At 66.3% G+C, this 111,275-nt stretch carries 108 protein-coding genes (2 of these 108 only partly in view); 59 read left to right on the top strand and 49 right to left on the bottom strand.

All coding sequences use genetic code 11. From position 1 onward, the window contains the following. The 7 genes from PCA10_RS19755 to PCA10_RS19725 all read left to right on the top strand — a co-directional run. A protein-coding gene (locus PCA10_RS19755) for a flagellar motor protein (protein WP_016493843.1) crosses the window boundary here: on the top strand, positions 1-674 show its 3' portion. Its footprint begins 67 nt before the window's first position; the window shows 674 of its 741 coding nt (coding positions 68-741); its start codon lies beyond the left edge, outside the window; it ends in the stop codon at positions 672-674. Positions 675-684: 10 nt separating this feature from the next. Continuing rightward, a complete protein-coding gene (gene motD, locus PCA10_RS19750; protein ID WP_016493842.1) occupies positions 685-1,572 on the top strand; it encodes a flagellar motor protein MotD in 888 nt (295 codons plus the stop codon). Positions 1,573-1,620: 48 nt separating this feature from the next. Next, on the top strand, positions 1,621-2,409 hold the full coding sequence (locus tag PCA10_RS19745; RefSeq protein WP_016493841.1) for a ParA family protein: 789 nt from the start codon (positions 1,621-1,623) through the stop codon (positions 2,407-2,409). A gap of 86 nt (positions 2,410-2,495) precedes the next feature. Beyond that, on the top strand, positions 2,496-3,347 hold the full coding sequence (locus PCA10_RS19740; RefSeq protein WP_016493840.1) for a CheW domain-containing protein: 852 nt from the start codon (positions 2,496-2,498) through the stop codon (positions 3,345-3,347). Positions 3,348-3,441: 94 nt separating this feature from the next. Beyond that, entirely contained in the window at positions 3,442-3,921 is a 480-nt protein-coding gene (locus PCA10_RS19735) for a chemotaxis protein CheW (RefSeq protein ID WP_016493839.1), read from the top strand. Position 3,922: 1 nt separating this feature from the next. Next, the gene (locus tag PCA10_RS19730; RefSeq protein WP_016493838.1) at positions 3,923-4,333 is read left to right on the top strand and encodes a DUF2802 domain-containing protein; all 411 of its coding nucleotides are present in this window, start codon (positions 3,923-3,925) and stop codon (positions 4,331-4,333) included. Positions 4,334-4,492: 159 nt separating this feature from the next. Continuing rightward, positions 4,493-4,930, top strand: coding sequence for a rhodanese-like domain-containing protein (locus PCA10_RS19725; RefSeq protein WP_016493837.1), 438 nt, complete (start codon positions 4,493-4,495; stop codon positions 4,928-4,930). Here the strand turns inward: PCA10_RS19725 and PCA10_RS19720 are convergent. Both PCA10_RS19720 and fliK read right to left on the bottom strand, forming a co-directional pair. Next, the gene (locus PCA10_RS19720) at positions 4,911-5,240 is read right to left on the bottom strand and encodes an EscU/YscU/HrcU family type III secretion system export apparatus switch protein (protein ID WP_016493836.1); all 330 of its coding nucleotides are present in this window, start codon (positions 5,238-5,240) and stop codon (positions 4,911-4,913) included. The genes PCA10_RS19725 and PCA10_RS19720 overlap by 20 nt on opposite strands. Before the next feature lie 121 nt (positions 5,241-5,361). Continuing rightward, positions 5,362-6,900: a flagellar hook-length control protein FliK gene (gene fliK / locus PCA10_RS19715; RefSeq protein ID WP_016493835.1), complete on the bottom strand. Its 1,539-nt coding sequence runs from the start codon at positions 6,898-6,900 to the stop codon at positions 5,362-5,364. Positions 6,901-7,051: 151 nt separating this feature from the next. Here fliK and ccmA point away from each other — a divergent pair, with 151 nt between their 5' ends. From ccmA to PCA10_RS19660, 11 genes are all read left to right on the top strand, one after another. Then, a complete protein-coding gene (gene ccmA / locus PCA10_RS19710; RefSeq protein WP_016493834.1) occupies positions 7,052-7,687 on the top strand; it encodes a cytochrome c biogenesis heme-transporting ATPase CcmA in 636 nt (211 codons plus the stop codon). Then, positions 7,684-8,355 carry a heme exporter protein CcmB gene (gene ccmB, locus PCA10_RS19705; RefSeq protein ID WP_016493833.1) on the top strand — a complete coding sequence of 224 codons (672 nt, stop codon included), beginning with the start codon at positions 7,684-7,686 and terminating at the stop codon, positions 8,353-8,355. The genes ccmA and ccmB overlap by 4 nt, the downstream gene beginning before the upstream one ends. 70 nt (positions 8,356-8,425) lie before the next feature. After that, positions 8,426-9,178 (top strand): heme ABC transporter permease, encoded by a 753-nt coding sequence (locus PCA10_RS19700; RefSeq protein ID WP_016493832.1) that lies wholly within the window; start codon positions 8,426-8,428, stop codon positions 9,176-9,178. Continuing rightward, on the top strand, positions 9,178-9,354 hold the full coding sequence (ccmD, locus tag PCA10_RS19695) for a heme exporter protein CcmD (protein WP_016493831.1): 177 nt from the start codon (positions 9,178-9,180) through the stop codon (positions 9,352-9,354). Before PCA10_RS19700 ends, ccmD begins: the two co-directional genes overlap by 1 nt. After that, positions 9,351-9,800 (top strand): cytochrome c maturation protein CcmE, encoded by a 450-nt coding sequence (ccmE, locus tag PCA10_RS19690; protein ID WP_016493830.1) that lies wholly within the window; start codon positions 9,351-9,353, stop codon positions 9,798-9,800. The genes ccmD and ccmE overlap by 4 nt, the downstream gene beginning before the upstream one ends. Positions 9,801-9,804: 4 nt before the next feature. Next, entirely contained in the window at positions 9,805-11,778 is a 1,974-nt protein-coding gene (locus PCA10_RS19685; protein WP_016493829.1) for a heme lyase CcmF/NrfE family subunit, read from the top strand. After that, on the top strand, positions 11,775-12,311 hold the full coding sequence (locus tag PCA10_RS19680) for a DsbE family thiol:disulfide interchange protein (RefSeq protein WP_016493828.1): 537 nt from the start codon (positions 11,775-11,777) through the stop codon (positions 12,309-12,311). The genes PCA10_RS19685 and PCA10_RS19680 overlap by 4 nt, the downstream gene beginning before the upstream one ends. Next, positions 12,308-12,796 carry a cytochrome c-type biogenesis protein gene (locus tag PCA10_RS19675; RefSeq protein ID WP_016493827.1) on the top strand — a complete coding sequence of 163 codons (489 nt, stop codon included), beginning with the start codon at positions 12,308-12,310 and terminating at the stop codon, positions 12,794-12,796. The genes PCA10_RS19680 and PCA10_RS19675 overlap by 4 nt, the downstream gene beginning before the upstream one ends. After that, the gene (gene ccmI / locus PCA10_RS19670) at positions 12,793-14,004 is read left to right on the top strand and encodes a c-type cytochrome biogenesis protein CcmI (protein WP_016493826.1); all 1,212 of its coding nucleotides are present in this window, start codon (positions 12,793-12,795) and stop codon (positions 14,002-14,004) included. The genes PCA10_RS19675 and ccmI overlap by 4 nt, the downstream gene beginning before the upstream one ends. After that, a complete protein-coding gene (locus PCA10_RS19665) occupies positions 14,001-14,441 on the top strand; it encodes a hypothetical protein (protein WP_016493825.1) in 441 nt (146 codons plus the stop codon). Before ccmI ends, PCA10_RS19665 begins: the two co-directional genes overlap by 4 nt. A gap of 323 nt (positions 14,442-14,764) precedes the next feature. Then, positions 14,765-15,295 (top strand): DUF4124 domain-containing protein, encoded by a 531-nt coding sequence (locus PCA10_RS19660; RefSeq protein ID WP_016493824.1) that lies wholly within the window; start codon positions 14,765-14,767, stop codon positions 15,293-15,295. 23 nt (positions 15,296-15,318) lie between these two features. On the opposite strand, the gene PCA10_RS19655 is transcribed toward PCA10_RS19660, so the two are convergent. Beyond that, positions 15,319-16,122, bottom strand: a complete 804-nt coding sequence (locus PCA10_RS19655; RefSeq protein ID WP_016493823.1) for a helix-turn-helix transcriptional regulator — start codon at positions 16,120-16,122, stop codon at positions 15,319-15,321. Between the two features lie 212 nt (positions 16,123-16,334). Here PCA10_RS19655 and PCA10_RS19650 point away from each other — a divergent pair, with 212 nt between their 5' ends. Together PCA10_RS19650 and PCA10_RS19645 are read left to right on the top strand one after the other, a co-directional pair. Next, complete coding sequence (locus tag PCA10_RS19650; protein ID WP_016493822.1) at positions 16,335-17,699, top strand: APC family permease; 1,365 nt, start codon at positions 16,335-16,337, stop codon at positions 17,697-17,699. Between the two features lie 15 nt (positions 17,700-17,714). Further along, positions 17,715-18,815, top strand: a complete 1,101-nt coding sequence (locus PCA10_RS19645) for a DmpA family aminopeptidase (RefSeq protein WP_016493821.1) — start codon at positions 17,715-17,717, stop codon at positions 18,813-18,815. A 21-nt stretch (positions 18,816-18,836) separates the two neighbouring features. Here PCA10_RS19645 and PCA10_RS19640 read toward each other — a convergent pair whose 3' ends face one another. Then, positions 18,837-19,835, bottom strand: a complete 999-nt coding sequence (locus PCA10_RS19640; RefSeq protein ID WP_016493820.1) for a sulfate ABC transporter substrate-binding protein — start codon at positions 19,833-19,835, stop codon at positions 18,837-18,839. 219 nt (positions 19,836-20,054) lie between these two features. Then, on the bottom strand, positions 20,055-22,235 hold the full coding sequence (locus tag PCA10_RS19635) for a patatin-like phospholipase family protein (protein WP_016493819.1): 2,181 nt from the start codon (positions 22,233-22,235) through the stop codon (positions 20,055-20,057). 73 nt (positions 22,236-22,308) lie between these two features. Between PCA10_RS19635 and PCA10_RS19630 the strand changes: the two genes are divergently transcribed. Beyond that, complete coding sequence (locus tag PCA10_RS19630; RefSeq protein ID WP_016493818.1) at positions 22,309-22,593, top strand: Rdx family protein; 285 nt, start codon at positions 22,309-22,311, stop codon at positions 22,591-22,593. Positions 22,594-22,676: 83 nt separating this feature from the next. Beyond that, a complete protein-coding gene (gene rfaD / locus PCA10_RS19625) occupies positions 22,677-23,705 on the top strand; it encodes an ADP-glyceromanno-heptose 6-epimerase (RefSeq protein ID WP_016493817.1) in 1,029 nt (342 codons plus the stop codon). A gap of 160 nt (positions 23,706-23,865) precedes the next feature. Here rfaD and PCA10_RS19620 read toward each other — a convergent pair whose 3' ends face one another. The 3 genes from PCA10_RS19620 to PCA10_RS19610 form a co-directional block, all read right to left on the bottom strand. Next, positions 23,866-24,750, bottom strand: coding sequence for a DMT family transporter (locus PCA10_RS19620; RefSeq protein WP_016493816.1), 885 nt, complete (start codon positions 24,748-24,750; stop codon positions 23,866-23,868). Further along, the gene (locus PCA10_RS19615) at positions 24,747-25,082 is read right to left on the bottom strand and encodes a tRNA-binding protein (protein WP_016493815.1); all 336 of its coding nucleotides are present in this window, start codon (positions 25,080-25,082) and stop codon (positions 24,747-24,749) included. The genes PCA10_RS19620 and PCA10_RS19615 overlap by 4 nt, the downstream gene beginning before the upstream one ends. A gap of 82 nt (positions 25,083-25,164) precedes the next feature. Next, positions 25,165-25,917, bottom strand: coding sequence for an AraC family transcriptional regulator (locus tag PCA10_RS19610; protein WP_041770865.1), 753 nt, complete (start codon positions 25,915-25,917; stop codon positions 25,165-25,167). 133 nt (positions 25,918-26,050) lie between these two features. On the opposite strand from PCA10_RS19610, the gene PCA10_RS19605 reads away from it, so the two are divergent. Both PCA10_RS19605 and PCA10_RS19600 read left to right on the top strand, forming a co-directional pair. Continuing rightward, entirely contained in the window at positions 26,051-26,884 is an 834-nt protein-coding gene (locus PCA10_RS19605) for a UDP-2,3-diacylglucosamine diphosphatase (protein ID WP_016493813.1), read from the top strand. Continuing rightward, entirely contained in the window at positions 26,881-27,918 is a 1,038-nt protein-coding gene (locus PCA10_RS19600) for a glycosyltransferase family 4 protein (RefSeq protein ID WP_016493812.1), read from the top strand. The genes PCA10_RS19605 and PCA10_RS19600 overlap by 4 nt, the downstream gene beginning before the upstream one ends. Positions 27,919-28,062: 144 nt before the next feature. Here PCA10_RS19600 and PCA10_RS19595 read toward each other — a convergent pair whose 3' ends face one another. Together PCA10_RS19595 and PCA10_RS19590 are read right to left on the bottom strand one after the other, a co-directional pair. Further along, the gene (locus PCA10_RS19595; protein ID WP_016493811.1) at positions 28,063-29,436 is read right to left on the bottom strand and encodes an adenylate/guanylate cyclase domain-containing protein; all 1,374 of its coding nucleotides are present in this window, start codon (positions 29,434-29,436) and stop codon (positions 28,063-28,065) included. 151 nt (positions 29,437-29,587) lie between these two features. Further along, entirely contained in the window at positions 29,588-29,905 is a 318-nt protein-coding gene (locus PCA10_RS19590) for an Mpo1-like protein (RefSeq protein WP_016493810.1), read from the bottom strand. Between the two features lie 142 nt (positions 29,906-30,047). Here PCA10_RS19590 and PCA10_RS19585 point away from each other — a divergent pair, with 142 nt between their 5' ends. Next, positions 30,048-31,052, top strand: a complete 1,005-nt coding sequence (locus PCA10_RS19585; protein ID WP_016493809.1) for an AraC family transcriptional regulator — start codon at positions 30,048-30,050, stop codon at positions 31,050-31,052. Between the two features lie 126 nt (positions 31,053-31,178). Here PCA10_RS19585 and PCA10_RS19580 read toward each other — a convergent pair whose 3' ends face one another. Further along, complete coding sequence (locus PCA10_RS19580; RefSeq protein WP_016493808.1) at positions 31,179-32,633, bottom strand: TrkH family potassium uptake protein; 1,455 nt, start codon at positions 32,631-32,633, stop codon at positions 31,179-31,181. A 79-nt stretch (positions 32,634-32,712) separates the two neighbouring features. Next, the gene (locus PCA10_RS19575; RefSeq protein WP_016493807.1) at positions 32,713-34,167 is read right to left on the bottom strand and encodes a TrkH family potassium uptake protein; all 1,455 of its coding nucleotides are present in this window, start codon (positions 34,165-34,167) and stop codon (positions 32,713-32,715) included. A gap of 191 nt (positions 34,168-34,358) precedes the next feature. Between PCA10_RS19575 and PCA10_RS19570 the strand changes: the two genes are divergently transcribed. After that, the gene (locus PCA10_RS19570; RefSeq protein ID WP_016493806.1) at positions 34,359-34,916 is read left to right on the top strand and encodes a nitroreductase family protein; all 558 of its coding nucleotides are present in this window, start codon (positions 34,359-34,361) and stop codon (positions 34,914-34,916) included. Here the strand turns inward: PCA10_RS19570 and PCA10_RS19565 are convergent, their stop codons facing one another. The 6 genes from PCA10_RS19565 to PCA10_RS19540 all read right to left on the bottom strand — a co-directional run bounded on the left by PCA10_RS19565 (position 34,917) and on the right by PCA10_RS19540 (position 38,913). After that, positions 34,917-36,242: a sensor histidine kinase gene (locus PCA10_RS19565; RefSeq protein WP_016493805.1), complete on the bottom strand. Its 1,326-nt coding sequence runs from the start codon at positions 36,240-36,242 to the stop codon at positions 34,917-34,919. A gap of 82 nt (positions 36,243-36,324) precedes the next feature. Further along, positions 36,325-36,735, bottom strand: a complete 411-nt coding sequence (locus PCA10_RS19560; RefSeq protein ID WP_016493804.1) for a Spy/CpxP family protein refolding chaperone — start codon at positions 36,733-36,735, stop codon at positions 36,325-36,327. 117 nt (positions 36,736-36,852) lie between these two features. Further along, positions 36,853-37,530 (bottom strand): response regulator transcription factor, encoded by a 678-nt coding sequence (locus PCA10_RS19555; RefSeq protein WP_041770370.1) that lies wholly within the window; start codon positions 37,528-37,530, stop codon positions 36,853-36,855. Positions 37,531-37,538: 8 nt separating this feature from the next. Further along, a complete protein-coding gene (locus PCA10_RS19550; protein ID WP_016493802.1) occupies positions 37,539-37,970 on the bottom strand; it encodes a hypothetical protein in 432 nt (143 codons plus the stop codon). Positions 37,971-38,014: 44 nt separating this feature from the next. After that, entirely contained in the window at positions 38,015-38,314 is a 300-nt protein-coding gene (locus tag PCA10_RS19545; RefSeq protein ID WP_041770369.1) for a YciI family protein, read from the bottom strand. Positions 38,315-38,322: 8 nt separating this feature from the next. Beyond that, the gene (locus PCA10_RS19540) at positions 38,323-38,913 is read right to left on the bottom strand and encodes a septation protein A (protein WP_041770368.1); all 591 of its coding nucleotides are present in this window, start codon (positions 38,911-38,913) and stop codon (positions 38,323-38,325) included. 66 nt (positions 38,914-38,979) lie between these two features. Between PCA10_RS19540 and PCA10_RS19535 the strand changes: the two genes are divergently transcribed. Both PCA10_RS19535 and PCA10_RS19530 read left to right on the top strand, forming a co-directional pair. Next, positions 38,980-39,846 carry a PHP domain-containing protein gene (locus PCA10_RS19535; RefSeq protein ID WP_016493799.1) on the top strand — a complete coding sequence of 289 codons (867 nt, stop codon included), beginning with the start codon at positions 38,980-38,982 and terminating at the stop codon, positions 39,844-39,846. 13 nt (positions 39,847-39,859) lie between these two features. After that, on the top strand, positions 39,860-40,489 hold the full coding sequence (locus PCA10_RS19530; RefSeq protein ID WP_016493798.1) for an L-threonylcarbamoyladenylate synthase: 630 nt from the start codon (positions 39,860-39,862) through the stop codon (positions 40,487-40,489). 7 nt (positions 40,490-40,496) lie between these two features. Here PCA10_RS19530 and PCA10_RS19525 read toward each other — a convergent pair whose 3' ends face one another. Further along, positions 40,497-40,850 (bottom strand): PA2779 family protein, encoded by a 354-nt coding sequence (locus PCA10_RS19525; RefSeq protein ID WP_016493797.1) that lies wholly within the window; start codon positions 40,848-40,850, stop codon positions 40,497-40,499. A 158-nt stretch (positions 40,851-41,008) separates the two neighbouring features. Here PCA10_RS19525 and PCA10_RS19520 point away from each other — a divergent pair, with 158 nt between their 5' ends. From PCA10_RS19520 to rluB, 4 genes are all read left to right on the top strand, one after another. Then, entirely contained in the window at positions 41,009-41,836 is an 828-nt protein-coding gene (locus PCA10_RS19520; protein WP_016493796.1) for a segregation and condensation protein A, read from the top strand. Further along, positions 41,837-42,640: an SMC-Scp complex subunit ScpB gene (gene scpB, locus PCA10_RS19515; RefSeq protein WP_016493795.1), complete on the top strand. Its 804-nt coding sequence runs from the start codon at positions 41,837-41,839 to the stop codon at positions 42,638-42,640. 21 nt (positions 42,641-42,661) lie between these two features. Then, entirely contained in the window at positions 42,662-42,841 is a 180-nt protein-coding gene (locus tag PCA10_RS19510) for a DUF1289 domain-containing protein (RefSeq protein ID WP_016493794.1), read from the top strand. A gap of 85 nt (positions 42,842-42,926) precedes the next feature. Then, on the top strand, positions 42,927-44,324 hold the full coding sequence (gene rluB, locus PCA10_RS19505; protein ID WP_016493793.1) for a 23S rRNA pseudouridine(2605) synthase RluB: 1,398 nt from the start codon (positions 42,927-42,929) through the stop codon (positions 44,322-44,324). A 163-nt stretch (positions 44,325-44,487) separates the two neighbouring features. Here rluB and PCA10_RS19500 read toward each other — a convergent pair whose 3' ends face one another. The 5 genes from PCA10_RS19500 to PCA10_RS19480 all read right to left on the bottom strand — a co-directional run bounded on the left by PCA10_RS19500 (position 44,488) and on the right by PCA10_RS19480 (position 49,143). Further along, positions 44,488-45,414, bottom strand: coding sequence for a GGDEF domain-containing protein (locus tag PCA10_RS19500; protein WP_016493792.1), 927 nt, complete (start codon positions 45,412-45,414; stop codon positions 44,488-44,490). A 238-nt stretch (positions 45,415-45,652) separates the two neighbouring features. Then, a complete protein-coding gene (locus PCA10_RS19495) occupies positions 45,653-46,393 on the bottom strand; it encodes a YciK family oxidoreductase (protein ID WP_016493791.1) in 741 nt (246 codons plus the stop codon). Between the two features lie 27 nt (positions 46,394-46,420). Beyond that, positions 46,421-47,092 carry an N-acetylmuramic acid 6-phosphate phosphatase MupP gene (gene mupP / locus PCA10_RS19490; RefSeq protein ID WP_016493790.1) on the bottom strand — a complete coding sequence of 224 codons (672 nt, stop codon included), beginning with the start codon at positions 47,090-47,092 and terminating at the stop codon, positions 46,421-46,423. A gap of 5 nt (positions 47,093-47,097) precedes the next feature. After that, positions 47,098-47,796 carry a bifunctional 2-polyprenyl-6-hydroxyphenol methylase/3-demethylubiquinol 3-O-methyltransferase UbiG gene (ubiG, locus tag PCA10_RS19485; RefSeq protein ID WP_016493789.1) on the bottom strand — a complete coding sequence of 233 codons (699 nt, stop codon included), beginning with the start codon at positions 47,794-47,796 and terminating at the stop codon, positions 47,098-47,100. Between the two features lie 21 nt (positions 47,797-47,817). Continuing rightward, positions 47,818-49,143, bottom strand: coding sequence for a TRZ/ATZ family hydrolase (locus PCA10_RS19480; RefSeq protein WP_016493788.1), 1,326 nt, complete (start codon positions 49,141-49,143; stop codon positions 47,818-47,820). 112 nt (positions 49,144-49,255) lie between these two features. Here PCA10_RS19480 and mtnA point away from each other — a divergent pair, with 112 nt between their 5' ends. The 7 genes from mtnA to cmk all read left to right on the top strand — a co-directional run bounded on the left by mtnA (position 49,256) and on the right by cmk (position 59,748). Continuing rightward, a complete protein-coding gene (mtnA, locus tag PCA10_RS19475; protein ID WP_016493787.1) occupies positions 49,256-50,332 on the top strand; it encodes an S-methyl-5-thioribose-1-phosphate isomerase in 1,077 nt (358 codons plus the stop codon). Between the two features lie 243 nt (positions 50,333-50,575). Further along, positions 50,576-53,362, top strand: coding sequence for a DNA gyrase subunit A (gene gyrA / locus PCA10_RS19470; RefSeq protein ID WP_016493786.1), 2,787 nt, complete (start codon positions 50,576-50,578; stop codon positions 53,360-53,362). Between the two features lie 94 nt (positions 53,363-53,456). Next, entirely contained in the window at positions 53,457-54,542 is a 1,086-nt protein-coding gene (gene serC / locus PCA10_RS19465) for a 3-phosphoserine/phosphohydroxythreonine transaminase (RefSeq protein ID WP_041770367.1), read from the top strand. A 1-nt stretch (position 54,543) separates the two neighbouring features. After that, positions 54,544-55,638, top strand: coding sequence for a prephenate dehydratase (gene pheA, locus PCA10_RS19460; protein WP_016493784.1), 1,095 nt, complete (start codon positions 54,544-54,546; stop codon positions 55,636-55,638). 78 nt (positions 55,639-55,716) lie between these two features. Further along, a complete protein-coding gene (gene hisC / locus PCA10_RS19455; protein ID WP_016493783.1) occupies positions 55,717-56,829 on the top strand; it encodes a histidinol-phosphate transaminase in 1,113 nt (370 codons plus the stop codon). Between the two features lie 4 nt (positions 56,830-56,833). After that, positions 56,834-59,065, top strand: coding sequence for a bifunctional prephenate dehydrogenase/3-phosphoshikimate 1-carboxyvinyltransferase (locus PCA10_RS19450; RefSeq protein ID WP_016493782.1), 2,232 nt, complete (start codon positions 56,834-56,836; stop codon positions 59,063-59,065). Then, positions 59,062-59,748 (top strand): (d)CMP kinase, encoded by a 687-nt coding sequence (cmk, locus tag PCA10_RS19445; protein ID WP_016493781.1) that lies wholly within the window; start codon positions 59,062-59,064, stop codon positions 59,746-59,748. Before PCA10_RS19450 ends, cmk begins: the two co-directional genes overlap by 4 nt. Positions 59,749-59,810: 62 nt before the next feature. Here the strand turns inward: cmk and PCA10_RS19440 are convergent, their stop codons facing one another. Continuing rightward, on the bottom strand, positions 59,811-61,487 hold the full coding sequence (locus PCA10_RS19440; protein WP_041770365.1) for an MFS transporter: 1,677 nt from the start codon (positions 61,485-61,487) through the stop codon (positions 59,811-59,813). Positions 61,488-61,743: 256 nt separating this feature from the next. Further along, on the bottom strand, positions 61,744-62,172 hold the full coding sequence (locus PCA10_RS19435) for a MerR family transcriptional regulator (protein ID WP_016493779.1): 429 nt from the start codon (positions 62,170-62,172) through the stop codon (positions 61,744-61,746). A gap of 110 nt (positions 62,173-62,282) precedes the next feature. Between PCA10_RS19435 and PCA10_RS19430 the strand changes: the two genes are divergently transcribed. After that, on the top strand, positions 62,283-63,518 hold the full coding sequence (locus PCA10_RS19430) for an NADH:flavin oxidoreductase/NADH oxidase family protein (RefSeq protein WP_016493778.1): 1,236 nt from the start codon (positions 62,283-62,285) through the stop codon (positions 63,516-63,518). 27 nt (positions 63,519-63,545) lie between these two features. Here the strand turns inward: PCA10_RS19430 and PCA10_RS19425 are convergent, their stop codons facing one another. Next, positions 63,546-64,214, bottom strand: coding sequence for a TIGR04211 family SH3 domain-containing protein (locus tag PCA10_RS19425; RefSeq protein ID WP_016493777.1), 669 nt, complete (start codon positions 64,212-64,214; stop codon positions 63,546-63,548). 321 nt (positions 64,215-64,535) lie between these two features. Further along, positions 64,536-65,807 carry a D-arabinono-1,4-lactone oxidase gene (locus PCA10_RS19420; protein ID WP_016493776.1) on the bottom strand — a complete coding sequence of 424 codons (1,272 nt, stop codon included), beginning with the start codon at positions 65,805-65,807 and terminating at the stop codon, positions 64,536-64,538. 309 nt (positions 65,808-66,116) lie between these two features. Between PCA10_RS19420 and PCA10_RS19415 the strand changes: the two genes are divergently transcribed. From PCA10_RS19415 to PCA10_RS19400, 4 genes are all read left to right on the top strand, one after another. Next, the gene (locus PCA10_RS19415; protein WP_016493775.1) at positions 66,117-66,881 is read left to right on the top strand and encodes an SDR family NAD(P)-dependent oxidoreductase; all 765 of its coding nucleotides are present in this window, start codon (positions 66,117-66,119) and stop codon (positions 66,879-66,881) included. A gap of 74 nt (positions 66,882-66,955) precedes the next feature. Beyond that, positions 66,956-68,188 carry an ethanolamine utilization protein EutH gene (gene eutH, locus PCA10_RS19410; RefSeq protein ID WP_016493774.1) on the top strand — a complete coding sequence of 411 codons (1,233 nt, stop codon included), beginning with the start codon at positions 66,956-66,958 and terminating at the stop codon, positions 68,186-68,188. Positions 68,189-68,259: 71 nt separating this feature from the next. Then, positions 68,260-69,066 carry a LuxR C-terminal-related transcriptional regulator gene (locus PCA10_RS19405; protein ID WP_041770364.1) on the top strand — a complete coding sequence of 269 codons (807 nt, stop codon included), beginning with the start codon at positions 68,260-68,262 and terminating at the stop codon, positions 69,064-69,066. A 223-nt stretch (positions 69,067-69,289) separates the two neighbouring features. Then, positions 69,290-70,090: a helix-turn-helix domain-containing protein gene (locus PCA10_RS19400; RefSeq protein ID WP_231866598.1), complete on the top strand. Its 801-nt coding sequence runs from the start codon at positions 69,290-69,292 to the stop codon at positions 70,088-70,090. 107 nt (positions 70,091-70,197) lie between these two features. On the opposite strand, the gene PCA10_RS19395 is transcribed toward PCA10_RS19400, so the two are convergent. The 3 genes from PCA10_RS19395 to PCA10_RS19385 are packed head-to-tail and all read right to left on the bottom strand — an operon-like array spanning position 70,198 to position 73,995. Then, positions 70,198-71,493 carry an NAD(P)/FAD-dependent oxidoreductase gene (locus PCA10_RS19395; RefSeq protein WP_016493771.1) on the bottom strand — a complete coding sequence of 432 codons (1,296 nt, stop codon included), beginning with the start codon at positions 71,491-71,493 and terminating at the stop codon, positions 70,198-70,200. Between the two features lie 14 nt (positions 71,494-71,507). After that, complete coding sequence (locus PCA10_RS19390) at positions 71,508-72,593, bottom strand: polyamine ABC transporter substrate-binding protein (protein WP_016493770.1); 1,086 nt, start codon at positions 72,591-72,593, stop codon at positions 71,508-71,510. Between the two features lie 43 nt (positions 72,594-72,636). Then, the gene (locus PCA10_RS19385; RefSeq protein ID WP_016493769.1) at positions 72,637-73,995 is read right to left on the bottom strand and encodes a glutamine synthetase family protein; all 1,359 of its coding nucleotides are present in this window, start codon (positions 73,993-73,995) and stop codon (positions 72,637-72,639) included. Positions 73,996-74,335: 340 nt separating this feature from the next. On the opposite strand from PCA10_RS19385, the gene PCA10_RS19380 reads away from it, so the two are divergent. Beyond that, a complete protein-coding gene (locus tag PCA10_RS19380) occupies positions 74,336-75,220 on the top strand; it encodes a LysR substrate-binding domain-containing protein (protein WP_016493768.1) in 885 nt (294 codons plus the stop codon). A gap of 11 nt (positions 75,221-75,231) precedes the next feature. Here the strand turns inward: PCA10_RS19380 and PCA10_RS19375 are convergent, their stop codons facing one another. Together PCA10_RS19375 and PCA10_RS19370 are read right to left on the bottom strand one after the other, a co-directional pair. Beyond that, on the bottom strand, positions 75,232-76,140 hold the full coding sequence (locus tag PCA10_RS19375) for an MBL fold metallo-hydrolase (RefSeq protein ID WP_016493767.1): 909 nt from the start codon (positions 76,138-76,140) through the stop codon (positions 75,232-75,234). 238 nt (positions 76,141-76,378) lie between these two features. Further along, on the bottom strand, positions 76,379-77,287 hold the full coding sequence (locus tag PCA10_RS19370; RefSeq protein ID WP_016493766.1) for a LysR family transcriptional regulator: 909 nt from the start codon (positions 77,285-77,287) through the stop codon (positions 76,379-76,381). 250 nt (positions 77,288-77,537) lie between these two features. On the opposite strand from PCA10_RS19370, the gene PCA10_RS19365 reads away from it, so the two are divergent. Together PCA10_RS19365 and PCA10_RS19360 are read left to right on the top strand one after the other, a co-directional pair. After that, positions 77,538-79,043, top strand: coding sequence for a purine-cytosine permease family protein (locus PCA10_RS19365; RefSeq protein WP_016493765.1), 1,506 nt, complete (start codon positions 77,538-77,540; stop codon positions 79,041-79,043). Positions 79,044-79,060: 17 nt separating this feature from the next. After that, positions 79,061-79,906: a nitrilase family protein gene (locus tag PCA10_RS19360; RefSeq protein WP_016493764.1), complete on the top strand. Its 846-nt coding sequence runs from the start codon at positions 79,061-79,063 to the stop codon at positions 79,904-79,906. Between the two features lie 428 nt (positions 79,907-80,334). Here the strand turns inward: PCA10_RS19360 and PCA10_RS19355 are convergent, their stop codons facing one another. From PCA10_RS19355 to PCA10_RS19345, 3 genes are all read right to left on the bottom strand, one after another. Then, positions 80,335-80,580 (bottom strand): hypothetical protein, encoded by a 246-nt coding sequence (locus tag PCA10_RS19355; protein ID WP_016493763.1) that lies wholly within the window; start codon positions 80,578-80,580, stop codon positions 80,335-80,337. Then, a complete protein-coding gene (locus PCA10_RS19350) occupies positions 80,577-81,044 on the bottom strand; it encodes a BRO-N domain-containing protein (RefSeq protein ID WP_016493762.1) in 468 nt (155 codons plus the stop codon). The genes PCA10_RS19355 and PCA10_RS19350 overlap by 4 nt, the downstream gene beginning before the upstream one ends. A 1,019-nt stretch (positions 81,045-82,063) precedes the next feature. Further along, positions 82,064-83,214, bottom strand: a protein-coding gene (locus PCA10_RS19345; protein ID WP_144276949.1) for an IS3 family transposase whose coding sequence is annotated in 2 segments (ribosomal slippage) — positions 82,064-82,977 and positions 82,977-83,214 — 1,152 coding nt in all. Because the reading frame shifts where the segments join, the coding sequence is not laid out codon by codon here. Positions 83,215-83,250: 36 nt separating this feature from the next. On the opposite strand from PCA10_RS19345, the gene PCA10_RS19335 reads away from it, so the two are divergent. Further along, positions 83,251-83,607 (top strand): hypothetical protein, encoded by a 357-nt coding sequence (locus PCA10_RS19335; protein WP_016493760.1) that lies wholly within the window; start codon positions 83,251-83,253, stop codon positions 83,605-83,607. A gap of 262 nt (positions 83,608-83,869) precedes the next feature. Here PCA10_RS19335 and PCA10_RS19330 read toward each other — a convergent pair whose 3' ends face one another. Then, positions 83,870-84,676 carry a lytic transglycosylase domain-containing protein gene (locus PCA10_RS19330; RefSeq protein WP_016493759.1) on the bottom strand — a complete coding sequence of 269 codons (807 nt, stop codon included), beginning with the start codon at positions 84,674-84,676 and terminating at the stop codon, positions 83,870-83,872. Between the two features lie 316 nt (positions 84,677-84,992). Here PCA10_RS19330 and PCA10_RS19325 point away from each other — a divergent pair, with 316 nt between their 5' ends. Both PCA10_RS19325 and PCA10_RS19320 read left to right on the top strand, forming a co-directional pair. Next, positions 84,993-85,496: a hypothetical protein gene (locus tag PCA10_RS19325; protein WP_016493757.1), complete on the top strand. Its 504-nt coding sequence runs from the start codon at positions 84,993-84,995 to the stop codon at positions 85,494-85,496. 340 nt (positions 85,497-85,836) lie between these two features. Then, positions 85,837-87,003, top strand: a complete 1,167-nt coding sequence (locus PCA10_RS19320) for a Fic family protein (RefSeq protein ID WP_016493756.1) — start codon at positions 85,837-85,839, stop codon at positions 87,001-87,003. A gap of 103 nt (positions 87,004-87,106) precedes the next feature. Here the strand turns inward: PCA10_RS19320 and PCA10_RS19315 are convergent, their stop codons facing one another. The 3 genes from PCA10_RS19315 to PCA10_RS19305 form a co-directional block, all read right to left on the bottom strand. After that, entirely contained in the window at positions 87,107-88,426 is a 1,320-nt protein-coding gene (locus tag PCA10_RS19315) for an MFS transporter (protein WP_016493755.1), read from the bottom strand. A gap of 65 nt (positions 88,427-88,491) precedes the next feature. Then, entirely contained in the window at positions 88,492-89,568 is a 1,077-nt protein-coding gene (locus PCA10_RS19310) for a C45 family autoproteolytic acyltransferase/hydolase (RefSeq protein WP_016493754.1), read from the bottom strand. Between the two features lie 74 nt (positions 89,569-89,642). Further along, positions 89,643-91,370 carry an amidohydrolase gene (locus PCA10_RS19305; RefSeq protein ID WP_016493753.1) on the bottom strand — a complete coding sequence of 576 codons (1,728 nt, stop codon included), beginning with the start codon at positions 91,368-91,370 and terminating at the stop codon, positions 89,643-89,645. A gap of 105 nt (positions 91,371-91,475) precedes the next feature. Between PCA10_RS19305 and PCA10_RS19300 the strand changes: the two genes are divergently transcribed. Beyond that, a complete protein-coding gene (locus PCA10_RS19300) occupies positions 91,476-92,423 on the top strand; it encodes a LysR family transcriptional regulator (protein ID WP_016493752.1) in 948 nt (315 codons plus the stop codon). A gap of 50 nt (positions 92,424-92,473) precedes the next feature. Further along, positions 92,474-93,052, top strand: coding sequence for a flavin reductase family protein (locus PCA10_RS19295; RefSeq protein ID WP_016493751.1), 579 nt, complete (start codon positions 92,474-92,476; stop codon positions 93,050-93,052). 212 nt (positions 93,053-93,264) lie between these two features. On the opposite strand, the gene PCA10_RS19290 is transcribed toward PCA10_RS19295, so the two are convergent. Next, positions 93,265-94,194: a LysR family transcriptional regulator gene (locus PCA10_RS19290; RefSeq protein WP_016493750.1), complete on the bottom strand. Its 930-nt coding sequence runs from the start codon at positions 94,192-94,194 to the stop codon at positions 93,265-93,267. Between the two features lie 235 nt (positions 94,195-94,429). Between PCA10_RS19290 and PCA10_RS19285 the strand changes: the two genes are divergently transcribed. The 5 genes from PCA10_RS19285 (at position 94,430) to PCA10_RS19265 (ending at position 101,784) form a co-directional block, all read left to right on the top strand. Further along, positions 94,430-95,920, top strand: a complete 1,491-nt coding sequence (locus PCA10_RS19285) for an aldehyde dehydrogenase (protein WP_041770861.1) — start codon at positions 94,430-94,432, stop codon at positions 95,918-95,920. Positions 95,921-96,050: 130 nt separating this feature from the next. Then, positions 96,051-97,103, top strand: coding sequence for an ABC transporter substrate-binding protein (locus PCA10_RS19280; protein ID WP_016493748.1), 1,053 nt, complete (start codon positions 96,051-96,053; stop codon positions 97,101-97,103). A 156-nt stretch (positions 97,104-97,259) separates the two neighbouring features. Beyond that, positions 97,260-98,651, top strand: coding sequence for an APC family permease (locus tag PCA10_RS19275; RefSeq protein WP_016493747.1), 1,392 nt, complete (start codon positions 97,260-97,262; stop codon positions 98,649-98,651). Positions 98,652-98,855: 204 nt separating this feature from the next. After that, the gene (locus PCA10_RS19270) at positions 98,856-100,238 is read left to right on the top strand and encodes an aspartate aminotransferase family protein (protein WP_016493746.1); all 1,383 of its coding nucleotides are present in this window, start codon (positions 98,856-98,858) and stop codon (positions 100,236-100,238) included. 748 nt (positions 100,239-100,986) lie between these two features. Next, positions 100,987-101,784, top strand: a complete 798-nt coding sequence (locus tag PCA10_RS19265; RefSeq protein ID WP_016493745.1) for an SDR family NAD(P)-dependent oxidoreductase — start codon at positions 100,987-100,989, stop codon at positions 101,782-101,784. A gap of 174 nt (positions 101,785-101,958) precedes the next feature. Here the strand turns inward: PCA10_RS19265 and PCA10_RS19260 are convergent, their stop codons facing one another. Next, on the bottom strand, positions 101,959-102,303 hold the full coding sequence (locus PCA10_RS19260; RefSeq protein ID WP_016493744.1) for a cupin domain-containing protein: 345 nt from the start codon (positions 102,301-102,303) through the stop codon (positions 101,959-101,961). A 226-nt stretch (positions 102,304-102,529) separates the two neighbouring features. Here PCA10_RS19260 and PCA10_RS19255 point away from each other — a divergent pair, with 226 nt between their 5' ends. Then, a complete protein-coding gene (locus tag PCA10_RS19255; protein WP_016493743.1) occupies positions 102,530-103,225 on the top strand; it encodes a lipopolysaccharide kinase InaA family protein in 696 nt (231 codons plus the stop codon). Between the two features lie 5 nt (positions 103,226-103,230). Here the strand turns inward: PCA10_RS19255 and PCA10_RS19250 are convergent, their stop codons facing one another. The 3 genes from PCA10_RS19250 to PCA10_RS19240 all read right to left on the bottom strand — a co-directional run bounded on the left by PCA10_RS19250 (position 103,231) and on the right by PCA10_RS19240 (position 106,940). Beyond that, positions 103,231-104,709 (bottom strand): TAXI family TRAP transporter solute-binding subunit, encoded by a 1,479-nt coding sequence (locus tag PCA10_RS19250; protein WP_016493742.1) that lies wholly within the window; start codon positions 104,707-104,709, stop codon positions 103,231-103,233. A gap of 2 nt (positions 104,710-104,711) precedes the next feature. Continuing rightward, positions 104,712-105,905 (bottom strand): sodium/glutamate symporter, encoded by a 1,194-nt coding sequence (gene gltS / locus PCA10_RS19245; protein WP_016493741.1) that lies wholly within the window; start codon positions 105,903-105,905, stop codon positions 104,712-104,714. Between the two features lie 90 nt (positions 105,906-105,995). After that, positions 105,996-106,940 (bottom strand): LysR family transcriptional regulator, encoded by a 945-nt coding sequence (locus tag PCA10_RS19240; RefSeq protein WP_016493740.1) that lies wholly within the window; start codon positions 106,938-106,940, stop codon positions 105,996-105,998. A gap of 96 nt (positions 106,941-107,036) precedes the next feature. Here PCA10_RS19240 and PCA10_RS19235 point away from each other — a divergent pair, with 96 nt between their 5' ends. Next, entirely contained in the window at positions 107,037-108,089 is a 1,053-nt protein-coding gene (locus tag PCA10_RS19235; protein WP_016493739.1) for a Gfo/Idh/MocA family protein, read from the top strand. Between the two features lie 80 nt (positions 108,090-108,169). Here PCA10_RS19235 and PCA10_RS19230 read toward each other — a convergent pair whose 3' ends face one another. The 4 genes from PCA10_RS19230 to potE form a co-directional block, all read right to left on the bottom strand. Next, positions 108,170-108,412, bottom strand: a complete 243-nt coding sequence (locus PCA10_RS19230; protein ID WP_016493738.1) for an Ada metal-binding domain-containing protein — start codon at positions 108,410-108,412, stop codon at positions 108,170-108,172. After that, positions 108,409-109,464 carry a bifunctional DNA-binding transcriptional regulator/O6-methylguanine-DNA methyltransferase Ada gene (gene ada / locus PCA10_RS19225; RefSeq protein WP_041770860.1) on the bottom strand — a complete coding sequence of 352 codons (1,056 nt, stop codon included), beginning with the start codon at positions 109,462-109,464 and terminating at the stop codon, positions 108,409-108,411. The genes PCA10_RS19230 and ada overlap by 4 nt, the downstream gene beginning before the upstream one ends. 81 nt (positions 109,465-109,545) lie before the next feature. Beyond that, entirely contained in the window at positions 109,546-110,439 is an 894-nt protein-coding gene (locus PCA10_RS19220) for an amino acid ABC transporter substrate-binding protein (RefSeq protein WP_016493736.1), read from the bottom strand. After that, on the bottom strand, positions 110,436-111,275 hold the 3' portion of the coding sequence (gene potE / locus PCA10_RS19215) for a putrescine-ornithine antiporter (RefSeq protein WP_016493735.1). 498 nt of this gene lie beyond the right edge of the window; the window shows 840 of its 1,338 coding nt (coding positions 499-1,338); the start codon falls outside the window, past its right edge — the gene reads right to left on this strand; the stop codon is at positions 110,436-110,438. The genes PCA10_RS19220 and potE overlap by 4 nt, the downstream gene beginning before the upstream one ends.

Raw genomic sequence — 111,275 nt, 5'->3', positions numbered from 1 at the left:
AAGGCGGCCACGCCGCGGCCCTGCTCAACGGGCCGGCGGCGCTCATCGTCCTGGGCGGTACCCTGGGCGCGGCATTCCTGCAGACGCCCATGAGCATCTTCAAGCGCAGCCTGGGGATCTTCCGCTGGATCCTGTTCCCGCCGCAGATCGACCTCGCCGGCGGTATCAATCGCGTGGTGAACTGGAGCATGGCGGCGCGCAAGGAAGGCCTGCTCGGCCTGGAGCCGGTGGCCGACAGCGAGCCCGATCCGTTCGCCCGCAAGGGCCTGCAACTGCTGGTGGACGGCGCCGAGCCGGAATCCATCCGCAGCATCCTCGAAGTCGACCTGTTCACCCAGGAAGGCCGCGACCTCGCGGCCGCCAAGGTGTTCGAGAGCATGGGCGGCTATGCGCCCACCATCGGCATCATCGGCGCCGTCATGGGCCTGATCCACGTCATGGGCAACCTGGCCGATCCCAGCCAGCTGGGCGGCGGCATAGCCGTGGCCTTCGTCGCCACCATCTACGGCGTGGGCCTGGCCAACCTGTTGCTGCTGCCCATCGGTGCCAAGCTCAAGTCCATCGCCCTGCGCCAGTCGCGCTACCGCGAGATGCTGCTGGAAGGCATCCTCTCCATCGCCGAAGGCGAGAACCCGCGTTCCATCGAACTCAAGCTGCAAGGCTTCATGGATTGAGGAAGGGGCCATGGCGCGCAGACGGCATCAGGAAGAGCACGAGAATCACGAACGCTGGCTGGTGTCCTACGCGGACTTCATCACGCTGCTGTTCGCCTTCTTCGTGGTGATGTATTCCATCTCCTCGATCAACGAGGGCAAGTACAAGATCCTCTCGGAAACCCTGGTGGGCGTGTTCAACCAGCCGGACCGCTCAATCAAGCCGATCCCCGTGGGCGAAGAGAAGCCGCGCACCGCCGAACCGGACCGTGCCATGGTGGAGGAGAGCGAGCGCACCCAGACGTCCATCGACGATCCGGGCGCCGACCCGCTGCAGGAAATCGCCCAGAGCGTGCGCGATGCCTTCGGCGACCTGATCAGCTCCGAGCAACTGAACGTGCGCGGCAACGAGCTCTGGGTGGAGATCGAGATGAACTCCAGCCTGCTGTTCCCCAGTGGCGACGCCATTCCCAACGACGCCGCCTTCAACCTGATCGAGAAGATCGCCAGGATTCTGGCGCCCTATGGCAACCCGGTGCATGTCGAAGGTTTCACCGACAACCTGCCCATCGCCACCAGCCAGTTCCCGTCCAACTGGGAGCTGTCCACGGCGCGAGCGGCCAGCATCGTCAGGATGCTGGCCATGGACGGCGTTGCGCCGAACCGCTTGGCTGCCGTGGGCTACGGTGAGTTCCAGCCGGTGGCCGATAACGCCACCGCCGAAGGGCGTTCGCGCAATCGCCGAGTGGTGCTGGTGATCTCCCGCAACCTCGACGTACGCCGCAGCGTGAGCGGCGTCGGCAGTGCCAACGCCAAGCCGGACGCCGCGATGCAGAGGGCTGGCACGCAACCTGCACCAGCAGCACCAGCACAGGCCCCTGCCACGGGTGCCGTCAATTCCCCGTCGCCTGGCCAGTAGGGCAGGCGAAGAGTCTCGGTGCGTCAGGCAGCCGGGAGGATGAAGAAGATGAGAGTCTGGGCAGTAGCCAATCAAAAGGGTGGAGTCGGCAAGACCACCACCTCCATCGCCCTCGCCGGGCTGCTGGCCGATGCCGGCAAGCGCGTGGTGGTGGTCGACCTCGACCCCCATGGGTCGATGACCAGTTACTTCGGGCATGACCCGGACACCCTGGAGCACAGCTGCTTCGATCTGTTCCTCAAGCAGGGCAGCGTGCCCGAGGGACTGCCGCGTGAGCTGTTGCTGCAGACCAGCCACGAACGGATTTCCCTGCTGCCCTCGAGCACCGCGCTGGCCACCCTGGAGCGCCAGTCGCCCGGGCAGAACGGCCTTGGCCTGGTGATCGCCAAGAGCCTGGCGCAACTCTGGCAGCAGTTCGACCACGCCATCATCGACAGCCCGCCGCTGCTCGGCGTGCTGATGGTCAACGCCCTGGCCGCCAGCCACCAGCTGGTGATCCCGGTGCAGACCGAGTTCCTCGCGGTGAAGGGCCTGGAACGCATGGTCAGCACCCTGAGCATGGTCAACCGTTCGCGCAAGCAGGCGTTGCCCTACACCATCGTGCCGACCCTGTTCGACCGTCGGACCCAGGCGTCGCTCAACACCCTCAAGGTGCTGCGCAACAATTACCCCGAGCATCTTTGGCAGGCCTACATCCCGGTGGATACCCGCCTGCGCGATGCCAGCCGGGCCGGTGTCACGCCGTCCCAGTACGACGGCAACAGCCGGGGCGTGATCGCCTACCGGGCGCTGCTCAAGCATCTGCTCAGCCAGCAACTGGCCACCCAGGTGGCCTGAGTGCACAGCAACGCCGACCGTTGGGGCTCAAGTGAAGGGCGCCGCCTGCCGATAGGCTATACAGATCAATCCCGTGGGTTCCCAACATGAGTCGTCCCCTCGCCACAGCCACCGCTACCCGCCCGCAACTGGCCCTGCAGTCCTACCTGGACTCGCTGTTGCACGAGGCATCGGTCGAGCTGGCCGAAAGCATCAGCCGGGAAGAGTTCGAAGCCGCGGTGCTGGAAGAGCAGGTCCGCGATGCGCGTCTGACCCATGTGCTCGCCGAAGCCCCGCTGCTGGTGCTGCCCGAGATCGAGCCGCTGCTGGTGATCGAGCCGGAACCTGAACCGGAGGTGCTGCTCCAGCCGCAACTGCTGGCCCCGCTGCCACCGGTAGCCGAACCCGTGCAGGCCCGTGTCGAGGCCCTGGTGGAGCTCAGCGCGCCGAGCGCCCAGCCGGTGGAATTGCCGGGTCTCAACGCCGAAGGCCGTCCGGCCTGGGGCGAGGAACCCTTCGAGTGCCTGCTGTTCGACGTCGCCGGCCTCACCCTGGCGGTGCCCCTGGTGTCCCTCGGCTCCATCTACCCGCTGGCCGGGCAGGAGCTGACGCCGCTGTTCGGGCAGCCCGACTGGTTCCTCGGCATACTGCCGTGCCAGGCCGGCAACCTGAAGGTGCTGGATACCGCGCGCTGGGTGATGCCCGAGCGCTACCGCGACGACTTCCGCGAGGGCCTGCAATACGTGATTTCCGTGCAGGGCTACGAGTGGGGGCTGGCGGTGCACCAGGTCAGCCGCTCCATCCGCCTGGACCCGAACGAAATCAAATGGCGCAGCCAGCGTAGCCAAAGGCCCTGGTTGGCCGGTACCGTGATCGAGCACATGTGCGCGCTGCTGGATGTCTCGGCGCTGGCCGAGCTGATCGCCAGCGGCGCCATCAAGCACATGTCACTGAATTGAGGGGGAGGTTCCGTGCCGTACGGAACCCCATGAACAAAACAGCGGGACGAACCCGCGAATGCCGCCCCGGGTGGCTCAAGAGAGGCTAGGGAACATGAAGAAATCGTCTGCTCAAGGTGCCGAAGATCCCATCCTGCAGTGGGTGACTTTCCGCCTGGACAACGAAACCTACGGCATCAACGTGATGCAGGTGCAGGAAGTCCTGCGCTACACCGAGATCGCGCCGGTGCCGGGGGCGCCGAGCTACGTGCTGGGCATCATCAACCTGCGCGGCAACGTGGTGACCGTGATCGATACCCGCCAGCGCTTCGGCCTCGGCCCGGCGCCGGTGACCGACAACACCCGCATCGTCATCATCGAGGCGGACAAGCAGGTGGTGGGTATCCTGGTCGATAGCGTCGCCGAGGTGGTGTACCTGCGCCAGTCGGAGATCGAAACCGCGCCCAACGTCGGCAACGACGAGTCCGCCAAGTTCATCCAGGGCGTCTGCAACAAGAACGGCGAACTGCTGATCCTCGTCGAGCTGGACAAGATGATGAGCGAGGAAGAGTGGTCGGAGCTGGAGAGCATCTGAGTTGATCTGGATCGCACTGCTCGCCGGGGCCCTGGCCCTGGCGTGCACAGTCCTTGGTGTCGTCTGCTACCGGCTGGCCGAGCGCCTGCGCCAGGAAGTGGCGGCCCAGGCCGCGCGCGACGCGGTGCGGGACCAGAAGATCAAGGAGCTCGGCCGGCGCCTCGAAGCCTACCTGGAAGGCAGCGTGCGCATGGGCGAGGAGCTCCACGAGCTGCGCCGCGTGGTGGCGCCGCTGCCGGACAAGCTGAGCCAGCTCGAACAGCGCGACCCGGCCAGCCTGTCCTTCACCCAGGCCGCGCGCCTGGCGAACCTGGGCGCCAGCGTCGATGACCTGACCCACTCCTGCGGCCTGACCAAGGCCGAGGCCGAGCTGGTGAGCAGGTTGCAGCAGGCCCGCAAGGGCCAGGAATGAGTCACCCCGGCGAATTACCCCTGCTCGTATGCCTGAAAACCGGCGGCTTAGCTCCGTCGGTTCTTAAGCCGGGGCCAACCTGGTGTTTTCGTTCCAATTCCCAGCCACCTGCCTGACCTAAGCTGAAATTCCGGGGCTTCTCTCCGGGGAGGTTCAGCGATGCGTCTACTTCCACTCCTGTTTTTCTGCCTGGTGCCGCTGTTGCACGCCCAGGAAGCCCCACTGGAAGTAAAGGGCGCGATGACGGTCAACGTGCTGCAGGCCCGCTACCTGTACGAGCGCGGGGCGATCTTCATCGATGTACGGCCAACGCGCGAATGGACCTGGGGGCATATCCACGGCGCCCTGCACCTGGAGCTGCTGGATCGCTTCCAGGACCTGGAACAACCCCATTGGCCCCGGCAGATACCCCTGGTGATCTATTGCGACAGCGACGTCTGCCCCCATGGCGCCCAGGCGGTGCGGATGGCGGTGGGCTGGGGCTATCGGCAGGTGTTCTACTTCCGCGAAGGCTACTTCGCCTGGCAACTGCAGGACTTCCCCCAGGGCAAGGGGCTGCAGGGCGAGCGTCTGGTGCTCAATCTGCCGGACCGCTGAGCAGCGGCAGGGGAGGGCTGACGTCGCGCTCGGCATCCGGGTCGAAGCCAGCCGGGCATTTCCCCTTGAGGTGCCAGGCGAAGGCGATGATCTCGGCGATGGTTCGGTAGAGCGCTTCGGGAATCGCGTCGCCCAGTTCCAGGCGCGCCAGCAGGCGCACCAGTTCGGCGTTCTCGTAGATCGGCACCTCGTACTCGCGGGCGATGGCGAGGATGGTCTCGGCCAGCTCGTCGTCGCCCTTGGCGGTCAGGCTGGGGGCGCTGGCGCCATCGTAGGAGAGGGCGATGGCCTGACGTGGCTTTTTACTCATTCCGGGGTCCTGGCGAAGGTGCAGCGCGAAGGCAAGCGAGCCGCGACGAGACAGTACGAGTAGTACGGGGAGGAGCGGAGAGCGCAGCCGACAAAGCTGCGCCGATGCAAGGGCCCTGGAATCATGCGGTCTCGTCCACCCAGCGCTGTTCCAGTGTGGTGCGTGCCCCTTGGGGCGGGCGGCCCTGGCGGCAGGCCAGTTCGCCCACGGTAAGCCCGGCCGCCAACAGGCGGTCGCGCAGGTTCGGCAGCTCACGGTCGATCAGGTCGGCGGTGCCGGCGCGTTCCGCCCACAGCTGGCTGGACAGGCTGCCCAAGGCCAGCTGGGCCTGGACCTGCAACGGGCCGAGTGGCTCCAGGTCGAAGGCCAGTTCCACGCGCCAGATGCTCTCCTTGCGTTCGTTCTTCTCCTGGCGCCCGTCCTGCTCCTGCTGCAGCTTGATCTGCAGGGGGACGATGTCCTGCTGGTTGCGCATGGGCACTTCCAGTTGCCAGGTGGTCAGCAGGTTGCCGTCCGGGGTCACCTGGGTCTGGGCCAGGCTCGACAACTGGTGGGTCTGCAGCCGCGAGACGGCTGCGGCGGCAAGTTTGAGCAGGGTTTCCAGGTCGCCTTCTTCCTCGGCCGTCTGCGCCAGGCGTGACGGCAGGGGGAAGCTCAGCGCCTGCTGGCGGGCGTTGGCCTGGCCAAGGGCGCCCAGGGCGCTGCGAATGAAGGCTGGCAGGGCCTGGGCCATGGCGTTACTGGTGCCGGTGGAGGGCAGCGCGCCGGGCGTCGGCAGGGCCGGCAGCAACTGGGCCACCAGGCGCAGCAGGTTGGCCTTGAGGTCCTGGGGCAGGGCAGCGGTCTGCCCCGCGAGCAGCCGCGATTCCAGCAGGGCGCCGCTGTTCTCCAGGGCCGCGGCCAGCACCTTGGGGTCGCCCAACTGGCGGATGTCGGGAAGTGCGCCGAGGAGCTTGTCCATGGCGGTCTTCAGGCCTTCCGGCACGCCGTCGCGGTTGACGTTCTGCACGGCGCCCACCAGCGCGTCGAGCGAGCCCTGGCGGCTCTGCTGGCCGGCCAGCTGCTGGGTTAGCGCGAGTTGGTCGAGCTGCGTCGCGAGCGGCAGGAACTGCAGCATCTGGCTGCCCTGGACCTGGGCGCTGAGCAGGCTGCCGATGGCCAGCGGACGCGGGCTTTCGATGCTCAGCTGGCTGCCCGCCAGGGGGGTGTTGAGCAGATTGACCAGCACCTTGTACACCGCCGCCTGGGCCTTGCCCTGGGCGGCCAGTTCACTGGCGACCACCTTGCCCTGGACCAGGCTGCCCACGGGCAGCAGGTTGAGGTCGAGGCTGCCGAGGGCCCGCTCGCCGCCCTTGAGGGCCATGAGCAGGCGGGTATCGGAGAGCGCGGTGATGTTGAGCAGGCTGCCCTGGACCAGGGGGCGCGGGCTGCTGGCTTCCAGAGTGGTCTGAGTGCCGTTGCCGAGGGTCAGCTTGAGCAGGACCTGGAAGCTCTGGGCGGTTTCCTTGAGCGCGATGACTTCAGCGTCGGCGCTTTCGCCGGCGGCCAGCAGCCCGTCCAGCGGTTGCAGCAGTTTGAGGGCCGTATCCACCGAGTTCTGCATCGGACGGACGGTGGGCTGGCTCGGGGGCAAGGGGCGCGCGCCGCTGATTTCGGTCATGAAGGGGTAACAACCTGTTGAAAAAGCCCGCTTCGGGGGTGGGGTCTGGCATGTATAATGCCGCCCCGTCCGGGCCGGCCGCGAGCTTTGGAGTTCTCCAGTATAGCGGCCGGCACCCCCCTGACTTGAATACACCCCGGGTACCCATGCCGTGACCAGTCCCTATCTCGAGACCGTGGCCCTCGCCTGCGAGCGGGATTGGCGCCTGCTGTTCGAGCGGCTGGACCTGCAGCTGTCCCATGGCGAGATGCTCCAGGTCAGCGGCCCCAACGGTAGCGGCAAGACCAGCCTGCTGCGCCTGCTCTGCGGCCTGATGCAGCCCACGGCCGGCGAAGTGCGCCTGAACGGCAAGACCCTGGCCAGCCAACGCAGCGAACTGGCGCGCAACCTCCTGTGGATCGGCCATGCGGCCGGCATCAAGGGCCTGCTCACCCCCGAGGAGAACCTGCGCTGGCTCTGCGCCCTGCACCAGCCCGCCGAGCGCGACGCCATCTGGAACGCGCTGGAGGCCGTCGGCCTGCGTGGTTTCGAAGATGTGCCCTGCCACACCCTGTCCGCCGGCCAGCAGCGCCGTGTCGCCCTGGCACGCCTGTACCTGGCCGCACCGCCGCTGTGGATACTCGACGAACCCTTCACCGCCCTCGACAAGCAGGGCGTGGCCCAGCTCGAAGCGCACCTGGCGCGGCATTGCGAGCAGGGCGGCCTGGTGGCGTTCACCACCCACCACAGCATGGGCCAGGTGCCCAGCGGTTATCGCGAACTCGACCTGGGGCAGCGTCACCCATGAGTAACGTCTTCACCCTGCTGGTCGCCCGCGAAGCCCGCCTGCTGGTACGCCGTCCGGCGGAATTGGCCAATCCCCTGGTGTTCTTCGCCATAGTGATCGCATTGTTCCCCCTGGCCGTCGGCCCCGAGACGCAATTGTTGCAAAGCCTTTCCCCTGGCCTGGTCTGGGTGGCGGCGCTGTTGGCCGTGCTGCTCTCGCTGGACGGGCTTTTCCGCAGTGATTTCGAGGACGGCTCCCTGGAACAGTGGGTCGTTTCGCCGCACCCCCTGCCGCTTCTGGTCCTGGCCAAGGTGCTGGCACACTGGCTCTTTTCCGGATTGGCCCTGGTGTTGCTGGCGCCGCTGCTGGCGCTGATGCTCGGCCTGCCGGCACGCTGCCTGCCGGTGCTGCTGCTCTCGCTGCTGCTCGGCACCCCGGTGCTGAGCCTGCTGGGCGCCGTAGGCGCGGCCCTGACCGTGGGGCTCAAGCGTGGCGGCCTGCTCCTGGCGCTGCTGATCCTGCCGCTGTACATCCCGGTGCTGATCCTCGGCAGCGGAGCGTTGCAAGCGGCCCTGCAAGGATTGCCGACCGTCGGCCACCTGTTGTGGCTGGCGAGCCTCACCGCCCTGGCGGTGACCCTGACACCCTTTGCCATAGCCGCCGGCCTGACCATCAGCGTCGGCGAATAAGAAACAGAGTTGCCCTGATGAGAAAACTGCCGATGTCCCAACAGACCGCAGCGCCCTGCAGGTGGTCCCGATGAACTGGACGTGGTTCCACAAGCTCGGGTCGCCCAAGTGGTTCTACGAAATCAGCGGTCGCTGGTTGCCCTGGCTGGCCTGGGGCGCGGTGATCCTGATCAGCCTCGGCCTGGTCTGGGGCCTGGCGTTCGCGCCGCCGGACTACCAGCAGGGCAACAGCTTCCGGATCATCTATATCCATGTGCCGGCGGCCTTCCTGGCCCAGTCCTGCTACATCATGCTGGCGGTGTGCGGCGTGGTCGGCCTGGTGTGGAAGATGAAGCTGGCCGACGTCGCCCTGCAGGCCGCCGCGCCCCTGGGCGCCTGGATGACCTTCGTGGCGCTGGTCACCGGCGCCATCTGGGGCAAGCCCACCTGGGGCGCCTGGTGGGTCTGGGATGCACGACTTACGTCGATGCTCATCCTGCTTTTCCTGTACTTCGGTGTCATTGCCCTGGGCCAGGCGATCAGCAATCGTGACAGCGCCGCCAAGGCCTGCGCGGTGCTGGCCATAGTCGGGGTGATCAACATCCCGATCATCAAGTACTCGGTGGAGTGGTGGAACACCCTGCACCAGCCGGCCACCTTCAAGATCACCGAGAAGCCGGCCATGCCGCCGGAGATGTGGGTGCCGCTGCTGATCATGGTGCTGGGCTTCTATTGCTTCTTCGGTGCCGTGGTACTGCTGCGCATGCGCCTGGAAGTGCTCAAGCGCGAGGCCCGCTCCAGCTGGGCCAAGGCGGAAATTCAGGCACAAGTGGGTAAGGTCTGATGAATTTTTCTTCCTTCAGCGAATTTCTCGCCATGGGTGACCATGGCCTGTATGTCTGGACCGCCTACGGCATCAGCCTCGCGGTACTGGCCATCAACGTCGCCATGCCGCTGATCGCGCGGCGGCGTTACCTGCAAGACGAGGCGCGTCGTTTGCGCCGGGAGGAGTCGAAGTGAATCCGGTACGCAAGAAGCGGCTGTTCATCATCCTCGCCATCCTGGCGGGGGTGGGGATCGCCGTGGCGCTGGCGCTGTCCGCGCTGCAACAGAACATCAACCTGTTCTACACCCCGACCCAGATCGCCAATGGCGAGGCGCCCCAGGACACCCGCATCCGCGCGGGCGGCATGGTGGAGAAGGGCTCGGTGCAACGCTCCGGCGATGCCCTCGAGGTGCAGTTCGTGGTGACCGACTTCGCCAAGAGCGTGACCATCCGCTACCACGGCATCCTTCCCGACCTGTTCCGCGAAGGGCAGGGCATCGTCGCCCTCGGCAAGCTGAATGCCGACGGCGTGCTGGTGGCCGACGAAGTGCTGGCCAAGCACGACGAGAAATACATGCCGCCAGAGGTGACCAAGGCCCTCAAGGAAAGCGGCAAGCTGCCTGAGAAGAAAGAGGGCTGACCTGATGATTCCCGAACTTGGCCACCTGGCTCTGATTCTTGCCCTGTGCATGGCCCTGGTACAGGCGACCCTGCCGCTGATCGGCGCCTGGCGCGGCGATCGCCAGTGGATGAGCCTGGCCCAACCGGCGGCCTGGGGGCAGTTCGCCTTCCTGGCGTTCGCCTTCGGCTGCCTGACCTACGCCTTCATGGTGGACGACTTCTCCGTCGCCTACGTGGCCAGCAACTCCAACAGCGCGCTGCCCTGGTACTACAAGTTCAGCGCCGTCTGGGGCGCCCACGAGGGCTCGCTGCTGCTCTGGGCGCTGATCCTCGGCGGCTGGACCTTCGCCGTGTCGGTCTTCTCCCGGCAATTGCCGGAAGTGATGCTGGCGCGCGTGCTGGCGGTGATGGGGATGATCAGCATCGGCTTCCTGCTGTTCCTGATCGTCACCTCCAACCCCTTCAATCGCCTGCTGCCGAACATGCCGTCCGACGGCAACGACCTCAACCCGCTGCTGCAGGACTTCGGCCTCATCGTCCACCCGCCGATGCTCTACATGGGCTACGTGGGCTTCTCGGTCGCCTTCGCCTTCGCCATCGCGGCGCTGCTCGGCGGCCGCCTGGATGCCGCCTGGGCGCGCTGGTCGCGGCCCTGGACCATCATCGCCTGGGCCTTCCTCACCGTCGGCATCGCGCTGGGCTCCTGGTGGGCCTACTACGAGCTGGGCTGGGGCGGCTGGTGGTTCTGGGACCCGGTGGAAAACGCCTCCTTCATGCCCTGGCTGGTGGGCACCGCGCTGATCCACTCCCTGGCGGTGACCGAGAAACGCGGCGTGTTCAAGAGCTGGACCGTGCTGCTGGCCATCGCGGCCTTCTCCCTGAGCCTGCTGGGCACCTTCCTGGTCCGCTCCGGGGTGCTCACCTCGGTGCACGCCTTCGCCTCCGATCCGGAACGCGGGGTGTTCATCCTGGCCTTCCTGCTGATGGTGGTGGGCGGCTCCCTGGCGCTGTTCGCGGTGCGCGCGCCGGTGGTCAAGAGCCAGGTGGGCTTCGCCCTCTGGTCCCGCGAGACCCTGCTGCTGGTGAACAACCTGATCCTGGTGGTGGCGGCCTCGATGATCCTGCTCGGCACCCTCTATCCGCTGGTGCTCGACGCCCTGTCCGGCGCCAAGCTGTCGGTGGGGCCGCCGTACTTCAACGCCCTGTTCGTGCCGCTGATGGGCATTCTCATGCTGGCCCTGGCGGTCGGCGTGCTGGTGCGCTGGAAGGACACTCCGGTCAAGTGGCTGCTGGGCATGCTCGCCCCGGTACTGATCGGCAGCCTGCTGCTGGGCGTACTGGCCGCCGTCCTCTACGGCGATTTCCACTGGGCCGTGCTGGCCGTGGGCTTCCTCGCCGCCTGGGTAGTGCTGGCGGGTCTGCGCGACCTGCTCGACAAGACCCGTCACAAAGGCCTGTACAAAGGCGCGCGAGGCCTCTCCAGCAGCTACTGGGGCATGCAGCTGGCCCACGCCGGTATCGCCCTCTGCGCCCTGGGCGTGGTGCTCTCCAGCCAGTACAGCGCCGAGCGCGACCTGCGCCTGGCCCCCGGCGAGTCGGTGGAACTGGGTGGCTATCGCTTCCTCTTCGAGGGGGCGGCCCACCACGAAGGTCCCAACTTCACCTCCGACAAGGGCACGGTGGTGGTCTTCGACGGTGACAAGCAGATCTCCGTGCTGCACCCGGAAAAACGCCTGTACACCGTGCAGCAGTCGGTGATGACCGAGGCCGGCATCGACGCCGGTTTCACCCGCGACCTCTATGTCGCCCTCGGCGAACCCCTGGACCAGGGCGCCTGGGCCGTGCGGGTGCACGTCAAACCCTTCGTCCGCTGGATCTGGCTGGGCGGCCTGCTGATGGGCCTCGGCGGCGTGCTGGCGGCCTTCGACCCGCGTTATCGGGTGAAAGTGAAGACCCGTGTCCGTGAGGCACTGGGCATGGCGGGAGCCCGAGCATGAAGCGACTGATCCTGGTTCTACCCCTGCTGGGCTTCCTGGCCATCGCCGTGTTCCTCTATCGCGGCCTGTTCATCGATCCGTCCGAGCTGCCCTCGGCGCTGATCGACAAGCCGTTCCCGGCCTTCTCCCTGCCGAACGTCACCGGCGACCGGACCCTCACCGAGGCCGACCTCAAGGGCAAGCCGGCGCTGGTCAACGTCTGGGGCACCTGGTGCATCTCCTGCCGCGTGGAGCACCCGGTGCTGAACAAGCTGGCGCAGATGGGCGTGACCATCTACGGCGTCAACTACAAGGATGACAATGCCGCCGCGCTGAAATGGTTGAAGGAGTTCCACAACCCCTACCAGCTGGATATCCGCGACGAGGCCGGCAGCCTTGGCCTCGACCTCGGCGTGTATGGCGCGCCCGAGACCTTCCTGATCGACAAGGACGGCATCATCCGCCACAAGTTCGTCGGCGTGATCGACGAAGTCGTCTGGCGCGAGCAACTGGCGCCGCTGTACCAGGCCCTGGAAGACGAGGTCGGCAAATGAAGCGCCTGATCGCCGCCGTCGCCCTGGGCCTGGCCCTCACCGGCCTGGCCCGCGCCGCCATCGACACCTACCAGTTCAAGGACGAGGCCGAGCGCGAGCGCTTCCGCACCCTGACCGAAGAACTGCGCTGCCCGAAGTGCCAGAACCAGAACATCGCCGACTCCAATGCGCCGATCGCCACCGACCTGCGCCGGGAAATCTTCCGCATGCTGGAAGAGGGCAAGAGCAACGACGAGATAGTCGATTACCTGGTGGCCCGCTATGGCGACTTCGTGCGCTACAAGCCGCCGGTCAATACCCGCACCCTGCTGCTCTGGTACGGCCCCGCCGGCCTGCTGGTGGGCGGCCTGGTGGTGCTGGGCTTCATCGTCGTGCGCCGCCGTCGGGTGGAGAACACGCCGGCTGGCGTATTGCTTTCCGCTGATGAGCAGGCCCGTCTCGACGCCCTGCTGAACTCCGAGAACCAGGACAAGAAAGACTCATGATCGATTTCTGGCTCGCCGCCGGCCTGCTTCTGCTGGTCGCCCTGGCCTTCCTGCTGATTCCCGTGCTGCGCGGCCGCAAGGCCCAGACCGAGGAAGACCGTACCTCCCTCAACGTCGCCCTCTACCAGGAACGCCTGGCCGAGCTGGAGGCCCAGCGCGGCGCGGGCACCCTCACCGCCGAGCAGTTCGAAGCCGGCCGTGCCGAGGCCGCCCGTGAGTTGCTCGAGGACACCGAGGGCGCCGACAGCGGCCGCTCGTACCGCCTGGGCAAGGCCCTGCCACTGGTGGTCGCCGTCCTGTTGCCGGCGCTGGGCTTCGGCCTCTACCTGCACTGGGGCGCCAGCGACAAGGTGGAGCTGACCCGCGAACTGCGCGAGGCGCCACGCAGCATCGAAGAAATGACCTCGCGCCTCGAGCGCGTGGTCGAGGCCCAGCCGGAGTCCGCCGAGGGCTGGTACTTCCTCGGCCGCACCTACATGGCCCAGGACCGCCCGGCCGACGCCGCGCGCGCCTATGAACAGGCGGTCAAGCAGGGCGGTCGCGAGCCCGAGCTGCTCGGCCAGTGGGCCCAGGCGCTGTACTTCGCCAGCCAGAAGAAGCTGACCCCCGAGGTCAAGGCACTGACCGAAGAGGCCCTGAAGGCCGATCCCAACGAGATCACCAGCCTTGGCCTGCTCGGCATCGCCGGCTTCGAGGACGGCCGCTTCCAGGACGCCATCGGCTATTGGGAGCGCCTGATCGTCCAGCTGCCGCCTGACGATCCGTCCCGTGGCGCCCTCCAGGGCGGCATCGACAAGGCCCGCGAGAAACTCAAGGAAAGCGGTGTGGCGGTGGAGGAACCGGCGCCGGCCGCGGCTACCACCGGTGCCCAGCTGAAGGTCCGTGTCGACCTCGCCGGCGCCCTCAAGGACAAGGTGCAGCCCGGCGACAGCGTGTTCATCTTCGCCCGCGCCACCTCCGGCCCGCCCATGCCGCTTGCGGTCAAGCGCATGACCGTGGCCGACCTGCCGGTGGAAGTGGCCCTGAGCGACGCGGACGCCATGATGCCGCAGCTCAAGCTCTCCAACTTCCCGCAGGTGCAGTTGGTCGCGCGGATTTCCCGTGGTGGCAATGCGACCGCAGGTGAATGGATCGGACGCAGTTCGCCGCTGTCTACTGGTACGTCGGAAACCCAACGACTGACCATCGACAGCCCGGACGAAAAATGACAAGCCACATCGCCATCCCGGCAGCGCCGAATCTCCGCATCGGCCTGCCCCTGATCTGCCTCCTGCTGACCCTGGCCGGGTGTACCGCCCAGGGCCCGCGCTACGACAGCGAGCCGGAGTGGGAGCCGTCGCGCAAACCGCCGGCGGCACAGACGCCGTCGCAGACCCGCCCCATGCCACCCGCCCAGCCGCAGCCGCCCAAGCAGGCGCCGCGGATGAAGGCCCACCCGCGCTTCGCGCCACCGCCGGGCGGCAACTGCTACTGGGACACCGGCCTCGGCGTCTACGTGCTGCAGGGCGAGCGCAACGTCTTCTACCGCGAGCGCGTCTACTACCGCTGGGACGGCAACTGGAGCTACTCCAACGGCCCGCAGGGTCCCTGGCAGCCCACCGACGCCAGCGGCGTACCGGCGGGGCTGGGCCGGCACTTCCGGTAATCCCCGGGACGGTTCCCTGCCAGTTTCGTAGGGTGCAGCGCGCACCACGAACCTACCGAGCGCGATGCCCTCGTTGGCACGGCCGGCTGGTCGTAGGAGCGAATTCATTCGCGAAGGACAGCGCGGCTGTCCGTGTTTCCCCGGCCGCACCGAGCGAGCCGACGGCCCGTTTCGCGAATGAATTCGCTTCTACAGGTATTCCGGCACAGCGCGGAGCTGCGCCAGGCGCGAACGCGAATCCCTCCACATCTCCAAACGGCGCCAATTGCTCCGGGAACACGGCTTCGGTACTGTGCTGGCATTCCGCTATCCAGGAGCCCGGAATGCGTCCTTCCCTTGTGTTTGTCGCTGTGCTGCTGTCCCTTGCCCAACCTGTGGCCGCTCAGGTTTATCAATGGCGCGACGCCGACGGCAAACTGCACTTCACCGATACCCCGCCTCCCCAGAGCAATGCCGTCCAGGGCAGCGGTCCGCAGTCGACCGTCGAGCAAGCGCCGCCTGTGCTCGAGGCCGCTCCAGCGATCGAAGTGCCCGGCACCGACCTGCTGCAGCAGAAGGGCAGCGCGCAGTGCACCACGGCGATCGCCCGCATGCCCTCGCTGATCAACGAGACGCAGAAGCTCGGCCGCGATGCGGTGCGCAAGCAGAAGATCACCCAGGAACAGTTGGACCAGGCGATGTTCAAGATGGACGACTTCTACAAGGGCCTGCATCGCAACGAGCGCGAGTGCGTCAGCCAGTACGTCGCCAACGAGCAGAGCCGCAACTCGGTCGACTGCCTGGCCGACGCGCCGGATGTGCTCAGCTTCGGCCAGTGCGCAGGGCTCGCCGGCTGGACGGAAACCTTCCAGTAGGGATCCTGGCGCGGAGGCTGGGTTCAGGGATTCTCCGGGTCATGGCCCAGGGCCTGGATGAACAGCGAAAACAGCTCCGGTTGGGAACTGATGTCCAGCTTGGCGTAGAGGTGCCGGCGGTGCACCTTCACCGTTTCAGGTGAAATAGCCAGGCGTTCGGCCATGGCCTTGGAGGAGTAACCCCGCAGGATCAGCCGGGCGACCTCCAGCTCACGTTCCGACAACACCCCGGCACCGAACTGGCTCAGGGCATCGCGCACCTGGGAGGCCACCTCGTCCTGCCGCGCAGGCAGCGCCGCGCGGTTGCACTGCTGCCAGTGCTGCCCCATCAGCGCCAGCACCCAGCTGGACAACAAGCCCAGCATCCCGCACTCCTCGGCGCAGAACCGCCGGCGCATGCCCAGCGACAGCGACAGGCTGCCCGCCTCGGGTAGCCGGACGACGAACTGCACCTCGTCCTCCAGCACGTAGTCATGGAAGTAGCTCAGGTAGTACTCGCTCTGGCGGAAGTGGTCCGGGGCGACTTCCTCCAGGCGGTAGAGGCCGCTGGGCAGGCCCTCGCGGCAAGCCTGGTAGAAGGGATCGAGCAGGTACAGGCCGCCCAGGTAGAGCGGCATGGGGGCCGGGCCTCCCCTGGGGTCGGCGTCGTATTCCTCGAGGGGCCGTGGCGCGCCTTCTGCGGGGTAGTGGATGGCCAGGGCGTTGTCGAAGGGCAGCCATTGATGCAGCAGGAGGATCAGCTGCTTCCAGAAACGCTGGCCGCCGATCTGCTCGATGGTGCGGCCAAGGCCGGCGTGCTGGCCGGCCTCCTTGAACAGACTGTCCATCCGGTTCTCCGATTGCATGACGGGATGCGCAAGCTTGGCCGATCCGGGGCGGTCAGCGTCAAGAGGCGTACTCCAATAGGGTGATTGGCGTCACCGGGCGACCTGCCGAGAATCCTCCCACGATCACAGCGCTCCACGAGGGCGCGCCCTTCGCAGCTTCCTTCTGCCTCCACCACCAATAACAACACCAATAAGATCCAGAGGATCAGGACATGACCGCGCCCGCCCCGCAGAACGGGGTGCTCAAGCCCAGGCTGAGCACCGCCGACGTCGTCGCCATCACGGTTTCCAGCGTTACCCCCGCCAGTTCGGTGTTCGTCATCGCGCCCTTCGCCATCCAGCAGGCCGGCAGCGGCGCCTTCCTGTCCTTCGTGCTGGCCGCGGTCCTGGCGCTGATGTTCGCCTGGTGCTACGGGGAACTGGGCCGCGCCCATAGGTCCGCCGGCGGCGAGTACGTCTACGCCAAGCGCGTATTCGGCGGCATGGCCGGCTACGCCACATTCCTCATGGTGCTGGCGATGCTGCTGTTCATCCCGCCGGTGCTGGCCACTGGCGCGTCGACCTACCTGAACGTTGCCCTCGGCACCCAGTTCGATTCCCAGGTCGTGGCCCTGGTGGTGGTGGCGGCCAGTTACCTGCTGGGCATCCTCAACATCAAGCTCAATGCCTGGGTCACCGGCATCTGCCTGCTGCTGGAGGTGGCGGCCCTGCTGGTGATAGTCGCGCTCGGCTTCGGCAATGCCCAGCAGCCGGCCAGCGTGCTGCTACATCCGCAGATCGTCACCGACGGCGTCCTCGGTGTCGCGCCCATGGCCCTGGTGCTGGGCGCCGTGGGCACTGCACTGTTCTCCTACAACGGCTTCGGCGGGGCGGTGCTCATGGCCGAGGACATGAAGGACGGTGGCCAGGGTGTACCGCGGGCGGTGCTCTGGTCACTGCTGCTGGTGGTGGCGATCGAGTTGCTCCCGCTGACCGCGCTGCTCATCGGCGCGCCTTCGCTGGAGGAGATGATCGCCAGCCCCGATCCGATCGGCTACCTGCTGTCCAGCCATGGCAATGAAACCCTGTCGCGTCTGGTCGCCGCCGGCATCTTCCTCTCGGTGTTCAACGCCATCATCGCCATCGTCATCCAGATCGGCCGGGTGATCTTCAGCAGCGGCCGCGACGAGTTGTGGATGCCGGCCCTGAACCGCGCCTTCACCCGTATCCATCCGCGCTGGGAATCGCCCTGGCTGGCCACGCTGTTCCTGGCGATACCCTCGGCGCTGCTGAGCTTCAGCTCCAACCTGGCGGAGATGACGTCCTTCACCGTGCTGCTGATCGTCCTGGTCTACCTGATCATCGCCCTCTGCGGGCTGTTCAGCCGGGTGCTGCGGCGCGACGTCGAGCACAGCTTCCACATGCCGCTGTGGCCCTTGCCCGCGTTGCTGGCGGTGATCGGGGCGGGCTACCTGCTGCTCAACCTGGGACTGGAGGCGTCCAGTCACGACCTCCTGACCATCCTCGGGCTGCTGGCCGTCTCGGTGATCCTCTACGGCACCTACGGCAAGCTCAGCCCGGCTTTCCAGAAACTCTGATCTACAGGAGTCCTCATGCGCGCGCGTCAACTTGGTATCGGTATCGGACTCGGCACGCCGGGTGAATTCAACGCCATCACGGATGTTCCGGGCGTGCGGGTCGGCCACGCGACCCTTTGCGAAGAACGCGACGGCAAGCCGGTGCGTACCGGCGTGACCCTGATACAGCCGCGCGCCGGGTCGGCGCGCGAGCAACCCTGCTTCGCCGGTTGCCACGTGCTCAACGGCAACGGCGACGCCACCGGCCTGGAGTGGGTCCGCGAGGCGGGCCTGCTGACCACGCCGCTGGCCATCACCAACACCCACAGCGTCGGCGTGGTGCGTGATGCCCTGGTGGCGGCCGAGCGGGAGCAGGCCGGGGATGCCGTCTACTGGTGCATGCCGGTGGTGATGGAGACCTACGACGGCCTGCTCAATGATATCTGGGGCCAGCACGTGGGCCCGGAGCAGGTGCGTGAGGCGCTGGCCGACGCGCGTTCCGGCGCGGTGGCCGAAGGGCCGGTGGGCGGTGGCACCGGCATGATCTGCCATGAGTTCAAGGGCGGTATCGGCACGGCCTCGCGGCGCCTGGCGGCGGAGCAGGGCGGCTGGACCGTCGGCGCCCTGGTGCAGGCCAACCATGGGGTGCGTCGGGAACTGCGGGTGGACGGCTATCCGGTGGGTCGGCTGTTGACCGAAATCGAGTCGCCCTTCGCCGAGCGGGATACCCCCGGCATGGGTTCGATCGTGGTGATCCTCGCCACGGATGCACCGCTGTTGCCGCACCAGTGCCAGCGCCTGGCCCAGCGCGCGTCCATCGGCATCGCCCGCACCGGCGGGGGCACCGAGGACTCCAGCGGCGACATCTTCCTCGCCTTCGCCACCGGCAACCACGACCTGCCGCCGGCGGACTATGCGCGCAAGGACCTGCCCTTCAGCACGCCGCTGGCCATGGTCAACAACGACCATATCTCGCCGCTGTTCAGTGCGGCCGCCGAGGCGGTGGAGGAGGCCATCGTCAACGCACTGCTGGCCGGGCGGGAGATGATCTGCGGGGACGGGCGGCGGGTGCCGGCCCTGGAGGGAGAGGTATTGCTGGCGTCCCTGAAGGCCCAGGGATGGAAACCTGCCCGCTGACGCGGGCAGGTGATGGCGGCCTTACTGGCCGGTGTAGACCTGGTCGAAGATGCCACCGTCGTTGAAGTGGGTCTTCTGCACCTCACGCCAGTCGCCGAAGGTTTTCTCCACGGAGAGGAATTCCACCTTGGGGAAGCGGTCGGCGAACTTGGCGAGGATCTCCGGGTTGCGCGGGCGCAGGTAGTTGTTGGCGGCGATGGTCTGGCCCTCGTCGCTCCACAGGTACTTGAGGTAGGCCTCGGCGGCGACGCGGGTGCCCTTCTTGTCCACCACCTTGTCGACCACCGCTACCGGCGGCTCGGCCTCGGCGGAAACGCTGGGGTAGACCACTTCGAAGCCGCCACGGCCGAACTCGCGGGCGATCATCTCGGCTTCGTTCTCGAAGGTCACCAGCACGTCGCCGATCTGGTTCTGGATGAAGGTAGTAGTGGCGGCGCGGCCGCCGGTGTCCAGCACGGGTGCCTGCTTGAACAGCTTGCCGACGAATTCCTTGGCCTTGTTCTCGTCACCACCGTTCTTCAGCACGTAGCCCCAGGCGGAGAGGTAGGTGTAACGGCCGTTGCCGGAGGTCTTGGGGTTGGGTACCACCACCTGCACGCCGTCCTTCAGCAGGTCCGGCCAGTCTTTCAGGCCCTTGGGGTTGCCCTTGCGCACGATGAACACGGTGGCCGAGGTGAAGGGCGCGCTGTTGTTCGGCAGGCGGGTCGCCCAGTCCTTCGGCACCAGGCCGCCGTTGTCGGCCAGGGCGTTGATGTCGGTGGCCTGGTTCATGGTGATGACGTCGGCCGGCAGGCCATCGATCACCGCGCGAGCCTGTTTGCTGGAGCCGCCGTGGGACATCTGCAGGGTGATGTTCTCGCCTTTTTCCTCTTTCCAGTGCTTCTGGAAGGCGGCGTTGTAGTCCTTGTAGAAGTCGCGCATCACGTCGTAGGAGACGTTGAGCAGGGTCGGTGCGGCCTGGGCGGCACCGGCCAGGGCCAGGCCGGCGGCAAGGAGGGAGGCGGAGAACAGACGTTTCACAGGGCGTTCCTTCTGGGGAGATTCGAGCGCTCGACTATAACGGAATGGTATATGTCTTTTTAATACTGAAAGTGCATTTGGTTATTCCTGGAGAATCGCTGATGGGTATCGCTTCGCTCAACCCATCCTACGGTCCTGCCCGAACCATCCAACGTGCTCTTGTAGGATGGGTTGAGCCTGCGATACCCATCGACCATGGCCATTGGGGGCCGAGCATCGTCAGAACACCCGCCCGAGGTTCAGGTACAGCGCCTGCTCCGACGCGTCGTTCAGGCCGTAGCTGAAGTCCAGCGGCCCCAGGGGCGTGTCGAAACTGACGAAGACGCTGGCGGCGTTGATGTAGCCGCTGTCGAAGTCGTCATCGTTGTTCCAGGCGCGACCGCGCTCCAGGCTGCCGCCCAGGTAGAGCGGGAAGTCCAGGGGCAGGAAGGCCCGTGGCGTCATCCGGCGGTAGTAGACGACCCGCGCCAGGCTGACGTTCTGCCCGGCCACGGAGTCCTGGCGGAAGCCCGAGAGCTGGCGCGCGCCACCGATCAGGAAGGAGGAGGTCACGGCGTCGGCGTCGTCCAGGGTGCGTCCGTAGGCGCCGCCGAGGACGAAGGTGTTCGGGCCGCTGCTGATGGCCTTGTCCAGGCTGAACGACCATTGCCGGTAGCGCGCGTCGGAGTCCAGGCTCGGGTCGTACTGGCGCAGGGTCAGGCTGATGTCTTCGCCCTCGTGTGGGAAGTCGACGTTATCCAGGGTGTCGAAGGAGTACTTCGCCTCGTAGTAGCCCTCGTTGAAGCTGAAGCTCGGCAGGTCCGGGTCGCCGATCTTCACGTCGGCCTCGCCCCAGGCCTGGCCGATGCCGAAGCGGATCTCGCCGTTGTTGGCGATCTGCCGACCCAGGTTGATGCCATAGCCGTAGCGCTCCACGCGATACTCGGCGAGGACGGCGTCGTCGAGCGCGGCTTCGACGTTCTGCGCTTCACCGGTCAGGTAGGGCGCCACGAAGTAGCGCGAACCGGCGTCCAGCGGTTGGTAGAACTCGGTGTAGAGCTTCTGGTGGTCGCCGATCTGCACCCGTGTCAGCCATTCGGCGCCCAGTGTGTTGATGCCGTTCATGCGGTAGCTGGCGCCGAGGTTGAAGGCGCTGTCGCCGCGCATGTCGTCGGAAAGGTTCAGGCCCAGGCGCAGGTAGTCGGTGCCGGCGCGCTTGCCGCGGGCGTTGATCACCAGCGCGTTGCCGTCCTTGCGCTTGACCACCCGGTATTGCACCTGCTCGAAGTAGTCCAGGCCGTAGAGGGTGCTCATGTCGCTCTGCAGGCGATCGAGGTCCAGGGGCTCGCCCAGGGGCTGGCGGATGTAGCGGCGGATCACGGCGTCGCCGATCTTCGAGTCGTTCTCGATGAGGATGGTGCGGATCACCGGCGTGCGTTCGCTGGGCAGGCGCGCACTGACCAGTTCCTGGTCGTGGCCGCCGGCCTGCGGGCGCACTTCGGCCAGGCGGGTGGCGAGGATCTGGGTGGCGCGGTAGCCGGCGTCGATCATCTCGCGGGTGTGGCCGAAGTCGGTGGCGGCGTAGCCGGCCAGGGACGGCTGGATCAGCACGTCGGTGGGTCGCAGGGTGGCAAGCTGGGCCTCGGAGTTGGTGCGGGTCATCAGGGTGACCGACTGGTTGAGCACGTCCACCACCGTGTTCATTTCCTTGCGCGAACGCAGGGGCGTGCCGATGTCCACCACTATGACCCGGTCGACGCCCATCTCGCGGGCCACGTCCACCGGGATGTTGTCCACCATGCCGCCGTCCACCAGCAGCCGGCCGTTGACCTCCACCGGGGCGAACACCGCGGGAATCGACATGCTGGCGCGGATCGCCTGGGGCAGGTGGCCACGGCGGAACACCACTTTCTCGCCGGTGACGATGTCGGTGGCCACGGCGCGGAAGGGGATGGCCAACTGGTCGAAGTCGCGGGTATCGCTGGTGTGCACCAGCAGGCTTTCCAGCAGCAGGGCGAGGTTCTGGCCCTGGATCACCCCCAGGGGCAGGCCGAGGCTGCCGTCATCGCGAAAGCTCAGGCGCTGCTTGACCAGGAAATCGCGGTCGTCCTGCTTGCGGCGGAAGGGCACTTCCTGGCGCGGCGGATCGTCGGAGAGGGCCTGCTGCCAGTCCATCTCGGTGGCGATCCGCTCCAGTTCGTCCACCTTGTAGCCCGCCGCGTAGAGCCCGCCTATCACCGCGCCCATGCTGGTGCCGGCGATGGCGTCGACCTTGATGCCCTGTTCCTCCAGCGCCTTCAGTACACCGATATGGGTCAGGCCGCGGGCGGCGCCGCCGGACAGCACCAGGCCGACGCGGGGTTCGGGTTGGGCGAGGCAGAGTAGGGGGAGGAACAACAGGCAAAACAGAAGGCGGCGCATAACGCATCCCTGGTCAGGCGAAAGGCTCAAGCCAGCTATTATAGGGCTCCCCGTGTAGTAGCCGAGCCCCGCCATGGATCAGAACAAGCCTGAAATCGTCATCACCTATTGCACCCAGTGCCAGTGGCTGCTGCGTGCCGCCTGGCTGGCCCAGGAACTGCTCAGCACCTTCAGCGACGACCTGGCCAAGGTCAGCCTGGAACCGGGCACCGGCGGGGTGTTCCGGATTACCTGCGACGGCGAGCAGATCTGGGAGCGCAAGGCCGATGGCGGCTTCCCCGAGGCCAAGGTGCTCAAGCAGCGGGTTCGCGACCGCATCGACCCGCAGCGGGACCTGGGGCACAACGATCGCCCCTGATCGGGGTGCGGTTGCCCCAGATCAAAAAACGACCACCTTCACAGGCATAACCTGACGGCATCCCTTTCTGGAGGAAGTCCGTCATGAGCATCATCGTTACCGGTGCCGCCGGCTTCATCGGCAGCAACCTGGTCCAGGCCCTCAATGGCCGCGGCGAGACCGACATCATCGCCGTGGACGATCTGACCGAAGGCGACAAGTTCCGCAATCTCGCCGACGGCGAGATAGCCGACTACCTGGACAAGCGCGATTTCCTGCCCTTGCTGCGCGAAGGCCGTTTCGGCCGGCCTCGGGCGGTGTTCCACCAGGGCGCCTGCTCCAGCACCATGGAAGGCGACGGGCGTTTCATGATGGACAACAACTACCGCTACAGCTGCGAACTGCTGGAGGCCTGCCTGGCCCAGGGCGTGCCCTTCATCTACGCCTCGTCGGCGGCGGTGTACGGCGGCAACCGGGTGTTCCGCGAGGAACGCGCGGCCGAACGGCCGTTGAATGTCTATGGCTATTCCAAGTTCCTCTTCGACCAGCGGGTGCGTCGCGAGCTGCCCAACGCCCGCAGCCAGGTGGTGGGGTTGCGCTACTTCAACGTCTACGGCCCCCGCGAGAGCCACAAGGGGCGCATGGCTTCGGTGGCCTTCCACTGCTTCAACCAGTACCGCGCCAACGGCAAGGTGAGCCTGTTCGGCGGCTACGACGGCTACGCCGGTGGCGAGCACCTGCGCGACTTCGTGTCGGTGGAGGACGTGGCGCGGGTCAACCTGCACTTCCTCGACCAGCCGCAGCGCTCGGGCATCTTCAACCTCGGCAGCGGCCAGGCCCAGCCCTTCAACGACGTGGCCTGGAGCATGATCAACGCCCTGCGCAGCCACGACGGCCTGCCGCCCCTGAGCCTGGCGGCCATGCGCGAGCAGGGGCTGCTGGCGTACAGCGAGTTCCCCGATGCCCTGCGTGGCAAGTACCAGTGCTTCACCCAGGCGGATATCAGCCGCCTGCGCCAGGCCGGCTATCGCCAGCCGATGCTGGATGTGGAGCGGGGGGTGACGCGCTATTGCCACTGGCTGCTGGAGCAGGAGTCGGGCGGCTGGTTGCCGGAATTGGGTAAGGCGGCCTGACCCATGCGCGCCTGTTGTTCGCAGGATGGGTCGGGCGGCGTTCCGCGAGCCTGCGATACCCATCGGCCAATGTGATGGGTATCGCTCCGCTCAACCCATCCTACGATTTGCTGAGCGCACAGCCTACGGCCGAGGTCGTTCGCAGGTTACAGACGCGCTGTCAGGACGTCGCGGCCGCCGGTTTGCCTTCGGCCGGAGCCCCTTTGCGCGCCGACAGGGCGATGGCGAAGATGATCAGCGCGCCACCGGCCAGCATGCGCAGGCCGGGTTCCTCATTGAACAGCCACCAGGCGAAGGCGATGCCGTAGACCGGCTCCAGGGCGAAGATCACCGCCGTGGTGCGCGCCTTCAGCACCTTCAGGCTGGCGACGAACAGGCTGTGGGCGAGCCCCGTACAGAACACCCCGAGCATCGCGATCCAGAACCAGTCCATGGCCTTGACCTCGTGCAGCAGCGGCCAGCTGAAGGGCGCCAGGCAGAGCACGATGGTGAGGTTCTGGCACAGCGCCGCCTTCACCGGGTCCAGGCCCTTCACGCTGACCCGGTTGAGCAAGGAGAGCAGGGAGAACAGCAGCCCCGAGAGCACGGCCGACAGCAGGCCCTGGGTGGCCGCGCTGCCCCAGTCGAAACTCGGTGTAACCAGCACCAGGCCAAGGCTCACCAGCCCGACGATGAAGAGCTCCAGCGGGCGAATGCGCTCGCGGAACAGCACGCCTTCCAGCAGCAGGGTGAAGGCCGGGAAGCTGGCGAAGCCGAGGGTGGCGATGGCCACGCCGGCCACGTTCACCGCGTGGAAGAAGGTGATCCAGTGGGCGCCCAGCAGCAGCCCGCCGAGGGCGAGCAGAGCCAGTTGGCGCGGGCCCGGGTTGGCGCTGCGGCCACGGGTGATGAGCTGGGCGAAGAGCGCCAGGGCAACTACCGCGAACAGCCCACGACCGAAGGTGATGATCATCGGCGCGCTGTCGGCGAGCTTGCCGAAGATGCCCGACAGCCCGAACAGCAAGGCTCCCAGGTGGATGGCCAGCAGCGCGTTGCGTTCGGTCATGCCAGGCGCGCCCCGTTGGGCAGGGGCTTGTCGAAGCCGGCCAGGACCACCTTGTTGTCATCGTCGTGGACGCCGGTGATCAGCACTTCCGAACGTACGCCGGCGATGCGCTTGGGGGCGAAGTTGCAGACGCAGAGCACCTGCCGGCCCAGCAGCGCTTCGGCCTCGTAATGGGCGGTGATCTGGGCGCTGGAGGTCTTCACCCCGAGCTCGCCCAGGTCAACTTCCAGGATGTAGGCCGGCTTGATCGCCTTGGCGTTGGGGGCGACGCTGAGGATGGTGCCGACACGCAGCTCGACGCGTTGGAAATCGTCCCATTCGATGGTGGACATGGAGTGCTCCCTGGTAACGGTCGAGCCAGTCTAGTGACGACGGGTGGACTTGTCTGTCGCCAGGCTCGCGGGCTTTGTCGCGTTACTCGCGGCCGCTGCGCAAGGCGCGCGGGGTGACGCCGAACTCGCGGGAAAGCGCCGCGGTGAAGGCGCTCTGGGAGCTGTAACCGACCCGTGCGGCGATTTCGCCGACGGCCAGGCGGCTCTCCAGCAGCAATTGGCGGCCGAGGCGCAGGCGGCGGGCGCGCACGTAGTCCATGGGCGTCTGCCCGGTCTCGGCGAGGAAGCGGGCGTGGACCCGCGCCACCGACAGGCCGCAGAGGCGCGCCAGGTCGGCCACCTGCAGGGGGTGGGCGGCGTGCTGGTCGATATGGGCATCGAGGCTGGCCAAGGGCAGGGCGCTGGCCATCTGCTCCGGCACACCGGGAGCGGCCAGGCTGGCCAGCAGCAGGCCGGCCGATTGTCCGCTGATCACCTCGTCGCCCAGGGGGCTGGCGGCGATCCAGCTGACCAGTTGGCTCTGCGCCGGGTTCAGGTCGAGGGCGCCGGGGCGTTCCAGCAGGCGCCGGCCGGCGTCGAAGTGACGGCCCAGGGTGTGGCGCAGCCAGTCGTCGTCGGGTACGTCCACCACCAGGCACAGGCTGCCGCCGGGACTGCCGCAGGCGTGCTGCGCCTCGGGCGGCACCACCGCCAGGGTCTGCCGCTCGACCTGCGCGCCACGGCCGTCCACCTCGAACTCCAGGCGGCCGGACAGGCCGAACACCAGCTGCGCATGGCTGTGGCTGTGGACCAGCAGGTCGTGGTTGTACTGGCGCAGGGACAGGATCGAATGCATGACGGTGACCTCGGGGCAGGTGGCCATTCTACTCCCTGTTGCGTGGCGCGCACTGTCACGGGGCTGCAATCTGTCATTCATTCCCGGTTAACCCGTGCGGCTCACCATCGGCGAAACACGCCGGAGGTCGCCCATGAGCAGCGTCGAACGCCTGGAACCCATCAGCAAGACCAAGTCGTGCAAGCAACGGGTGCGCACCCTGTGGATTTCCGATGTCCACCTGGGCACCCGCGACTGCCAGGCCGAACACCTGGCGCGCTTTCTCAAGCAGTACGAGGCCGACCGCATCTACCTGGTGGGCGACATCATCGACGGCTGGAAGCTGCGGGGCGGCATCTACTGGCCCCAGGCCCATACCAACGTGATCCGCCGGCTGCTGACCATGAGCAAGCGTGGCACCGAGGTGATCTACGTCACCGGCAACCACGATGAATTCCTGCGCCGCTACTCCAAGCTGATGCTGGGCAATATCCAACTGGTGGACGAGGCGGTGCACGAGACCGCCGACGGCCGGCGCCTGCTGGTGATCCACGGCGACCAGTTCGACGTGATCACGCGCTACCACAAGTGGCTGGCCTTCCTCGGCGACTCGGCCTACGAGTTCACCCTGACCCTCAACCGCTGGCTCAACCACTGGCGCGGGCGCTGGGGCTACGGCTACTGGTCGTTGTCGGCCTACCTCAAGCACAAGGTGAAGAGCGCGGTGAACTTCATCAGCGACTTCGAGGAAGCCATCGCCCACGAATGCGTCAAGCGCGGCCTGGACGGCGTGGTCTGCGGCCACATCCACCACGCCGAGATCCGCAAGGTGGGCGCGGTGGACTACCTCAACTGCGGCGACTGGGTGGAATCCTGCAGCGCGCTGATCGAGCACTGGGACGGCAGCATCGAGCTCTATCGCCTGGCCGACGCCCAGGTCCGCGAGCTGGAGGCCCGTGCCCTGGAGCTGGTCGAGCCGGCGGCATGAGGATACTGATCGTCAGCGACGCCTGGACGCCCCAGGTCAATGGCGTGGTCACCACCTTGCAGCACCTGGTGCGGGAACTCGAAGGCCTTGGCCACCAGGTCCTGCTGCTTTCACCCCAGGCCTTCCGTTGCCGTCCCTGCCCGAGCTACCCGGAAATCCCGCTGGCCTGGGACCTCTGGCGACTCGGCCCGATGATCGAGGCCTTCGCCCCCGACTGCGTGCACCTGGCCACCGAGGGGCCCCTCGGCTGGGCGACGCGGCGTTGGCTGGTCAAGCGCGGACTGGCGTTTTCCAGCGCCATCCACACCCGCTTCCCCGAATACGTCCATGGCCGCTGGCCCTGGGTGCCGCTGGCCTGGGGCTATGCCTTCCTGCGCCTGTTCCACCGACCCAGCGGGGCGGTACTGGTGACCACCGAACGCATGCGCGAGACCTTCGCCGACCATGGCCTGGTCTGGCTCAACCTGTGGCGCAAGGGCGTGGATACCGCGTTGTTCCGGCCCCTGGCGCTGCCAAGGCCGGAGCGGCCGGTGTTCCTCTACGTCGGCCGCCTGGCCACGGAAAAGAACCTGGCGGCCTTCCTCGAACTGGATTTGCCGGGTGAGAAGTGGGTGGTGGGCGATGGCCCGCTGCGCACCGAGCTGGAAGCGCGCCATCCCGAGGCGCGATTCTTCGGCTACCGGCAGGGCGCCGAGCTGGCGCGGTTCTATGAGCAGGCCAGCGTGCTGGTGTTCCCCTCGCTGACCGACACCTATGGCCTGGTCATGCTCGAAGCCCTGGCCTGCGGCACGCCGGTGGCGGCGTTTCCCGTGGCGGGGCCGCTGGATGTGCTCGAGCCGGGGGTTACCGGTTGCCTGGACGAGGACCTGGGGCGCGCCTGCCTGGCAGCCCTGGAACTCGATCGCGAGGTGTGCGCCGAACATGCCGGACGCCTGTCGTGGCGCGCCTCGGCGCTGGAGTTCCTGGCGCGGCAGCCGTCGCTGGATGGGGAGCCCTGTCTGCCGGACGCCCAGGTGGCTGACCTGCCTCTGTAGCCCGGATGGAATCCGGGGAAACCCGACCACCGTTCCCGGATTGCATCCGGGCTACGACTGTAGGATGGGTTGACTTTGCGATACCCATCAGCCCGATCTGCATGGGTATCGCTCCGCTCAACCCATCCTACAGAGGCTCTTCGATCAGGGAATGATCTTGTCCCGCAGCTTCTCGGCGGCCTGTTGCAGGGCCTGGATGACCTTGGTCTTGTCGTAGTTCTGGATGCTGTTGGTATCCAGGTACATGGAGAAGCCGGGCAGCTCGTGCTCGACGTAGCTGGAGGTGGCGCCGAGGTCGCGGCGGAAGTCCACCACCTGGTAGATCTGCACCGGCCGGGTGAAGCCCTTGACGTTTATCTGGCCCTTGTCGCGGCACATGATCACGTCCTTCACCAGCGAGTAGGTCTCGTGGGAGATGAGGATCTCGCCGGCGTCCGAGGCGGTTTCCAGGCGGCTGGCCAGGTTCACTTCGCGGCCGATGATGGTGTAGTCCATGCGCGTGTCGGCGCCGAAGTTGCCCACGGTGCAGTAGCCGGTGTTGATACCCATGCGGATTTCCAGCGGCTTGGTGATGCCCTGGGCGCGCCACTGCTGGCGCAGCACCTTCATGTGCTTGCGCATGGCCACGGCCATGGAGACGGCGGCCACCGCGTCTTTCTTCGCCCCCTGGGTGGAGGGATCGCCGAAGAACACCATGACGCTGTCGCCGACGAACTTGTCGATGGTGCCGCCGTATTTCAGGGCGATCTTCGACATGTCGTTGAGGTAGTTGTTGAGCAGGTCGGTCAGGGCCTCGGCTTCCAGCTCCTCGGACAGCTCGGTGAAGCCCTTGATGTCGGAGAAGAACACGCTGAGCTTCTTGCGCTGGGTTTCCAGGCGCACGCTCTTCTTGCCGCTGAAGATCATTTCCCAGACTTGCGGCGACAGGTATTTGGCGAGGTTGCGCGCCAGCCGCGCGGCTTTCTCCTGTTCGCGCTTGATCTCGCCGCGGGCCTGGGCCAGGCGCAGGCTCTGTTGATGCACGAAGAAGGCGATGATGCAGACGTAGAGCGTGGTGAAGCTCGCGCTGACCAGGGCCACCAGGGCCGGGGTGCCGCTCTTGATAGCGGGCTGCACGGCCAGGCCGACGAGGGCCATGCTGGCCATTGCGCCGGCCAGTACCAGGGCCATCTGGCGCAGGCCGCCAAGGAGCATGGCGCTGAAGCACAGGGTGAGCAGGATCATCAGCGTCGGGACCACCGAGAAGCCCAGCAGGGCCACGGCAGCACCGGTGTGGAAGGTATCTATACCAAGCAGGACGCGCTCGGTTCGCTGCCCCGGGAAGCGCAGGCTGAGGTGGTGGGCCAGGTGCGGATAGAGCAGGGCGTAGGGGACCATCCAGAGGATGTCGAAGCTGAAATGCTGGACGTAGGTACCGGCGGCAATGCTGGCGGCGATGGCCATGTAGGCCAGCACCCGGGAGTAGTACTCGCGCAGAACGGGCGTCGCGGTGGAGGGGTCGAGCAAGGCGGGCTTCATGGCTTGGTTCTGTCCCTGGTGCTTTCTTGACGCCGGGTTGCGGCGTTCGAGGGACGCTGCAAGTCCTGGGCCACTGCTATGGCTGGAGCGGGATCATAACCAAGCCGGTGACCGGCGGCCAGGGTGGCGCCGGTACCGGTGACGCTGGGGGTCAGAAGCGGATGCGGCCGGTCAGGGCATCCTTCAGCATCACCCAGTCGCCCAGGAAGCTGTAGAGCGGGTACTTGAAGGTGGCCGGCTTGTTCTTCTCGAACACGAAGTGGCCGACCCAGGCGAAGCCGTACCCGGCAAAGGGGATAGCCAGCAGCCAGAGCCACTGCTGGGTGACGATGGCGTAGCCGAGGATCGACAGCACCAGCAGGCTGCCCACGTAGTGCAGGCGGCGGCAGGTGTCGTTGCTGTGCTCCTGCAGGTAGTAGGGATAGAACTCGGCGAAACTTTGAAAGCGGTTCACGGACTCGGCGGGCATGGGGGCTGCTCCAGGTTCTTGTTGTCGTCAGCAGTGTAGGACGAGTGTCTTCTGCGGCCAGTGACAATGGGCGCCACTTTAGTATCCTTGCCGGCACGCCGCTCTGCGGCGGCTGTCTCGAACTTCAGAACAAGAAGGCGCCATGAGCGAACGCACGACTTCTTCGAGCTGGGCCCTGGGGATAGTCCAGGCCCTGGAAATGGGTGGGGTGGACTGCCGCAATCTGTTTCCCGAACTCGGTCTCGACTACCAGGCACTGAACGACCCCGACGCCCGCTTCCCCCAGGACGGCATGACCCGTCTCTGGCTGCGCGCCGTGGAGTTGTCCGGCAATCCGGCCATCGGCCTGAACATGGCCAAGGTGGTGCGCCCGGCGTCTTTCCATGTAGTGGGCTATGCGCTGATGTCCAGCCGCACGCTCAAGGAGGGCTTCGCCCGCCTGGTGCGCTATCAGCGGATCATCGCCGAGGGCGCCGACCTGAGTTTCTACGGCACGCCCGAGGGCTACGAGCTGCGCCTGTCGATCCACGGCGATCACCTGCCGCCGGCACGGCAGAGCGCGGAAGCCTCCATGGCCTATTGCCTGGCGTTCTGCCGCTGGATGACCGGGCGGCCGATCAACCCGCTGGAAATCCGCTTCCAGGGCCCCGCGCCGAAAGACCTGGAACCCTACCGCCAGGTGTTCCAGGCGCCGTTGCGCTTCAACGCGGAGCACTGCGCGCTGCTGTTCAGCCGTACCGACATGGATACGCAGCTGCCCACCGCCAACGAATCCCTGGCGCAACTGCACGACCGCTTTGCCGGCGACTACCTGACACGTTTTTCCGGGACCCGCGTGACCCACCAGGTGCGCCAGGTGCTCTGCCGCCTGCTGCCGCAAGGCGAGCCCAAGCGTGAAGTGGTGGCCAGCCTGATGCACCTGTCCCAGCGCACCTTGCAGCGGCGCTTGCAGGAAGAGGGCGTGAGCTTCCAGCAGTTGCTGGACGACACCCGCCGCGAACTGGCCGAGCAGTACCTGGCGCAACCCAAGCTGACCTTGCTGGAAATCGCCTACCTGCTGGGCTTTGCCGATCCGAGCAACTTCTTCCGCGCGTTCCGGCGCTGGTTCGGCAGCACCCCCGGGGAGTACCGCGCGGGCCTGGAGTGAGTGAATGGCGGGCTTCACTCCTCGTAGGTTGCGGCTGAGCTACGCGAAGCCCAACGATTCCCGCTCGGGCTCCATGTTGGGCTTCGCTGCGCTCAGCACCAACCTACGGGAGTGGCGGCACTACCCTCAATGCCGCCAGAAATAGGGCGTCAGCAGCACCAGCACGGTGAGGATCTCCAGCCGGCCCAGCAGCATGCCCAGGGTCAGCAGCAGCTTGGCGCCGTCCGGCAGGCTGGAGAAGTTGCCCGCCGGGCCGATGATCTCGCCCAGGCCCGGGCCCACGCCCGAGACGGTGGCGGCGGCGCCGGTGAGCGAGGTGATCCAGTCCAGGCCCATCAACGACAGGCCCAGCGCGATGGCGCAGATGATGATGGTGAAGAAGAACGAGAAGGTCAGGATCGAGCGGACGATGTCCTCGTCCAGACGATGGCCGTTGTAGCTCTGATTGATCACCGCGCGGGGGTGCACCAGCTGCTTGAGGTTGGCCTTGAGCAGGATGTAGGCCACCTGGAAGCGGAAGATCTTGATGCCGCCGGCGGTGGAACCCGAGCATCCACCGACGAAACCCAGGTAGAAGAACAGCATCAGCGAGAAGTTACCCCACAGGCTGTAGTCGCCCAGGGCAAACCCTGTGGTGGTGAGGATCGAGGTGGTGTTCACCGCTACGTGCCGCAGCGCCTCCAGCCAGTGCAGGCTGGTGGTCCACCAGTACCAGGTGCCCAGCACCAGCCAGATCACCAGCAGCAGGCCGAGGAAACCCCGCACCTGCTCGTCTTTCAGCAGCGCCATGCGATGGCCGCGCAGCACCGACACATAGAGCATGAAGGGCAGGCTGCCGAGGATCATCACCACCACCGCCACCCAGTGCACCGCCGGCTGCTGCCACTTGGCCAGGGACGAATCGGAGGTGGAGAAGCCGCCAGTGGAAATGGCCGACATGGCATGGTTGACCGCATCGAACAGGCTCATGCCGGCGGCCCAGAAGGCCAGGCTGCCGAGCAGGGTGAAGCCGACGTAGATCACGACTATGTACTTGGCCACCATGTGCGAGCGCGGCATGACCTTGTCGGAACGGTCGGAGGACTCGGTCTGGAACAGGCGCATGCCACCGATGCGCAGCAGCGGCAGGATCGCCACCGCCATGCCGATGAAGCCGATGCCCCCCAGCCAGTGCAGCAGCGAGCGCCAGATGAGGATGCCCGGCGACATGTTGTCCAGGCCGCTGAGCACCGTGGCGCCGGTGGCGGTGATGCCGGACATGCTCTCGAACCAGGCGTCGGTGTAGCTGATGTGCTGGGTCAGGAGGAAGGGCAGGGCGGCGAAGACGCAGACGATGAGCCAGCTCGAGACCGTCAGCAGGTACATGTCCCGTGGGCGCAGGTGGACATGCTCGGGCCGGCCGGGGATCACCAGGGCCAGGCCGGCGACGAAGGTGATCAGGCTGGACCAGACGAAGGAGTTGATATCGCTGGTGCGGTCGTACACCACCAGCGTCAGCACGGGAACGGCCATGCTCACGGCCAGGGTGATCAGGAAGATACCGTTGAGGAAGCCGATGATGCGGAGGGTCGGCAGGGCCATGGGGTCCCTTAATGGCAGAAGCGGAATTGGGCAATTCTAACCGCGCTCCGCGCCCTGTAAACCGGGCGCGGGCGGCGTGTCAGTGTTTCCAGAACTTTGGCGTGAACAACACCAGCACGGTGAGGATCTCCAGGCGCCCCAGCAGCATGCCGATTGTCAGCAGCCACTTGGCCGAATCCGGCAGGGTGGAGAAGTTGCCCACCGGGCCGATGATCGGCCCCAGGCCCGGTCCCACGTTGCACACGGCGGTGGCGGCGCCGGTCAGCGCGGTGACCCAGTCCAGCCCGAGCAGGCACAGGCCCAGGGCGATCACCGCGATGGTGGTGGTGAAGAAGAAGGAGAAGGTGATCAGCGAGCGGACGATCTCGTCGTCCAGGTTGTGGCCGTTGTACTGCTGCTTGATCACCGCGCGCGGATGCACCAGTTGCTGCAGGTTGGCCTTGAGCAGTTGCCAGGCCACCTGGAAGCGGAAGATCTTCAGGCCGCCCGCGGTAGAGCCGGAGCAACCGCCGACGAAGGTCAGGTAGAAGAACAGCAGCACCGCGAAGCTGCCCCACAGGGTGTAGTCGCCGAGCGCCACGCCGGTGGTGGTGACCACCGAGGTGACGTTCACCGCGACGATGCGCACGGCGTCCAGCCAGGCGTTGTCCGAGTGGGCCCAGAGCCAGGTGCCCACCAGCAGCCAGGTGATCACCAGGAAACCGACGAAGCCGTGCACCTGGTGGTCGCGCAGCAGCGCCGTGCGGTTGCCGCGCAGGGTGGCGACAAACAGGGTGAAGGGCAGGCTGCCGAGGATCATCACCACCACCGCCACCCAGTGCACCGCCGGCTGCCGCCAGTTGGCCAGGGACGCGTCGGAGGTGGAGAAGCCGCCAGTGGAGATCAGCGACATGGCATGGTTGGCCGCTTCGAAGGGCGTCATGCCCGCCAGCCAGAAGGCCAGGGTGCCCAGTACCGTCAGCCCGGTGTAGATGACGACTATGTACTTGGCCACCATGTGCGAGCGCGGCATGACCTTCTCGCCCCAGTCCGAGGATTCGGTCTGGAACAGGCGCATGCCGCCCACCCGCAGCAGTGGCAGGATGGCCACGGCCATGCCGATGAAGCCGATGCCCCCCAGCCAGTGCAGCATCGAGCGCCAGATCAGCAGCCCCGGCGAGGCGTGGTCGAGGCCCGTGAGCACCGTGGAGCCGGTGGTGGTGATGCCCGACATGGTCTCGAAGAAGGAGTCGGTGTAGCTGATGTGCTGGATCAGCACCATGGGCAGGGCGGCGAAGCCGCAGACGATCACCCAGCTGGCGGTGGTCAGCATGTACATGTCCCGCGGGCGCAGCTGCGCGTTGGTGGGGCGCCCCGGGCCGACCAGGGCCAGGCCGACGATGGCGGTGATCAGGCTGGACCAGAGGAAGGCGAAGAGGTCGTCGGTGCGCTCGAAGAGCAGCAGGGTGAGCATGGGGATTACCATGCTCACGGCCAGCGTGATGAGGAACAGGCCGATGATGAAACCGAGGATACGGAGGGTCGGCAGGGACATGGGGCCTTCCAGGCGGCTGGCGGACGCGGCATTCTACTGGGCCTTCGGGACCGTTGAAACGCCCGTGATGCGGGAGTTCGACAGACTTCAGCGGGATGCTTGCGAATGCTCCGTCGGCGGCTTGCCGATAGGGCGGGATCGAGTCGCGTTATCGGCTAGAATGCCGGCTCCCTGAATTCTGGAGGTGGCCGATGGAGGCTCTCGACGCTCTGCTCAACCGCGTATCCCTGGCTCGTCTGCAGGAGCCGGCGCCGGACGCAGCCCAGCGCGAACTGCTGTTCCGCGCGGCGATGCGCGCACCGGACCACGGCTATCTGCGCCCCTGGCGCTTCCTCACCATCGAGGGCGAGGCGCGCCAGAAACTCGGCGAGCTGTTCGTCAGCGCCGTGCTGGCGAAGAATCCCGACGCGCCCGAGGCGGCCGTCACCAAGGCTCGTGCCATGCCCCTGCGGGCACCGATGCTGACCGTGGTAGTCGCCACCCTGCAGGCTGGCCACAAGGTGCCCGAGTCCGAACAACTGTTGTCGGCCGGCTGCGCCGCCCACGGCATCCTGCTGGCGGCCCATGCCCTGGGCCTGGGCGCCATCTGGCGTACCGGTGACATGGCTTATGACCGCACCGTCGCTGCCGGCCTCGGCCTCGCCGAAAACGAGCAGGTGGTGGGCTTCCTCTACCTCGGCAGCGTCGAGGGTGAGCGCCGCGCCGCGCCGGAGCTGGCTCCGGCGGACTTCGTCAAGGTCTGGAGCTGATCAGGCCTCAGGCGACAAGGGCAGTTCGAGGGTGGCGATGAAGCCGCTCTCGGGATGATTGTCCAGTTTCAGCGTGCCGCCGTGGCGTTCCACCGCACGGCGTGCGATGGCCAGGCCCAGGCCATGGCCGGCAGCGGACTGGTTGGGCGCGCGGAAGAAGGGCTCGCCCAGCTGCGACAGGTGCTCGGGAGCGACGCCCGGCCCATGGTCGCGGACCTGGATCCGCAGGCTGCCATCCCGCTCCTTCACCTCTACCTCCACCGGCTGCCCTGGCGGGTTGAAGCGCAGGGCATTGCGCAGCAGGTTGTCCAGCGCCCGTTCGAGCATGTCCGGCCAGCCGTTGAGTTGCGTCTCGCCGTTGCAGTGGATGCGTACGTCCTGTTCCGGGGCCAATAGCCGGGCGTCTTCCCTGAGTTTGTCGAGCATCGGCCGCAACGCGATGGGGTGGCGCGCGCCCGGCTCGGCATCCAGGCGGGCGAGGGCGAGGATTTCGCTGATCAGGGCTTCCAGCCGGTCGCACTCCTGGCCCAGGCGTGGCCAGAGGGCTTCACGCTGTTCGGGCCCGGCGCGTTCGGCCAGGGCCAGGGCGATACGCAGGCGCGCCAGGGGCGAGCGCAATTCGTGGGACACGTCGCGGAGCAACTGGCGCTGGCTGCCGATCAGGCCCTGCAAGCGTTGGCCCATGCGGTTGAAGTCGCTGGCCAGCACACCGAGTTCGTCGCGTCGGCGGGCCAGGCGGGACAGGCTGTCCTGCTGGTAGCTGGTCTGGCCGAGGTCGTGCACGGCCCGGCGCAGGCGGTCGAGCGGGCGGGTGATGGACAGGGCCAGGGCCAGGCTGAAAAGGGTCAGCACCACCAGGGCTATGCCCAGTGCGCTGATCGGCTGGAGCAGGCTGCCGCGATGCCAGGCGTCCAGCTCGGGGTAGGGGATGCGGTAGATCAGCAGGTAGGAGTCACCGCTGGTGGGGCTGGTGAACTCCTGGGTCAGGCGCCGCCAGGGCAGGCGGCGGGGGTTGTCCTGGCGCGCCTCGAACGCGGCGGCGCGGGGCGGGAAGGTGCCGTCGATCACCGGCTGGCCGGTGTCGTTGAGCATCTGCACGTCGATCCGTTCGCGGTGGCGGAATTTCTCCAGGTAGTGCTGGGTCTTGTGCGGGCCGTTTTCTTCGTAGCTGTGCACCAGGCGTTCCGCCAGGCCCTCGAGGGACGGGTGGTGGCTGAGGATCCAGGCATCCTGATTGAGGGCGCGACCGAGCAGGATCGACAGGCCTGCAACCAGAATCAGGGCCAGCCAGAGGGTGCCCAGGATTCGCCAGAAGAGTGAGCGCAAAGGGGTTGCTCCTGAACGGCAAAACCCATCAGGCCGGGCGGCCTGATGGGTGGGGTTGGGGTTTGCGGACGGGCCGCGCGGATTACTGGGCCTTCTTGTCCTTCTCGGCTTTCCAGGCCTGGAACTCGGCGCGTTCGGCGCGGCGTTCTTCCATCTTCTTCTGGATCTCGTCGAAGGTCTTCTGCTGCTCGGGCTTGAGCTGCGCGCGGATGGCGTCGCGGTTCTTGGTCTTGGCGGCCTTGAGCTCGTCCTGCATGGCCTTCTTCTCGGCGGCCGGCAGTTTGTCCAGGTAGCGCTCGGTGATGTCGTGGCGGGACTTCATGTTGTCGCGCATCAGTTTGCCGATTTCCTGGCGCTGTTCCTGGGTGAGGTTCAGCTCCTTGAACATGTGGCCGCCGAAACCGCGCTCGTGGCGCGGGCCACCTTCCGGCATGGCCATGGCCAGGGACGGCAGGGTAGCGGCGAGCAGCAGGGCGGTAAGGGTCTTGCGCATGGAGGTTCTCCTAGTCTCGATTCCGGCCGGTTGCCGGATGTGCCCAGTCTAGGGATGACAAGGTCAAGGGCGGTCAGCCGTGGGTAAAGCCTACGTAAATACCTGTCAGGCGCCGTATTACGCGCTGTAGTAGTAGCCGCGGCTCCGCAGCGCGAGGATGCGCGGGCGTCCGTCGCCGTGGGGCCCGAGCTTCTTGCGCAGGTTGCTGACGTGCATGTCCAGGCTGCGGTCGTACAGCGTCAGCTTGCGACCCAGGGCCAGTTGCGCCAGTTGCTGCTTGTCCAGCGGTTCGCCGGGCTGGCGCAGCAGGGCTTCGAGCAGGCGGCCTTCGGAAAGGGTCAGGCTGATTTCGTGGTTGCCGACGGTGACGATGCCGCGCACCGGGCTGTAGCAGAGGTCGCCCAGTTCCAGCTGGCTGGAGGGTTGCGGCGGCTGGCTGCGGCGCAGCACCGCGCGCAGGCGGGCGGTTAGCTCGCGGGGGTCGCAGGGTTTTGCCAGGTAGTCATCGGCGCCCAGTTCCAGGCCGAGGATGCGGTCCAGCGGTTCACCACGGGCGGAGAGCATCAGCACCGGCAGCTCCGGGTGGTCACCGCGCAGTTGCTTGAGCAGTTCCAGCCCGCTGCCGTCGGGCAGCATCACGTCCAGCACCACGGCGCTCGGCGCATGCTCGGCCAGGGCGGCGCGTGCCGACTGGCCGTCGTGGCAGGCGCGGACGCTGAAGCCTTCCTGGCTGAGCCAACTGATCAGCAGCTCGCAGAGTTCCTTGTCGTCATCGATTAGCAGCAGTTCACTCATGGTACGGGTCAGTTGATCCATTGACGGCGCTGGCGGCGCCCGCCACGGGCGAACAGGCCGGTGGCCAGGGAGAGGAGGGCCACGCCACCACCCACGGCGAACCAGGTCTGCTGTTCGCTCAGAAGGCGCGGCGGCTGTAGCGCCTGTGCTTCCTTGAGCTGCAGCTTGAGGCGCTGGTTTTCCTGGCGCAGGCGGGACAGCTGGGCGTTTTCCCGCTCCTTCCCGGCGGTTTCCAGTTGCGAGCTCAGTTCGCCGCGCTGGCGTTCGCTTTCGGCCAGTTGATGCTGGAGTTGGGCGACCAGGGGATCGGGGGCTGGCGCCGTTGCGCTAGACGCCGGCGCGATGGCGTTGGCGTCTGCTTGCGGTTGGGGTTCTTCAGCCTGGGCCAGGCTGCAGAGCAGCGCGGCGGCGAACAGCGTGGGCAATCGACCGGCGTGCATGGGAACTCCTTTTTCCTGGCCTGGTGCGGAGGCTGGTGTGCGGCTTAGGGGAATACCTGCTTGAAGGGCTTGACCACCACCTCGGCGTAGACGCCGGCGGCGCGATAGGGATCGGCGTCGGCCCAGGCCTTGGCGGCCTCGAGGGAGTCGAACTCGGCGACGATCAGGCTGCCGCTGAAACCTGCGCTACCCGGGTCGCTGCTGTCCACTGCCGGATGCGGGCCGGCCAGTACCAGGCGGGCTTCGGCCTTCAACTGCTCCAGGCGCGCGAGGTGCGCGGGGCGGGCGGCGAGGCGGCTTTCCAGGGAACCGGTGACGTCGGTGGCGATGATGGCGTAGAGCATGGCTGTCCTTACTGTTGGGGCTTTTCGGTTTCGCCGTCGTGGATATGGCGGGCCAGGTAGACGCCCTGGCCGACCAGGAAGAGCACGGTCATGCCGAGGCTGCCGAAGACTTTGAAGTCCACCCAGAACTCGTGGAAGGTGAAGGCCACGAAGAGGTTGGCGCAGCCGCACACCAGGAAGAAGGCGATCCAGGCCAGGTTCAGGCGTACCCAGATGGGCTGGGGCAGGCTCAGGGCATGGCCCATCACGCGCTGGATCAGCGGCTTGTCGCCAATGAAGTGGCTGCCGGCGAAGGCCAGGGCGAACAACCAGTTCACCACGGGCGCCTTCCACTTGAGGAAGGTCTCGCTATGGAAGGCCAGGGTCATGCCGCCGAACACCAGGCAGGCCACCAGGGTCAGCCACTGGCCTTTTTCCAGGCGGCGCTGGAGCAGGAAGATCGTGCCGTAGACGATTACCGAACTGATGATCAGAACCGCTGTGGCGCTGAAAATACCGCCTAGCATATAGGTATTGCCGGCCAGCTCGATGGCGCGCGGTTCCAGTTTGTAGACGATGAAGAAGAGGACAAGCGGGATGAAGTCGATGAATTGTTTCACGGCGGCAGCCAGAAGCGGGATGTGGCGGCATAATAACAAACCATTCCCCTAGCGAAAGCAGACCCCATGCAGATAGACCTGCATTGCCACAGTACCGCCTCCGACGGTGCCCTGGCCCCCGCGGCCCTGGTCGCCCGTGCCCACGAGCGCGGCGTACGCCTGTTGGCGCTGACCGACCACGACACCCTGGATGGCCTCGACGAGGCCCGGCAGGCAGCCGAAACATTGGGTATGCAACTGATCAACGGCATCGAGCTGTCATGCACCTGGGGCGGCGCGACCATCCATGTGCTGGGTTACGCCTTCGCCGCCGACGCGCCGGCCTTGCTGGCGGCCATCGCCGACCTGCATAGCGGCCGCTGGGCGCGGGCCGAGGAAATCTCCCGACGGCTGGCCGCCAAGGGCATGCCCGGTGCCCTGGAGGGCGCGCGGGCGGTGCAGAAGGAGCTGGGCGACAGCGGCAACGCGCCGGCGCGGCCGCACTTCGCCGAGTTCCTCGTGCGTGCCGGCCATGTCCGCGACCGTGCCGAGGCCTTCCGCAAGTGGCTGGGCGCCGGCAAGCTCGGCGACGTCAAACAGCACTGGCCGACCCTGGCCGAGGCCGTGGGTACCCTGAGCGCCGCGGGCGCCTGGATCAGCCTGGCGCATCCCTGGCAGTACGATTTCACCGGCGCCAAACGGCGCAAGTTGGTTGCGGATTTCATCCAGGCCGGTGGCCACGCGCTGGAAGTGGTCAATGGCTTGCAGCCGCCGGAGCAGGTGGGACGCCTGGCCGTGCTGGCACGAGAGTTCGGCATGCTGGTCAGTGCCGGTAGTGATTTCCATGCACCCTGCGATTGGTCGGAGCTGGGCCTGTACCGACCCTTGCCGGATGACCTGCCGCCGATATGGGGGCGCTTCCGCCATGCACACAGCCCTATTGCTACCCTCTGAACAGGGAGATGTCGTGAGTCAATTCTTCCAGGTACACCCGGAGAATCCACAGCCGCGCCTGATCCGTCAGGCCGTGGAAATCGTCAAGGCGGGCGGTGTGATCGTCTATCCCACCGACTCTTCCTATGCCCTGGGTTGCCTGATCGGCGACAAGGGCGCGGTGGAGCGCATCCGCCGATTGCGTCGGCTGGACGAGAAGCACAACTTCACCCTGGTCTGCCGCGATCTCTCGGAGATCGGTGTGTTCGCCAAGGTGGACACCGCGGCCTTTCGCCTGATCAGGGCGCACACCCCGGGGCCCTACACCTTCATCCTCAGCGCCACCCGCGAAGTGCCGCGCATGCTCATGCATCCCAAGCGCCGCACCATCGGCCTGCGGGTGCCGGACCATCCCATCGCCCTGGCGCTGCTGGAGCAACTGGGCGCGCCTTTGATGAGCACCAGCCTGATCCTGCCCGGCGAAGAACTGCCCATGAGCGACCCCTACGAGATGCGGCAGATCCTCGAGCACCAGGTGGACCTGATCATCGACGGCGGCCACGGTGGCATGGCGGCCTCCACCGTGATCAACCTGGCCGAGGGCAAGCCCGAGGTGATTCGCGTGGGTTGCGGCGACCCGGAGCCCTTCCTCGACGAGGAATGAGCGCGCCTCAGAGCAGGATCGCCACCACTATGATCAGCAGCAGGATCAGCAGGAAATCGGTCTTGCTGATATTGCCGCCCGCCGGCACCGCATCCATCCGCTGCACCAGCTGCGCCGCCTCCGACGGGGTCAGGGCCTGGGCCCTGGCGCGGGCGTTGGCGGCGTCGACGCCGAGGGCGCGCATCTGCTCCTGAACCTCGGCGCGGCCCAGGAAGGCATCGAGCTTCGCGTGGTCCCGGGTGGCTTGCTGGGTCGAGAGTGCTTCGTTGGTACCGATCATGCCGGCCTGGACAGGCGCGGGCGGCAGGGCGAGGCAGAACAGCATGAGGACGGCCGAGAACATGGGATTGAAGGCTTTCATCCAAACCTCCGGGAGCTGGGGTTGGTGAGCTGACCAGGGGGGCTGCGTCGTGCTTTTTTAGTCTGGCACATGGTGCTAACGTGCCCGGTTTCCGCCGACCGGCGTTGGCCGGCGGCGCAGTAGCCTGAAGCAGCGGCACCGCCGCGATAGAGGACCCGATGCACGAAACCCCGCCACTCGAGACGCCGGATCCCCAGGCGGGCGCCCAGCAGGAGCTGCCCTTCGCCCTGGTCTACGGCCAGGCGGTGACCGAGCTGCCGCAGGACCTCTATATCCCGCCGGACGCCCTGGAAGTCTTCCTCGAAGCCTTCGAAGGCCCGCTGGACCTGCTGCTCTACCTGATCCGCAAGCAGAACATCGACATCCTCGACATCCCGGTGGCGGCCATCACCCACCAGTACATGGCCTATGTCGAGCTGATGAAGTCGGTGCGCCTGGAGCTGGCCGCCGAGTACCTGGTGATGGCCGCCATGCTGGCCGAGATCAAGTCGCGCATGCTGCTGCCGCGCTCCAGCGAGGCGGAAGTGGAAGAGGACGACCCGCGCGCCGAACTGATCCGCCGTCTGCAGGAGTACGAGCGCTTCAAGGCCGCTGCCGAAGGCATCGACCAGTTGCCCCGTGTCGGTCGCGATGTGCAGGTGCCGCGCCTGGACGCTCCGGAAGCGCGGGCGCGCAAGCTGCTGCCGGACGTGGCGCTGGAGGAGCTGCTGCTGTCCATGGCCGAGGTGCTGCGCCGGGCCGACATGTTCGAGAGCCACCAGGTGACCCGCGAGGCCCTGTCTACCCGCGAGCGCATGAGCGAAGTGCTGGAGAAGCTCAAGGGCGGCGCTTTCGTCGCCTTCGTCGCGCTGTTCACAGTGGAAGAAGGCCGACTCGGCGTGGTGGTCACCTTCATGGCGGTGCTGGAACTGATCAAGGAACAGTTGGTTGAACTGGTGCAAAATGAGCCCTTCGCCCCCATCCATGTGCGCGCCAGAGCCGAGTAGATGAACCTCAACGACCCCAAGGAACTCGCCTCACTGCTGGAAGCCTTCCTCCTGGCTTCCGGCAGGCCCCTGTCGCTGGAGCGCCTGGCCGAACTCTTCGAGGAGGCAGAACGCCCCGAGCTGTCGGTGATCCGTTCGGCCCTGGCGATCCTGGCCAAGAGCTGCGAAAAGCGTGCGTTCGAGCTGCGTGAAGTGGCCTCCGGCTACCGCCTGCAGGTGCGCGAGCGCTTCTCTCCCTGGGTCGGCCGCCTGTGGGAAGAGCGCCCGCAGCGCTACTCCCGCGCCATGCTGGAAACCCTGGCCCTGGTCGCCTACCGCCAGCCGATCACCCGTGGCGAGATCGAGGATATTCGCGGCGTGGCGGTCAACAGCCAGATCGTCAAGACCTTGCTGGAGCGCGAGTGGATTCGTGTGGTCGGCTACCGCGACGTGCCCGGCAAGCCGGCGATGTTCGCCACCACCCGCGCCTTCCTCGATCATTTCAACCTGAAAAGCCTGGAAGAGCTGCCGCCGCTGGCCGCGTTGCGCGAGCTGGAGCCCGAGCCGGTGCTGGACCTGGAAGACGGCGAGGCCCCGGTGCCCGAAGGCCTGCAGGCCCGCGTCGACGCCGAGCAGCCGGCCGAACCGCGCAACGAGACCAGCTTCCGCAGCCTGCTGGCGGAGCTGGACACCATGGAAGAGGGCCTGAAGATCGACTTCGACGACCTGCTGCAGGACGCCGCTGAACAGGCGGAGCCAGCGGTCGAGGAGAGCGGCGAGGCAGATGAGTCCCTGTTCGAGGATCCTGCCGAAACCCGCCACTGAGGCTGCCTGCCGGGAGGCGCCATGAAAGACCCCTGCATCAAGGTGTGCCAATTTGCCGGCGATGTCTGTCGTGGCTGTGGCCGTACCCGCGCCGAGATCAAGGCCTGGAAAAAGCTCGGCAAGCCCGCGCGGCGCGGCGTTCTGGCCGAGGTCGACCTGCGTTTGCTCGCCCTGGAGGCAACCGGCCGGCGAAAACACTGACGCGCTACGCCGACTCGGCTAGCCTGAGGGGTTCCTGACGCGTATGATTCGCGGCCTTTTTACTGCTACACCGGGAGGTGCCCAGATGAGTGACGAAGAATACAGCCCCGCAGGGGAGAAGCTGCAAAAGGTCCTGGCCCGCATGGGGCTGGCCTCGCGCCGCGATATCGAGGCCTGGATCACCGAAGGTCGGGTGAAGGTCAATGGCGAAGCGGCCAGCCTTGGCCAGCGCGTCGACAGCCATGACGCCATCAGCGTCGATGGCCGCCTGCTCAAGCGCGAAGAGGAAGCCGAGAGCGTCCGTCGCGTGCTGATCTACAACAAGCCCGAAGGCGAAGTCTGCACCCGCGACGATCCGGAAGGCCGCGCCACCGTGTTCGAGCGCCTGCCGCGCCTGAAAGCCGGCCGCTGGATCAACGTCGGTCGCCTGGACATCAACACCACCGGCCTGCTGCTGTTCACCACCGACGGTGAGCTGGCCAACCGCCTGATGCACCCTTCCTTCGAGATGGACCGCGAGTACGCGGTGCGGGTACGTGGTGAGGTCACCGAGGAAATGCTCGAGAACCTCAAGAAGGGCGTGATGCTGGACGACGGCCCGGCCAAGTTCACCGACATCCAGGAAGCGCCCGGCGGCGAAGGCTTCAACCACTGGTACCACTGCGTGGTGATGGAAGGTCGCAACCGCGAAGTACGTCGCCTGTGGGAATCCCAGGGCCTGGTGGTGAGCCGCCTGAAGCGCGTGCGCTTCGGTCCGGTGTTCATCACCTCCGACCTGACCATGGGCCGCTGGCGCGAAATGAGCCAGGGCGAAGTGGATATCCTCAGCGCCGAAGTCGGCCTGAAGCCCGTGGCCCTGCCGCAGATGAAGGGCAAGTTCCGCGAGAAGCTGGATCGCCTGCAGCGCAAGTCGGCCAAGCCGGTCGGTGCTCGCGCACCGCGTCGTGATGGCGATGAGCGCCCGGCCCGTCCGCGTGCCGAAGGTGACGAGCGTCCCGCCCGTGCTCCACGCCGTGATGGCGACGAGCGTCCGGCTCGCGGTCCGCGCAGTGAAGGCGGTGAGCGTCCGGCCCGTGCTCCACGCCGTGATGGTGACGAGCGTCCGGCCCGCGGTCCGCGCCGCGATGGCGACGAGCGTCCGGCTCGCGGCCCGCGCGGTGAAGGTGGCGAGCGTCCTGCTCGTGCTCCGCGCCGTGATGGTGACGAGCGTCCGGCCCGTGGTCCGCGTCGTGACGGCGACGAGCGCCCGGCCCGTGGCCCGCGCGGTGAAGGTGCTGAGCGTCCGGCTCGCGGTCCCCGTGGCACGCCGGTGGCTGACCGTCCCCGTGACGTGAACAAGAAGCGCCCGGCCAAGCCCAACGGCGAGCGTCCGGCCGTGGAACTGGCCGACCGTCCGACCCGCAAGCCCCAGCGCCCGCAAAACCGTCGCAGCGGTCCGGCTGGCGGTGACGGCCAGCGTCCGGGCTTCGGTCGCAAACGCTGATCGATGCTGAAATGAAAAAGGGGCTCATCTGAGCCCCTTTTTTATTGATACGACGATCAGAACCGTAGGATGGGTTGAGCCAGCGATACCCATCGGTCGATGTGATGGGTATCGCTACGCTCAACCCATCCTACGAGCTGTGCCTGATCGTTAAACCTTGGGCTCAGCCCGCCATGGACAAGCGGTTGCGGCCTTCGCGCTTGGCCACGTAGAGGGCGTTGTCGGCGCGGCGCAGCAGGCTTTCCACCGACTCGGCCGGCAGCAGGGTGGCGCAGCCCAGGCTGATGGACAGGTCCAGCGGGCGGCCCTGCACCAGGTACTGGAGTTCGAGGACGCCCATGCGCAGGCGTTCGCCCACCAGGGCTGCGGCTTCGCGGCAGGTGCCGGAGAGCAGTACGAGGAACTCCTCGCCGCCGAAACGGAACACCATGTCGACGTTGCGCAGGCGTGCCTTGAGGGTATTGGCCACCGCTTTCAGCACTTCGTCGCCGGTGCCGTGGCCGAACTCGTCGTTGATGCGCTTGAAGTGATCGATATCCAGCATCAGCACCGACAGGGGTTGCAGGTTGCGTCGCGCCAGCTCGACTTCGCGCTGCAGGGTCTGCTCCATGGCGATGCGGTTGCCCGTATCGGTCAACGGATCGCGCAGGGCGCTCTGGATCGCCGCGCGGTACAGCAGGGCATTGCGCAGCGGGTAGAGCAGGGCGGCCAGCAGGGACTCCAGCTGGTTCAGTTCCTGTTCGTCGAAGCGCTGGTTGCGGCGGAAGATCAACTCACCCAGGTACTCGCCCTCGTGGGTCAGGCGATAGCCGGCGGAATGGCTGGAGCGGCTGCCATATTCCAGGCGCAGGTCACTGCTCTGGTGCTGGTAGGCCATGGCGTCCAGCGGAATCAGGCGCTGCACTTCGGCGAAGAACAGGCCGACGATGCGCTCCACGTCCAGGCTGGTCTGCAGCTGGAGGGTCAGTTGCCGGCGAAGATCCACCAGGTTGAGGGGGCGCAGCTTCGGCGGGCGCTTGCCCGAGAAGCCGAGGCGCTGCAGCTTGGCCGCATCGAAATCGATGGTGTTGGATTGGGTGGGAGGAACCATTGAGTTGAACCTCTGACGCAAAGTGCGACGACACCAGGCATAGAGCGATTTTCGTGCCAGGAGCTTGTTCTGTCTGTAAAGTTCTTGAAATTCAAGTACTTATCTTTTGGTTGCCAGGCCGCATGGCAAGCTTTTGCCGGCTTGCTGGCGAAATCATGGCAACGTGATGCCGGTCACGGGACGGAGGCGACGGAAAACTGGCAGAGGCTGCGGCGGTCGAGCGACCGCCGCGAGGGGGTCACTGAGCGTCGAAGGCCTGGCCGTTAACGCCAGCGCTGTCCGGACCCATGAGATAGAGATAGACAGGCATGATCGCGGCGGGTTCCGGGTTCTTGTCAGGGTTTTCACCCGGATAGGCCTGGGCGCGCATGTCGGTTCGGGTGGCGCCGGGATTGACGCTGTTGGCGCGCACGCTGGAGATGCCGTCCACTTCGTCGGCCAGCACCTGCATCAGGCCTTCGGCGGCGAACTTGGACACCGCATAGGCGCCCCAGTAGGCGCGGCCCTTGCGGCCGACGCTGCTGGAGGTGAACACCACCGAGGCGTCCGGGGAGAGCTTGAGCAGCGGCAGCAGGGTGCTGGTCAGCATGAACATGGCGTTGACGTTGACCTGCATGACGCGCATGAAGTTGTCGCCCGACAGCTGTTCGATTGGCGTGCGCGGGCCAAGGATCGAGGCATTGTGCAGGACGCCGTCGATGCGCCCGAACTCCGCTTCGAGGGTCGCCGCCAGCTCGTCGTACTGGTGCGGCTGGGCGGTTTCCAGGTTGAAGGGGATCACCGCCGGCTGCGGGTGGCCGGCGGCTTCGATCTCGTCATAGACCGCGTTCAGGCTGGCTTCGGTCTTGCCCAGCAGCAGGACCGTTGCGCCGTGGGCGGCGAAGGTCTTGGCGGCGGCGGCGCCGATGCCGCGACCGGCACCGGTGATCAGGATGACCCGATCCTTCAGCAGGTCGGGGCGGGCGGAATACTGGAACATGCAATCTCCTCTGGCGAGCTGCCGGTATCAGCAGCTGCACAATGCGCGGTCGAGCACGGCGCGCAGTTCGAGCGGATGGTCGACCACCACGTCGGCACCCCAGTGCGTGGGGTTGTCGCTCGGGTGGATGTAGCCGTAGCTGACGGCGGCGGTGCGGGTGCCGGCTGCGCGGCCGGATTCGATGTCGCGCAGGTCGTCACCGACGAAGAGCACGCTGGCCGGGTCCAGGTTCAGCTTGCTGCAGGCGAGCAGCAGCATTTCCGGATCGGGCTTGCTGTTCTTCACGTGATCGGGGCAGATCAGGACGGCGGAACGCCCGGCCAGGCCGAGCTGCTCCATGATGGGTTCGGCGAAGCGCACCGGCTTGTTGGTCACCACGCCCCAGATCAGTTTGGCGTGCTCGATGTCCGCCAGCAGCTCGTCGATGCCGTCGAAGGGGCGGGTGAGCACCGCGCAGTGGCTCTGGTAGCGCTCCAGGAACTCCAGGCGCAGGGCCTCGAACTCCGGGGCCTCCGGGTCCATCGCGAAGGCGCTGGCGACCATGGCGCGGGCGCCGCCGGAAATCACGTCGCGAATCGCCTTCTCGTCCTGGGGCGGCAGCCCGCGGTCGGCGAGCATGGCCTGGCAGATGGCGATGAAGTCCGGCGCCGAGTCGAGCAGCGTGCCGTCCATATCGAAAAGTACCGCTTGAAGACGCATGCCGATCACTCCTCGCGCAGGGTGTGGATCATGTAGTTGACGTCAACGTCGGCTTCCAGCTTGTAGTGCTTGGTCAGCGGGTTGTAGGTCAGGCCGATGATGTCCTTGACCGAGAGGCCCGCGGCGCGGCTCCAGGCCCCGAGCTCGGAGGGGCGGATGAACTTCTTGAAGTCGTGGGTGCCGCGCGGCAGCAGGCCCATGACGTACTCGGCGCCGACGATGGCGAACAGGTAGGCCTTGGGATTGCGGTTGATGGTGGAGAAGAACACCTGGCCGCCCGGCTTTACCATGGTGTAGCAGGCGCGGATCACCGAGGCCGGGTCGGGTACGTGCTCGAGCATTTCCATGCAGGTGACCACGTCGAACTGGCCGGGCATCTCGGCGGCCAGGGCTTCGGCGGTGATGCGCCGGTATTCCACCGGCACGCCGGACTCCAGCTGGTGCAGCCGGGCCACCGCCAGCGGCGCTTCGCCCATGTCGATGCCGATGACGTCGGCGCCGCGCTGGGCCATGGATTCGCTGAGGATGCCGCCGCCGCAGCCGACGTCCAGCACCTTCTTGCCGGCGAGCCTGGAGCGCTCGTCTATCCAGTTGACCCGCAGCGGGTTGATGTCGTGCAGGGGCTTGAACTCGCTCTCGCGGTCCCACCAGCGGTGGGCGAGGGCTTCGAACTTGGCGATTTCGACGTGATCGACGTTGGTCATGGAATATCCTCGAAACAGAATTCAGCGGCCGCCGATGCGTTCGCCCCAGGCGCACGCGGTGGCGACCAGGCGCTCTTCGTCCAGGCGCGTCAGGCGGCCGTCGTCCAGCAGTTGCCTGCCGTCGACCCAGAGGTGCCGCACCGCGTCACGCCCGGTGGCATAAATGAGAGTGGAAACCGGGTCGTACACCGGTTGCTGGGCCAGCCCGGACAGGTCGAAGGCCACCAGGTCGGCGGCCTTGCCCAGTTCCAGGGAGCCGGTGTCCTGGTCGATACCCAGGGCGCGGGCGCCGTTCAGGGTGGCCATGCGCAGGGCGCGATGGGCGTCCAGGGCGCTGGCGGAACCGGCGACCGTCTTGGCCAGCAGGGCCGCGGTGCGGGTTTCGCCGAGCAGGTCGAGGTCGTTGTTGCTGGCCGCACCGTCGGTGCCGATGGCCACGTTCACGCCAGCCTGCCACAGGCGCTCCACCGGGCAGTAGCCACTGGCGAGCTTGAGGTTGGATTCGGGGCAGTGGATCACGTTGCTGTTGCTTTCCACCAGCAGGGCCAGGTCGGCGTCGTCCACCTGGGTCATGTGCACGGCCTGGAAGCGCGGGCCCAGGAGGCCCAGGCGGGCGAGGCGGGCCATGGGGCGCTCGCCGCGCAGTTCCAGGCTCTGCTGGACCTCGAAGGCGGTTTCCTGGACATGCATATGAATGCCGGCGTCGAGTTCCTCGGCCAGCATGCGGATGTTTTCCAGCTTGTCGTCACTGACGCTGTAGGGCGCGTGGGGGCCGAAGGCGACGCGGATGCGTGGGTGGTGCTTGAGGTCGCTGAACAGCTCGACGCCGCGACGGATGGCCTCGGATGCATCGCTGGCGCCGGGGATGGGGAAATCCAGCACCGGAATCGCCAGTTGCGCCTTGATGCCGGCCGCATGGATGGCCGCGCTGGATTGCGCCGGGAAGAAGTACATGTCGGAGAAGCAGCTGATGCCGCCCTTGATCTGCTCGGCCACGGCCAGTTCGGTGCCGTCCCGGACGAAAGTCTCATCGACCCACTTGGCCTCGGCGGGCCAGATGTGTTCCTGTAGCCAGGTCATCAGCGGCAGGTCGTCGGCCAGGCCCCTGAACAGGGTCATCGCGGCATGGCCGTGGGCGTTGATCAGTCCGGGGGCCAGCAGCATGCCCGGAAGCTCGCGGCGTTCGCGGGCCTCGACGCGCAGCGCAACGTCCCTCGGGGCGAGCAGGGCGATGCGACCGTCGCGGATACCCAGCGCGTGATCCCGCAGCACCACGCCGGCAGGTTCTACCGGGACTATCCAGGACGGGAGCAGGAGCAGGTCGAGCGGGGCGTTGGAACTGGGCATGGAGGCGCATCCTGGGCGCAGATCGAAGTGGCGGCAGTATACCCGAGCCAGGAGGCCTCCGGCTCGCTATAATCTGCGGTTTTTCCGCGAGTTACGGGTGGCGAGGTGGTCGATGCGTGAACAACTGTTAGCGGCCGAGAAGGTCAAGGCCATCGCCTGGCGCGACGGTGCCCTGCATCTGCTCGACCAGCGCTTGCTGCCGGCCGAGGAAGTCTGGCTGTCCTACGACTCCGCCGAGGGCGTGGCCCAGGCCATTCGCCAGATGGTGGTGCGCGGTGCGCCGGCCATCGGCATCAGCGCCGCCTACGGCGTGGTGCTGGGCGCTCGGGCGCGGATCGCCGCCGGTGGCGATTGGCGTGCGGCGCTGGAGGAAGACTTCAAGGCGCTGGCCGATTCGCGGCCCACGGCGGTCAACCTGTTCTGGGCGCTGAACCGCATGCGCGAACGCCTGGGCCGAGTGCGTGACGGCGAGACGCCGCTGCAAGCGCTCGAGGCGGAAGCCATTTCCATCCATGAGAGCGATCGCGAAGCCAACCTCACCATGGCCCAGCTAGGCATGGAACTGATCCGCAAGCACCAGGGCAGCCCCCAGGCCCTGCTGACCCACTGCAATACCGGCGCCCTGGCTACCGGTGGCTTCGGTACCGCCCTCGGGGTGATCCGCGCCGCCTATCTGGATGGCCTGGTGGAGCGGGTCTACGCCGACGAGACCCGTCCCTGGCTGCAAGGGGCCCGCCTCACCGCCTGGGAACTGGCCAACGAAGGCGTGCCGGTGAGCCTCAACGCCGACGCCGCCGCGGCCCACCTGATGAAGACCGCCGGGATCACCTGGGTGATAGTCGGCGCCGACCGCATCACCGCCAACGGCGACGTGGCGAACAAGATCGGCACCTACCAACTGGCGGTCAACGCCATGCACCACGGCGTGCGCTTCATGGTCGTGGCGCCCAGCTCCACCATCGACATGGCGCTGGAAAGCGGTGACGACATCCCCATCGAGGAGCGCGACGGTTCCGAGCTGCTGGACCTCGGCGGGCGCCGGGTCGCGGCGGAAGTCCATGCGGTCAATCCGGTGTTCGATGTGACTCCGGCCGACCTGATCGACGCCATCGTGACCGAGAAGGGTGTGGTCGAGCGCCCCGATGCCGCCAAGATGGCTCAGCTGATGTGCCGCAAGCGCCTCCATTGAGCCTTTTTCGCGGCGTTTTCACCCTGCCGGCGGGCCGCCCGGCGGGGTAGGTGCAAGGCGGTGACTGTGGTAAGCTCCGGCAGTTATTGCCGCCCCTCTATCGAGGCGGCCCAATTGCACAGATCCTTGGCTTAACTCGTTGATTTGTCGTGAGTCGCTGCAGCATCTGGCCGCAGTGACGAGCTTCGCAGCGCTCAGGATGAGCGGGGCGGAGTTTCATCAGAAAAAGGAACCAGGCTTCTCATGGGCGAACTGGCCAAAGAAATCCTCCCGGTCAATATCGAAGACGAGCTGAAACAGTCCTACCTCGACTACGCGATGAGCGTGATCGTCGGGCGCGCCTTGCCGGATGCGCGCGACGGCCTGAAGCCAGTGCACCGTCGCGTTCTCTTCGCGATGAGCGAGCTGGGCAACGACTGGAACAAGCCCTACAAGAAATCCGCCCGTGTGGTCGGTGACGTGATCGGTAAGTACCACCCTCACGGCGACACCGCGGTGTACGACACCATCGTCCGCATGGCCCAGCCCTTCTCGCTGCGCTACATGCTGGTGGATGGCCAGGGCAACTTCGGTTCGGTGGACGGCGACAACGCCGCAGCCATGCGATACACCGAAGTGCGCATGTCCAAGCTGGCCCACGAGCTGCTGGCCGACCTGGACAAGGAAACCGTGGACTGGGTGCCCAACTACGACGGCACCGAACAGATTCCCGCGGTCATGCCGACCAAGATCCCCAACCTGCTGGTGAACGGCTCCAGCGGTATCGCCGTGGGCATGGCGACCAACATCCCGCCGCACAACCTCACCGAGGTCATCAACGGCTGCCTGGCGCTGATGGACAACCCCGAGCTCACGGTCGATGAACTGATGCAGTACATCCCGGGCCCGGACTTCCCCACCGCCGGCATCATCAACGGTCGCGCGGGCATCATCGAGGCCTACCGAACCGGCCGTGGCCGCATCTATATGCGTGCCCGCGCCGAAGTCGAGGACATGGAGAAGGGCGGCGGCCGCCAGCAGATCATCGTCACCGAGCTGCCCTACCAGCTGAACAAGGCGCGTCTGATCGAGAAGATCGCCGAGCTGGTCAAGGAGAAGAAGCTCGAAGGCATCACCGAGCTGCGCGACGAGTCCGACAAGGACGGCATGCGCGTCGTGATCGAGCTGCGTCGTGGCGAAGTGGGCGAGGTGGTCCTCAACAACCTCTACGCCCAGACCCAGATGCAGAGCGTCTTCGGTATCAACGTCGTGGCCCTGGTGGATGGCCAGCCGCGCACGCTGAACCTGAAGGACATGCTCGAGGTGTTCGTCCGTCACCGCCGCGAAGTGGTGACCCGCCGTACCGTCTACGAACTGCGCAAGGCGCGCGAGCGTGGCCACATCCTCGAAGGCCAGGCAGTCGCCCTATCCAACATCGACCCGGTGATCGAGCTGATCAAGAACTCGCCCACCCCGGCCGAGGCCAAGGAGCGCCTGATCGCCACCGCCTGGGAATCCACCGCGGTGGAAGCCATGGTGGAGCGTGCCGGCGCCGACTCCTGCCGTCCGGAAGACCTGGACCCGCAGTACGGCCTGCGCGATGGCAAGTACTACCTGTCCCCGGAACAGGCCCAGGCCATCCTGGAGCTGCGCCTGCACCGCCTGACCGGCCTGGAGCACGAGAAGCTGCTGGCCGAGTACCAGGAAATCCTCACCCTGATCGGTGAGCTGATCCGCATCCTCACCAACCCCGAGCGCCTGATGGAAGTCATCCGCGAGGAGCTGGAGAAAGTGAAGGCCGAGTTCGGCGACGCCCGCCGCACCGAGATCGTCGCGTCCCAGGTGGACCTGACCATCGCCGACCTGATCACCGAAGAAGAACGCGTCGTCACCATCTCCCACGGCGGCTACGCCAAGTCCCAGCCGCTGGCCGCCTACCAGGCCCAGCGTCGCGGCGGCAAAGGCAAGTCGGCCACCGGGGTGAAGGACGAGGACTACATCGAACACCTGCTGGTCGCCAACAGTCACGCCACCCTCCTGCTGTTCTCCAGCAAGGGCAAGGTCTACTGGCTGCGCACCTTCGAGATTCCCGAGGCGTCACGCACCGCCCGTGGCCGTCCGCTGGTCAACCTGCTGCCGCTGGATGAGGGCGAACGCATCACCGCGATGCTGCAGATCGACCTGGAAGCCCTGCAGCAGAGCGCAGGCGCCGACGAGGACCTGGAAGAGGCCGAAGGCCTGGTAATCGAAGGCGAAGTGGTCGAAGCCGAAGGCGGCGACGACGAAGCCTCCGACGAGGGCGACGAGCAGGACGAGCCCACCGGCGCCTACATCTTCATGGCCACCTCCTTCGGTACCGTGAAGAAGACCCCGCTGGTGCAGTTCAGCAAGCCGCGCTCCAGCGGCCTGATCGCCCTGAAGCTGGAAGAGGGCGACACCCTGATCGCCGCCGCCATCACCGACGGCGCCAAGGAAGTCATGCTGTTCTCCGACGGTGGCAAGGTCATCCGCTTCAAGGAGAAGAACGTCCGCATCATGGGCCGTATCTCCCGTGGCGTACGTGGCATGCGCCTGCCGGAAGGCCAGCGACTGATCTCCATGCTGATCCCGGAAGCGGGCTCGCAGATCCTCTCCGCTTCCGAGCGTGGCTACGGCAAGCGCACCCCGCTGGAAGACTACCCACGTCGCGGCCGCGGCGGCCAGGGCGTGATCGCCATGGTCACCAACGAGCGCAACGGCAAGCTGGTCGGCGCCGTGCAGGTGCAGGACGGCGAGGAAATCATGCTGATTTCCGACCAGGGCACCCTGGTGCGTACCCGTGTGGACGAAGTCTCCAGCTCCAGCCGTAACACCCAGGGCGTGACCCTGATCAAGCTGGCCAAGGACGAGACCCTGGTGGGCCTCGAACGCGTCCAGGAGCCGTCCGGCGTTGAGGACGACGAAGAGCTGCTGGAAGGCGAAGAGAACGTCGAAGGCGTTGACGAAGTGGTCGATGCCGAGGCGGGTGACGTTCGGCAGGACGACGCCCAACCGGCCAGCGACGAGCAATAGTTGTAGGTAAGGACGGCCGTCGTCGGCTCGTCCTTTCGGTAGATGACAATCGGCGGGGGTACTGGTGCCCCCGCTCTACCTAGTGAGAGTGGATGTGAGCAAGCGAGCCTTTAACTTCTGCGCCGGCCCGGCCGCGCTTCCGGAAGCTGTTCTGCAACGCGCCCAGGCGGAACTCCTCGATTGGCAGGGCAAAGGCCTGTCGGTCATGGAAATGAGCCACCGCAGCGACGAGTACGTCGCCATCGCGGAAAAGGCCGAGCAGGACCTGCGTGACCTCCTGTCCATTCCCAACAACTACAAGGTGCTGTTCCTCCAGGGCGGCGCCAGCCAGCAGTTCGCCGAGATCCCGCTGAACCTGCTGCCGGAAAACGGCGTGGCCGACTACGTCGACACCGGCATCTGGTCGAAGAAGAGCATCGACGAGGCCAGCCGCTTCGGCCGCGTCAACGTCGCCGCCAGCGCCAAGGGCTACGACTACTTCGCCATCCCCGGCCAGAACGAGTGGCAGCTGTCCAAGGACGCCGCCTACCTGCACTACGCCTCCAACGAAACCATCGGCGGCCTGCAGTTCGACTGGATTCCGGAAGTGGGCGACGTCCCGCTGGTGGTGGACATGTCCTCCGACATCCTCTCCCGCTCCCTGGACGTATCCCGCTTCGGCCTGATCTACGCCGGCGCGCAGAAGAACATCGGCCCCAGCGGCCTGGTGGTGGTGATCGTCCGCGAGGACCTGCTGGGTCGCGCCCGCGCCAGCTGCCCGACCATGCTCAATTACAAGATCGCCGCCGATAACGGCTCCATGTACAACACCCCGGCGACCTTCTCCTGGTACCTCTCGGGCCTGGTGTTCGAGTGGCTGAAGGAGCAGGGCGGCGTCGCGGCCATGGAGCGCCTGAACAAGGCGAAGAAGGACCTGCTCTACGGTGCAATCGACAAGAGCGACTTCTACACCAACCCGATTTCCATCAATGCCCGTTCCTGGATGAACGTGCCGTTCCGCCTGGCGGACGAGCGCCTGGACAAGCCCTTCCTGGCCGGCGCCGATGCCCGTGGCCTGCTGAACCTCAAGGGCCACCGTTCGGTGGGCGGCATGCGTGCCTCCATCTACAACGCCGTCGGCCTCGACGCGGTCGAAGCCCTGGTGGCCTACATGGCGGAGTTCGAGAAGGAGCACGGCTGATATGTCCGAGCAGGAACTCAAGGCGCTGCGAGTGCGCATCGACAACCTCGACGAGAAGATCCTCGAGCTGATCAGCGAGCGCGCCCGCTGCGCCCAGGATGTCGCACGGGTCAAGACCGCCACCCTGCCCGAGGGCGAAAAGCCCGTGTTCTACCGTCCGGAGCGCGAGGCCTGGGTCCTCAAGCGCATCATGGACCGTAACAAGGGCCCGCTGGACAACGAGGAAATGGCGCGGCTGTTCCGCGAGATCATGTCCTCCTGCCTGGCCCTGGAGCAGCCGCTCAAGGTCGCCTACCTCGGTCCGGAAGGCACCTTCACCCAGGCCGCCGCGCTCAAGCATTTCGGCCATGCCGTGGTGAGCTCGCCCATGGCCGCCATCGACGAAGTCTTCCGCGAAGTGGCCGCTGGTGCGGTGAACTTCGGCGTGGTGCCGGTGGAAAACTCCACCGAGGGTGCGGTGAACCACACCCTGGACAGCTTCCTCGAACACGACATGGTGATCTGTGGCGAGGTGGAGCTGCGCATCCACCACCACCTGCTGGTGGGCGAAACCACCAAGACCGACAACATCACCCGCATCTACTCCCACGCCCAGTCCCTGGCCCAGTGCCGCAAGTGGCTGGACGCCCATTACCCGAACGTCGAGCGGGTGGCGGTTTCCAGCAACGCCGACGCCGCCAAGCGGGTGAAGAGCGAATGGAACTCGGCGGCCATCGCCGGTGACATGGCGGCCAGCCTCTACGGCCTGACCAAGCTCTGCGAGAAGATCGAGGACCGCCCGGACAACTCCACGCGCTTCCTCATCATCGGCAACCAGGAAGTGCCGCCCACTGGCGACGACAAGACCTCCATCATCGTCTCCATGCGCAACAAGCCGGGCGCCCTGCACGAACTCCTGGTGCCGTTCCACAACAACGGTATCGACCTGACCCGCATCGAGACCCGCCCGTCCCGCAGCGGCAAGTGGACCTACGTGTTCTTCATCGACTTCGTAGGGCACCACCGCGACCCGCTGATCAAGGACGTGCTGGAAAAGATCAACCAGGAAGCCGTTGCCCTGAAGGTGCTGGGTTCCTACCCCAAAGCGGTGCTTTGAATTTGCGACGGGCCGTCGCGCTCCAGCCAGGCCTGGGGCGCGCTACGGCGGCCCCGAGCCCGTAGTTGAGGCTGAACCATGAGCTGTGACTTCCTCGCCCTTGCCCAACCGGGCGTGCAGAAACTTTCGCCCTATGTGCCCGGCAAACCGGTGGACGAACTGGCCCGCGAGCTGGATCTCGACCCCGCCGGCATCGTCAAGCTGGCCAGCAACGAGAACCCCCTCGGCCCGAGCCCCAAGGCCCTGGAAACCATCCGTGAGCAGCTCGCCGAGCTGACCCGTTACCCTGACGGCAACGGCTTCGAGCTCAAATCCCGGCTGGCCGAACGCTGCGGCGTGACCCCGGCCCAGGTGACCCTGGGCAACGGCTCCAACGACATCCTCGACCTGGTGGCCCGCGCCTACCTGGCCCCGGGGCTGAACGCCGTGTTCAGCGAACACGCCTTCGCCGTCTATCCCATCGCCACCCAGGCCGTGGGCGCCACCGGCAAGGTGGTTCCGGCGGTGGACTACGGCCATGACCTGCCGGCCATGCTGGCGGCCATCGACGCCAACACCCGCGTCGTGTTCATCGCCAACCCGAACAACCCCACCGGCACCTGGTTCGGCCCGCGAGCCCTGGAAGACTTCCTCGCCCAGGTGCCGGAAAACGTGCTCGTCGTGCTGGACGAGGCCTACATCGAATACGCCGAGGGTGACGAACTGCCCGACGGCCTCGACTACCTGGCCCGCTACCCGAACCTGCTGGTGTCCCGCACCTTCTCCAAGGCCTACGGCCTGGCTGCGCTGCGGGTGGGCTACGGCCTGTCCAGCGCCCAGGTGGCCGACGTGCTGAACCGCGTGCGCCAGCCCTTCAACGTCAACAGCCTGGCCCTGGCCGCCGCCTGTGCCGCACTGGACGACGCCGACTACCTGGCCGAGAGCCGCCGCGTCAACGACGCCGGCATGCGCCAGCTGGAAGAGGGCCTGCGTGCCCTCGACCTGAAATGGATTCCCTCCAAGGGCAACTTCATCGCCGTCGACTTCGGCCGCGACGCCGCGCCGATCAACCAGGCCATGCTGCGCGAAGGCGTGATCCTGCGCCCGGTGGGCGGCTACGGCATGCCCACCTTCCTGCGTATCTCCATCGGCCTGGCACACGAGAACGCCCGTTGCCTGGAGGCGCTCGCCAAGGTGCTGGGCCGTGGCTGATGTCATGACCCTGCAACAGGGCGCCCCTATCTTCGGGCGCCTGGTGGTGATTGGCCTCGGCCTGATCGGCGGCTCCTTCGCCAAGGGAGTGCGTGAGAAGGGCCTGTGCGCCGAAGTGGTTGGGGTCGACAAGGACCCGGAGTCCTGCCGCATCGCCGTCGAAACCGGCGTGGTCGACCGTTGCGAGAGTGACCTCGCCACGGCCTGCCGCGGTGCCGATGTGATCCAGCTGGCCGTCCCCATCCTCGCCATGGAAAAACTCCTCGCCGAACTGGCCACGCTGGACCTGGGCAATGCCGTGCTGACCGATGTCGGCAGCGCCAAGGGCAATGTGGTGCGCGCCGCGCAGAACGTCTTCGGCGAGATGCCGGCGCGCTTCGTGCCCGGCCACCCGATTGCCGGCTCCGAGAAGAGCGGGGTGGAGGCGGCCAATTCCAGCCTGTTCCGCCGTCACAAGGTGATCCTCACGCCGCTGGCGAACACCGACCCGGCTGCCCTGCAGTGCGTCGACCAGCTCTGGCGCGCCCTGGGCGCCGACGTCGAACACATGGACGTCGAGCACCACGACGAGGTGCTCGCCGCTACCAGCCACCTGCCGCATTTGCTGGCATTCGGGCTGGTCGACTCGCTGGCCAAACGCAGCGAGAATCTGGAAATCTTCCGCTATGCCGCCGGCGGCTTCCGCGATTTCACGCGGATCGCCGGCAGCGACCCGGTCATGTGGCACGACATCTTCCTCGCCAACCGCGACGCCGTGCTGCGCATCCTGGACGCATTTCGCGCCGACCTCGACGCCCTGCGCGGCGCGGTCGACGCAGGGGACGGGCATGAGTTGCTGGGCGTGTTCACCCGCGCCCGCTTTGCCCGCGAGCATTTCAGCAAAATCCTGGCCCGCAGGGCCTATGTGGACGCCATGCACAACAACGATCTGATTTACCTGGCGCAGCCGGGTGGCAAACTCGCCGGCAGCATTCGCGTACCGGGCGACAAGTCCATTTCCCACCGTTCCATCATGCTCGGCTCCCTGGCTGAAGGAACCACCGAGGTCGAAGGCTTCCTCGAGGGCGAAGACGCCCTGGCGACCCTGCAGGCCTTCCGCGACATGGGCGTGGTCATCGAAGGCCCGCACCACGGCCGCGTGACCATCCACGGCGTCGGCCTGCACGGCCTGAAGCCGCCGCCCGGCCCGCTGTACCTGGGTAACTCCGGCACCTCCATGCGCCTGCTCAGCGGCCTGCTGGCGGCCCAGCCGTTCGACACCACCCTCACCGGCGACGCTTCCCTGTCCAAGCGCCCGATGAACCGCGTGGCCAACCCCCTGCGCGAGATGGGCGCGGTGATCGAGACCGCCGCCGAAGGCCGTCCGCCGCTGACCATCCGTGGCGGCCAGCGCCTCGCCGGCATGAGCTACGAGATGCCCATGGCCAGCGCCCAGGTGAAATCCTGCCTGCTGCTCGCCGGCCTCTATGCCGCCGGTGAAACCTCCGTATCCGAGCCGGCGCCGACCCGCGACCACACCGAGCGCATGCTGCAGGGCTTCGGCTACCCGGTGAAAGTGGCCGGCAACACCGCCACCGTCGAGAGCGGCCACAAGCTCAGCGCCTCCCACATCGAAGTCCCGGCCGACATCTCCTCCGCCGCCTTCTTCCTGGTGGCCGCGAGCATCGCCGAAGGCTCCGAGCTGGTGCTGGAACACGTCGGCATCAACCCGACCCGCACCGGCGTGATCGACATCCTCAAGCTGATGGGTGGCGACATCACCCTGGAAAACCAGCGTGAAGTCGGCGGCGAGCCGGTGGCCGACATCCGTGTTCGCGCCGCCAAGCTCAAGGGCATCGAGATCCCCGAAGACCTGGTACCCCTGGCCATCGACGAATTCCCCGTGCTCTTCGTCGCCGCCGCCTGTGCCGAAGGCCGCACCGTGCTGCGTGGCGCCGAGGAACTGCGGGTGAAGGAATCCGACCGTATCCAGGTCATGGCAGACGGCCTGCTGGCCCTGGGCGTGAAGGCCGAACCGACTCCGGACGGCATCATCATCGACGGCGGCCCCATCGGCGGCGGCGAAGTCTGGAGCCACGGCGACCACCGCATCGCCATGTCCTTCAGCGTTGCCTCGCTGCGTGCCACGGCGCCGATCCGTATCCACGATTGCGCCAACGTCGCCACCTCCTTCCCGAACTTCCTCAGCCTCTCGGCCCAGTGCGGCATTCGCGTGGCGGAAGAGGGCAAGGCATGAACGGCAATCTGCCCGTAATCGCCATCGACGGACCCAGCGGCTCCGGCAAAGGCACCATCGCCGGCCGACTGGCCCGGCGCCTGGGCTGGCGCCTGCTGGATTCCGGTGCGCTGTACCGCTTGCTGGCCTTCGCCGCGCGCAACCACGGCGTCGACCTGACCAACGAGGAAGCCCTCAAGGTCCTGGCGGCTCACCTGGACGTGCAGTTCAACGCCAAGCCCGGCGGCGGCCAGAGCATCGTGCTGGAAGGCGAGGACGTCACCGATGTGATCCGTTCCGAGCAGGTCGGCGCTGGTGCCTCCCAGGTCGCCGCGCTGCCCGCCGTGCGCGAGGCCCTGCTGCAACGCCAGCGCGCCTTCCTCGAAGCGCCCGGCCTGGTGGCCGACGGTCGTGACATGGGCACCGTGGTATTCCCCCAGGCGCCGCTGAAGATCTTCCTCACCGCCAGTGCCGAGGAGCGCGCCCGCCGCCGCTTCCTGCAGCTCAAGGGCAAGGGCATGGAGGCGGACCTCGCTTCCCTGCTGCTGGAGATCCAGGAACGCGACGAGCGTGACAGCCAACGCTCGGTGGCACCGCTCAAGCCCGCCGACGATGCGATCATCCTCGACTCCACCAGCCTCAGCATCGACGAAGTACAGGACAAGATCCTCGAAGCCTTCGCCGCCCTGGGCCTGGACGACTGAAGCCCCGCCGCCCTGAAAACGCCGCAGCCACAAGCTGCGGCGTTTTCGTTTGTGGAGCCCTGTCAGGTGTGGTGGATGTCCCGGTCCTTGGTTTCCGGCAGGAACAGCGTGCCGATGATGGCCGTCATCACCGCAATCACGATGGGGTACCAGAGCCCGTAGTAGATGTCGCCGGTGGCCGCCACCATGGCGAAGGACACCGTGGGCAGGAAGCCCCCGAACCAGCCGTTGCCGATGTGGTAGGGCAGCGACATCGAGGTGTAGCGGATGCGCGCCGGGAACAGTTCCACCAGCCAGGCGGCGATGGGCCCATAGACCATGGTCACGTAGATCACCAGGATGGTCAGGAGCAGGAGCACCATCGGGTAGTTGATGGTGTCCGGGTTGGCTTTCTCCGGATAGCCGGCGTCCTTCAGCGCCGTGGTGAGGGTGGCGGTGAAGGCGTCGCCCTGGGTCTTGAGATCGGCGGCGGCCAGGCCGGTGCCCTCGAAGCTCGGGATCACCTTGTCGCCGATGCGGATCTGCGCCACCGAGCCCGGCTCGGCGTTTTCGTTGGCGTAGGGGATGGCGCGCTTGGCCAGCAGGCTCTTGGCGATGTCGCAGGAGCTGGTGAATTTGGCCTTGCCCACCGGGTCGAACTGGAACGAGCACTGCTCGGGATCGGCCACCACCGTGACCGGGTTGCGCTCCTGGGCGGCGAACACCTCGGGATTGCCGAACTGGGTCAGCGCCTTGAAGATCGGGAAGTAGGTCAGCGCCGCGATGATGCAGCCGGCCATGATGATCTTCTTGCGGCCGATGCGGTCCGACAGGCTACCGAACAGCACGAAGAACGGCGTGCCGATCAGCAGCGAACCGGCGATCAGCAGGTTGGCGGTCTGCGGGTCGATCTTCAGCATCTGCAGCAGGAAGAACAGTGCGTAGAACTGCCCGGTGTACCAGACCACCGCCTGGCCGGCGGTGCCGCCGAACAATGCCAGGATCACGATCTTGAGGTTGTCCCAGCGGGCGAAGGACTCGGTCAGCGGCGCCTTGGACGCCTTGCCTTCGGCCTTCATCTTCTGGAACACCGGCGACTCGCTGAGCTGCAGGCGGATGTACACCGAGATGATCAGCAGCAGGATCGACAGCAGGAAGGGGATCCGCCAGCCCCAGGCCTCGAAGGCCTCGGTGCCCAGCAGGGTGCGGCAGGTGAGGATCACCAGCAGCGACATGAACAGGCCCAGGGTCGCGGTGGTCTGGATCCACGAAGTGAAGAAGCCGCGCTTGCCCTTTGGCGCATGCTCGGCCACGTAGGTCGCCGCGCCGCCGTACTCGCCGCCCAGGGCCAGGCCCTGCAGCAGGCGCAAGGTGATCAGGATGATCGGCGCGGCCACGCCGATGCTCGCGTAGCTGGGCAGCATGCCCACCACGGCGGTGGACACGCCCATGATCACGATGGTGATGAGGAAGGTGTGCTTGCGCCCGATCATGTCCCCCAGCCGGCCGAACACGATGGCGCCGAAGGGCCGCACGGCGAAGCCGGCGGCGAAGGCGAGGAGGGCGAAGATGAAGGCGGTGGTCTCGTTGACGCCGGCGAAGAAGTGCTTCGCGATGATCGCCGCCAGGGAGCCGTACAGATAGAAGTCGTACCACTCGAACACCGTGCCCAGGGACGAGGCGAAGATGACCTTGCGCTCCTCCCTGGTCATCCCATGGTTGGGCGCGCTACTCGAGGATGTTTCGTCGATTGTTGCCATGAGACCTCTCCGTCTTGTTCTTGTCGTAGGGCGGAGTACTCCACTACCGTTGCCGTACTCAGACCCTGGGGCTGGTGTCATCGGATTGCGGATTGCGCATAGCATGAAAAGAGCGGGCGACCCCGCATCGCTGCGAAGTTCCTGAGAAGCATAATAGTTAACTGTCAGATATCCACTCGTGCCTTTGTAGGAACGACTCGTAGGATGGGTTGAGGAACGATACCCATCGGCCGCGAAGTGATGGGTATCGCTTCGCTCAACCCATCCTACGTCTGGGACCAGCTTCCTCCCGCAGGCCGGCCAGCACGCGCTGGGCGTTCTCCTCGCAGCCCATGCCTTCGGGCTTGCCCTCGATACCGGCGATGATCGCCAGCAGCTGCGCGCGGTTGTTGGCCAGGCGCTGCTGCATGGCGTCGATCTCGGCCACCTTGCGCTGGAGGCTTTCCAGTAAAAGGCTATGGCGATCCGCCGATGGGTTCGCGTCGGGCATGAGGCCGCGCATTTCCTCCAGGCTGAAACCGGCCTGCTGCCCGCAGGTGATGATCTCCAGCCTGTGCAAGGTCTGCTCGTCGTAGTCGCGATAGCCATTGCCCAGGCGTTGGGCGCTGATCAGGCCACTGGCCTCATAGAAGCGGATGCGCGAGGCGGTCAGGCCGCTGCGCCGGGCGAGTTCGCCGATTTTCATGGAGTGGGGCTCCCCTATTGACCTTAAGGTTGACTTTAACCTTAGTCTTTGCCGCAACCCAGCCCGCCGTTGCGCCCACCGACGCACGGCGCCACCCTCCGGAGAGCCCCATGTCGCCCTTCCAGCCCCTGCAACTGCCCAACGGCGCCGTCATTCCCAACCGTATCGCCAAGGCGTCGATGGAAGAGAACCTCGCCGCCCGCGACCAGACCCCCTCCGACGAGCTGCTGCGCCTCTACCAGTCCTGGGCCGAGGGCGGCGCCGGGCTGTTGCTGACCGGCAACGTGATGGTGGACGCCCGCGCCATGACCGGCCCCGGCGGTGTGGTGCTGGAGGAAGGCCAGCCGCTGCAACGCTTCCGCGAATGGGCGCGCATCGGCCGGGCCCAGGGAGCGCAGTTCTGGATGCAGATCAACCACCCCGGCCGGCAGATGCAGGCCAACCTCGGCCAGCCCACCGTGGCGCCGTCGGCCGTGGCACTGGACATGGGGGGACTGTCGAAACTCTTCCCGCTGCCCAAGGCCATGGACGAGGTGGAGATCGCCGAGTTGATCCAGCGCTTCGCCCGCACCGCGGCGCTGGCCGAGCAGGCCGGCTTCAGCGGGGTGCAGGTGCACGCGGCCCACGGCTACCTGCTCAGCCAGTTCCTCTCGCCGCTGAGCAATCGCCGCGAAGACCGTTGGGGTGGCTCCATCGAGAACCGCGCGCGCTTGCTGCTGGAGGTGGTGAAGGCGGTGCGGGCCCAGGTGTCGCCCGATTTTTGCGTGGCCGTGAAGCTCAACTCGGCGGACTTCCAGCGCGGTGGTTTCGAGACGAGCGACGCGCGCCAGGTGGTGCTCTGGCTCGGCGAGCTGGCGGTGGACCTGGTGGAGCTGTCCGGTGGCAGCTATGAGGCGCCGGCCATGCAGGGCGACGCCCGCGATGGCCGTACCCTGGCCCGCGAAGCCTACTTCCTCGAGTTCGCCCGGGAGATCGCCGCCGTCGCGCCCATGCCGGTCATGGTCACCGGTGGCATCCGCCGCCTGCCGGTGGTGGAGCAGGTCCTGTCCGGCGGCGTGGCCATGGCCGGCATCGCCACCGCGCTGGCGGTCAACCCGGCCCTGCCCAGCCTCTGGCGAAACGGCCAGGTGGCGGCCAGCGCCGAGTTGCCGCCGATCCGCTGGAAGCGCAAGGCCCTGGCCGCGCTGGCCTACATGTCCCTGGTGAAGCACCAGATGCGCCGCCTGGCCGCCGGCGATGCGCCGCAGCCAGGCGCCTCGCCACTAGGGGCCCTGCTGCGGGAGCAGTGGAGCACCCTGCGCCGTGCCCGGCAGTACCGTCAGTTGATGAGCAACCGCGTCAGTTGATGGCGAACAGGCTGCCGCGCGACGGCCTCAGACCCACTGGTCGTTGCGCTTGCGCTTGACCCGCAGTAGGGTCGGCAGGATCAGCCCGGCCAGCAGCCCGGCTCCCGCGATACTGCCGCCGTAGACCATGTAGCGCATCAGCACCTGCTTGTTCTCGTCGCCGAGCTGGGCCTGGGTCTCGCGCAGTTCGGCGCGGGCCTGGTTCAGCTCGCCGTCCAGGTTCGAACGTGCCGCCTGGAGTTCGTCGATCAGCTTCTTGCGTGCGTCCAGGGTCTCCTGCATGCCCTGTACACGGGTCTTCCAGGTGTCGTCGATGCCTTTCAGCTCGGCGCTGAGCTGGGCCACCTGCTGTTCCAGCTGCGGCAGGCGTTCGGCCTGGCCGGGCACTTCCTGCAGGTCGCGGCTGGGAATCCACACGGTATTGCCGTTCTCGCCGCGCACCTGGCTGTAGTCGCCCCGGGTGCTCAGCAGCTCGACCTTCTGCCCGGAGTTGAGCGTGCCGACAATCCGGTAACCGTCTGTGGGGCCGCTGCGCACATAGGTGGTCAGGTTGTCGCTTACCCAGCGTGCGTTGCTCGCCGCCTCTTCGGCCTGCGCCGGGGCGCCGGCCAACAGCAGGCCACCCAGCAGGCAGGTAGCGAGGGCGCGGATCGAGAACGGGGTAACAGGGGCGGGGCAATGACGGGATAGGGACATGGGCAATCTTCACATGGCGATGGAACGAATCCCGTTGAACGGGCGCGAATTAAAGCCGGCCAGGCGAACTGTTGTAGACAAGAACGAAAGGGTGGGGCGGCGAGCCGCCCGGAGGACCGACAGCAGACAGACAGCGGCTGGGCGGACTGAGTTCACTCGCCAGCGCCCGGGGAGATGGATGGTGCCGCCCGGCCCGGTTCAACGGCGACCTGAGCGCGTTTGCGCGCTACGTGCCGGCAGTACCGGCGCTCACGCCCATGCAACGAGCCTCGGCAGGAGGCGATGGCCTGCCGAGGCTATGCCCGGGGTGAATCGCACGCCCTATTTGAAGAGCGGCGTGAGGTGCTCGTTGAGGTAGAAGCCCTCGGGGTCCAGCTGGCGGCGCAGGCTGCGGAAGTCATGGGCGCGGGGATAGATGGCGGTGACGTCGTCCCCGGTGAGGAAGTGCATCTTGCCCCAGTGCGGCCTGGCGCCGTAGGAGCGCAGGATGGCGTCCACCGCGCGCAGGTAGTCCCAGTAGTCGGTGCCCGGCTCGCCGGAGACGGAAATGGTCACGCTGTCCTGCTCGAAGAAGGGGCTCATCCAGGCGCCATCGCCGGCGGTGAAGCGGTACTCGATGGGATAGATGGCCTCGGGGAAGTCCTCCAGCATGATCTTGCGCACGGCCCGCAGCGCCTCCTTGGCATGCTTGATGGGCACGGCGTATTCCAGTTCGTGGAAGTTGGCGATGTACTCGATCGGGTAGACATCCGAGCTGTAGGCCACCTTCTCGAACTCGCTCTCGAAAATTGGCCGGTCGGTGATGTCCATGACCTTCACTTCGCAGACATCGGTGGTGCGGCCGGTCTTCGAGGTGGCGGCGGTGTCGGGCAGGCAGTAGCAATGCCGGCTGCGTTCGGTCGGGCACCAGAAGAAGCTGAAGTGGCGGTGCTTCTGCGCCAGCTCGTCATGCCGCTCCATCACGCTCTCGAAGTCTTCGCGCCAGATCCGCTCGTGGAGGTTGAAGCTGTCGGTCACCTGCAGGGTGATCTCCGAAATCACCCCCAGCACGCCCAGGGACACGCGCCCGGCCAGGAGCAGGTCCGGCGTGCTCTCGTCCACCGCTATGGTCTCGCCGTTCGGCTGGATCAGCTTCATGCCGACGATGCTCGATGCCAGGTTGCCGAGGGTCAGGCCGGTGCCGTGGGTGCCGGTGGTCAAGGCGCCGGCCAGGGCCTGGCTGTCGATGTCGCCCTGGTTGACCATCGACAGGCCCTCGGCCTTGAGCACGCTCACCAGCTCGTTGATGGTGGTGCCGGCGGCGGCGGTGACGCGCCGCTTGGCGTGGTCGACGTGGCGCACGCCCTTCATGTTGGCGAGGGTCAGGTGCAGGCCATTGGTGAGCGCCACCGGGGTGAAGGAGTGCCCGGAGCCCGCCACCCGTACGTTCAGGCCCTTGCCGGTGGCCTCGCGGATCATGTTGCAGAGTTCATCCTCGCTGGCCGGCGCGCCACGGGCCGCGCGGATGCAGGACTGGTTGCCGACCCAGTTACGCCAATGGGCATGCTCGAGTCCGAATTCGTTGATGTGCATGTTGTTCGACGAAGTGCTCATTATTGTTCTCCCACTTTTCGTACTTGGATTGCGGTATAGCCGTTATCGGTGCGCAGCGCCTTCCGGTTGGGCTGGATGCATGGGATCGGAGAATGAATAAGCCACCTCGGAACCACCATATGTCGATGGATATAGAGCCTCTCCAGTCGAGGCAACGCCCCGGCGTCCATCGCTCCCCGTCGACGTTTTCGAAGCGTTGTTTCCACTGAAAACAACGGCTTACCGACGCGTATATCCGACGACATATGGACGCCACCTTAGGCCCTCCCTAGCGTGAATCCGGTCGAGTCCACAACAACGGAGACAATCATGGGACGACTGAACAACAAGGTGGCGCTGATCACCGGCGGCGCCGGTGGCTGCGGGCTGGCCGCTTCCGAACTATTCGCCCGCGAAGGTGCGAAGGTCGCCATCCTCGACCTGCCGAGCAGCGATGGCGCGGCGGTGGCCGAGCGCATCAACGCCGCGGGCGGCAGCGCCTGCTTCCTGCCCGCCGACGTGTCGAACAGTGAGCAGGTGAACCGCGCGGTGGCCGAGGCAGAGGCGTGCTTCGGCCCCATCACCGTGCTGATGAACCACGCCGGCACCATCCACGCCGCGCCCTTCCTCGAGACCAGCGAAAGCGACTGGGAGCGGCTGATGAACATCAACGTCAAGAGCATGTTCCTGGTGACCCGCGCCGTGCTGCCGAAGATGATCGAAGCGGGTGGCGGCAGCGTCATCTGCACCTCGTCCATCTCCGCCGTGGCCGGCACGCCCATGGAGGTCCTGTACTGCACCACCAAGGGCGCCTGCCACATGTTCGCCCGCGCCATCTCCGTGGAGTTCCGCGACCGCAACATCCGCAGCAACGCCATCTGCCCGGGTTTCATCGGCACCGCCCACGGCCGGCGCGAGCTCGACCTGCTGCGCCAGCACGGCGCCGAGGTGTCCGATGACGCCCTGCGCGCCATGCAGGGCCGCCTCTGCGACCCGAGCGAAGTGGCCGCGGCCGCGCTATTCCTGGCCAGCGACGAGGCCAGCTTCGTCAACGGCGCGCACCTGTTCGTGGACAACGGCTACACCGCCACCTGACCCTCGGGCCCGGCCGGGCCCGAACCCCTTTACCGCACTGCCACCCGACAAGACCTACAAGAGACGAGGCAGCAATGGAAAACATCGGCACGTACGTCATCTACGTCATCATGGCCTGCGCCGTGATCGGCGCCATCGCATCCCTGATCGACCCGGAATCGGAACTGGGCCGCGAGTTCACCGCCGGCCTGCACAGCATCGGGCCGATCTTTATTCCCGTGGCCGGCACCATGGCCGCCATTCCCTTTCTCTCAAGCTTCATCAACCAGTGGATCGCCCCGCTGTTCGCCGCCCTGGGCGCCGACCCCGGCATCGCGGGCCCCATCTTCATCGCCTCGGACATGGGCGGCTACCAGCTCGCCCATGCCCTGGCGCGGGACCCGGAGGGCTGGGTGCTGGGGCTGATCACCGGCTTCCAGTCCGGCGCGACGCTGATCTTCGTCATCCCCGTGGGCCTGGCCATGCTCGCCAAGGCCGACCACAAGTACATGGCCCTGGGAATCATGGCCGGCCTGCTGAGCATCCCCATCAGCATCATCACCATCGCCATGCTCACCCAGTGGCTGGGCCTCAACGTGCGCCCGGACATCGCCACCAGCGGCCCGGCCACCCAGGCGCTGGCGTTCACCCTGCCGATGCTCTTGCGCAACCTGTTGCCGCTGATCGTCTTCTGCGTCGCCCTGGCCGCCGCCCTGCGTTATTTCCCCGGCCTGATGGTGCGGGCCTTCCTGGCCCTGGGACGGGTGATGTACGCGGCGGTCACGCTGGTCCTGGTGGCGTCCATAGTCGAGTACTTCACCGGCTTCTTCAGCCACACCTTCGGCGGCTGGGGCTTCGCCCCCATCATCGCCGACGCGGAGGACCAGTTCCGCGCCCTGGAAATCGCCGGCTACATCGGCATCATGCTCTGCGGCGCCTTCCCCATGGTGTGCCTGATCAAGCGCCATCTCGCCCGGCCCCTGGAGCTGGTGGCGGTGCGCCTGGGCATGTCGCCGGTGGGGGCGGCGGGCATCCTCGCCGCCTCGGCGAACATCCTGGCGATGTTCCGCCTGGTGGCGGACATGCCGCCCAAGGACAAGGTGCTGGTGATCGCCTTCTCGGTCTGCGCGGCCTTCACCTTCGGCGACCACATGGCGTTCTCCGCCAACTTCCAGCCCACCTTGATCCTGCCGCTGATCATTGGAAAACTGAGCGGCGGCCTGATCGGCATGGCCATTGCCTATTGGCTGGCGGTGCCGAAGGCGCTGCAGCTCGGCCGTGAAGAACGCCCCCGCGAATCGATGCGTGTCTCGGCCGGACTGTCCTGAATCGTGCGGCGCCGTCCCATTGCGGGGCGGCGCCGCATTCTCCCGGATCAAGACAACGAGCGCGGTCAGTCATGAACAACCAGGAAGCCAGCAGGGTGGCGGGCGTGATCGCCGCCGTGGGTACCGCCAATCTGGGCCAGAGCCTCTGCGCGCTGCTCGAAGGCGAGGTGCGCTTCGACATGAGTTGCGCCTATCTCTTCCGCTTCGACCGCCCCGCGGTGCTGCTGCACGACGGCTACAACGGCGGGGTGCCGGCGAAGACCATGAGCGCCTACCTGCGCGGCGGCTACCTGCTGGACCCGTTCTACGTCGCCTGCATGCACGAGCACCCGGCCGGCGTCTGGCGCATGAGCGAGCTGGCGCCGGACAGCTTCTTCTCCTCGGGCTTCGCCATATCCCCCGACCTGCATCCCTGCGTGTCGTCCACCCACGGCAGCCTGGTGGAGGAGGTGGGCTACATCGTTCCGCTGCAAGCCCATACGGCCGTGGTCTTCTCGCTGATGAAGGCCAGCCAGCACGGCCCATTCACCGACGCGGAAACCCGCCGCCTGCAAGCCCTGCAACCTATCGTCAGCAAGGCCTTCGAGGCCCACTGGCGGCTGCGTCCGGAAGAACCCGGCGAAGCCCCGGACACCCCCGGCAGCCAGCTCGAAAGCGCCTTCGTCGACATCCTCCAGGGCCAGCTCACCGACGCCCAGCGCTACATCGCCAAGCTCCTGCTGCAGGGCCACAGCAACGGCTCCATCGCCCACCTGCTGGGTATCTCCGAAGGCACGGTGAAGGTGCACAAGCACAACATCTACCAGCGCCTGCAGATCTCCAGCAACGCCGACCTGTTCCGCCTGTTCATCAACTACATCTCCGCGACGCCCAGGTAGGATGGGTTGAGCGAAGCGATACCCATGCTGTTCGTTGGGCGCCACGCCCACCGAAAGCACCGCACCGAAAGTCTGCTGCGACTTGCACATGGCTCATGGCGATTGATAGCCTTCCGGGCCTGGAAAACCAGCAGGTCTGGGTATGGTGATCAGGGTTGTCGAAGCACAAGAAGTAGACCAGCAGCGGATTGCCATTCCCGGTTGGGAGCAGCAGTACACGCAGATGTCCGCTGGGCGATTCTCGGGAAGGATCCTGCATGCCGAGGTCGAGGGGATCGAGCTCTACGAGGAGCAGATGAACCTGCGCGTGGAGCAGGAATTCCACGCGCCGCCCGGCGCCCTGGTCTTCAGCTTCGACATGTCGGAGCAAACGCTTTATCTGCTGGATGGCGAAACCCGCAACGCCTGGGTGACGCCGGAGAACTATCGCGAGGTGGCGGTGGTGATCAAGCAGGCGGTGCAGTGGGGCCAACCGCTCGACGCGTACTCCGACCTGGTGCTGACGCCGCTTCGCTCCGCTGGCTGCCGGTCGGTCGCGGCCTCGCTCAGCAACCTGCTCACCGGTGCGTCCGGCGGCCAGCACCAGATGGATGCTCCCGGCGTTGCGCAGACCATCGTCTCCGACTGCTTCTCGCTGCTCTTTGAAGCGCCGCTCGGCGAGGGCCAGCGCTCGCGCTCCAGCGTCCAGGCCAAGCGCGTCGTGCAGCGGGTCAAGGAAGTGGTGAACGATTGTCCCGAGGAGAACTTCGGGATGACCGAGCTGGCGGCCAAGGTGGGCGTCTCGCCGCGCGGCCTGCAGCAATCCTTCCTGCGTTATGCCGGCATCCCGCCCATCGTCTGGCTCAGGAACCGGCGTTTGAACGCGGCGCGCCGCGACCTGCTGGGCGCCGCCGAGTCGGGCATGACCGTGGCCGAGGTGGCCATGAAATGGTCGTTCTGGCACCTGGGCCGCTTCTCCCAGTCCTACCACGCCCTCTTCGGCGAGTACCCCAAGGCCACGGTCAAGCAGGGTTGCCGGTCCTAGCGGAGCGGTTGCGAACCCCGGCGTAGCAGCGAGCTCTGCTCGCGAACCGATCCGTTCGCGAGCAGAGCTCGCTCCTACATTTGCATCAACCCAGCATCAACCCAGCATCAACCCAGCATTTCGCGCATCCGGTACCAGGCCATGCCCAGGGCCAGCAGCGGCGCGCGCAGCAGCTTGCCGCCGGGGAAGGTCAGGTGCGGCACCGCGCTGAACAGGTCCAGGCCCTGGCTTCGGCCGGCATGGATGGCCTCGGCCAGGAGCTTGGCCGACCAGTGGGTGACGTTCAGGCCGTGGCCGGAATAGCCCTGGGCGAAGTACACGTTCGGATGCGCCTTGAGCCTTCCGACCTGCGGGAATCGATTGGCGGTGATGCCGATCATGCCGCCCCACTGGTAGTCGATCCTGACCTGTTCGAGCTGGGGGAACACCTTGAGCACCTTCGGCCGCATGTAGGCGCCGATGTCCTTCGGGTCCCTTCCCGAGTAGTGGCAGGCGCCGCCGAAGAGCAGGCGCCGATCGGCCGTCAGGCGGTAGTAGTCCAGCCCCACCTTCTGGTCGCACAGCGCCAGGTTCTGCGGAATCAGCTGCGCCGCGAGGGACTCGGGAAGCGGCTCGGTGGCGACCACGTAGCTGCCGGCGGGCAGGACCTTGCCGCTCAGCCGTGGCTCCAGTTCATCCAGGTGCGCGTTGCAGCCGAGCACGAGGTTGTCGGCGATCACCCGGCCCTTGGCGCAATGGACGACCACGGACTTCCCATGCTCGATGCGCAGCACCGGGCTCTGCTCGAAGATCCGCGCGCCGAACGCGCCCGCCGCCCTGGCCTCGCCCTTCACCAGGTCCAGCGGGTGCAGGTGGCCCGAGCCCATGTCGACCAGGCCGCCGGCATAGCAATCGCTCGCCACTACCTCACGCATGTGGTCAGGGCCTACGAGCCGGGTCTGATGCGGATAGCCGAGCGCATTCAGTTCCTCCTGCTCCTGGGCCATGGCGGCGAACTGGGCGGGGGTGTTGGCCAGCTCGCAGAAGCCCCAGCGCAGGTCGCAGTCGATGTTCAGGTCGCGGATGCGCTCGGCCACCAGGGTCACCGAGTCGAGGCCCGCGCGTTCCAGGTAGCGGACCCCTTCCTCGCCCACGTATTTGGCGAAGCCGCTGACGTCGTGGCCGATGCCACGTATCAGCTGGCCGCCGTTGCGCCCGCTCGCGCCCCAACCGATGCGGCGAGCCTCCAGCAGCACCACGGAGTGGCCGCGCTGGGCCAGCTCCAGTGCGGTGTTGACGCCGGTGAGTCCACCGCCGACGACGCAGACGTCCGCGCGGACGTCCCCCGCGAGCGAGGGGTACAGCTGTTTGTCCCGGGCGGTTGCGGCGTAGTAGGACGCGGCATGCTCCTCGGAGTGAGTCATGGGTCGTTCTCGATTCATTGGTTGAACTTGATCTTGCTCCAGGTGCGGGTCATCAGGCGCATGATCTTGGGCGGCGGCGCCTTGGCGATGTACAGCTTGTCCAGCACTTCCTGGCTCGGGTAGACCTCCGGGTTGTTCAGCGTGGCCGGGTCCAGGAGCGCCTTCGAATCGGCGTTGGCGTTGGGGTAGCCGACGTACTCGCTGATGCTGGCGATCACCTTGGGTTCCAGGATGTAGTTGATGAACGCGAACGCCTGGTCCGGGTTCCTGGCATCGGCGGGGATGGCCATCAGGTCGAACCAGAGGTTGGCGCCTTCCTTGGGGATGCTGTAGGCGATCTGGATGCCGTTCTTGGCTTCCTGCGCCCGCGCGGCGGCCTGGAACACGTCTCCGGAGTAGCCGAAGGCCACGCAGATATCGCCATTGGCGAGGTCGGAGATGTACTTGGACGAGTGGAAGTAGGTGACGTAGGGCCGCAGCTCCAGCAGCTTGGCCTCGGCCTTGGCGTAGTCGGCCGGGTTCTTGCTGTTGGGGTCGAGCCCCAGGTAGTTGAGCACCGAGGGGATCAGCTCGTCGGCCGAGTCCATGAAGGCGACACCGCAGGACTTGAGCTTCTTGAGGTTTTCCACCTCGTAGAGCACGGACCAGGAGTCGATGCGGTCGACGCCCAGTACCTGTTTCACTTTCTCGACGTTGTAGCCGATGCCGTTGGTGCCCCACAGGTAGGGCACCGAGTGGCGGTTGCCCGGGTCGTTCTGTTCCAGCAGCTTGAGCAGCACCGGGTCGAGGTGCTTCCAGTTCGGCAGCTTGCTGCGGTCCAGCTCCAGGAACACCCCGGCATCCACCTGGCGGGTGAGGAAGTGGTTGGAGGGGACGACCACGTCGTAGCCGGAACGTCCCGCGAGCAGTTTGCCTTCCAGGGTTTCGTTGGAATCGAACACGTCGTAGACCGGCTTGATACCGGTGGTCTTCTGGAACTCGCCCAGGGTGTCCGGGGCGATGTAGTCCGTCCAGTTGTAGACGCTGAGGGTCGGTTCAGCGTGGGCGACCAAGGCCTGCGAGGCCAGGGCGAAGGGCGCGAGGTAGCGCAGCAGTCTCATAGCGACTCCCGTGTTCTTGTTGTGGTGGCGCAATGGCGGTGGGTCAGACGCTCAGCAGCAGGAACTCGCGCTCCCAGGAGCTGATCACCCGCTTGTAGTTCTCGTGTTCGGCGCGCTTAACGGCAACGTAGCCCTGCACGAACTTGCGGCCCAGGTACTCCTGGAGCACCTGGCAGTCCTCCATCTGGGCCAGCGCGTCTTCGATGGTGATGGGCAGGCGCAGGTTGCGGCGTTCATAGGCACGCCCTTGCACCGGGGTGCTGGGGGCGACCTTCTCGATCATGCCCAGGTAGCCGCAGAGCAGGCTGGCGGCCAGCGCGAGGTAGGGGTTGGCGTCGGCGCCGGGCAGGCGGTTCTCGACCCGCGTGGCTTCGGCCGAGGACGGCGGCACGCGCAGCCCCACGGTGCGGTTTTCCTCGCCCCACTCGACGTTCACCGGCGCCGAGGTGTCGGGCAGGAAGCGGCGGAAGGAGTTCACGTTCGGCGCGAACATGGGCAGCACCTTCGGGATGTACTTCTGCAGGCCGCCGATGAAGTGCAGGAACCGCTCGCTCTTGGAGCCATCCTCGTTGGCGAAGATGTTCTTGCCGGTGGCCACATCCAGCACGCTCTGGTGGATGTGCATGGCGCTGCCCGGTTCGTCGGTGATGGGCTTGGCCATGAAGGTCGCGCTCACATCATGCTTGAGCGCGGCTTCGCGCATGGTGCGTTTGAACACCGTGATCTGGTCGGCCAGGCTCAGGGCGTTGCCGTGACGGAAGTTGATTTCCATCTGCGCCGGGCCGTCTTCATGGATCAGCGTGTCCAGGTCCAGGCCCTGCGCTTCGCACCAGTCGTACACGTCCTCGAACAGCGGGTCGAACTCGTTGGTGGCATCGATGGAGAAACTCTGACGGCCGCTCTCCGGGCGCCCCGAGCGGCCCACGGGCGCCACCAGGGGGAAGTCCGGGTCGCTGCTGCGCTTGGTCAGGTAGAACTCCATCTCCGGCGCCACCACCGGGCTCCAGCCGTTGTCCGCGTACAGCTTCAGGACGCGCTTGAGCACGTTGCGCGGCGACAGCTCGATGGGGTTGCCGTACTTGTCGACGGTGTCGTGGATGACCATGGCGGTCGGTTCCAGGGCCCAGGGCACCAGGAAGATGGCGTCGGGGTCGGGGCGGCAGACCATGTCGATGTCGGCTTCGTCCAGCAGGGCGTAGTAGACGTCGTCGTCCACGAAGTCACCGGTGACCGTCTGCAGCAGGACGCTTTCCGGGAGGCGCATGCCGCCTTCGGCGAGGAACTTGTTGGTCGGGGAAATCTTGCCGCGGGCGATGCCGGTCAGGTCGCTGACCACGCATTCGACTTCGGTGATCTTTTGTTGTTTCAGCCGTTGCTCCAGTTGCTCGGCGGGGGTGTTCATACAAGCCTCGGAAGGTTCATGGTTGCGGAGTGATGACGCGCCTGCAGCAAACCGCTGCCAGGCCGTGGGACTAGTGTCGTTCGCCGGGGCGAACGCGTTCTATCCACTTTCCGCACGCATGACCGAGGCAGTGGTCACGCGCGAACCCATGGGGGCCCTGATCGATGGGTATCGCTTCGCTCAACCCATCCTACAAGGGCCGTAGGATGCGGTTGAGCGAAGCGATACCCATGCTGCTTGCGGAAACTGTCGGGCGCCGATCACGCTTGCCGCCCGGGCGGTGATTGGCGGAAGCTCTGGCGCCAACGTCCACTGTGATTCGGCCAACCACGGAGCATCGATGGCACTGCCTCCACTGCACAGCATCAAGGTATTCGAAGCGGTCGCCCGCCTGGGCAACCTGGCGGCCGCGGCGGTGGAACTGCACGTCACCACCGGGGCGGTCAGCCAGCAGATCAAGGCACTGCAGGGCAGCCTGGGGGTGGAACTGTTCGAGAAGCGTGGCCGCCACCTGGTGCTGACCGACACGGGCCGGGCGTTGCAGCAACGCATCGCCGGGGCCCTCGGCGAGATCACCGAGGCGGTCCTGGCCCTGCAGAGCGGCGCGAAGCAGGTGCCCGAGGCCATCGAGCTGACGCTGTCGCTGCCGCCCGCCGACGGCGTCACCTGGCTGGCTACGCCCCTGTTCCGTTTCATGGAGGAGAGCCGCGCCGTCCGCCTGAAGGTGATCAAGGCCACCCACTTCAACCAGGTGGACTGGCGCCGGGCCGACGTGGCGGTGGTCTACGGCACGCCGCCCTGGCCGGGCTTCTGGTGGCGCCTGCTGCACGGCATCCGCATGGTCCCGGTGTGCAGCCCGCAGTTCCTCCGGGGCCCCCAGGCCATCCGCAGCGTGGAGGACCTGGCGCGGCACCGGCTGCTGCACGAGGACAACGGCGCCCAGTGGCAGCAGTGGCTGGCCGAGGCGGGCTACTTAGGCGCCGGTGCCGCGGACGTCTACTTCGAGGACTTCGCCATGGTGCTGCAGGCGGCGCGGGACGGCTTCGGCGTGGCCTTGAGCGACGAGATCGTCTCGTCCCGCGACCTCGACGAGGGCCGCCTGGTGCAGCCCCTGGCGCTCTCGGTGCCGGCGGTGCACAACTACTACTGCGTGTGCACCGAGGCCAAGCGGGAGCGCCCCGAGGTCATGGCCTTCATCGACTGGCTGATGTCGACGGCCAACTGAACCAAGCCGCCTCAGTAACCGTAGCGACGGCCGTCGGTGAACTGCACGTCGGTGAGGATGCTGATGTCCTTCACCACCTTGTACAGCTGCGAGTCCTTGATGAGTTCCGGGTCGCTGAATTTCTCCCCCTTGGCCCGGCCATCCTGGATCGCCAGCATCTTGTCGCGGACCTGGAGCACGTCGTCATAGGTCATGCTCGGCACGCGGTTCGGGTCCTCGTCGGCGTGGGCGCCGTAGAGGGTGGTGTTCTTGTCGATCAGCGCCAGCGTTGCCGTGAGGGAGTCGATGTAGTCGCCGAGGTTCCCCGACAGCAGCCAGGACGGATAGAGGTGGTCGCCCGAGAGCAGGATGTTGTTCGCCTCATCGAAGAGCGCCACTTCATCGCGGGTGTGGCCGGGGGTGCTGATCATCTTCACCTTGTAGCCGCCCAGGTCGATCTCCTCGCCCGGCTTGACCAGCCGCTCGACCTTGAACGGCGGCAGGCTCAGGTGATCGATGTTGCCGAGGTGGACCGGCTCCGGCACCTGGTAGAGGCCGTCGTCCTGCTGGAACCCTCGGACGAAGGGAAGGTCCGGCAGGTAGATGCTGGAGAAGTTGTGCAGCCCGCCGAGGTGATCGAAGTGCAGGTGCGAGGGCAGCACCGACAGCGGCTTGTCGGTGACCGTGCGCACCAGTTGGGTGATGTCTTCCGTCTGGTTGGCGCCGGCGTCGAACATCAGTGCGCGCTCTTCGCCCACCAGCAGGTACGAGTAGTTCTTCTGGTAGTAGTGGGGTTCGCCGATGGCGTAGAGATGGTCGGAAATCTTGTGCAGCACGAAGCTCGGCTTGCCCTGGTCGGGTGCCTCAGTGGCTCCGGCCGTGGATACGAAGCCCATCAGGGCCAGGCTGGCCATTGCCAGGCTACCGGCGATTTTTCCCATGAACGCAGTCCTCTTGTAGTTGTGCGGAGCGCGCGTTCGAGCGGCGTCGAACGGCCCGCGTATCTCAAGGGACGGCGGCCTTGCGGACAATGGATTTGATCTGAAGGGCGGCGGTTTAGCCGGGCTAAAGGATCGTCTCGGAACGCGTCATCAGGCGAGCAGGGTGGGGGCCGCGCTTCACCGGTCCACCCTTGTGCTTCGGGTAGGCTCCGTGGGTGGATGTGGAAAGCGACATCCACTACTGGCCCTCCACGTCGAACACCCCCATCAACTCCTCGAGAAAGGCACTGACCAGTTCGCCAGGGCGGGACGAGCGGCGCATGGCGGCCTGGAAGTCCACTTCGTAACGCAACAGCTCTGGGTTCAAGGCCCGCAATTGCCGCTGCTCCACATGCCGGGCCGCGTAGTGCTCGGGCAAAAAGCCCAGGTGCTGGCCCGAGAGGATCAGCAGGGCCGCGCCGTCCATGCTGTCGGTCAGCGCGGTCAGGTGCTCCAGTGCCGTGGGGGCCGGCATCTCCGGCAGGGGATGGCTGGGCCAGACCCACTCATGCTCGGCGACATCCTGGTGGTCCAACCCGCCGGCCTCGGGGTACAGGGGGTGGGTGGCACCGCAGTAGGCCACCTGGGTTTCACGGAACAGCGGCAGGTAGTCCAGGCTGTCGAGGCGCCGCCAGAAGTAGCCGATGGCGAGGTCGAGGTGCCCGTTGATGAGCTTCTCCTCGAGGAAGGTCGAGGACAGCTCGGTGAACTGGAAGAACAGGCCCTGATGGCGGGCGCGCAGGCGGGCGACGGCCAGGGCGATCTGCTTGTTCGCCTGCGGGTCGAGCTGCCCGAGCAGGCCGATGTTGAGGGTGCCGCTGAGGGTGCGGTTGATCTGCTGGACTTCGAGCCGAAAGCCCTCGGCGGCGGCCAGCAGGCGCCGCGCGGCCTCCAGGAACTGGCTGCCCTTGGGCGTCAGGGCGAAGCCCCCTCGGCCGCGCTGGCACAGGCGGAAACCCACGCGGGTTTCCAGCGACGCCAGCTGGGCGCTGATGGTGGGCTGGGTGGTATTGAGCGCGCCCTGCGCGGCGGAAATACCACCGGCCTCGACCACGGCGAGGAAGACCCGGATCAGGCGGATATCCAGTTCCGAAACGTTGCCCAGCATCTGGTACCTCGGATTTATATAGATGGTGATCTATGTGAACAGTGGTAGCGCGTGATTTTACGGCGCGTTGGCCGGGCCTAGATTCTGCCTTCGACGGCACGGGATTGCGCAAGTGTAGGGACGTGACAGGCAGTTGTCAGCGCGCCGGGGTGAGGTGACCAGTACCCTGCGCAGCATAGATGGATGCCCTATGTAAGCGGCCGAGCCGAATCCTCCACAAGAACAATATCGCGTAGAGCAGGAGCGCCCCATGTCCGGGTCCAGCCATACCGCCCACACTGCCGAAGCCGGCACCGGGCTGGCCATCGAAGGCCATTCCATCGACTACATCCCCGAGTCCGAGCGCCACGCTCGCCTCTCCAGCCAGGGGCCGTTCTGGTTCCTCGGCAACTTCCACTTCTTCACCATTTCCATCGGTTTCGTCGGGCCGAGCCTGGGCCTGTCCGCCCTGTGGACGACCCTGGCCGGTGCCCTGGGCATCATGTTCGGCACCCTGTTCATGGCCTTCCATGGCTCCCAGGGGCCGGAGATGGGCCTGCCGCAGATGATCCAGTCGCGGGCCCAGTTCGGTTATCGCGGGGTGGTGCTGGCGCTGCTGGCCACGCTCTTCGTGTTCGTCGGCTTCAACGTGGTCAACGTCTCGCTGATCATGGGTGGCCTGCACAACGTCTTCGGCCTTCCGCCGGTGCCGGTGGCCTGCGCGGTGATCGCCGTGGGCGCCTTGCTGTCGATCTACGGCCACGACCTGATGCACAAGGCCTTCAAGTGGGCGCTGATGCTGACGCTGCCGCTCTACGCGCTGGTGACCCTCGCCCTGCTGTTCGGCGCGGGGCAGGGTGACGCGCCCGCCGCGGAACCGAGCAGCCTGGGCTTCAGCTGGGTCGCCTTCGCCACCCAGTTCGCGATTGCCGCCAGCTACAACATCTCCTACGCACCCTACGTGTCGGACTACTCGCGCTACCTGCCGAAAAACACCAGCCGCACCAAGCTGATTGCCGCGGTGTTCCTCGGCGCGTCGTTGTCGGGGGCGTGGATGATCGGGCTCGGCGCCTGGCTGGCCGAGTTGCTGCAGGCCTCCGACGCCCTGGTGGCGCTGGATCGGGTCGGCTCTTCGCTGTTCCCGGGCCTGGGCCATGTGCTGGTGCTGGTATCGGTGGTCGGCTTCCTGCCGGTGATCGCCCTGAACACCTACAGCGCCATGCTGACCCTGCTCACCGGCGTGGATTCGGTGCGTCGCATCACCCCCACGCCTCGCGCGCGGGTGCTGTCGATCCTGGTCATCACCCTGGTGCTGCTGGCGTGCGTCCTGTCGATTCGCGGCAGCGGCATCTCCATCCTCAATACCTTCCTGGTGCTGATGCTGTACTTCCTGGTGCCCTGGACCGCAGTGAACCTGGTGGACTACTTCGGCGTGCGCAAGGGCCGCTACGCCATTCCGCACTTCTTCACCCCCAACGGCATCTACGGCGCCTGGCAGCTGCGCGGCATCGTGGCTTACCTGGTGGGCTTCGTCTGCATGATCCCGTTCTTCTTCATCTATGACGCCGCCGCCGGTGAGGAAGTGTTCGTCGGCCCCATCGCGCGGATGCTCGATGGCGTGGACGTCGCCTGGCTGGTGGGCCTGCTGGTATCGGGCCTGACCTACTACCTACTCAGCCGCTCCCTGGACCTGGACGCGGAGCGCCGCGTGGTCGACGCCATCAGCGAAGCCGACATCCTCGCCATGACCGGCCACGCCGGCGAACCTCGCCCGTGACAGCAGGGACCCAAAGCATGAACGCCTCCAAACCCGTCACCGTGGCCTGCTGCCAGTTGGCGCCCAGCGTGGGTGATCCGGCCCACAACCGGCGTGTCAGTGAACGCGCGATCCGCAGCGCCGCACTGCGCGGCGCCCAGGTGGTCGTGCTCCCCGAACTGGCGCAGAGCGGCTACGTCTTCCATGACCGCGCCGAAGCCCTGGCGCTGGCCGAAACCCAGGACGGCCCGACGCTCCAGCTCTGGCAAGGGCTGGCGCGGGAGCTGGGCATTGTCATCGTGGGCGGCTTCTGCGAGCGGCTGGAGGGCGAGCGGGTGGCCAACAGCGCGGCGCTGATCGATGCCAGCGGCGTGCGGGCGGTCTACCGCAAGGCGCACCTGTGGGATGGTGAGAACCTCATCTTCACCGCCGGCGACGAAGCGCCGCCGGTGGTTGAAACGGCCTTCGGCCGGATCGCGGTGATGATCTGCTACGACCTGGAGTTCCCCGAATGGGTGCGCCTGCCGGCCCTGGCCGGCGCCGAGCTGCTCTGCGCCCCGGTGAACTGGCCCTGGAGCCCGCGCCCGGACCACGAGCGCCCGGCGGAAGTGGTGCGGGTGCAAGCCAACGCCTCGGTCAACCGCCTGTTCGTCGCCGCCTGCGACCGGCACGGTAATGAGCGCGGCGTGAATTGGGTACAGGGCTCGGTGATAGTCGACGCCGACGGCTTCCCTCGCGCCGGCCCGGCAGAGGAGGGCGGCGAGCAGATACTGCTCGCCACCCTGAACCTGGCGGACGCGCACAACAAACGCATCAGCCGCCACAACCACCTCCACCAGGACCGCCGACCAACCCTGTATGGCGAGGCGGGCTTGCTGGCCTGATTCCTGTGGGGGCGAATTCATTCGCCAAGGGCAACCCCGTTGCCCGCTTACCCGGCACGCGGTCTCTCCTGTAGGAGCGAATTCATTCGCGATCACCCCCGCGCCGCGCCACCCCTGTAGGGGCGATTTCAATCGCCAAGGGCAACCCGTTGCCCCCTAACCCGACACGCGCGCTCTCCTGTAAGAGCGAATTCATTCGCGATCGCCCCCGCGCCGCACCACCCCTGTAGGGGCGATTTCAATCGCCAAGGGCAACCCCGTTGCCCCCTCACCCGGCACGCGCTCTCTCCTGTAGGAGCGAATTCATTCGCGATCGCCCCCGCGCCGCACCCACCCCTGTAGGGGCGATTTCAATCGCCAAGGGCAACCCCGTTGCCCCAACAAAACAAAGGCCCCTCTCCCACCCCGGAAGAGGGGCCCACCTCACCTCACACCAACGGCAATTGCTGCATCTTCGCCAACCGCAAGAAATCCTTCTCGTTGCTCCGGGACAAATAGATCAAGGCCTCCATCAACGCACTCTCCTTGACGTTGTCCAGATAGGGCCCGGGAATCCCCTCTCGCATAGCCGCATTGTCCAGGAGGACTTCAGCCAGCACCCGTACCGTGTTCAGCCGCGAATCCAGCCGATTCACCAGCTCCCACAACCGCCGCTCATCAAGGTCGTCGCTCATACCGACACCTCCTTGCCGCTAACCATAAAGGCCGGCAAATCCCGCCAGGCCACCCACACCTCACCCTGCCAACGCACCACACCAATCCGCCGACCTTCGTAGCTCAGCTCGTTACGACGCGGCGCCGCATCAGGCACCCGGTGGTAGTCATGCAGCGTCGGCACCAGCACCGCACTGAGCCAGCGGCCGACAGCCTCATGCTCAGGCCCGCCGAACTGGAACAGCGCCCGGTAGGCGCCGATATCGCTGATGGCGGTGATCTCTTCATGGAAGTCGTGGGTGTAGCCAAGACAGAGGGTTTGCTGTTCGTGAGGCTCCAGGGCCTGGAGCAAGGGGAGGGCATCGGGAAGCCCGATCAGCCGTGCAAAGTCATGGGCGACGAACCAGGGCTGGTTGTCGACCATCACGGCGCGCAGGCGTTGGTGGTGGTGATAGAAAACGACAGGGGTATATGCATCGTGCATGGTGGAGCTCCAACGTAAGGTTGAGGAGCTGCCGCCATTCGCTGTCAATCGAAGGGTGGCAGAGTCACGCGGGGTTGACAGACCGGTACGTTGGCGCCGGCAGGCCACGAGGACCTCCCCGCGCGACCTGCCATAAAGCAGTGCAGCCTTTAAAGCTGCATGCGTGCCGATGCCTGCAAAAGACATTCGCCGTCTTTCGCATGCACCTTGCGGCGCAATCGCGCCAACGTATGCGGGCTGTCAAACCCGGTCACGGAATTGACCGTGACGGGGAGGGACACTAGCCAGGGCACGCGTAGGGCCTCAAGGCTAATGGGGTGTGGGAAATTTCTCTGTAGGGAGGGAGATAAATGATCAGAAATTTCTGTAGGCAATAGCCGTGCGGGCGATGCTATGGCGTTGGTAGCCCGCAGTCCGTATGCATTGCGCATAAGCTGCTTCCAGCGGATCTCTGCCGCTCGCAATTGGCTGCTATCGTCCAGAAGTGGAAACTGGAGTAAAAATAAATCTCCCCCCTTTTCCGTCTTTCCATGGTTTCAAGGCACCGTCGCCCGGCGGCACCTGCCGCATTCCCTCTTCGACCTCGCGCCGCCAGTACCCCGCCCAACGTACAACTCCAGATACTGGCTACTTAGTATCGCGCCAAGGTATTCTCCTGGTCCTATGGGCTTTTCATACAAAGCCTCCCACCATATAGCTTCAGGCAGAAGGATTGCCATGGACAACAGGGCTACTGGAACAGCAATCGCTGGAGCGATGCCTCAGGGTTCTGTCCGCCAATGCGTTTTGGGTCTCCGCTTCCATCCAGTCATACAAACCTCCTCACCTCCTATCCCGCCCCTGTTTGTAGTTTCAGTACCAATCCATCCATTTTGTTTAGAAGCACTTAAATCATGCTGTGCGCAAAAAAAAGGACAGTAATCCATGAGTTATCTTGCAACAACTTACAATATCATGATTGCGTCACCTGGAGACGTTGCATCAGAGCGGTCGATAATTAGTGAATCGCCCCGGCTTTCCTAGACACTCTCCAAGCTCTGGAAATAACGCTTTTCAAACTCCACTGGCGATAGCTGCATAGCGCTGCTGTGCCGGCGTTTGGGGTTATAAAACATCTCGATGTAATCGAACACATCACTCCGGGCTTCTTCGCGGGTGCCGTAGGTTTTTCGTCGGATGCGTTCCCGCTTCAGCAACTGGAAAAAGCTTTCCGCCACCGCGTTGTCGTGGCAGTTACCGCGTCGACTCATGCTGCTGATCAGGTTGTTGGCCTTGAGGAAGCTCTGCCAGTCCGAGCTGCTGAACTGGCTGCCCTGGTCGGAGTGGATCATCACTTCCTGCTTGGGCTTGCGCCGCCACACCGCCATCAACAGGGCATCGATAGCCAGGTCGCTGCACATCCGTGGCTTCATCGACCAGCCGATCACCTGGCGTGAAAACAGATCCAGCACCACCGCCAAATACAGCCAGCCTTCATAGGTGCGGATGTAGGTGATGTCGGTGACCCAGACCTTGTTCGGTTCACTAACGTTGAATTGCCGCTCCAGGCGATTGGGCGAAGCCACCGTTGGCCGGCCGCCGTAATAGCCGGGGCGCCGCCGATAGCCGGTCTGTGAGCGCAGCCCTTCTCCTCGCATCAGGCGAGCCACGCGGTGCCGGCCACAGGACTCCCCCAGCTCACGCAGGTCGTCGTGAATCTTGCGATAGCCGTAGACCCCACCGCTTTCCAGCCAGGCATGTTTGATCAACCCGAGTAGGCGCTGATCTTCCTTGGCGCGTACGGATTTCGGCTCGGTCAGCCAGGCGTAGTAACCGCTGGGATGCACTTTCAGGGTCTGGCAGAGACGTCGAACCGGGTACTCCACCGACAGCTTGCTGATGAAGGCGTACTTCAGCCGGACTCCTTGGCAAAGTACGCGGCGGCCTTTTTTAGGATGTCTCGCTCTTCGGTCACTCGCTTGAGTTCGGCGCGCAGACGACGCAGTTCGGCCTGCTGATCGTCGTCTTGCTGCCGCTGCGCCTGGGGCTTGCCGTAGCGCTTGATCCAGGCATACAGGCTATGCACCGACATGCCTAACCGCGCTGCCACCTCGGCTACGGGGAGGCCGCGCTCGGTCACTTGTTTGACCGCTTCGATTTTGAATTCTTCGGGGTAACGCTGGTTGCTCATGGCACCTCCTAATGGGCCTCATTATGAGGCTTGGAGGTGTCTACGAAACTAGGGGCGATTCAATTTGATGAGCTAAGCAACTTAATTGACTCTCTGAGAGCTACTAAGAAGGAATTTAATCGTCAAGAGCTTCATTTGATTCTTGAGTCCGCCTTCATTAGAGGTAGAGAAAAAAACGATATCCCTCTTGTGGATGGGAAGTCCTATGCGGATACCGAAGATCTTGGGGATTTCCTATACAAACTAGGTCTCATCTCCCGCATTCACGACGACGGCAAAGAGTTCACTCACTTCACCAACGACCCTGATCTTTATCGCTCTATGGAAAACAAGAAAAACCATATAACTTGGTCCATTCACCCGGCTTATAGAAAGTTTCTAAACATCCACTAAGGAAAAGGAGGGGTAAGTGAGAAATGGTGGGCTTATTTTATTAATTCTAATTATCCGCACTTGGCCAGTTTCTGCTGCTTCCCATCGGCCGCTTCGGGTCGATAGCAACTGGCAAACGTGGACCTTCGGTTGAGCCATTCCCCGCCCAGCGTATTGATCAAGTACGAAACCTGATTGCTTTCGTCGGGCGGATAACACGCCAGCGCCATCCGCGGTGGCGAGACCAGCGTACAACCTCTCCCAGGTCATGTGCCCCACAGCACTACCGATGATTCCGATAGCGTTCGGTCAAGGCCTGCACGAGGGTGACGTAGGATTGCGTCTCGGCGTAGGGTGGCACCCCCTTGTACTGGACCACGGTCGCTTCGCCGGCGTTGTAGCCGGCCAACGCCAGCACCTGGTTGCCGTTGAAGCGCTTGAGCAGCCAGGCCAGGTAGCGCGTGCCGCCGCGAATGTTCTGTCGCGCGTCGAACGGGTCGTCCACGGCGAAGCGCTCGGCGGTGGCGGGCATCAGCTGCATCAACCCCTGGGCGCCGGCCACGGAAATGACGTGGGGGCGAAACGCCGATTCGGCATGCATCACAGCGCGGATCAGCGCCTTGTCGACCCCGTACTGACCCGAAGCGGCTTCGATCTCCCGCCGGTAGGAGCGGGTGTCCAGGCGCAGTGAGGCCACCTTGAAGTCCTTCGGCGCCATGCACAGGTAGCAGCCCTTGATGTAATCGAGCTCAAGGACGGTGACCCGAGCGGAGATCCCGACGGGGCGCCGGCTCACGTATTTACGAACACCCTTGTGGACGAAGGTGTACACCCGAATCCGCATCGCGCCTGGGTCGTTGCCTCGCACAATCTTTGGCTGGGCCTTTGCCTTGGCGCCGGCAGTGGCGCCCGCCTTGCCCTCCAGGTGAGTGCAGCGGGCGCTGGCGATGGCTTGGCTTGGGTAGCTGATGGTTCCGTCCTTGGCTTGGCACTTGAACGTGGCGCTGGCGCACAGCGGAGCGACCAGCAAGGCCAGCTGGATGCAGCCAAGAAGGCTCTTGTGAGCCCATTGCCATGCACTGGAACTCATTACATCGCTCCGCGCCGCAGGCGCCGATCAGGTCTGGAGGTGCCTTTGGCGGGCCTGTCCTGAGTGGCCCACCGTTCGTACTGGTAGTTATAACCCTTGTAACCGGCCTGGGCGCCTGCCTTGACGTACGGGCTGTCGGCGCTCCCGCTGATCGCCCGCACGACGCGTCGTCCCGGCTTGCCAGGGCCGAAAGCAAAGGTACAGAGCACGAAAAATCTGCCCCCTGGGCCGACGCACCTGGCCAAGACTGAATACAATTCGTGCCCGAATACCCCAGGCCATTTACATGGCTGCCTCGAACAAGGAACCCGCCTCCATGGCCTCCACCGATAAACAGCAAAAACGCGCCCAACGGGCGAAAGCCAAGGCCAAGCAGAACCGTTCGGGCAAAGCCAAGGCCAAGATCAATGTCATCCATCCGTTGCTGGCCAATCCGCTGGTCAACGAGCCATTCGATGATGTGGAAATCGACCTGAGCACCTTCGACTTCAAGGACATCGAAGAGAACGGTTTCGACCCGGCGCACTTCGACGATCTGTTCCAGGCGATGAAAGTCGCCGAAGGCATCAGTCTCCTGGCGTTGAGCCTGGTGTTCCTGCAATACCCGGTGCTGGAACTGGTGGTCGCGGAGGAGTCGGAAGAGTCGGCGACCGACTTCATGATGGGCCTGCTGATCGTTTATCGCGGGATCTTCCACGATGAAGACGAAGACACGGCGGTGAACTGGGTCGGCGGCGAGGCCTTCCAGGCCGCCTACAACGAAGCGTCGATGATCCTGGAGAAGAAGTACGCTCGCGGCACCCCAGGCGCCCGAGTCTAGCCGCGCGCCGAGCGGCTACAGGCGGCAAGCCGATTCGGCCGACCCTAGTTGTTGCGCTGGGTCTGCCCTCTGGCTGCTCGTGACCGGCAGCTACTGACCCCGAGCCGACATCGCCCGCTAGGATCCCATCGGCAACTCAATTTGCCGATGGGCCGCAGCTAACCGATACACCGGCGCCGGAAGAGTACGTTTTCGACATACTCGCGAGGGCGTTTTCAGTTAGTGTTCATGCATGATTTGACTTAATGTGTTGAGTGGTTGTGTGTGAATGCCAGTAAATCCGCTAGTGCTGGCGGAATTTTTTGACATAGCTCTTATCCAGTCTTGAGATAGTGAAAATATGCCTACCTTCACTCACCACGATTTGGCGCTGCTCAATCCATCCTTCGATTCGCCGCTTGTCGACGTGCTGACCGAGCTGGAACACCTCCGCCGCTTCAGACTCGCCGGGTCGACCCCGCCAAGCCTCTTCTTCCAGCTCAAGGGTGTATTCCACATTCTGGAGAGCCTCGGCTCTGCCCGCATCGAGGGCAACCACACAACCCTGGCTGATTACGTGGAAAGCAAGATGGAGGGCAGTGACGCAGCCACCGATCAGCTGCGTGAGATCTCCAACATCGAGAAGGCCATGACCTACATCGAGGAGCATTTCACGGAAGGTAGCGAGGTCAGCCAGCACCTCATTCGAGAGCTGCACGCCATCACTGTCGGCGAGCTGGACCGCGAAGGGGATCGCACCCCAGGTCAGTTCAGGACCGGACCCGTTCGCATTGCGCAATCGGAACACCTGCCCCCCGACGCAGTACAGGTTGCGGCTTACATGGACGAGCTGGTGGCTTTCGTCAACGCGCGCGACCCGCAGAAATACGACCTCATGAAGGTGGCGATCGCGCACCATCGGTTTGGATGGATCCACCCGTTCTCCAATGGCAATGGCCGGGTCGTCCGCTTGTTGACCTACTTGATGCTGATCAAGTACGGGTTCGATGTCTCCGCTGGCGGCCGTCTGCTGAACCCCACTGCAGTGTTCTGTAACGACCGCGAGCGCTACTACGAGATGCTCGGGGAGGCTGATCGCGGCACCCAGGAAGGCCTGGAGAGTTGGTGTGTTTACGTGCTCAAGGGCATCCTGGCTGAGCTGAACAAGCTCGATCGCTTGTGTGATTATCGCTACCTCAAAGCCGAGATCCTGGTGCCTGCACTCAACTTTGCCCGCGAGCGCGAGCACATCACGCAGCAGGAACAGTCGATCCTTCGCCTCCTGCTGGAAACCGACACGGGAGTGGCCAAGTCGGCAGAGCTTGCCGATGCTATGCCTGGCTTGAATGGGCCGCAGCGGACTTACCAGATCAAGAAGCTGGTGGATAAGGGAATGTTGGTGCCGATCCAGCCCGGTGCTCGGCAGTACTCACTCGGCTTTACCCACAACTTTCTCCTCCGCGGCGTGATTCGTATGCTGACCGCCGAGGGCTTCATTCCTGAACCCGTAGTCACAGCACGGCCATAGGCAGTCACTGCCACCCAGAAACAAGAAAAGCGGGCCCCAGGGCCCGCTTTTCTTTGTCCTCACTTTCATCCCAGAGGCATTACTCCCTGGCCCCCGTTGGCCCTCAAACCGACCTCGCCATCCCTACGCTTCCTTCGACTCCCACCTCCGCATCCAACGCCTCCATGCTGAGGTGCGCCGTCTCCTTCAGCAGGTACGAACACAGCGCCACCAGGGCCAGGGCCGCCGCGCCGTAGGCGGCTACGCCATAGGGGCTGCCGGTGCTGATGAGGATGGCGGTGGCCAGGCTGGAGGCGGTGCCGCCGCCGAAGGCCGCGCCTATCTGGTAGGCGGCGGACATGCCGGAGTAGCGCATGTGGCGCGGGAACTGTTCGGCGAGGAAGGCCGGGATGGGGCCCTGGGTCGCGCCCATCAGGGCGCCCACCACCACGTAGGCGGCGCAGGCCACGGCCAGGCTGTGGCGGCCCACCAGGGCGAAGAAGACGAAGAAGCCGGCGGCCATCAGCACCGAGCCCAGGATCATCACCCGGCGCCGGCCGATGCGGTCGGAGAGGGCGGCGAACATTGGCGCGCTGATGACGATGGCGATGGACAGCGACACGTCGAATAGCAGGGCCTCGGTGCTGCCATAGCCCACCTGGGTGGCGTAGGCCAGGAAGAAGGTGCTGCCGATGTAGGCGATGGTCACGTAGCCGAAGGCGATGCCGGTGCACAGCAGCATCTGCCGGGGGCGCGAACGCAGCGCGGCGACCAGGGGCAGGCGGGTGCTTTCACGGGGTTGCAGGGGCTTGGTGGCGGGGTTGGCCAGGCGTGCATAAAGGCCGATCAGCACCAGCACGCCACCCAGCCAGAAGGGGATGCGCCAGGCGAAGTCGGCGAGGTTGTCGTCGTACGCGGTGCTGACGATGGCGAACACCGCCGAACCCAGGATGCCGCCAATGCCGATGCCCATGCTGGTGAAGCTGCCCCACAGGCCGCGCTTGCCGGGCGGTGCCGACTCGATGCCGAACAGCGCCGCGCCGCCCCATTCGCCGCCGGCGGCAAAGCCCTGCACCAGGCGCAGCAGCACCAGCAGGATGGGCGCGGCTACGCCGATGCTGGCGTGGCTCGGCAGGCAGCCGATGGCCAGGGTGGAGAAGCCCATCAGCAGCAGGGTGATGACCAGGGCCTTCTGCCGCCCGGCCTTGTCGCCCAGGTGGCCGAACACCATGCCGCCCAGGGGGCGGGCGAAGAAGCCGGCGCCGAAGGCGGCGAAGGCCACCAGGGTGGCGGTGAGGCGATCGAGGTCGGGGAAGAACACCTGGGGGAAGACCAGGGCGGCGGCCACCCCGTAGATGACGAAGTCGTAGAACTCCAGCGCGGTGCCCATGCCGGAGACGAAGAAGGTGCGGAGCGCCGATTGCGGTTGTTGTGGGTTAGCCATGTGCCGTTGCTCGTCTTGTTGTTGTAGGGCGGTGGCGGCCGCCGGGAGGCCCGGCGGCCGGGGCATCAGAAGCGCGCCTGGCCGTGGCGGGCGAGGGCCAGGGGCGTGGCGGCCGCGTAGTCCAGGGCGAAGCCTTCGGTGTCGATGCCGATGGTCAGCAGGGTTTCCCAGCGCTCGGTGGGCGGCAGGGCCAGGTCGGGGATGAAGCAGATCGGCGCGCTGTCCCCCAGGCCGCCGCACATGGCCTCGGCGCGGCTGGCCAGGTTGGCGCCGGTCATGGCGGCGCGGTGGGCGTTCACGTGCTCCAGGCGCGCATAGGTGGTGGATACGTCCAGGGTGCGCTCGTCGGGCACCAGCTCGGGGGCGAGGAAGTGGTTGGTGTGGGTGATCCAGCCGTCCTCACCCGGCAGCACCACGGCGGTGGCCTGGGGCGCGAGCTCGATGCTGGCCGCGCGCGGGGAGCGGTCGTGGCGGGAGAACACGGTGAGCACGGTGGAGGCGCTGACCCGCGCCGAGCGGGCCAGGGCGATGGCTTCGTCGACGCTGCGGGCTTCCTCCAGCAGGCGGCGGGCGATGGCGTGCACCGGCACGCCGGCGCTGTCGTTGTCGCTGCCGTGGTGGAGGATGTTGAAGTGCAGGCCGAGGCCGGCGCTGTTCACGCCGATCTTGCCGAGCATGCCGAACTCGGTGAACAGCTTCACCGACAGCCCCGCGCTGCCGGGGAACTGCAGCAGCAGGCCGTCGGGCACCAGGGAGTCGTGCCAGTCCCAGGTCTGGATGCTGCGTGGGGCCTGGGCGCCGCGCGGGGCGTATACGGCTGTGGAGCACTCGCCTTCCGGCGGGGTGGGCATCACCGCGAGTATCTCGGTGCGGGCGTTGAGCGCCGCCAGTTGCCAGAAGGGCAGGTCGGCACCCAAGGCGATGCCGGCCACTTCCTCGGCCAGGTTCGGGCTCCAGGCTTCCAGGGCGCCGAGGCTGGCCTCGCCGAGGTGGCGCACCCGCTCGGGGGCCACGTCCACCTGGTTGAAGAAGTCGAGGTAGAGCGAGACCGTCTGGCGGATCTGCTCCGCCCACCGTTCCCCGATCTGGCGGCCACGAGTCTGCGGGTTCGAGGTGTCGGTGACGAAGGTATGGAGTTTCACGGTGATTACCTGTTGAGCATGGATGGGTGGAGCGGCCGCGCACGCCCGTACGGGCCGCGCGGCGGGGAGGGCGGTCAGCGGTTGCGGGTGTAGACGTTGCGGCCGGCGAACCAGGTCTTTAGCACCTGGGTATCGCGCAGGGCCTCGGGCTCGACGCTGAACACGTCGCGGTCCAGCAGGATCAGGTCGGCCTGCTTGCCGGGGGCGATGGAGCCGATGCGGTCGTCCAGGCGCAGGGCGCGGGCGGCGTTGAGGGTGTAGGCCTGGAACATGGTGTCCCGGTCGATTTCCTCGGCGGCGTTGAGCACGCCCTTCGGGCCTTTGCGGCTCACGGCCTGGTAGATGGCCTTCCAGGGTTCGGGGGTGGTGATCGGCCAGTCGCTGGCGCCGGCGATGGTGGCGCCGTTTTTCAGCAGGGAGCGGGCCGGGTACTGGTACTGGAAGGCCAGGGCGCTGACGTAGGGCTGCACCAGGTCGACGCTGAGTTCGTCGGCGCTGGCCCAGTACAGCTGCATGGAGGCGATCACATCCAGCGGCTTGAAGCGGGCGAACTCCTTGGGGTTGACCATCTGCAGGTGGGTGATGGAGTGGGGGATGCCGCTGCTGCGGGCCTTGCGCGCCCGCTCGACGCCATTGAGGGCCTCGCGCACCGCGCGGTCGCCGATGGCGTGCACGTGCACCAGCCAGCCACGGGCGTCGGCGGCGTCCACCAGTTCACCGAAGTGCGCCGGGTCGATCAGCAGTTCGCCGCTCTTCTGCGAGTTCTTGTAGGGCTCCAGCATGGCCGCGCTCTGGGCCGGGTGCTCGGCCACGCCGTCGGCGAACACCTTGATGCCGGGCAGGGTCAGGTTGGGCACATGGGCAAATTGCTGGCGCACCTTGTCCAGCTCGTCCAGGTCCTTGGGCGTCGCCTTGGAGTCGGCCATCAGCAGGGCGGCCACATGGGCGGTCAGTTCGCCGGCATCGGCCAGGGCCTTGTAGGTGGGCAGCACGCCGACGGAGGTGTTGTCGATGGGGCCGCCGGGAATCTCGTTGGCCAACGGGTCCATCCAGGCGGTGATCCCGAGGCTGTTGTAGTACTTAAGCGCGTCGCGGGCGCCGGCCAGCAGCTCATCCTGGGTGGGCAGGGGGATCAGCTCCTGGGCTGCGTAGAGGCCGGCGTCGACGAGAAAGCCGTTGGGCTGGCCGTCCGGGTGGTGGCCGATGGTGGCCAGTTCCTCGCCCTTGAGCGCCTTGACCTTCTTCGCATCGATGCCGGCGCGCGCCAGCATGGCGCGGTTGGCCCAGCCGGTGTGGTAGTCCCAGCCGGCGAAGAGGATGGGCGTGTCGGCCCACTCGGCGGCGTTGAAGCGTTGCTCGAAGTCGCCGATGCGGTCCCAGTAGCCGGTGGGCAGGCCGCCCACCACCAGGAATTCGCCTCGCTTGGCCTTGCCGTCCGCGCGCCACTGGCGCAGGCGCTGCTCCAGTTCCTCCAGGGGGATTTCCTGGCCGTCCAGGTTGGCCTGGCGCAGTTGCAGGCCGCCCTTGACCACGTGGGCGTGGGAGTCGATGAAGCTGGGCATCAGCACCTTGCCGCCGAGGTCTTGCAGCCGGGTGCCGTCGGTTTTCAGCGCCAGCACCTCGCTGTCGGAGCCCACCGCGACTATCCGGCCGCCCTCGATGGCCACCGCCTGCTGCAGCGCCTGGCCGGGCTCCGCGGTGTAGACCTTGGCGTTGTGCAGGATCAGGTCTGCCGCCGCCATCGTTTCCATGGAAGAAAAAGCGAGGGCGACGGAGAGCGCCAGGGAGACGATCGGCTTCATGTGGGTGGCCTTGATTATTGTTGATCTGCGGCAAAGACTACCCAGTCGCCGCGCCGGGAATAACGCCGGGCCTGGCATAACTTCTTTTCTGAAGTGGAAATAAACATGGACCGATTGACCGCGCTGGGCATGTTCGTGGCCGCCGCCGAGCAGGGCAATTTCAGCCGTGCCGCCGAGCAGCTGGGCACCACGCCGTCCTCCCTGACCAAGGCGGTGGCGCAACTGGAGGAGGGGCTGGGGGCCAAGCTGTTCGAGCGCACCACCCGGCGGATGTCACTCACCGAGGCCGGGCACATCTACCTGGAGGGCGCGCGCCAGGCGCTGATGCAGTTGCAGTTGGCCGGCGAAGGCGTCGAGCAGCTACAGCACGAACTGCGCGGCAGCCTGCGCATCACCGCGCCGCCGTCCTTCGCTCCGGCCTTCCTCAACGCGGTGTGCTGCCGCTTCCTGCGCGAGCACCGCCATGTGCACCTGGAGGTGGACCTGTCCGACACCTATGTGGACCTGGTGGACGGCGGCTACGACCTGGCCCTGCGCGACGGCCCCACCGACCTGCCCGGCGTGATCGCCCAGCCCCTGGTGGAAAACCGCATCACCCTCTGCGCCAGCCCGGCCTACCTGGCTGAACGCGGCGGCGACGTGACCCTGGACAACTACCAGCAGTACGACTGGCTAATCCTCCGCCACCCGCTGCTCAACCGGCACTTCTGGTGGGTGAGCCGGGGCGGCGAGCGCATCCGCCTCAACCAGCCGGCGCCGCGCCTGGCCAGCGACAACTACGACTTCCTCCTGGCCTGCCTGCTGGACGGCCAGGGCCTGCAGTTCATCCCCCAGTGGAGCGCCGCGCCGTACCTCGCCAGCGGCGAGCTGGTGGAGGTGATGCCCGAGTACTGGCGCGAACCCAGCGGCTTCGGCCCCATGGTCTACGTGCTCTACCTCACCCACCGGCGCAACACGCGCAAGGTGAAGGTGTTCATCGAGTACCTGAAGGAGCACTGGCGCGAGAACCAGTTCGCGAGCCCTGGTGGTGAGCCTGGCGCGCAGTCCGCATAATCCGCCCATTTTCCGAGCCGACTGCGGCACGCAACGAACGAGGTTTCCCCATGAACGAGCACATCGCGCCGGTGGCGCTGGAGCGTGCCTACCGCCTGCTCAACCACGGACCCACGGTGCTGGTGTCCGCCAGCCACGGCGGCGTCGACAACGTGATGGCGGCGGCCTGGTCCTGCGCCCTGGACTTCGCGCCGCCCAAGGTGACGGTGGTGCTGGACAAGGCCACCCGCACCCGCGCGCTGGTGGAAGGCAGCGGCCATTTCGCCCTGCAGGTGCCCAACCTCGGCCAGCTGGAACTCACCTACCAGGTGGGCACCCGCAGCCTGGTGGACGTGCCCGACAAGCTCGCCGAGAGCGGCGTCGAGCTGTTCCGCATGGACGGCTTCGACGTGCCCCTGGTGGCCGGCAGCTCGGCCTGGCTGGTGTGCAAGGTGATCCCCGAACCCCATATCCAGCAGACCTACGACCTGTTCATCGGCGAAGTGGTCGGCGCCTGGGCCGATACCCGGGTGTTCAAGGACGGCCACTGGCGGTTCGAGGAGGCCGAGGATCGCTGGCGCAGCCTGCACTACATCGCCGGCGGGCATTTCTATGCCATCGGCGAGGCGGCGGTGGTGCGGGAAGACTGAGCGGGTGGTGGCGCACTACAACCCGTAGGTTGGGCAGAGCTACGCGAAGCCCAACGATTCCGGATCACCATTGCTTTGTTGGGCTTCGCTGCGCTCTGCACCAACCTACAAGAGAGACCGTAGCCCGGATGAATCCGGGAACGACTGGCAGGCCCTCCCCGGATTGCATCCGGGCTACCCATTGAGCGGGTGGTGGCGCACCGATCGTTCGCTCACTCCTCCTGCGCCGGCGCCTCCACCTTCTGCGCCAGCCGCTCGCGGCAGAAATCCACGAACAGCTGGGCTGGCTTGGTCAGCTGGGCGCGCTTGAGGCGGGCCGCCACCAGGCCCGAGGTGGCCACGGGTTCGGCGATGTCGACGGTGACCACCTTCTTGCCGTCGTAGGTGCATTCCGAATGGGGGCGGGTGACCAGCAGGGAGAAACCGAAGCCCTGGCCCACCATGCCGCGCACCATCTCGATGGAGGGCGAGCTGAAGACGATGTTGGGCGTCAGGCCCAGCTCGTGGAACAGGCTGACGAAGTAGGTACGGCTCGGCTGCACGTCGAGCAGGATCATCGGCTCCAGGCAGAGGTCGCGCAGGGATACCTGGGCCTGGCTGGCGAATCGGTGGTTCTCCGGCAGCAGGGCGTAGGGCTTCTGCGGCGGCATCAGCGGTTCGGTTTCGATGGTGCTGTCCAGGTCGTGGTCGTAGAGGAAGGCGAGGTCGAAGGTGCCGGCGGTGAGGCCCTGCACCAGCTCCTGCTGCTCGCCGTCGCGGATGCGGATGTCCACGCCCGGATAGCTCTCGCGGAAACCGGCGATCAGTTGCGGCAGGTAGAGCGGGGCGACGGTCTCGAAGCAGCCGATGTCGATCTGCCCGGCGACTATGTCGTTGTCGGCCAGGGCGTTCTGCTCAAACTCGCGGGCCATGCGCAGGAGTTCCTGGGCCTTCTCGTAGAAGCGCGTGCCGCTGGGGGTCAGGGACACCCCCTGGGCGTGGTGGCGGATGAACAGCTGCACGCCGAAGCTTTCTTCCAGGCCCTTGATCGCGGTGGAAATGGACGGCTGGGCGATATAGAGCTTGCGCGAGGCTTCGGCCACGCTGCCGGCCTCGACCGTGGTTACGAAGTACTTCAGTTGTCTCAAGGTGTAGGTCGCCATGGGCACTCTCCACGCTGTCCGGGTGAGTTGCCCGGAGATTCCGCTTAGTAGGCGACAGGCCGCCGATCATCGGCCTGCACCATACCCCAACCGCGTATTTTGGGGCGCCGGGCTGCTGAGCTTTTTCATATGACTCGAGCATATTTTTAATAATTTTCCTCTGCAGGAAGCTGGCGCACCATCTGCCCGACTCGATAACAACATGACCGCAACGACGGTCGAGCGGGAGAGCAGCGTGTTTGATCTCGGCTTTTGGCAGCAGCGTGCAGCCCAGCAAGCATTCATCGACAAGGCACTGATCGGTGGCCGCCAGGTGGCCGCCGCTTCCGGCGAAACCTTCGACTCGATCAACCCGGCCACCAACCAGTTGCTGGCCCGTGTCAGCGCTTGCGGCGAGGCCGAGGTGGACCTGGCGGTGCGCACCGCGCGTCGCGCCTTCAACGAAGGCCCCTGGGCGCGCATGGCGCCGGTGGAACGCAAGAAGGTGCTGCTGCGCCTCGCCGAGCTGATGCTCGCCCACCGCGAGGAACTGGCCCTGCTGGATTCCCTGAACATGGGCAAGCCGGTAATGGACGCCTGGAACATCGACGTACCGGGCGCCGCCCACGTCTTCGCCTGGTACGGCGAGGCGCTGGACAAGCTCTACGACCAGGTGGCGCCCACCGCCGCCAACGCCCTGGCCACCATCACCCGCGAAGCCCTGGGTGTGGTCGCCGCCGTGGTGCCCTGGAACTTCCCCCTCGACATGGCCGCCTGGAAGCTGGCGCCGGCCCTGGCCGCCGGCAACAGCGTGGTGCTCAAACCCGCCGAGCAGTCGCCGTTCTCCGCCCTGCGCCTGGCCGAGCTGGCCCTGGAAGCCGGGCTGCCGGAAGGCGTGCTGAACGTGGTGCCGGGCCTGGGCGAGCACGCCGGCAAGGCCCTCGGCCTGCACCCGGACGTGGACTGCCTGGTGTTCACCGGCTCCACCCAGGTGGGCAAGTACTTCATGCAGTACTCGGCCCAGTCCAACCTCAAGCAGGTCTGGCTGGAGTGCGGCGGCAAGAGCCCGAACCTGGTGTTCGACGACTGCCGCGACCTGGACCTGGCCGCCGAGAAGGCCGCCTTCGGCATCTTCTTCAACCAGGGCGAGGTCTGCTCGGCCAACTCCCGGCTCTACGTGCAGCGCTCCATCCGCGACGAATTCATCGAGCGCCTGCTGGCCAAGGCCCGCGACTGGACGCCCGGCGACCCGCTGAACCCGGCCAGCCGTGCCGGCGCCATCGTCGACGCCGGGCAGACCGCCCGCATCATGTCCTTCATCGAAGGCGCGCAAGGGGAGGGTGCACAGCTGCTCACCGGTGGCCGCCGCCTGTCCTTCAACGGCTCCAGCAACTTCGTCGAGCCCACGGTTTTCAGTGACGTGCGCGGCGACATGCAACTGGCGCGGGAAGAGGTCTTCGGCCCGGTGCTGGCCGTCAGTACCTTCGATACCGAGGAAGAAGCGGTACGCCTGGCCAACGACAGCATCTACGGCCTGGCCGCCTCGGTCTGGAGCGACGACCTCCACCGCGCCCACCGCGTGGCCCGGCAACTGAAGGCCGGCACGGTGTCGGTGAACACGGTGGACGCCCTGGACGTCACCGTGCCCTTCGGCGGCGGCAAGCAGTCGGGCTTCGGTCGCGACCTCTCGCTGCATTCCTTCGACAAGTACAGCCAGCTGAAGACCACCTGGTTCCAGCTGCGCTGATGCCACACCGGCCGCGCGCCCCGCAGCGCGCGGCCGTACATAACAAGAAAGCTATTCCGTCGCGTGGTGTCACGCGGCCCATGACTGCCTCAGCAACTGACCACAACGTACAAGCAGTGAGGGAGTTCCCATGCTCAAGTCCTTTCCGTGCATCCGCTCGACCCTTGGCGTCGCCCTGCTGGCAGGCGCCAGCTTCGCCGCCCAGGCACAGTCCTCCAGCCTTACCGTGATTTCCTTCGGTGGCGCCACCAAGGCCGCGCAGGATGCGGCCTATTTCAAACCCTTTGAGCAGAGCGGCGCCGGCAAGGTGATCGCTGGCGAGTACAACGGCGAGCTGTCCAAGGTTAAGGCCATGGTGGACATCGGCCAGGTCACCTGGGACGTGGTGGAAGTGGAAAGCCCCGAGCTGCTGCGCGGTTGCGAGGAAGGCCTGTTCGAGCGCATCGACCCGGCGCTGCTGGGCGACGGCGCCGGCTACATGCAAGGCACGGTCAGCGAGTGCGGGGTCGCCAGTTACGTCTGGTCCATGGTGCTGGCCTACAACGCCGACAAGCTGGCAAGCGTGCCGAGCTCCTGGGCGGATTTCTGGGACACCGAGCGCTTCCCCGGCAAGCGCGGCCTGCGCAAGGGCGCCAAGTACACCCTGGAAGCCGCGCTGCTGGCCGACGGGGTCAAGCGCGAAGACCTCTACAAGGTGCTGGAAACCCCGGACGGCGTAGCCCGCGCCTTCCGCAAGCTGGACCAGATCAAACCGCACATCCAGTGGTGGGAAGCCGGTGCGCAGCCGCCCCAGTGGCTGGTGGCCGGCGATGTGGTGATGTCCGCCGCGTACAACGGCCGCATCGCCGCCGCGCAGAAGGAAGGCTCCAAGCTCGCCATCGTCTGGAACGGCAACCTCTACGACCCGGACCACTGGGCCATCGTGCGCGGCAGCCCGAACAAGGCCCTGGCCGAACGCTTCATCACCTTCGCCAGCCAGGCGGACACCCAGCAATCCTTCTCCAGCCAGATCCCCTACGGCCCGGTCCACAAGGGCGCGCTGGCCGCCTTGCCCGCCGCCACCCAGGCACAACTGCCCACCGCACCGGCCAACCTGGCTGATGCGCAGCTGGTCAGCGCCGAGTTCTGGGTCAACCACGGCGAGGAGTTGGAGGAGCGTTTCAACGCCTGGGCGGCACGCTGAAATTTGCGCCTCGCGGCTGCCGGCGCGTCCGGCGGCCGAGCGGGGTGTAACCAGCGGGGCCGGCAGCGGCCGGACCCCGCACTACCAATGCCCGCCGGCTACGGCAAGGCGGGCGGATAACAAGTACAAGATTGGGAGAGTGTCATGAGTGCAACTATGTCCGTTCCTGCCCAGGGGCAGGCGGAAGAGGGCGGTTTCCGCCGGGTACTGGGTCTGGGTGCGCTGCTGTCGGTGGCCATCGGCCTGGTGGTTTCCCAAGGCGTGATGGTGTTGATGCTGCAGGGTGTGGGCTTCTCCGGCCTGGGCTTCATCGTGCCCTTGGGGCTGGCCTACCTGCTGGCGCTGAGCTACGCGTTTTCCTTCTCCGAGCTGTCGCTGATGATTCCCCGCGCCGGCGGCCTGTCCAGCTACACCGAGATCGCCCTGGGGCACTTCCCGGCCATCCTGGCGACCTTCTCCGGCTACGTGGTGGTGGCCATGTTCGCCCTGTCGGCCGAACTGCTGCTGCTCGACCTGATCGTCAACAAGGTCTACCCCGGCGTCTTCCCCACCTTCAGCGTCGCCTTCGGCGTGCTCGGCCTGTTCACCGTGCTCAACCTGCTGGGCATCGACGTGTTCGCCAAGCTGCAGACCGCACTGGCGGTGATCATGGTGTGCGTGCTGCTGATCATCGGCGTGGCCGCCATCTACCAGGGTGCGCCCACCGAAACCGCCAGCGCCGTGCTGAAGGGCGACTGGAACCCCATGGGCGCCGGGGTGCTGACCCTCACCGCGCTGGCCGTGTGGGGCTTCGTCGGCGCCGAGTTCGTCTGCCCGCTGGTGGAGGAAACCAAGCGTCCGGAGCGCAACATCCCGCGCTCGATGATCATCGGCCTGACGGTGATCTTCCTCACCATCGCCCTGTACTGCCTGGGCGCGCTGTTCCTGGTGCCGCAGGAAGCCCTGACCACCGATGCGCTGCCGCACTACCTGTTCGCCACCACCGTGTTCGGCAAGCCGGGCGAGGTGTTCCTGGTGATCGCCGCGGTGACCGCCACCTTCAGCACCCTGAACTCCTCCCTGGCGGCCATCCCGCGCATGCTCTACGGCATGGCGCAGAACGGCCAGGCCTTCCCGCAGTTCAAGCGCCTCAGCCCGCGCGCCCGCACCCCCTGGGTCGCCGTGCTGTTCGTGTCCGCCATTACCGGCCTGCCGATCCTGGTGATGGGCCAGGACGCCGCCTCCATCGCCCTGCTGCTGCTGGCCGCCGCCCTGGCCTGGCTGCTGGCCTACATCATCGTCCACCTGGATGTGATCGCCCTGCGCCGCCGCTACCCGGATATCGCCCGGCCGTTCCGCACGCCGTTCTACCCGCTGCCGCAGCTGTTCGGCATCGCCGGCATGCTCTATGGCATCTGGTACGCCTCGCCGAGCCCGGACATGACCGGCAAGATCTTCGGCATCGCCGGCGTGGTGCTGGGCCTGGTGTCGCTGATCGCCGTGCTCTGGATCAAGCTGGTGATGCGCAAGGACCTGTTCCGTCCGGAACCCCTGGCGCGCGCCGAGTGAGCCCCTTGACCTGACCGTCCAGCCGGGGCCCGAGGGCCCCGGTTTGCCAACCTGTCCGCGCACCATCCTGAAAGGCGGGCGCCAGAGCGCCTGGCGGGCAGGGCAGCTTTTTCATATAGCTCGAAGACAAATTTTGTAGTTTCCCTGCCCACTGGCTTCGGCCAGCATCGAGGCAGCTGAGCACCGTTACCAGGAGACCCCCAGATGAACGCTCAATTCCAGGCCAAGCGCGAAACCAGTGACTACCAGGCGGCGGATGCGGCCCACCACATCCATGCCTTCCTCGACCAGAAGGCGCTGAACGCCGAAGGGCCGCGGGTGATAGTCGGCGGCGAGCGCCTGCACCTCTGGGACAACGACGGCAAGCGCTACCTCGACGGCATGTCCGGCCTGTGGTGCACCAACCTCGGCTACGGCCGCAAGGACCTCGCCGCCGCCGCGACCCAGCAGCTGGAGCAACTGCCGTACTACAACATGTTCTTCCACACCACCCACCCGGCGGTGGTGGAACTGTCCGAGCTGCTGTTCAGCCTGCTGCCGGGCCACTACAGCCACGCCATCTACACCAACTCCGGCTCCGAGGCCAACGAGGTGCTGATCCGCACCGTGCGCCGCTTCTGGCAGATCCAGGGCAAGCCGGAGAAGAAGATCATGATCGGCCGCTGGAACGGCTACCACGGCTCCACCCTGGGCGCCACGGCGCTGGGCGGCATGAAGTTCATGCACGAGATGGGCGGCATGCTGCCGGACATCGCCCACATCGACGAGCCGTACTTCTTCGCCAACGGCGGCGACCTGACCCCGGCGGAGTTCGGCCTGCGCGCCGCCCGCCAGCTGGAAGAGAAAATCCTCGAACTGGGCGCCGACAAGGTGGCCGCGTTCGTCGCCGAACCCTTCCAGGGTGCAGGCGGCATGATCTTCCCGCCGGAGTCCTACTGGCCGGAAATCCAGCGCATCTGCCGCAAGTACGACGTACTGCTGTGCGCCGATGAAGTGATCGGCGGCTTCGGCCGCACCGGCGAGTGGTTCGCCCACGAGTACTTCGGTTTCGAGCCGGACACCCTGTCCATCGCCAAGGGCCTGACCTCCGGCTACATCCCCATGGGCGGCCTGATCCTCAGCAAGCGCATGGCCGAGGCACTGGTAGAGCAGGGCGGCGTGTTCGCCCACGGCCTGACCTACTCCGGGCACCCGGTGGCGGCGGCGGTGGCCATCGCCAACCTCAAGGCGCTGCGCGACGAAGGCGTGGTGGCCCAGGTGAAGAACGACACCGGTCCGTACCTGCAGCAGTGCCTGCGCGAAGTCTTCGGCAACCACCCGCTGGTGGGCGACATCCAGGGCACCGGCTTCGTCGCCGCGCTGCAACTGGCCGAGGACAAGGCGACCCGCAAGCGCTTCGCCAACGAGAACGATATCGCCTGGCGCTGCCGCACCATCGGCTTCGAAGAGGGGCTGATCATCCGCTCCACCCTGGGCCGCATGATCATGGCGCCGGCCCTGGTTGCCACCCGTGCCGAGATCGACGAGCTGGTGGGCAAGACCAGGATCGCGGTGGATCGCACCGCGCAGGAGCTGGGGCTGCTCTGAGCCCCACTACGGATTGCCGGCTACCAGGGCCGGCGGTCCGTCACCACAGCTGCTAGGCAGTTTTACGGCGCCCGGGATTGCTGCCCGCGCGCCGTTTTTTCTTTTCCGCATTTCGTTGGTGGGCTTCAAACGCTCGCAGGATGGGGCGGGCGGCGTTCCGCTTGAGCGAAGTGATACCCATCAGCTCTGGCGAACAGCATGGGTATCGCAAGCTCAACCCATCCTACGGGGCTGGTGCATCCCTCATCCGAACGCGGCCCGCCTGAAGGTAGAGGGGTGACTCGCGCCGGAGAGGCATAAACCAACCTGATGCCAACTGCGGCCTGAAACGAAGCAGAGAAGATGACGCCGCGCAGACCGCCCCTTCAGGAGGCCGAGCGGAATCGTTGCGCAGGGGGACGAGCGGCATGGATGCCGCGAGAGGCGCGCAGGGCCCCCGGAGCAGCGATGAAGCGAGGGGACCCGACGCAGTCGGGCCGGATGCAGGGGCAAGCCCATACATTTGGTTCCTTTCGGCGATCGAGAAAGGGACTCGTCCGGGGGGACGAAACAGAACCCCGCAGCCCACTCGATAAGCAACTCGGCTGAAGACTCGCCAGCAACACTTAACGCAGACACAGGGGCAGCTAAGCTGTCTCCACCAGGTCCCACGACCAACGGTCAGCAAAGAGATATTGTGATCGTAATATTATGTGTGTAATTTAAGTCCACCGCTCGAACCCCCGAGCACCTGACTGGAGAGCAAGACATGAGCGAACAGAAGCACCAAGGCGTTGCCCTGATCACCGGCGCATCCACCGGCATCGGCGCCACCTATGCCAAGCGCCTGGCCGGACGGGGCCATGACCTGCTGCTGGTCGCCCGTGACCAGGCCCGCCTGGAAGCCCTGGCCGCCGAACTGCGCGAGCAGTACGGGGTGAAGGTGGAAGTGCTGAAGGCCGACCTCACCGACCGCGCCGACCTGAACCGCGTGGCCCAGCGCCTGCGCAGCGACACCTCCATCAGCGCGCTGGTGAACAACGCCGGCGTGGCCATCAACGGCGCCCTGCTGGACACCGACCTGGACCGCTTCGACGCGATGATCCAGCTCAACGTGGTGGCCGTGACCCACCTGGCCGCGGCCGCCGCCGCCAACTTCGTCGCCCAGGGTCGCGGCACCATCATCAACATCGCCTCGGTACTGGCCCTGGCGCCGGAACTGTTCAACGGCACCTACAGTGGCACCAAGGCCTTCGTGCTCAACCTGAGCCAGTCCCTCGCCCAGGAAGTGAAGGACCAGGGCGTGCGCGTGCAGGTGGTGCTGCCGGGGGCGACCCGCACCGAAATCTGGGAACGCTCGGGTACCGATCTGGATACCTTCCCGCAGGAAATGCTCATGGAAGTGGGTGAGATGGTCGATGCCGCGCTGGCCGGCCTGGACCAGGGCGAGCTGGTGACCATTCCCTCGCTGCCGGAGAAGGCCGACTGGGACAACTTCACCGCCGCGCGCTTCCACATGGCGCCGAACCTGTCGCGCTCCAGTGCGGCGGCGCGCTACAAGGCCTGACAGGGGAAGGTCGGCGGTTCGCCGGCCTTTTTCGCCCATCCCGAGTCCGTGCCGGCGCGCTAGCCGCTAGGGTCGGACTGGCTTGCACTTCGAACTGAAAACAAAAAGCCGGGCAGATGCCCGGCCTTTTGGTTCGTGTGCGACACAGCCTTTACCTGTTTGGCCGGGGCCCATTCAGGCGAAGACGAAATACTTGCGCACGGTCTCCACCACTTCCCAGGTGCCCTTCATGCCGGGTTCGATCACGAACACGTCACCGGCCTTCAGGTGCTTCGGCTCTTCGCCTTCGGGCGTGATGATGCAGTAGCCATCGAGGAAGTGGCAGTACTCCCACTTTTCGTAGTTCACCTCGAACTTGCCGGGGGTGCAGATCCAGGTGCCCATGATCTTGCTGCCGTCATTGGACAGGTAGGCGTTGAGGTTGACGGTGTGCGGATCGCCGCCGATGCGCTTCCACTTGGTGGCGTCGATGACGGGGGTGGGGCAGGTTTCGCGCAGAACAGTGATGAAGTCGGACATTTCAGCTCCAATCGATCTGATGAAAGACCCGACACCATAGGTCCAATGCTGTACCCGGAGTTGTCTGTATTCGACCCCCAGGTGCCCAGAAACGCGCCAGCAGACCCGGCGGAAGGGAGCTAAGTTGATTCCAGGGGTCGGCGTTCCGGCCTCATGCGGTGGCCCGTGTCGGGTTGCCTCGGTAGTAGCCCGGTGGAGCCGCTGCGCTCCACGAGGAGGTGCTCTGATGAACACCCAGTGGTTCAGGCATGACAACGCCGCCGCCAATGGCAGCTTCGACCAGTGGTGGGACCGCTATGGCGAATGGTTCGACTCCCAGGACCAGCTCTCCAGCGGCGAGAGCGGCATCCAGCGGCTGCATACCCCCGATGGCCAGGTGCTCTACAGCAAGCGCCAGATCAATCACTTCCACCACGACCTGGTGCATCCCTTCGGCGAGCCCACCATCCTCCATGAGATGCGTGCCCTGCAGGCCCTGGCCGAGCTGGGCATCCGCGTGCCCAAGGTGGTGTTCAGCGCCGCGCGCAAGACCGAGACCGAATGGCAGGCGCTGCTGGTCACCGAGAGCCTGGACGGCTTCCGCAGCCTGGAGGACTGGTACGCCGAGCCGGTGTCCCTGGACCTTCGCCAGCAGATGATCCAGCAACTGGCCAACACCATCGGCCGTATGCACCGCGCGGGTTGGGAGCACGGCCGGCTGTATCCGAAGAACATCTTCGTGAAGGTCAGTGGCGAGCGCGAGAAGAAGGTGGAGGTGGCCTTGCTGGGCCTGGCCAAGAGCAGCCATCGGCTGACCGCCTACAGCGCTTCCAAACATGACTACGAGCAGTTCAAGCAGCATCGCAAGCCGATGCCGGACGAAGACTGGAAGGCCTTCGCCGCGGCGTACCGGGATGTGATGGAGAGCGATTACGTGCGCTAGCCCCTTCAGGGTACCTCCAGCGCCTGCAAGGCGCCTTCATGCAGGGGCACCGTCAGGCCGCGCCTGGCGGTGTCCCTGGATAGCTGCTCGCCCTGGATGCTGCCGGCCGCCAGCCAGTCGAATTCGGTGCTGAACAGCTGGCGCACCAGGAGTTCGACTTCACCCGAACTCAGTTGCTGGTCGCCCAGCAGCAAGGCGCTGACCGCGATGGTGGGCACCGGCGCGGTCTGGCCCGGGTAGGTGGCGGCGGCCACCTGGGCGGCGAAGGTACCCGGCCGGCTGGCTTCCAGCGTGCGGATGGCCGATTCCTCCAGTGGCAGCAGGCGCAGCTGCATGTCCTCCGCGGCGGCGCGGATGCTGTCGGCGGGTGAGCCGATCACCTGCAGAGTGGCGTCCAGCTGGCCATCGCGGATGGCGGTGAGGGCGTGCTGCAGGTCCAGGCTGGCGGCGTCGCCCAGGTCCTCGGGGCGGATGCCATGGGCCGCCAGCACGGCGATCACGGTATCCCGCGAGGCGGATCCGGGCGGGCCGAGGTTGACCCGCTTGCCGCGCAGGCCGGCGATGTCGCGCAGGGGGCCGTCGCCACGCACCAGCACATGCACCTGCTCGGGGTAGAGGCTGGCCAGGGCGCGCAGGCTGGGGTTGGGGCCGGCTTCGGCGAAGGGGCCCTCGCCATGCCAGGCCAGATGCGCCATGTCGCTCTGGGACAGCGCGATCACCACATCGCCCTCGCGCAGCAGGCGCAGGTTGTCCAGGCCGCCCTCGGTGGTCAGGGGTGTCAGTTGCGGCCCGTTGGCGCGCATCAGCCCGGCCATGGCCTGGGCCAGCCGCGCGTACTGTCCCGACGCCGGTCCGCCGGCCAGGGGCAGGCCATTGTGCAATCGGCTCAGGCGCCCCTGGATGGTGTTCAGGGACCGCCCCAGTTCCTCGGAAATGATTTCCCGCTGCTTGGTCCCGGTCCCGCCGGGGGACAGGTTGAGTGCGGTGCCGATGGCCGCCACCAGTTGCTCGCGGGTCTGGGTGAGGCCCGGCTCGATGGTCGCCGGCGTGGGCGACGCCTGGAAGCCCTGGGGCACCACCGCCTGCCAGGTGCCGTCGACCCGGCGAAAGATCAGGCTGCCGTGGACCTTCAGCAGGTCATCCTTGCTGTTGCCCTGGTTGCGGATGCCGGAGAGCCCGCGCGGGCCGGCGCCCAGGGTGCTGATCAGGCTGGCCACGCCGGGCGAATCCCAGGAGCCGAAGTCCTGGTCGCGCTCCAGCTTCAGGGTGCTGTCGAAATAGATCACCAGGCGTTTTTCGCCGCGCGGCGCGTGGGCGTCGGTGGCCGCGCCGCGACGGTTCAGCGTGACGAGGCTGAGGGCGTTCTCGCCGAAGGCCTGTTGCAGGCGTTGTTGCACCTCGGCTTCCAGGGTGGCCTGGTCGGGCCCCTCGGAGCAGCCGGTCAGGACCAGCGCGAGCAGGACGAGGACGAGCGCGCGGACCATGGTCAACCTCCTATCCCCGGTATCGCCAGGTATCCGGTCAGCACCAGGGCGTTGAGCAGGTCGATGAGGAAGGCGCCCACCAGCGGCGCGATGATGAAGGCTTCCGGCGCCGGGCCGTACTTGTGGGCGATGGCCTGCATGTTGGCCACGGCGGTGGCCGTGGCGCCGATGGCGAAGCCGCTGAACGCCGCCGAGAGCACCACGGCTTCGTAGTCGCGGCCGGTGACGCGGAAGAACACCAGGGCGCCGTAGAGCAGGGCGAGTATCGCCTGTCCCAGCAGCATGAGCAGCAGCGGCCCGGCCACGCTGGCCACGTGGCTGAGGTCCAGGGCCATCATGGTCATCACCAGGAACAGCGACAGGGTGATCGACCCCAGCAGGTCGATGGCGCCGTCGTTCAGGCGCACGCCCACCAGGGGCAGGCTGTTGCGGATGGCCACGCCCAGCAGCAGGCACCAGACGAAGCTCGGCAGGGTCACGGCGCCACCGCTGAACTTCCCGGCGAGCAACTGGCCGGCCACCAGAGCCACCAGGGTCGCGCTCAGCACGGTGAGGAAATTGCCGGACGTCACCGGCGGTGTGCGATCGTCGCCGACTAACTCGTGGTGCGCTCCCGGGCCCGTGGCAGGGGCCACCTTGTGGCGCTTGAGCAGCCACTGGGCCAGGGGCCCGCCGATGATGCCGCCCACCACCAGGCCGAGGGTGGCGGAGGTCATCGACAGCTCCATGATCGACTGCAGGTTGTACACCTCGGCGAAGCGCTCGGCGTAGGCCGCGCCGGTGCCGTGGCCACCCACCAGGGTGATGGTTCCGCCAACCAGACCCATCAGCGGATGCAGGTCCAGGCCCCAGGCCATCAGCACGCCGAGGAGGTTCTGCAGGAGCAGGAAGGGGATCAGGGCGAGGACCACCAGCACCATGCGCTTGCCGCCGTGCTTGAGCATGCCCAGGTTCGCCGACAGGCCCACGGCCGAGAAGAACGCCAGCAGCAGGGGCGCCTTCATGGAGGTATCGAATTGCAGGCTGAAATCGTTCGCCACGTTGGCCAGGGCCAGGCAGATCGACACCAGCAGGCCGCCGGTGATGGGCTCCGGGATGCTGTAGCGCGACAGCACGGGGATCAGCCGATTCACCAGCCGCCCCAGGATCAGCGCCAGGGTGGCCAGCAACAGGGTTTCCATGGGTTGCAGCGTCACGTCGTTGCTTCCTGCCAGGCGCTGCCCCGCGATGGGCGGGGGCATCTGCCTAGAGGTCTAGCCAAGGGCGCGAGGCTTGTCGACCCGCTGTCAGAGTCGGGTGACCAGGGCGTGGGGACCCTGGGTCAAGTGGTCCTTGAGAAAGTCGATGCACAGCTTCACCTTGGCCGAGCCGGAGGCCCGTGCGGCGGTCACCGCCCAGACGTCGGCGCGCTGCTGGTAGGCCGGCAGGACCTGCACCAGTTTGCCGTCGCGCAGGCTCGGCGCGGCATCCCAGACCGAGGCCATGATCACCCCGTGGCCTTCATGGGCCCATTGGCGCACCACGTCGCTGTGGTTGGAGGCCATGGGGCCGGTGACCTTCACCGTTTCCTCGCCGTTGGGGCCGGCGAGGCGCCACACACCAAAGCCCAGCTCGCGCTCGCGGAACAGCAGGCAGTCGTGCTGCGCCAGGTCAGCCAGGCTGCGCGGCTGGCCACGGCGCGCCACATAGGACGGGGCGGCGCAGAGGATGCGGTGGCTCTCGGCGATCTTGTGGGCGATCAGGTGCGGCTCGTGCACCTCGCCCACCCGCAGGTCGATATCGAGGTTCTCGCCGATCAGGTCCACCCGCCGGTCCAGCAGCTCCAGCCACACTTCCAGCCCCGGATGGCGCTGGCGCAGCAGCGACAGCACCGGCGCCAGGTGGTCGCGCCCCAGGCGCAGGCTGGTGGCGATGCGCAGCACGCCGCGCGGCTCGCCCTTGCTGCCGGAGAGCGACTCCACCATGGCTTCCACGTCTTCGAGGATCTTCTGCGCCCAGACGAAGGCGGCCTCGCCATCGGCGGTGATGTTCACCCGCCGCGTGGTGCGGTTGAACAGCTTGACCCCGAGGGACTCCTCCAGCATCGCGATGCGCTTGCTCACATGGGCCGGGGAAATGCCCAGCTCGTTGGCGCCGGCGATGAAGCTGGAGCGCCGCGCCACGCTGCAGAACAGCAGGAGGTCGCGGAGGAAGGGATCATTATTCGCTAAAAGCGCATTCTGATTTTTCATGGGGAGGGATTATTGGTTGTTTGGTGAATATTAGTCTTTCGATCACGCCCCGGATATCCACGCCGGACCTCCCACCACACGCGCAGATCGAACGACATGAGCATTCTCCGCATCGCCATTGCCGGCGCCGGCCTGATCGGCCAGCGCCACCTCGAACTCATCCAGGCCAGCGACTCCTGCCAACTCGCCGCCCTGGTGGACCCGTCCCCGGCCGCCGAAGCCGTGGCCCAACGCGCTGGCGTGCCGCTGTTCCCGTCGCTGGAGGCGCTGTTCGAAGCCGGGCGTCCCGACGGCATCATCCTGGCCACCCCCAACCAGCTGCATGTGGCCCAGGCGCTGACCTGCCTGCAGGCCGAGGTGCCCGCGCTGATCGAGAAACCGGTGGCCCATACCCTGGAGGAGGGCGAGCGCCTGCTGGCCGCCGCCCGCCGGTCGAAGGTGCCGCTGCTGGTGGGGCACCACCGCGCCCACAGCCCCATTCTCGAACGGGCGCGGGCGCTCATCGGCGAGGGTCGCCTGGGCAACCTGGTGGCGGTGATGGGCAGCGCGCTGTTCTACAAGCCTGCGGACTACTTCGATGCCGCGCCCTGGCGCCGCCAGGCCGGTGGCGGCCCGGTGCTGATCAACCTGATCCACGAGATCGGCAACCTGCGTTCGCTGTGCGGCGAGGTGGTCGCCGTGCAGGCCCTGGCCTCCAGCGCCACCCGGGGCTTCCCGGTGGAGGACACGGTGTCCATCAGCCTGCGTTTCGCCAGCGGCGCCCTGGGCAGCTTCCTGCTGTCCGATACCGCCGCCTCGGCCCGCAGCTGGGAGCAGACCTCCCGGGAAAACCGCGACTACCCCAGCTACGACGACGAAGACTGCTACCTGATCGCCGGCACCCAGGGCTCCCTGGCGGTGCCCAGCCTGCGGCTGAAGTGCTACGAGCGCCTGGAGGAGCGTTCCTGGTGGAAGCCCTTCACCTGCGAGGTGGCCGCGCTCGAACGGGAAGACCCGTTGGCGCGCCAGTTGGCGCACTTCTGCCAGGTCATCCGTGGCGATGCCGAACCCCTGGTGAGCGTGCGCGATGGCTTGCAGAACCTGCGGGTGGTGGAGGCCATCGCCCAGGCCGCCCGGGAGGGTGGGGTGGTGGAGGTCAGTCAGGACTGAGCCCGTAGGATGGGTTGAGCCTGCGATACCCATCGATCCGGACCGCATGGGTATCGCTCCGCTCAACCCATCCTACGACCCTACGTTTCTCGCCAGGCGTGGTAGGCGTCTCGCATGCAACACCCACAAGGCCGATACCCGGCGGCCCGGGCCGTCGCCTCGTCGAGGAAGAACACCCGGTGCTTCACATAGCCGCCCCGGGCGATGGCGCGCAGGGCTGTGGGGCAGTCGAGGCGGCCGTAGATGCCTGTGCCGCGATGCCCGCCCAAGGTGCCGGGGACCTCGCTGAAGTAGGCCTCGCCGTCCGCCCGCAGCAGTTTCATCCCTCGGCCTCGCGCTCCAGCAGGCGGCGCTTGCGTTCCACGCCCCAGCGGTAGCCGGAGAGAGCGCCGTCGCTGCGTACCACGCGGTGGCAGGGAATGGCCACCGCCAGGCTGTTGGCCGCGCAGGCCTGGGCCACGGCGCGCACGGCACGGGGCGAACCGATGCGCTCGGCGATCTCGGCATAGCTGGCGGTGCTGCCCGGCGGGATTTCCCGCAGCGCCTGCCAGACCCGCTCCTGGAAGGCCGTGCCGCGTACGTCCAGCGGCAGGTCCAGGCCCAGGTTGGGCGCCTCGATGAAGCCGATGACCTTGGCCACCAGCTGCTCGAAGCCGCTGTCGCCGCCGATCAGTTGGGCGCGGGGAAACTTGTCCTGCAGGTCGCGCAGCAGCGCCTCCGGGTCATCACCCAGGAGGATGGCGCAGACGCCGATGCCGCTTTGCGCCACCAGGAAGGACCCCAGGGAACATTCCCCCAGGGCGAAGCGGATCTCGTTGTTGATGCCGCCGGCGCGGTAGTCGGCGGGCTTCATCCCCAGCACCTGGGCGGAGTCGGCGTAGAAACGGCTGTTGGAGTTGAAGCCGGCGTCATAGATCACCTCGGTCACCGAGACGCCGGCGCCGAGCTGGTCGCGTACCTTGCGTGCGCGGCGGGCGCGGGCGTAGGCCTTGGGGGTCAGGCCGGTCACGGCCTTGAACACGCGGTGGAAGTGCGACGTACTCATGCCCACCGATTCCGCCAGGGCTTCCAGCCCCGGTGCGTCCTCGGCCGACTCGATGTGCCGGCAGGCGGCCGCCACCAGGGCCGCGTGCTGTTCGGCGACGCGGGTCATGTCGGCGGCGGCGCGGCGGCTGGGGCGGTAGCCGGCGGCCTCGGCGGCCTCGGGGCTGTCGAAGAACTCCACGTTCTCCGGGCGCGGCAGGCGGGTGGGGCTGCTGGGGCGGCAGTAGATGCCGGTGGTCTTCACCGCGTAGACGAACTGCCGGTCGGCGGCCGGATCGCGGGCCCGCACGGCGGCCCAGCGCGGGTCCTGTTCGATGGTGGTCCTCTTCATGGCGTCATCCGCTTTCTGTTCGCTCATGGAGGAGAGTATGCGGGCAGGCCGCCGCCCGCATCCTGACTCTTGCTGTCGAATTCAGGGGCGCGAATACAGCTTGAACAGGGTCTGGTCCATCTCGCTCGGCGGGCCGAAGTACTTGCTGTACAGCGGCACGATGGCGCCGGAGCGATAGGCCTGGCTCAGCGCCGTATCCACCAGCAGGCGGAAGTCCTCGTCGCCACGGGCCATGGCCAGGGCCACCGGCTCGTACTCGAAGCGCCGGTCCAGCACCATCAGGTTGGTGTTGGCGGTATCCCGCGCCACCAGGCTGCGCAGGATGATCTGGCTGGCGAAAAAGGCGTCCACCTTGCCATCGGCCACCAGCGCCACGCCTTCGGCCGGGCTGGCCACGGTTTCCAGGGTGACCAGCACCTTCAGCAGGCGCAGCTTGTCCCGCGCCCAGGTCTCCACCACCGTGCCGCTCTGCACCGCGAAGCTGTGGGCGGCCAGGCCCCGGTTGAGGGTGGCGCGCCAGGTGGGGCCGGTCTGTTCCATCTCGCCGTTGAGCACCCTCACCAGGGACGGCGGCGCGTTCTTGCGCAGCACCACGCCAATGCCGGCGGTATAGACCGGCAGGGAGAAGGCCACGCTCTGGCGGCGCTTGAGGGTGTCCACCATGGGGCTGCAGAGCAGGTCCACGCCGCCGTCGTGCACCACGTCCAGGGCCTTTTCCGGCGCCAGGGGCACGAAGCGCACCTTGAGGGCGGCGAGGCCCGGCTGGCTACGCAGCTGCTCGGCGACCGTCTGGCAAAGGTCGATGGAATAGCCGGACGCGCCTTCGCCCTCGGTGGAGGAGAAGGGCGGCTGGTCGGGCAGGTAGCCCAGGGTGAGGATGCCACTGGCGCGGATGCGGTCCAGGGTCTGGGCCGGCGCCAGCAAGGGCAGCAGGGCCGCCAGCAGCAGCGCGACGCGCAAGCGTGAGTGTTTCATGGCCGTTCCTCCACGTTCGGGACTGATTGCCGTTCGAGAAAACGGTCGGCGATGTAGCCGAACATCAGGTAGCCCACGGCGGTGACGATCATGCCGCCGAACACCGCCTCGGTGCCCGAGGCGTAGAGCGCGTAGAAGCTGTAGGCCATGGCGACGATCAGCACGACGACGTTGCGGTGGTGCGGGAAGCCCGTCACCCCGGCCTTCTGCATGATCACCAGCAGGGCCGAGAGCGAGGTGATGTAGGGAATGATGTTGGTCACCGCCGCCAGGTTCACCAGCTTGCCGAACTGCTCCGAGGCATTGGGCGAGATGGTCGACACCGCCATGGCGCTCTGCAGCAAGGCATTGGCCACCAGCCCGGCGATGGGCGCGCCCAGCAGGGTGACCTTGGCGAACAGGGCGGGGAACATGTGCTGGTCGGCGGTGATCTTGGCGGTCTGCGCCAGGGTGAACTGCCAGCCCAGCAGCGAACCGACGCAGGCCATCACCGCCAGGGCCATGATGATGTTGCCCACCACTGGGTTGAACATCTGCGCATAGACATAGGCGAAGGGCGCGCTGGAGTTGGCCAGCTCGGCGTTGGGCACTATGCCCATGATCACCGAGGTGGACAGCACGTAGATCACCGCCGCCCCCAGGGTGCCCAGCAGGCAGGCGATCGGCACGTTGCGCTTGGGGTTCTCGACCGCGTCGGAGTTCTGCGCCGCCGACTCCATGCCGAGGAAGGCCCAGAGGGTCAGCGGGATGCTCTGGGTGATGGCATCGCTGGTGGCGATCTGGTTGGGGTTCCAGGCGGCCCTGAAGATCTCCGGCTCGAACCAGAACCAGCCGAT

Source organism: Pseudomonas resinovorans NBRC 106553, from assembly GCF_000412695.1.
In the GTDB taxonomy this organism is placed as follows: Bacteria; Pseudomonadota; Gammaproteobacteria; order Pseudomonadales; family Pseudomonadaceae; genus Metapseudomonas; species Metapseudomonas resinovorans_A.
Note: the sequence above shows the minus strand (reverse complement) of the source record. Positions and strands in the feature narration are given on the sequence as shown.

Excerpts from the sequence above, each read along its gene's own strand:
- PCA10_RS19290 (WP_016493750.1), bottom strand. The coding sequence starts at position 94,194 with ATGGCGACCTACACCTTGAGACAACTGAAGTACTTCGTAACCACGGTC.
- PCA10_RS19375 (WP_016493767.1), bottom strand. The coding sequence starts at position 76,140 with ATGGGAAAAATCGCCGGTAGCCTGGCAATGGCCAGCCTGGCCCTGATG.
- PCA10_RS19330 (WP_016493759.1), bottom strand. The coding sequence starts at position 84,676 with ATGAGTTCCAGTGCATGGCAATGGGCTCACAAGAGCCTTCTTGGCTGC.
- PCA10_RS19740 (WP_016493840.1), top strand. The coding sequence starts at position 2,496 with ATGAGTCGTCCCCTCGCCACAGCCACCGCTACCCGCCCGCAACTGGCC.
- PCA10_RS19350 (WP_016493762.1), bottom strand. The coding sequence starts at position 81,044 with ATGCACGATGCATATACCCCTGTCGTTTTCTATCACCACCACCAACGC.
- PCA10_RS19535 (WP_016493799.1), top strand. The coding sequence starts at position 38,980 with ATGCAGATAGACCTGCATTGCCACAGTACCGCCTCCGACGGTGCCCTG.
- mupP (WP_016493790.1), bottom strand. The coding sequence starts at position 47,092 with ATGCGTCTTCAAGCGGTACTTTTCGATATGGACGGCACGCTGCTCGAC.
- rluB (WP_016493793.1), top strand. The coding sequence starts at position 42,927 with ATGAGTGACGAAGAATACAGCCCCGCAGGGGAGAAGCTGCAAAAGGTC.
- PCA10_RS19630 (WP_016493818.1), top strand. The coding sequence starts at position 22,309 with ATGGATCAGAACAAGCCTGAAATCGTCATCACCTATTGCACCCAGTGC.
- PCA10_RS19675 (WP_016493827.1), top strand. The coding sequence starts at position 12,308 with ATGAAGCGCCTGATCGCCGCCGTCGCCCTGGGCCTGGCCCTCACCGGC.
- PCA10_RS19425 (WP_016493777.1), bottom strand. The coding sequence starts at position 64,214 with ATGTCCCTATCCCGTCATTGCCCCGCCCCTGTTACCCCGTTCTCGATC.
- gyrA (WP_016493786.1), top strand. The coding sequence starts at position 50,576 with ATGGGCGAACTGGCCAAAGAAATCCTCCCGGTCAATATCGAAGACGAG.
- PCA10_RS19510 (WP_016493794.1), top strand. The coding sequence starts at position 42,662 with ATGAAAGACCCCTGCATCAAGGTGTGCCAATTTGCCGGCGATGTCTGT.
- PCA10_RS19405 (WP_041770364.1), top strand. The coding sequence starts at position 68,260 with ATGAACAACCAGGAAGCCAGCAGGGTGGCGGGCGTGATCGCCGCCGTG.
- PCA10_RS19600 (WP_016493812.1), top strand. The coding sequence starts at position 26,881 with ATGAGGATACTGATCGTCAGCGACGCCTGGACGCCCCAGGTCAATGGC.
- PCA10_RS19570 (WP_016493806.1), top strand. The coding sequence starts at position 34,359 with ATGGAGGCTCTCGACGCTCTGCTCAACCGCGTATCCCTGGCTCGTCTG.
- PCA10_RS19430 (WP_016493778.1), top strand. The coding sequence starts at position 62,283 with ATGTCGCCCTTCCAGCCCCTGCAACTGCCCAACGGCGCCGTCATTCCC.
- PCA10_RS19575 (WP_016493807.1), bottom strand. The coding sequence starts at position 34,167 with ATGTCCCTGCCGACCCTCCGTATCCTCGGTTTCATCATCGGCCTGTTC.
- PCA10_RS19525 (WP_016493797.1), bottom strand. The coding sequence starts at position 40,850 with ATGAAAGCCTTCAATCCCATGTTCTCGGCCGTCCTCATGCTGTTCTGC.
- PCA10_RS19365 (WP_016493765.1), top strand. The coding sequence starts at position 77,538 with ATGTCCGGGTCCAGCCATACCGCCCACACTGCCGAAGCCGGCACCGGG.
- PCA10_RS19660 (WP_016493824.1), top strand. The coding sequence starts at position 14,765 with ATGCGTCCTTCCCTTGTGTTTGTCGCTGTGCTGCTGTCCCTTGCCCAA.
- PCA10_RS19280 (WP_016493748.1), top strand. The coding sequence starts at position 96,051 with ATGCTCAAGTCCTTTCCGTGCATCCGCTCGACCCTTGGCGTCGCCCTG.
- PCA10_RS19380 (WP_016493768.1), top strand. The coding sequence starts at position 74,336 with ATGGCACTGCCTCCACTGCACAGCATCAAGGTATTCGAAGCGGTCGCC.
- PCA10_RS19735 (WP_016493839.1), top strand. The coding sequence starts at position 3,442 with ATGAAGAAATCGTCTGCTCAAGGTGCCGAAGATCCCATCCTGCAGTGG.
- PCA10_RS19230 (WP_016493738.1), bottom strand. The coding sequence starts at position 108,412 with ATGAAACTGCTGCGGGCGGACGGCGAGGCCTACTTCAGCGAGGTCCCC.
- mtnA (WP_016493787.1), top strand. The coding sequence starts at position 49,256 with ATGCGTGAACAACTGTTAGCGGCCGAGAAGGTCAAGGCCATCGCCTGG.
- PCA10_RS19370 (WP_016493766.1), bottom strand. The coding sequence starts at position 77,287 with ATGCTGGGCAACGTTTCGGAACTGGATATCCGCCTGATCCGGGTCTTC.
- ccmD (WP_016493831.1), top strand. The coding sequence starts at position 9,178 with ATGAATTTTTCTTCCTTCAGCGAATTTCTCGCCATGGGTGACCATGGC.
- ccmI (WP_016493826.1), top strand. The coding sequence starts at position 12,793 with ATGATCGATTTCTGGCTCGCCGCCGGCCTGCTTCTGCTGGTCGCCCTG.
- ada (WP_041770860.1), bottom strand. The coding sequence starts at position 109,464 with ATGAAGAGGACCACCATCGAACAGGACCCGCGCTGGGCCGCCGTGCGG.
- fliK (WP_016493835.1), bottom strand. The coding sequence starts at position 6,900 with ATGACCGAAATCAGCGGCGCGCGCCCCTTGCCCCCGAGCCAGCCCACC.
- PCA10_RS19395 (WP_016493771.1), bottom strand. The coding sequence starts at position 71,493 with ATGACTCACTCCGAGGAGCATGCCGCGTCCTACTACGCCGCAACCGCC.
- PCA10_RS19605 (WP_016493813.1), top strand. The coding sequence starts at position 26,051 with ATGAGCAGCGTCGAACGCCTGGAACCCATCAGCAAGACCAAGTCGTGC.
- PCA10_RS19595 (WP_016493811.1), bottom strand. The coding sequence starts at position 29,436 with ATGAAGCCCGCCTTGCTCGACCCCTCCACCGCGACGCCCGTTCTGCGC.
- PCA10_RS19400 (WP_231866598.1), top strand. The coding sequence starts at position 69,290 with ATGTCCGCTGGGCGATTCTCGGGAAGGATCCTGCATGCCGAGGTCGAG.
- PCA10_RS19220 (WP_016493736.1), bottom strand. The coding sequence starts at position 110,439 with ATGAAACACTCACGCTTGCGCGTCGCGCTGCTGCTGGCGGCCCTGCTG.
- PCA10_RS19665 (WP_016493825.1), top strand. The coding sequence starts at position 14,001 with ATGACAAGCCACATCGCCATCCCGGCAGCGCCGAATCTCCGCATCGGC.
- PCA10_RS19295 (WP_016493751.1), top strand. The coding sequence starts at position 92,474 with ATGAACGAGCACATCGCGCCGGTGGCGCTGGAGCGTGCCTACCGCCTG.
- PCA10_RS19320 (WP_016493756.1), top strand. The coding sequence starts at position 85,837 with ATGCCTACCTTCACTCACCACGATTTGGCGCTGCTCAATCCATCCTTC.
- PCA10_RS19720 (WP_016493836.1), bottom strand. The coding sequence starts at position 5,240 with ATGAGTAAAAAGCCACGTCAGGCCATCGCCCTCTCCTACGATGGCGCC.
- PCA10_RS19325 (WP_016493757.1), top strand. The coding sequence starts at position 84,993 with ATGGCCTCCACCGATAAACAGCAAAAACGCGCCCAACGGGCGAAAGCC.
- PCA10_RS19360 (WP_016493764.1), top strand. The coding sequence starts at position 79,061 with ATGAACGCCTCCAAACCCGTCACCGTGGCCTGCTGCCAGTTGGCGCCC.
- cmk (WP_016493781.1), top strand. The coding sequence starts at position 59,062 with ATGAACGGCAATCTGCCCGTAATCGCCATCGACGGACCCAGCGGCTCC.
- PCA10_RS19500 (WP_016493792.1), bottom strand. The coding sequence starts at position 45,414 with ATGGTTCCTCCCACCCAATCCAACACCATCGATTTCGATGCGGCCAAG.
- PCA10_RS19450 (WP_016493782.1), top strand. The coding sequence starts at position 56,834 with ATGACCCTGCAACAGGGCGCCCCTATCTTCGGGCGCCTGGTGGTGATT.
- PCA10_RS19255 (WP_016493743.1), top strand. The coding sequence starts at position 102,530 with ATGAACACCCAGTGGTTCAGGCATGACAACGCCGCCGCCAATGGCAGC.
- PCA10_RS19495 (WP_016493791.1), bottom strand. The coding sequence starts at position 46,393 with ATGTTCCAGTATTCCGCCCGCCCCGACCTGCTGAAGGATCGGGTCATC.
- PCA10_RS19610 (WP_041770865.1), bottom strand. The coding sequence starts at position 25,917 with ATGCATTCGATCCTGTCCCTGCGCCAGTACAACCACGACCTGCTGGTC.
- PCA10_RS19275 (WP_016493747.1), top strand. The coding sequence starts at position 97,260 with ATGTCCGTTCCTGCCCAGGGGCAGGCGGAAGAGGGCGGTTTCCGCCGG.
- PCA10_RS19435 (WP_016493779.1), bottom strand. The coding sequence starts at position 62,172 with ATGAAAATCGGCGAACTCGCCCGGCGCAGCGGCCTGACCGCCTCGCGC.
- PCA10_RS19385 (WP_016493769.1), bottom strand. The coding sequence starts at position 73,995 with ATGAACACCCCCGCCGAGCAACTGGAGCAACGGCTGAAACAACAAAAG.
- ccmB (WP_016493833.1), top strand. The coding sequence starts at position 7,684 with ATGAGTAACGTCTTCACCCTGCTGGTCGCCCGCGAAGCCCGCCTGCTG.
- PCA10_RS19270 (WP_016493746.1), top strand. The coding sequence starts at position 98,856 with ATGAACGCTCAATTCCAGGCCAAGCGCGAAACCAGTGACTACCAGGCG.
- PCA10_RS19745 (WP_016493841.1), top strand. The coding sequence starts at position 1,621 with ATGAGAGTCTGGGCAGTAGCCAATCAAAAGGGTGGAGTCGGCAAGACC.
- PCA10_RS19655 (WP_016493823.1), bottom strand. The coding sequence starts at position 16,122 with ATGGACAGTCTGTTCAAGGAGGCCGGCCAGCACGCCGGCCTTGGCCGC.
- motD (WP_016493842.1), top strand. The coding sequence starts at position 685 with ATGGCGCGCAGACGGCATCAGGAAGAGCACGAGAATCACGAACGCTGG.
- pheA (WP_016493784.1), top strand. The coding sequence starts at position 54,544 with ATGTCCGAGCAGGAACTCAAGGCGCTGCGAGTGCGCATCGACAACCTC.
- PCA10_RS19250 (WP_016493742.1), bottom strand. The coding sequence starts at position 104,709 with ATGGTCCGCGCGCTCGTCCTCGTCCTGCTCGCGCTGGTCCTGACCGGC.
- PCA10_RS19650 (WP_016493822.1), top strand. The coding sequence starts at position 16,335 with ATGACCGCGCCCGCCCCGCAGAACGGGGTGCTCAAGCCCAGGCTGAGC.
- PCA10_RS19415 (WP_016493775.1), top strand. The coding sequence starts at position 66,117 with ATGGGACGACTGAACAACAAGGTGGCGCTGATCACCGGCGGCGCCGGT.
- PCA10_RS19550 (WP_016493802.1), bottom strand. The coding sequence starts at position 37,970 with ATGCACGCCGGTCGATTGCCCACGCTGTTCGCCGCCGCGCTGCTCTGC.
- PCA10_RS19260 (WP_016493744.1), bottom strand. The coding sequence starts at position 102,303 with ATGTCCGACTTCATCACTGTTCTGCGCGAAACCTGCCCCACCCCCGTC.
- PCA10_RS19480 (WP_016493788.1), bottom strand. The coding sequence starts at position 49,143 with ATGCCCAGTTCCAACGCCCCGCTCGACCTGCTCCTGCTCCCGTCCTGG.
- PCA10_RS19305 (WP_016493753.1), bottom strand. The coding sequence starts at position 91,370 with ATGAAGCCGATCGTCTCCCTGGCGCTCTCCGTCGCCCTCGCTTTTTCT.
- PCA10_RS19355 (WP_016493763.1), bottom strand. The coding sequence starts at position 80,580 with ATGAGCGACGACCTTGATGAGCGGCGGTTGTGGGAGCTGGTGAATCGG.
- hisC (WP_016493783.1), top strand. The coding sequence starts at position 55,717 with ATGAGCTGTGACTTCCTCGCCCTTGCCCAACCGGGCGTGCAGAAACTT.
- PCA10_RS19645 (WP_016493821.1), top strand. The coding sequence starts at position 17,715 with ATGCGCGCGCGTCAACTTGGTATCGGTATCGGACTCGGCACGCCGGGT.
- PCA10_RS19560 (WP_016493804.1), bottom strand. The coding sequence starts at position 36,735 with ATGCGCAAGACCCTTACCGCCCTGCTGCTCGCCGCTACCCTGCCGTCC.
- PCA10_RS19590 (WP_016493810.1), bottom strand. The coding sequence starts at position 29,905 with ATGCCCGCCGAGTCCGTGAACCGCTTTCAAAGTTTCGCCGAGTTCTAT.
- PCA10_RS19420 (WP_016493776.1), bottom strand. The coding sequence starts at position 65,807 with ATGAGCACTTCGTCGAACAACATGCACATCAACGAATTCGGACTCGAG.
- PCA10_RS19580 (WP_016493808.1), bottom strand. The coding sequence starts at position 32,633 with ATGGCCCTGCCGACCCTCCGCATCATCGGCTTCCTCAACGGTATCTTC.
- PCA10_RS19440 (WP_041770365.1), bottom strand. The coding sequence starts at position 61,487 with ATGGCAACAATCGACGAAACATCCTCGAGTAGCGCGCCCAACCATGGG.
- PCA10_RS19265 (WP_016493745.1), top strand. The coding sequence starts at position 100,987 with ATGAGCGAACAGAAGCACCAAGGCGTTGCCCTGATCACCGGCGCATCC.
- PCA10_RS19235 (WP_016493739.1), top strand. The coding sequence starts at position 107,037 with ATGAGCATTCTCCGCATCGCCATTGCCGGCGCCGGCCTGATCGGCCAG.
- ubiG (WP_016493789.1), bottom strand. The coding sequence starts at position 47,796 with ATGACCAACGTCGATCACGTCGAAATCGCCAAGTTCGAAGCCCTCGCC.
- PCA10_RS19725 (WP_016493837.1), top strand. The coding sequence starts at position 4,493 with ATGCGTCTACTTCCACTCCTGTTTTTCTGCCTGGTGCCGCTGTTGCAC.
- PCA10_RS19680 (WP_016493828.1), top strand. The coding sequence starts at position 11,775 with ATGAAGCGACTGATCCTGGTTCTACCCCTGCTGGGCTTCCTGGCCATC.
- PCA10_RS19585 (WP_016493809.1), top strand. The coding sequence starts at position 30,048 with ATGAGCGAACGCACGACTTCTTCGAGCTGGGCCCTGGGGATAGTCCAG.
- PCA10_RS19620 (WP_016493816.1), bottom strand. The coding sequence starts at position 24,750 with ATGACCGAACGCAACGCGCTGCTGGCCATCCACCTGGGAGCCTTGCTG.
- PCA10_RS19555 (WP_041770370.1), bottom strand. The coding sequence starts at position 37,530 with ATGAGTGAACTGCTGCTAATCGATGACGACAAGGAACTCTGCGAGCTG.
- rfaD (WP_016493817.1), top strand. The coding sequence starts at position 22,677 with ATGAGCATCATCGTTACCGGTGCCGCCGGCTTCATCGGCAGCAACCTG.
- PCA10_RS19615 (WP_016493815.1), bottom strand. The coding sequence starts at position 25,082 with ATGTCCACCATCGAATGGGACGATTTCCAACGCGTCGAGCTGCGTGTC.
- scpB (WP_016493795.1), top strand. The coding sequence starts at position 41,837 with ATGAACCTCAACGACCCCAAGGAACTCGCCTCACTGCTGGAAGCCTTC.
- PCA10_RS19240 (WP_016493740.1), bottom strand. The coding sequence starts at position 106,940 with ATGAAAAATCAGAATGCGCTTTTAGCGAATAATGATCCCTTCCTCCGC.
- PCA10_RS19635 (WP_016493819.1), bottom strand. The coding sequence starts at position 22,235 with ATGCGCCGCCTTCTGTTTTGCCTGTTGTTCCTCCCCCTACTCTGCCTC.
- PCA10_RS19685 (WP_016493829.1), top strand. The coding sequence starts at position 9,805 with ATGATTCCCGAACTTGGCCACCTGGCTCTGATTCTTGCCCTGTGCATG.
- PCA10_RS19315 (WP_016493755.1), bottom strand. The coding sequence starts at position 88,426 with ATGGCTAACCCACAACAACCGCAATCGGCGCTCCGCACCTTCTTCGTC.
- PCA10_RS19300 (WP_016493752.1), top strand. The coding sequence starts at position 91,476 with ATGGACCGATTGACCGCGCTGGGCATGTTCGTGGCCGCCGCCGAGCAG.
- PCA10_RS19520 (WP_016493796.1), top strand. The coding sequence starts at position 41,009 with ATGCACGAAACCCCGCCACTCGAGACGCCGGATCCCCAGGCGGGCGCC.
- PCA10_RS19545 (WP_041770369.1), bottom strand. The coding sequence starts at position 38,314 with ATGCTCTACGCCATCATCGCCACCGACGTCACCGGTTCCCTGGAAAGC.
- eutH (WP_016493774.1), top strand. The coding sequence starts at position 66,956 with ATGGAAAACATCGGCACGTACGTCATCTACGTCATCATGGCCTGCGCC.
- PCA10_RS19390 (WP_016493770.1), bottom strand. The coding sequence starts at position 72,593 with ATGAGACTGCTGCGCTACCTCGCGCCCTTCGCCCTGGCCTCGCAGGCC.
- PCA10_RS19700 (WP_016493832.1), top strand. The coding sequence starts at position 8,426 with ATGAACTGGACGTGGTTCCACAAGCTCGGGTCGCCCAAGTGGTTCTAC.